Annotated in this window: 113 protein-coding genes, 6 tRNA genes, 1 pseudogene and 1 riboswitch (1 of these 121 cut by a window edge); of the genes and pseudogenes, 26 read left to right on the top strand and 94 right to left on the bottom strand. The window is 43.9% G+C overall.

Annotated elements, in window-relative coordinates; translation table 11 throughout:
* Positions 1 to 141: 141 nt before the first annotated feature.
* Positions 142 to 660 carry a hypothetical protein gene (locus tag ACK8P5_RS20165; protein WP_422658036.1) on the top strand — a complete coding sequence of 173 codons (519 nt, stop codon included), beginning with the start codon at positions 142 to 144 and terminating at the stop codon, positions 658 to 660.
* 116 nt (positions 661 to 776) lie between these two features.
* On the opposite strand, the gene ACK8P5_RS20170 is transcribed toward ACK8P5_RS20165, so the two are convergent.
* The 5 genes from ACK8P5_RS20170 to ACK8P5_RS20190 form a co-directional block, all read right to left on the bottom strand.
* Positions 777 to 1,646 carry a VOC family protein gene (locus ACK8P5_RS20170; protein WP_422658037.1) on the bottom strand — a complete coding sequence of 290 codons (870 nt, stop codon included), beginning with the start codon at positions 1,644 to 1,646 and terminating at the stop codon, positions 777 to 779.
* Positions 1,647 to 1,831: 185 nt separating this feature from the next.
* Complete coding sequence (locus ACK8P5_RS20175) at positions 1,832 to 2,272, bottom strand: Rrf2 family transcriptional regulator (RefSeq protein WP_422658038.1); 441 nt, start codon at positions 2,270 to 2,272, stop codon at positions 1,832 to 1,834.
* Between the two features lie 173 nt (positions 2,273 to 2,445).
* Entirely contained in the window at positions 2,446 to 2,613 is a 168-nt protein-coding gene (locus ACK8P5_RS20180) for a hypothetical protein (RefSeq protein WP_422658039.1), read from the bottom strand.
* Between the two features lie 120 nt (positions 2,614 to 2,733).
* The gene (locus ACK8P5_RS20185; protein WP_422661528.1) at positions 2,734 to 3,657 is read right to left on the bottom strand and encodes an AEC family transporter; all 924 of its coding nucleotides are present in this window, start codon (positions 3,655 to 3,657) and stop codon (positions 2,734 to 2,736) included.
* 233 nt (positions 3,658 to 3,890) lie between these two features.
* On the bottom strand, positions 3,891 to 4,400 hold the full coding sequence (locus ACK8P5_RS20190; RefSeq protein WP_422658040.1) for a GNAT family N-acetyltransferase: 510 nt from the start codon (positions 4,398 to 4,400) through the stop codon (positions 3,891 to 3,893).
* A 293-nt stretch (positions 4,401 to 4,693) separates the two neighbouring features.
* Between ACK8P5_RS20190 and ACK8P5_RS20195 the strand changes: the two genes are divergently transcribed.
* Positions 4,694 to 5,782: a M24 family metallopeptidase gene (locus ACK8P5_RS20195; protein ID WP_422658041.1), complete on the top strand. Its 1,089-nt coding sequence runs from the start codon at positions 4,694 to 4,696 to the stop codon at positions 5,780 to 5,782.
* Positions 5,783 to 5,871: 89 nt separating this feature from the next.
* Here the strand turns inward: ACK8P5_RS20195 and ACK8P5_RS20200 are convergent, their stop codons facing one another.
* The 4 genes from ACK8P5_RS20200 to ACK8P5_RS20215 all read right to left on the bottom strand — a co-directional run bounded on the left by ACK8P5_RS20200 (position 5,872) and on the right by ACK8P5_RS20215 (position 10,217).
* The gene (locus ACK8P5_RS20200; RefSeq protein ID WP_422658042.1) at positions 5,872 to 6,615 is read right to left on the bottom strand and encodes a DUF4184 family protein; all 744 of its coding nucleotides are present in this window, start codon (positions 6,613 to 6,615) and stop codon (positions 5,872 to 5,874) included.
* A gap of 140 nt (positions 6,616 to 6,755) precedes the next feature.
* Positions 6,756 to 8,150, bottom strand: a complete 1,395-nt coding sequence (locus ACK8P5_RS20205) for an L-cystine transporter (protein WP_422658043.1) — start codon at positions 8,148 to 8,150, stop codon at positions 6,756 to 6,758.
* Positions 8,151 to 8,382: 232 nt separating this feature from the next.
* On the bottom strand, positions 8,383 to 9,174 hold the full coding sequence (locus ACK8P5_RS20210; RefSeq protein WP_422658044.1) for an ABC transporter ATP-binding protein: 792 nt from the start codon (positions 9,172 to 9,174) through the stop codon (positions 8,383 to 8,385).
* Positions 9,171 to 10,217, bottom strand: coding sequence for a FecCD family ABC transporter permease (locus tag ACK8P5_RS20215; RefSeq protein WP_422658045.1), 1,047 nt, complete (start codon positions 10,215 to 10,217; stop codon positions 9,171 to 9,173). Before ACK8P5_RS20215 ends, ACK8P5_RS20210 begins: the two co-directional genes overlap by 4 nt.
* A 270-nt stretch (positions 10,218 to 10,487) precedes the next feature.
* A riboswitch (cobalamin riboswitch) is annotated at positions 10,488 to 10,699 on the bottom strand.
* Between the two features lie 241 nt (positions 10,700 to 10,940).
* Between ACK8P5_RS20215 and ACK8P5_RS20220 the strand changes: the two genes are divergently transcribed.
* A complete protein-coding gene (locus tag ACK8P5_RS20220) occupies positions 10,941 to 11,951 on the top strand; it encodes a lipoate--protein ligase (protein WP_422658046.1) in 1,011 nt (336 codons plus the stop codon).
* Positions 11,952 to 12,028: 77 nt separating this feature from the next.
* Here ACK8P5_RS20220 and ACK8P5_RS20225 read toward each other — a convergent pair whose 3' ends face one another.
* A complete protein-coding gene (locus ACK8P5_RS20225; RefSeq protein ID WP_422658047.1) occupies positions 12,029 to 12,742 on the bottom strand; it encodes a metal-dependent hydrolase in 714 nt (237 codons plus the stop codon).
* Between the two features lie 250 nt (positions 12,743 to 12,992).
* On the opposite strand from ACK8P5_RS20225, the gene ACK8P5_RS20230 reads away from it, so the two are divergent.
* Positions 12,993 to 13,895 carry a DMT family transporter gene (locus ACK8P5_RS20230; protein ID WP_422658048.1) on the top strand — a complete coding sequence of 301 codons (903 nt, stop codon included), beginning with the start codon at positions 12,993 to 12,995 and terminating at the stop codon, positions 13,893 to 13,895.
* A gap of 58 nt (positions 13,896 to 13,953) precedes the next feature.
* Positions 13,954 to 14,760 (top strand): Cof-type HAD-IIB family hydrolase, encoded by an 807-nt coding sequence (locus ACK8P5_RS20235; RefSeq protein WP_422658049.1) that lies wholly within the window; start codon positions 13,954 to 13,956, stop codon positions 14,758 to 14,760.
* 120 nt (positions 14,761 to 14,880) lie between these two features.
* Here ACK8P5_RS20235 and ACK8P5_RS20240 read toward each other — a convergent pair whose 3' ends face one another.
* The 4 genes from ACK8P5_RS20240 to ACK8P5_RS20255 all read right to left on the bottom strand — a co-directional run bounded on the left by ACK8P5_RS20240 (position 14,881) and on the right by ACK8P5_RS20255 (position 18,419).
* Positions 14,881 to 15,654, bottom strand: coding sequence for an MBL fold metallo-hydrolase (locus ACK8P5_RS20240; protein ID WP_422658050.1), 774 nt, complete (start codon positions 15,652 to 15,654; stop codon positions 14,881 to 14,883).
* A gap of 123 nt (positions 15,655 to 15,777) precedes the next feature.
* Positions 15,778 to 16,008 (bottom strand): hypothetical protein, encoded by a 231-nt coding sequence (locus ACK8P5_RS20245; RefSeq protein WP_422658051.1) that lies wholly within the window; start codon positions 16,006 to 16,008, stop codon positions 15,778 to 15,780.
* Entirely contained in the window at positions 16,005 to 17,036 is a 1,032-nt protein-coding gene (locus ACK8P5_RS20250) for a TIR domain-containing protein (RefSeq protein WP_422661529.1), read from the bottom strand. Before ACK8P5_RS20250 ends, ACK8P5_RS20245 begins: the two co-directional genes overlap by 4 nt.
* Positions 17,037 to 17,150: 114 nt before the next feature.
* Positions 17,151 to 18,419 (bottom strand): serpin family protein, encoded by a 1,269-nt coding sequence (locus ACK8P5_RS20255; protein ID WP_422658052.1) that lies wholly within the window; start codon positions 18,417 to 18,419, stop codon positions 17,151 to 17,153.
* Between the two features lie 225 nt (positions 18,420 to 18,644).
* On the opposite strand from ACK8P5_RS20255, the gene ACK8P5_RS20260 reads away from it, so the two are divergent.
* The 4 genes from ACK8P5_RS20260 (at position 18,645) to ACK8P5_RS20275 (ending at position 21,336) form a co-directional block, all read left to right on the top strand.
* On the top strand, positions 18,645 to 19,232 hold the full coding sequence (locus ACK8P5_RS20260; RefSeq protein WP_422658053.1) for a GNAT family N-acetyltransferase: 588 nt from the start codon (positions 18,645 to 18,647) through the stop codon (positions 19,230 to 19,232).
* A 161-nt stretch (positions 19,233 to 19,393) separates the two neighbouring features.
* Positions 19,394 to 19,756 (top strand): GntR family transcriptional regulator, encoded by a 363-nt coding sequence (locus tag ACK8P5_RS20265; RefSeq protein ID WP_422658054.1) that lies wholly within the window; start codon positions 19,394 to 19,396, stop codon positions 19,754 to 19,756.
* A gap of 6 nt (positions 19,757 to 19,762) precedes the next feature.
* Complete coding sequence (locus ACK8P5_RS20270) at positions 19,763 to 20,656, top strand: ABC transporter ATP-binding protein (protein ID WP_422658055.1); 894 nt, start codon at positions 19,763 to 19,765, stop codon at positions 20,654 to 20,656.
* A complete protein-coding gene (locus tag ACK8P5_RS20275) occupies positions 20,656 to 21,336 on the top strand; it encodes a hypothetical protein (protein WP_422658056.1) in 681 nt (226 codons plus the stop codon). The genes ACK8P5_RS20270 and ACK8P5_RS20275 overlap by 1 nt, the downstream gene beginning before the upstream one ends.
* Positions 21,337 to 21,514: 178 nt before the next feature.
* Here the strand turns inward: ACK8P5_RS20275 and ACK8P5_RS20280 are convergent, their stop codons facing one another.
* The 6 genes from ACK8P5_RS20280 to cysT all read right to left on the bottom strand — a co-directional run bounded on the left by ACK8P5_RS20280 (position 21,515) and on the right by cysT (position 27,097).
* Entirely contained in the window at positions 21,515 to 21,952 is a 438-nt protein-coding gene (locus tag ACK8P5_RS20280; protein ID WP_422658057.1) for a MarR family winged helix-turn-helix transcriptional regulator, read from the bottom strand.
* Between the two features lie 148 nt (positions 21,953 to 22,100).
* On the bottom strand, positions 22,101 to 23,138 hold the full coding sequence (locus ACK8P5_RS20285; RefSeq protein WP_422658058.1) for an NADH:flavin oxidoreductase/NADH oxidase: 1,038 nt from the start codon (positions 23,136 to 23,138) through the stop codon (positions 22,101 to 22,103).
* Positions 23,139 to 23,333: 195 nt separating this feature from the next.
* A complete protein-coding gene (locus ACK8P5_RS20290; protein ID WP_422658059.1) occupies positions 23,334 to 24,398 on the bottom strand; it encodes a sulfate ABC transporter substrate-binding protein in 1,065 nt (354 codons plus the stop codon).
* Positions 24,399 to 24,421: 23 nt separating this feature from the next.
* Positions 24,422 to 25,486, bottom strand: a complete 1,065-nt coding sequence (locus ACK8P5_RS20295; RefSeq protein WP_422658060.1) for a sulfate/molybdate ABC transporter ATP-binding protein — start codon at positions 25,484 to 25,486, stop codon at positions 24,422 to 24,424.
* 1 nt (position 25,487) lies between these two features.
* Positions 25,488 to 26,285, bottom strand: coding sequence for a sulfate ABC transporter permease subunit (locus tag ACK8P5_RS20300; RefSeq protein WP_422658061.1), 798 nt, complete (start codon positions 26,283 to 26,285; stop codon positions 25,488 to 25,490).
* Positions 26,282 to 27,097, bottom strand: a complete 816-nt coding sequence (cysT, locus tag ACK8P5_RS20305; RefSeq protein ID WP_422658062.1) for a sulfate ABC transporter permease subunit CysT — start codon at positions 27,095 to 27,097, stop codon at positions 26,282 to 26,284. Before cysT ends, ACK8P5_RS20300 begins: the two co-directional genes overlap by 4 nt.
* Positions 27,098 to 27,286: 189 nt before the next feature.
* On the opposite strand from cysT, the gene ACK8P5_RS20310 reads away from it, so the two are divergent.
* Complete coding sequence (locus ACK8P5_RS20310; protein WP_422658063.1) at positions 27,287 to 27,688, top strand: secondary thiamine-phosphate synthase enzyme YjbQ; 402 nt, start codon at positions 27,287 to 27,289, stop codon at positions 27,686 to 27,688.
* A gap of 148 nt (positions 27,689 to 27,836) precedes the next feature.
* Here the strand turns inward: ACK8P5_RS20310 and ACK8P5_RS20315 are convergent, their stop codons facing one another.
* The 3 genes from ACK8P5_RS20315 to ACK8P5_RS20325 all read right to left on the bottom strand — a co-directional run bounded on the left by ACK8P5_RS20315 (position 27,837) and on the right by ACK8P5_RS20325 (position 30,525).
* Entirely contained in the window at positions 27,837 to 28,430 is a 594-nt protein-coding gene (locus tag ACK8P5_RS20315) for a TetR/AcrR family transcriptional regulator (protein ID WP_422658064.1), read from the bottom strand.
* A gap of 5 nt (positions 28,431 to 28,435) precedes the next feature.
* The gene (locus ACK8P5_RS20320; RefSeq protein WP_422658065.1) at positions 28,436 to 29,068 is read right to left on the bottom strand and encodes a YigZ family protein; all 633 of its coding nucleotides are present in this window, start codon (positions 29,066 to 29,068) and stop codon (positions 28,436 to 28,438) included.
* Positions 29,069 to 29,169: 101 nt separating this feature from the next.
* The gene (locus tag ACK8P5_RS20325; RefSeq protein ID WP_422658066.1) at positions 29,170 to 30,525 is read right to left on the bottom strand and encodes a glucose-6-phosphate isomerase; all 1,356 of its coding nucleotides are present in this window, start codon (positions 30,523 to 30,525) and stop codon (positions 29,170 to 29,172) included.
* Positions 30,526 to 30,735: 210 nt separating this feature from the next.
* On the opposite strand from ACK8P5_RS20325, the gene ACK8P5_RS20330 reads away from it, so the two are divergent.
* Together ACK8P5_RS20330 and ACK8P5_RS20335 are read left to right on the top strand one after the other, a co-directional pair.
* Positions 30,736 to 31,635, top strand: coding sequence for an NAD(P)-dependent oxidoreductase (locus ACK8P5_RS20330; protein WP_422658067.1), 900 nt, complete (start codon positions 30,736 to 30,738; stop codon positions 31,633 to 31,635).
* Between the two features lie 160 nt (positions 31,636 to 31,795).
* Complete coding sequence (locus ACK8P5_RS20335; RefSeq protein WP_422658068.1) at positions 31,796 to 32,752, top strand: copper amine oxidase N-terminal domain-containing protein; 957 nt, start codon at positions 31,796 to 31,798, stop codon at positions 32,750 to 32,752.
* A gap of 15 nt (positions 32,753 to 32,767) precedes the next feature.
* On the opposite strand, the gene ACK8P5_RS20340 is transcribed toward ACK8P5_RS20335, so the two are convergent.
* The 14 genes from ACK8P5_RS20340 to mscL form a co-directional block, all read right to left on the bottom strand.
* Positions 32,768 to 33,088 (bottom strand): pyrimidine/purine nucleoside phosphorylase, encoded by a 321-nt coding sequence (locus ACK8P5_RS20340; RefSeq protein ID WP_422658069.1) that lies wholly within the window; start codon positions 33,086 to 33,088, stop codon positions 32,768 to 32,770.
* A gap of 98 nt (positions 33,089 to 33,186) precedes the next feature.
* A complete protein-coding gene (tkt, locus tag ACK8P5_RS20345; protein ID WP_422658070.1) occupies positions 33,187 to 35,202 on the bottom strand; it encodes a transketolase in 2,016 nt (671 codons plus the stop codon).
* 321 nt (positions 35,203 to 35,523) lie between these two features.
* Positions 35,524 to 36,570, bottom strand: a complete 1,047-nt coding sequence (locus ACK8P5_RS20350) for a 2,3-butanediol dehydrogenase (protein ID WP_422658071.1) — start codon at positions 36,568 to 36,570, stop codon at positions 35,524 to 35,526.
* 428 nt (positions 36,571 to 36,998) lie between these two features.
* Positions 36,999 to 39,788 (bottom strand): VWA domain-containing protein, encoded by a 2,790-nt coding sequence (locus ACK8P5_RS20355; RefSeq protein WP_422658072.1) that lies wholly within the window; start codon positions 39,786 to 39,788, stop codon positions 36,999 to 37,001.
* Positions 39,772 to 41,769, bottom strand: coding sequence for a vWA domain-containing protein (locus tag ACK8P5_RS20360; protein ID WP_422658073.1), 1,998 nt, complete (start codon positions 41,767 to 41,769; stop codon positions 39,772 to 39,774). The genes ACK8P5_RS20355 and ACK8P5_RS20360 overlap by 17 nt, the downstream gene beginning before the upstream one ends.
* A gap of 83 nt (positions 41,770 to 41,852) precedes the next feature.
* Entirely contained in the window at positions 41,853 to 42,815 is a 963-nt protein-coding gene (locus ACK8P5_RS20365) for a DUF58 domain-containing protein (RefSeq protein WP_422658074.1), read from the bottom strand.
* On the bottom strand, positions 42,812 to 43,801 hold the full coding sequence (locus tag ACK8P5_RS20370; RefSeq protein WP_422658075.1) for an AAA family ATPase: 990 nt from the start codon (positions 43,799 to 43,801) through the stop codon (positions 42,812 to 42,814). The genes ACK8P5_RS20365 and ACK8P5_RS20370 overlap by 4 nt, the downstream gene beginning before the upstream one ends.
* A gap of 39 nt (positions 43,802 to 43,840) precedes the next feature.
* Positions 43,841 to 45,526, bottom strand: a complete 1,686-nt coding sequence (locus tag ACK8P5_RS20375) for a phage tail tape measure protein (protein ID WP_422658076.1) — start codon at positions 45,524 to 45,526, stop codon at positions 43,841 to 43,843.
* Positions 45,527 to 45,554: 28 nt separating this feature from the next.
* Positions 45,555 to 46,487, bottom strand: a complete 933-nt coding sequence (locus tag ACK8P5_RS20380; protein WP_422658077.1) for an ABC transporter permease — start codon at positions 46,485 to 46,487, stop codon at positions 45,555 to 45,557.
* Entirely contained in the window at positions 46,484 to 47,413 is a 930-nt protein-coding gene (locus ACK8P5_RS20385) for an ATP-binding cassette domain-containing protein (protein WP_422658078.1), read from the bottom strand. Before ACK8P5_RS20385 ends, ACK8P5_RS20380 begins: the two co-directional genes overlap by 4 nt.
* Positions 47,410 to 49,761, bottom strand: a complete 2,352-nt coding sequence (locus ACK8P5_RS20390; protein WP_422658079.1) for a hypothetical protein — start codon at positions 49,759 to 49,761, stop codon at positions 47,410 to 47,412. The genes ACK8P5_RS20385 and ACK8P5_RS20390 overlap by 4 nt, the downstream gene beginning before the upstream one ends.
* A 241-nt stretch (positions 49,762 to 50,002) precedes the next feature.
* Entirely contained in the window at positions 50,003 to 50,899 is an 897-nt protein-coding gene (gene purU, locus ACK8P5_RS20395; RefSeq protein WP_422658080.1) for a formyltetrahydrofolate deformylase, read from the bottom strand.
* 50 nt (positions 50,900 to 50,949) lie between these two features.
* Complete coding sequence (locus ACK8P5_RS20400; protein WP_422658081.1) at positions 50,950 to 52,071, bottom strand: deoxyribonuclease IV; 1,122 nt, start codon at positions 52,069 to 52,071, stop codon at positions 50,950 to 50,952.
* 375 nt (positions 52,072 to 52,446) lie between these two features.
* Positions 52,447 to 52,938 (bottom strand): large conductance mechanosensitive channel protein MscL, encoded by a 492-nt coding sequence (gene mscL, locus ACK8P5_RS20405; protein ID WP_422658082.1) that lies wholly within the window; start codon positions 52,936 to 52,938, stop codon positions 52,447 to 52,449.
* Between the two features lie 297 nt (positions 52,939 to 53,235).
* Here mscL and ACK8P5_RS20410 point away from each other — a divergent pair, with 297 nt between their 5' ends.
* The gene (locus ACK8P5_RS20410; RefSeq protein ID WP_422658083.1) at positions 53,236 to 53,709 is read left to right on the top strand and encodes a DUF2621 domain-containing protein; all 474 of its coding nucleotides are present in this window, start codon (positions 53,236 to 53,238) and stop codon (positions 53,707 to 53,709) included.
* A 397-nt stretch (positions 53,710 to 54,106) separates the two neighbouring features.
* On the opposite strand, the gene ACK8P5_RS20415 is transcribed toward ACK8P5_RS20410, so the two are convergent.
* The 4 genes from ACK8P5_RS20415 to ACK8P5_RS20430 all read right to left on the bottom strand — a co-directional run bounded on the left by ACK8P5_RS20415 (position 54,107) and on the right by ACK8P5_RS20430 (position 57,266).
* On the bottom strand, positions 54,107 to 54,643 hold the full coding sequence (locus ACK8P5_RS20415; RefSeq protein ID WP_422658084.1) for a hypothetical protein: 537 nt from the start codon (positions 54,641 to 54,643) through the stop codon (positions 54,107 to 54,109).
* Positions 54,644 to 55,163: 520 nt separating this feature from the next.
* On the bottom strand, positions 55,164 to 55,649 hold the full coding sequence (locus ACK8P5_RS20420; RefSeq protein WP_422658085.1) for an FHA domain-containing protein: 486 nt from the start codon (positions 55,647 to 55,649) through the stop codon (positions 55,164 to 55,166).
* 689 nt (positions 55,650 to 56,338) lie between these two features.
* Positions 56,339 to 56,782, bottom strand: coding sequence for a hypothetical protein (locus ACK8P5_RS20425; RefSeq protein ID WP_422658086.1), 444 nt, complete (start codon positions 56,780 to 56,782; stop codon positions 56,339 to 56,341).
* A gap of 70 nt (positions 56,783 to 56,852) precedes the next feature.
* A complete protein-coding gene (locus ACK8P5_RS20430; RefSeq protein WP_422658087.1) occupies positions 56,853 to 57,266 on the bottom strand; it encodes a hypothetical protein in 414 nt (137 codons plus the stop codon).
* Between the two features lie 677 nt (positions 57,267 to 57,943).
* On the opposite strand from ACK8P5_RS20430, the gene ACK8P5_RS20435 reads away from it, so the two are divergent.
* Positions 57,944 to 58,135: a DUF3006 domain-containing protein gene (locus ACK8P5_RS20435; RefSeq protein WP_422658088.1), complete on the top strand. Its 192-nt coding sequence runs from the start codon at positions 57,944 to 57,946 to the stop codon at positions 58,133 to 58,135.
* Positions 58,136 to 58,186: 51 nt separating this feature from the next.
* Here ACK8P5_RS20435 and ACK8P5_RS20440 read toward each other — a convergent pair.
* A pseudogene (locus tag ACK8P5_RS20440) lies at positions 58,187 to 58,366 on the bottom strand (recombinase family protein); the annotation flags it as partial.
* A gap of 579 nt (positions 58,367 to 58,945) precedes the next feature.
* Here ACK8P5_RS20440 and ACK8P5_RS20445 point away from each other — a divergent pair.
* From ACK8P5_RS20445 to ACK8P5_RS20460, 4 genes are read left to right on the top strand one after another with little or no spacing between them, the layout of a single operon-like run.
* On the top strand, positions 58,946 to 59,266 hold the full coding sequence (locus ACK8P5_RS20445; RefSeq protein ID WP_422658089.1) for a hypothetical protein: 321 nt from the start codon (positions 58,946 to 58,948) through the stop codon (positions 59,264 to 59,266).
* The gene (locus ACK8P5_RS20450; protein WP_422658090.1) at positions 59,266 to 59,394 is read left to right on the top strand and encodes a hypothetical protein; all 129 of its coding nucleotides are present in this window, start codon (positions 59,266 to 59,268) and stop codon (positions 59,392 to 59,394) included. Before ACK8P5_RS20445 ends, ACK8P5_RS20450 begins: the two co-directional genes overlap by 1 nt.
* 9 nt (positions 59,395 to 59,403) lie before the next feature.
* Positions 59,404 to 59,502: an IS3 family transposase gene (locus ACK8P5_RS20455; RefSeq protein WP_422658091.1), complete on the top strand. Its 99-nt coding sequence runs from the start codon at positions 59,404 to 59,406 to the stop codon at positions 59,500 to 59,502.
* Positions 59,503 to 59,524: 22 nt separating this feature from the next.
* Positions 59,525 to 59,914, top strand: coding sequence for a DDE-type integrase/transposase/recombinase (locus tag ACK8P5_RS20460; protein ID WP_422658092.1), 390 nt, complete (start codon positions 59,525 to 59,527; stop codon positions 59,912 to 59,914).
* A gap of 161 nt (positions 59,915 to 60,075) precedes the next feature.
* Here the strand turns inward: ACK8P5_RS20460 and ACK8P5_RS20465 are convergent, their stop codons facing one another.
* The 12 genes from ACK8P5_RS20465 to ACK8P5_RS20520 form a co-directional block, all read right to left on the bottom strand.
* Positions 60,076 to 60,432, bottom strand: a complete 357-nt coding sequence (locus ACK8P5_RS20465) for a lipoprotein (RefSeq protein ID WP_422658093.1) — start codon at positions 60,430 to 60,432, stop codon at positions 60,076 to 60,078.
* A gap of 2 nt (positions 60,433 to 60,434) precedes the next feature.
* Positions 60,435 to 60,842, bottom strand: a complete 408-nt coding sequence (locus ACK8P5_RS20470; RefSeq protein ID WP_422658094.1) for a hypothetical protein — start codon at positions 60,840 to 60,842, stop codon at positions 60,435 to 60,437.
* A gap of 283 nt (positions 60,843 to 61,125) precedes the next feature.
* A complete protein-coding gene (locus ACK8P5_RS20475) occupies positions 61,126 to 62,976 on the bottom strand; it encodes a DUF6382 domain-containing protein (RefSeq protein WP_422658095.1) in 1,851 nt (616 codons plus the stop codon).
* Positions 62,977 to 62,988: 12 nt separating this feature from the next.
* Complete coding sequence (locus ACK8P5_RS20480; RefSeq protein WP_422658096.1) at positions 62,989 to 63,501, bottom strand: A24 family peptidase; 513 nt, start codon at positions 63,499 to 63,501, stop codon at positions 62,989 to 62,991.
* Between the two features lie 32 nt (positions 63,502 to 63,533).
* Positions 63,534 to 64,511, bottom strand: coding sequence for a TadE/TadG family type IV pilus assembly protein (locus tag ACK8P5_RS20485; RefSeq protein ID WP_422658097.1), 978 nt, complete (start codon positions 64,509 to 64,511; stop codon positions 63,534 to 63,536).
* Positions 64,512 to 64,524: 13 nt separating this feature from the next.
* On the bottom strand, positions 64,525 to 66,753 hold the full coding sequence (locus ACK8P5_RS20490; RefSeq protein WP_422658098.1) for a hypothetical protein: 2,229 nt from the start codon (positions 66,751 to 66,753) through the stop codon (positions 64,525 to 64,527).
* Positions 66,750 to 67,433 carry a TadE/TadG family type IV pilus assembly protein gene (locus tag ACK8P5_RS20495; protein WP_422658099.1) on the bottom strand — a complete coding sequence of 228 codons (684 nt, stop codon included), beginning with the start codon at positions 67,431 to 67,433 and terminating at the stop codon, positions 66,750 to 66,752. Before ACK8P5_RS20495 ends, ACK8P5_RS20490 begins: the two co-directional genes overlap by 4 nt.
* A complete protein-coding gene (locus ACK8P5_RS20500; RefSeq protein ID WP_422658100.1) occupies positions 67,417 to 67,581 on the bottom strand; it encodes a Flp1 family type IVb pilin in 165 nt (54 codons plus the stop codon). Before ACK8P5_RS20500 ends, ACK8P5_RS20495 begins: the two co-directional genes overlap by 17 nt.
* A gap of 42 nt (positions 67,582 to 67,623) precedes the next feature.
* Positions 67,624 to 68,496: a type II secretion system F family protein gene (locus ACK8P5_RS20505; RefSeq protein WP_422658101.1), complete on the bottom strand. Its 873-nt coding sequence runs from the start codon at positions 68,494 to 68,496 to the stop codon at positions 67,624 to 67,626.
* A gap of 17 nt (positions 68,497 to 68,513) precedes the next feature.
* The gene (locus tag ACK8P5_RS20510; protein ID WP_422658102.1) at positions 68,514 to 69,344 is read right to left on the bottom strand and encodes a type II secretion system F family protein; all 831 of its coding nucleotides are present in this window, start codon (positions 69,342 to 69,344) and stop codon (positions 68,514 to 68,516) included.
* Positions 69,341 to 70,588: a CpaF family protein gene (locus ACK8P5_RS20515; protein WP_422658103.1), complete on the bottom strand. Its 1,248-nt coding sequence runs from the start codon at positions 70,586 to 70,588 to the stop codon at positions 69,341 to 69,343. The genes ACK8P5_RS20510 and ACK8P5_RS20515 overlap by 4 nt, the downstream gene beginning before the upstream one ends.
* Positions 70,581 to 71,738 (bottom strand): AAA family ATPase, encoded by a 1,158-nt coding sequence (locus tag ACK8P5_RS20520; RefSeq protein WP_422658104.1) that lies wholly within the window; start codon positions 71,736 to 71,738, stop codon positions 70,581 to 70,583. The genes ACK8P5_RS20515 and ACK8P5_RS20520 overlap by 8 nt, the downstream gene beginning before the upstream one ends.
* A gap of 320 nt (positions 71,739 to 72,058) precedes the next feature.
* Between ACK8P5_RS20520 and ACK8P5_RS20525 the strand changes: the two genes are divergently transcribed.
* Positions 72,059 to 72,910: a thermonuclease family protein gene (locus ACK8P5_RS20525; protein ID WP_422658105.1), complete on the top strand. Its 852-nt coding sequence runs from the start codon at positions 72,059 to 72,061 to the stop codon at positions 72,908 to 72,910.
* Between the two features lie 40 nt (positions 72,911 to 72,950).
* Here ACK8P5_RS20525 and ACK8P5_RS20530 read toward each other — a convergent pair whose 3' ends face one another.
* The 6 genes from ACK8P5_RS20530 to ACK8P5_RS20555 all read right to left on the bottom strand — a co-directional run bounded on the left by ACK8P5_RS20530 (position 72,951) and on the right by ACK8P5_RS20555 (position 75,617).
* The gene (locus tag ACK8P5_RS20530) at positions 72,951 to 73,370 is read right to left on the bottom strand and encodes a thiol-disulfide oxidoreductase DCC family protein (RefSeq protein WP_422658106.1); all 420 of its coding nucleotides are present in this window, start codon (positions 73,368 to 73,370) and stop codon (positions 72,951 to 72,953) included.
* A gap of 133 nt (positions 73,371 to 73,503) precedes the next feature.
* Complete coding sequence (locus tag ACK8P5_RS20535) at positions 73,504 to 73,782, bottom strand: hypothetical protein (RefSeq protein ID WP_422658107.1); 279 nt, start codon at positions 73,780 to 73,782, stop codon at positions 73,504 to 73,506.
* Between the two features lie 85 nt (positions 73,783 to 73,867).
* Entirely contained in the window at positions 73,868 to 74,110 is a 243-nt protein-coding gene (locus tag ACK8P5_RS20540; RefSeq protein ID WP_422658108.1) for a zinc ribbon domain-containing protein, read from the bottom strand.
* 245 nt (positions 74,111 to 74,355) lie between these two features.
* A complete protein-coding gene (locus ACK8P5_RS20545) occupies positions 74,356 to 74,775 on the bottom strand; it encodes an organic hydroperoxide resistance protein (protein WP_422658109.1) in 420 nt (139 codons plus the stop codon).
* Between the two features lie 190 nt (positions 74,776 to 74,965).
* Positions 74,966 to 75,048 (bottom strand) — tRNA-Leu (locus tag ACK8P5_RS20550).
* Between the two features lie 185 nt (positions 75,049 to 75,233).
* Positions 75,234 to 75,617 (bottom strand): helix-turn-helix domain-containing protein, encoded by a 384-nt coding sequence (locus tag ACK8P5_RS20555; protein ID WP_422658110.1) that lies wholly within the window; start codon positions 75,615 to 75,617, stop codon positions 75,234 to 75,236.
* A 130-nt stretch (positions 75,618 to 75,747) separates the two neighbouring features.
* On the opposite strand from ACK8P5_RS20555, the gene ACK8P5_RS20560 reads away from it, so the two are divergent.
* Entirely contained in the window at positions 75,748 to 76,440 is a 693-nt protein-coding gene (locus ACK8P5_RS20560) for a hypothetical protein (protein WP_422658111.1), read from the top strand.
* A gap of 113 nt (positions 76,441 to 76,553) precedes the next feature.
* On the opposite strand, the gene ACK8P5_RS20565 is transcribed toward ACK8P5_RS20560, so the two are convergent.
* From ACK8P5_RS20565 to ACK8P5_RS20635, 15 genes are all read right to left on the bottom strand, one after another.
* A complete protein-coding gene (locus tag ACK8P5_RS20565) occupies positions 76,554 to 78,068 on the bottom strand; it encodes an alpha/beta hydrolase (protein ID WP_422658112.1) in 1,515 nt (504 codons plus the stop codon).
* A 16-nt stretch (positions 78,069 to 78,084) separates the two neighbouring features.
* Positions 78,085 to 79,107, bottom strand: a complete 1,023-nt coding sequence (locus ACK8P5_RS20570; protein ID WP_422658113.1) for a FecCD family ABC transporter permease — start codon at positions 79,105 to 79,107, stop codon at positions 78,085 to 78,087.
* Positions 79,100 to 80,110 (bottom strand): FecCD family ABC transporter permease, encoded by a 1,011-nt coding sequence (locus tag ACK8P5_RS20575; protein WP_422658114.1) that lies wholly within the window; start codon positions 80,108 to 80,110, stop codon positions 79,100 to 79,102. Before ACK8P5_RS20575 ends, ACK8P5_RS20570 begins: the two co-directional genes overlap by 8 nt.
* Positions 80,111 to 80,132: 22 nt before the next feature.
* Positions 80,133 to 81,134 carry an ABC transporter substrate-binding protein gene (locus ACK8P5_RS20580; protein ID WP_422658115.1) on the bottom strand — a complete coding sequence of 334 codons (1,002 nt, stop codon included), beginning with the start codon at positions 81,132 to 81,134 and terminating at the stop codon, positions 80,133 to 80,135.
* Positions 81,135 to 81,244: 110 nt separating this feature from the next.
* Complete coding sequence (locus ACK8P5_RS20585) at positions 81,245 to 82,888, bottom strand: AraC family transcriptional regulator (protein ID WP_422658116.1); 1,644 nt, start codon at positions 82,886 to 82,888, stop codon at positions 81,245 to 81,247.
* A 184-nt stretch (positions 82,889 to 83,072) separates the two neighbouring features.
* Positions 83,073 to 83,465, bottom strand: coding sequence for a KGG domain-containing protein (locus tag ACK8P5_RS20590; RefSeq protein ID WP_422658117.1), 393 nt, complete (start codon positions 83,463 to 83,465; stop codon positions 83,073 to 83,075).
* A gap of 330 nt (positions 83,466 to 83,795) precedes the next feature.
* Positions 83,796 to 84,500 (bottom strand): hypothetical protein, encoded by a 705-nt coding sequence (locus ACK8P5_RS20595; RefSeq protein ID WP_422658118.1) that lies wholly within the window; start codon positions 84,498 to 84,500, stop codon positions 83,796 to 83,798.
* Between the two features lie 910 nt (positions 84,501 to 85,410).
* The gene (locus ACK8P5_RS20600; protein WP_422658119.1) at positions 85,411 to 86,181 is read right to left on the bottom strand and encodes a prolipoprotein diacylglyceryl transferase; all 771 of its coding nucleotides are present in this window, start codon (positions 86,179 to 86,181) and stop codon (positions 85,411 to 85,413) included.
* Positions 86,182 to 86,612: 431 nt separating this feature from the next.
* Positions 86,613 to 86,984, bottom strand: a complete 372-nt coding sequence (locus tag ACK8P5_RS20605) for a 4'-phosphopantetheinyl transferase family protein (RefSeq protein ID WP_422658120.1) — start codon at positions 86,982 to 86,984, stop codon at positions 86,613 to 86,615.
* 619 nt (positions 86,985 to 87,603) lie between these two features.
* A tRNA-Leu gene (locus ACK8P5_RS20610) sits at positions 87,604 to 87,686 on the bottom strand.
* A 29-nt stretch (positions 87,687 to 87,715) separates the two neighbouring features.
* A tRNA-Lys gene (locus tag ACK8P5_RS20615) sits at positions 87,716 to 87,791 on the bottom strand.
* A gap of 151 nt (positions 87,792 to 87,942) precedes the next feature.
* A tRNA-Glu gene (locus ACK8P5_RS20620) sits at positions 87,943 to 88,017 on the bottom strand.
* A gap of 370 nt (positions 88,018 to 88,387) precedes the next feature.
* Positions 88,388 to 88,476: transfer RNA gene (locus ACK8P5_RS20625), tRNA-Ser, on the bottom strand.
* Positions 88,477 to 88,488: 12 nt separating this feature from the next.
* Positions 88,489 to 88,564, bottom strand: a tRNA-Asn gene (locus ACK8P5_RS20630).
* A 34-nt stretch (positions 88,565 to 88,598) separates the two neighbouring features.
* A complete protein-coding gene (locus tag ACK8P5_RS20635) occupies positions 88,599 to 89,069 on the bottom strand; it encodes a SprT family protein (RefSeq protein WP_422661530.1) in 471 nt (156 codons plus the stop codon).
* 186 nt (positions 89,070 to 89,255) lie between these two features.
* Between ACK8P5_RS20635 and ACK8P5_RS20640 the strand changes: the two genes are divergently transcribed.
* Positions 89,256 to 89,606 carry a hydrolase/acyltransferase gene (locus ACK8P5_RS20640; RefSeq protein WP_422658121.1) on the top strand — a complete coding sequence of 117 codons (351 nt, stop codon included), beginning with the start codon at positions 89,256 to 89,258 and terminating at the stop codon, positions 89,604 to 89,606.
* Positions 89,607 to 89,685: 79 nt separating this feature from the next.
* Positions 89,686 to 89,814: a cortex morphogenetic protein CmpA gene (gene cmpA / locus ACK8P5_RS20645; protein WP_208918012.1), complete on the top strand. Its 129-nt coding sequence runs from the start codon at positions 89,686 to 89,688 to the stop codon at positions 89,812 to 89,814.
* A gap of 63 nt (positions 89,815 to 89,877) precedes the next feature.
* Here the strand turns inward: cmpA and ACK8P5_RS20650 are convergent, their stop codons facing one another.
* Positions 89,878 to 92,088, bottom strand: coding sequence for a Tex family protein (locus ACK8P5_RS20650; protein WP_422658122.1), 2,211 nt, complete (start codon positions 92,086 to 92,088; stop codon positions 89,878 to 89,880).
* Positions 92,089 to 92,299: 211 nt separating this feature from the next.
* Between ACK8P5_RS20650 and ACK8P5_RS20655 the strand changes: the two genes are divergently transcribed.
* Complete coding sequence (locus ACK8P5_RS20655) at positions 92,300 to 92,428, top strand: hypothetical protein (protein WP_422658123.1); 129 nt, start codon at positions 92,300 to 92,302, stop codon at positions 92,426 to 92,428.
* A gap of 95 nt (positions 92,429 to 92,523) precedes the next feature.
* Here ACK8P5_RS20655 and ACK8P5_RS20660 read toward each other — a convergent pair whose 3' ends face one another.
* The 8 genes from ACK8P5_RS20660 to ACK8P5_RS20695 form a co-directional block, all read right to left on the bottom strand.
* Positions 92,524 to 92,874: a type II toxin-antitoxin system PemK/MazF family toxin gene (locus tag ACK8P5_RS20660; protein WP_422658124.1), complete on the bottom strand. Its 351-nt coding sequence runs from the start codon at positions 92,872 to 92,874 to the stop codon at positions 92,524 to 92,526.
* Between the two features lie 3 nt (positions 92,875 to 92,877).
* Complete coding sequence (locus tag ACK8P5_RS20665) at positions 92,878 to 93,159, bottom strand: CopG family ribbon-helix-helix protein (RefSeq protein WP_046681343.1); 282 nt, start codon at positions 93,157 to 93,159, stop codon at positions 92,878 to 92,880.
* A 233-nt stretch (positions 93,160 to 93,392) separates the two neighbouring features.
* Positions 93,393 to 94,571: an alanine racemase gene (gene alr, locus ACK8P5_RS20670; protein ID WP_422658125.1), complete on the bottom strand. Its 1,179-nt coding sequence runs from the start codon at positions 94,569 to 94,571 to the stop codon at positions 93,393 to 93,395.
* A 324-nt stretch (positions 94,572 to 94,895) separates the two neighbouring features.
* Complete coding sequence (locus ACK8P5_RS20675) at positions 94,896 to 95,999, bottom strand: LolA family protein (RefSeq protein WP_422658126.1); 1,104 nt, start codon at positions 95,997 to 95,999, stop codon at positions 94,896 to 94,898.
* 164 nt (positions 96,000 to 96,163) lie between these two features.
* Positions 96,164 to 97,453: an MFS transporter gene (locus tag ACK8P5_RS20680; protein ID WP_422658127.1), complete on the bottom strand. Its 1,290-nt coding sequence runs from the start codon at positions 97,451 to 97,453 to the stop codon at positions 96,164 to 96,166.
* A gap of 24 nt (positions 97,454 to 97,477) precedes the next feature.
* A complete protein-coding gene (locus tag ACK8P5_RS20685; protein WP_422658128.1) occupies positions 97,478 to 97,972 on the bottom strand; it encodes a helix-turn-helix domain-containing protein in 495 nt (164 codons plus the stop codon).
* Positions 97,973 to 98,182: 210 nt separating this feature from the next.
* Positions 98,183 to 98,743 carry a GNAT family N-acetyltransferase gene (locus ACK8P5_RS20690; protein WP_422658129.1) on the bottom strand — a complete coding sequence of 187 codons (561 nt, stop codon included), beginning with the start codon at positions 98,741 to 98,743 and terminating at the stop codon, positions 98,183 to 98,185.
* A gap of 164 nt (positions 98,744 to 98,907) precedes the next feature.
* A complete protein-coding gene (locus tag ACK8P5_RS20695) occupies positions 98,908 to 99,474 on the bottom strand; it encodes a GbsR/MarR family transcriptional regulator (RefSeq protein WP_422658130.1) in 567 nt (188 codons plus the stop codon).
* A 370-nt stretch (positions 99,475 to 99,844) separates the two neighbouring features.
* Here ACK8P5_RS20695 and ACK8P5_RS20700 point away from each other — a divergent pair, with 370 nt between their 5' ends.
* The 3 genes from ACK8P5_RS20700 to ACK8P5_RS20710 are packed head-to-tail and all read left to right on the top strand — an operon-like array spanning position 99,845 to position 102,777.
* Positions 99,845 to 101,047 carry a quaternary amine ABC transporter ATP-binding protein gene (locus ACK8P5_RS20700; protein WP_422658131.1) on the top strand — a complete coding sequence of 401 codons (1,203 nt, stop codon included), beginning with the start codon at positions 99,845 to 99,847 and terminating at the stop codon, positions 101,045 to 101,047.
* A complete protein-coding gene (locus ACK8P5_RS20705; protein WP_422658132.1) occupies positions 101,040 to 101,873 on the top strand; it encodes an ABC transporter permease in 834 nt (277 codons plus the stop codon). The genes ACK8P5_RS20700 and ACK8P5_RS20705 overlap by 8 nt, the downstream gene beginning before the upstream one ends.
* Position 101,874: 1 nt before the next feature.
* Complete coding sequence (locus ACK8P5_RS20710) at positions 101,875 to 102,777, top strand: glycine betaine ABC transporter substrate-binding protein (protein ID WP_422658133.1); 903 nt, start codon at positions 101,875 to 101,877, stop codon at positions 102,775 to 102,777.
* An 82-nt stretch (positions 102,778 to 102,859) separates the two neighbouring features.
* Here ACK8P5_RS20710 and ACK8P5_RS20715 read toward each other — a convergent pair whose 3' ends face one another.
* The 10 genes from ACK8P5_RS20715 to ACK8P5_RS20760 all read right to left on the bottom strand — a co-directional run.
* The gene (locus ACK8P5_RS20715) at positions 102,860 to 103,588 is read right to left on the bottom strand and encodes a DUF6081 family protein (RefSeq protein ID WP_422658134.1); all 729 of its coding nucleotides are present in this window, start codon (positions 103,586 to 103,588) and stop codon (positions 102,860 to 102,862) included.
* 17 nt (positions 103,589 to 103,605) lie between these two features.
* Positions 103,606 to 104,532, bottom strand: a complete 927-nt coding sequence (locus ACK8P5_RS20720; RefSeq protein WP_422658135.1) for a prenyltransferase — start codon at positions 104,530 to 104,532, stop codon at positions 103,606 to 103,608.
* A gap of 136 nt (positions 104,533 to 104,668) precedes the next feature.
* A complete protein-coding gene (locus tag ACK8P5_RS20725) occupies positions 104,669 to 105,646 on the bottom strand; it encodes a LacI family DNA-binding transcriptional regulator (RefSeq protein WP_422658136.1) in 978 nt (325 codons plus the stop codon).
* Positions 105,647 to 105,972: 326 nt separating this feature from the next.
* On the bottom strand, positions 105,973 to 110,424 hold the full coding sequence (locus ACK8P5_RS20730) for a collagen binding domain-containing protein (protein ID WP_422658137.1): 4,452 nt from the start codon (positions 110,422 to 110,424) through the stop codon (positions 105,973 to 105,975).
* Positions 110,425 to 110,654: 230 nt separating this feature from the next.
* Positions 110,655 to 111,320: a class D sortase gene (locus ACK8P5_RS20735; RefSeq protein ID WP_422658138.1), complete on the bottom strand. Its 666-nt coding sequence runs from the start codon at positions 111,318 to 111,320 to the stop codon at positions 110,655 to 110,657.
* A gap of 19 nt (positions 111,321 to 111,339) precedes the next feature.
* A complete protein-coding gene (locus tag ACK8P5_RS20740) occupies positions 111,340 to 112,521 on the bottom strand; it encodes a response regulator (protein ID WP_422658139.1) in 1,182 nt (393 codons plus the stop codon).
* A 267-nt stretch (positions 112,522 to 112,788) separates the two neighbouring features.
* Entirely contained in the window at positions 112,789 to 113,598 is an 810-nt protein-coding gene (cobS, locus tag ACK8P5_RS20745) for an adenosylcobinamide-GDP ribazoletransferase (RefSeq protein ID WP_422658140.1), read from the bottom strand.
* Entirely contained in the window at positions 113,595 to 114,167 is a 573-nt protein-coding gene (cobU, locus tag ACK8P5_RS20750) for a bifunctional adenosylcobinamide kinase/adenosylcobinamide-phosphate guanylyltransferase (RefSeq protein WP_422658141.1), read from the bottom strand. The genes cobS and cobU overlap by 4 nt, the downstream gene beginning before the upstream one ends.
* Positions 114,164 to 115,234: a nicotinate-nucleotide--dimethylbenzimidazole phosphoribosyltransferase gene (gene cobT / locus ACK8P5_RS20755; RefSeq protein WP_422658142.1), complete on the bottom strand. Its 1,071-nt coding sequence runs from the start codon at positions 115,232 to 115,234 to the stop codon at positions 114,164 to 114,166. The genes cobU and cobT overlap by 4 nt, the downstream gene beginning before the upstream one ends.
* 72 nt (positions 115,235 to 115,306) lie before the next feature.
* A protein-coding gene (locus ACK8P5_RS20760) for an ABC transporter substrate-binding protein (protein WP_422658143.1) crosses the window boundary here: on the bottom strand, positions 115,307 to 115,343 show its final stretch. 965 nt of this gene lie beyond the right edge of the window; 37 of the gene's 1,002 nt are visible here — the last part of the coding sequence; its start codon lies off the right edge, out of view; its stop codon occupies positions 115,307 to 115,309.

Consider the following 115,343-nt stretch of genomic DNA (forward strand, 5'->3'; position numbering starts at 1 on the left):
CTTTTATACCAGTCAATCGAATAATCTTCTCGATGAAACAAGCAAAATGCGCTATGCAGTTTCCTCAGCCTTACAGGGTGTGGTATATTATCCACAATCATGTCATGATTTTACTCATTACTGTCAGAAGGAAGTGTCTGAATGTTCGATCCAACCATATTCGAAAATTTGAAGGTTGCGGTGGAAAATGTAGTCTATGATCTGGATAATCTAGACGAGCGGATTATAGTCACGGGCCGAACAGACCAGATGGATATGGCTATTATGTCACGAGCTTTTACGCTCAAGTTCGATCTTGTCCCAAAGACAGGAGCTTCCGCTGAAATCCGGATTGAAGCTTTTTTGAAAGATCTAGCTGCCGAAATATTAGAATTGCCGGGTGAACAAGCAGGATGTGCTTTATCACTTCGCTTCTACACCAAGGTTACGAAAATCCCTGAGCAGTGCCGGAGAATATCGAATCTATTGCAGGTCATCTGGGAGCCACAGGTCGAGCCCGTTCAGACGCTTAGCTGTGTTTATAGCGAAGAACCCCTCGTTTACAACAATACAATTGAACTGAAATTCCCTCACAAAATCAATGAAGATAACATGTCGGACATCCCAAACCTTGTGGAATATATGATCCGAACGCTTGAAGAACTAGCTCAGATAACCTAAATTGATAATGAACAAATGCACAAATAAATCGCCCTTTATTAACGTAGAAGTATTGAAGAAACTACGCTTGATAAAGGGCGATTTGTAATCCATATTTTAAAAGATAATCCGAGATCTTAACGATTCGCAGCTTGAATTGCCAGTCTAACCTCAATATCTGAAGGATCTTTCACATAATAATCCCCATCACGCTGCTCAAGTGTGAGCCCTGCATCACGAATTCTGCCACTCACAGCCTCAAGCTCCTCAGCATTAGGCAGAACGACAGTAAAATAGTTGATGCCTACCGCATTCCGTGGGGTATTCGGTACACCGCTTCCTGCCCACACATTCAAACCGAGATGATGATGATAGCCTCCAGCTGAAATGAACAATGCTGCGCCGCCATAATGAGCTGTCAATTCAAATCCGAGAACATCACAGTAAAATCGCTTCGCTTCATCTAGATTCGATACATGGAAATGCACATGCCCGATAACCGTTCCACTCGGAAGACCATTCCACTCCTTGCCTTCGGATACAGCTAGCAAGCCCTCTACATCCACTGGATCGGTAGCCATTATAATTTCACCTTTAGCATCCCGTCTCCAAGTATCACGCGGACGGTCTACATAAATTTCAATCCCATTATTGTCCGGATCACTAATATAAAGAGCTTCGCTCACTAGATGATCTCCTTGTCCAACCGGAATATTGTGTGCTACTAAATTGCGAATAACGAGTCCAAGACTTTCCCGATCCGGTACAAGAATCGCAAAATGATACAGACCCGCTGCTGTCCGTTCAGGTTGTACAGTCAAACCCTCTACCTCTTCAAGTACAAGTAGTGTGGTTTTACCATCTGCTGTCAGTTCCGCTACTCTCCCTTGTTGACGGAGCATTTTCAAACCAACGACTTCTGTATAAAATCGCACGGACGTTGCCAGATTGCGGATACGCAATGATACTTGTCCAAGCTCTGTGGACGGATGCAATACTTCTGACATACTTATCACTCTCCATTTTCATATCGAATAAATTTCATCTATTCACACGATTGATCAACGCTAATATCATCAACATGTAACCTAAATAGTTACAGGTTGTATGTGATAATTATAGTTACAGAGAAAAAGAAAGTCAATGAAAACTAAACGGTAACCGTCATTAAGTTTCTTTGCTTTCCTTTCGACTAGGTGTCCGTTCGACAATCCTGTTCCGCAATACTTTGAACAATGTCTTGCAAGGTAACTTTACTCAGCACACTCTCCATTGCATGCTGAGCGAGTGAGAATACGGGTACCACAGCATCCTGGATATGTTTGCCGACCGGACATTTTTCATTCGGCTGCTCATGTACTGCAAACAGATTGTTTTCCTGCACGACATGGACCGCGCGGTATATGTCCAGCAGCGAAATTCCCTCTGCTTCTACCTTTAGCTTCGCTCCTGCAACACCTGGACGCACCTCTACAAGTCCAGCTTTGCTTAGCATGCCTGTAATTCTTCGGATGACTACCGGATTGGTATTGACGCTCTCTGCGATATATTCTGATGTGCTGACCCCTGTCTTATTCATCTCAAGTACCGACAGGATATGAATAGCGACGGCGAATCGAGTGCTAATATTCAAAGGTAATCTCCTCCATTTCTAGATCATTTCATTTACCTCGTAGATTGTAACTATGATAGTTACATCTACCGGTGAAGTCAACTTCATATCACTACTATAACGCTCAATACGAAGGAATATAAATAGGCCGGGACAAATGCCCGGCCTGAAGTTTATTCCGCTTCTCTAGGAGTTTAAAACATCGGGAACACATACCTGATAAGAAAATACAGAAACCCGAAAAAGATAATCAAATAGGCAACATACTTAATGAGTGTAGAGGCAACCTGGCTGGAATCATTACGCTGCTCGACATTACGTGTTTCTACCTCAACATGATCTTGGTTATGGCGGGAATTCATACTTTCCACCTCCCTTTCTCACCCTGCTTCGTGCAGGAGATCGGTTTCAGCTGTTTGTTAATCTTTACACGTAACAACGGAGATTGAACCATCCCACTTGGCCATCTGTCACTTGATTATTTACAGCACACCAATGAGTACAGGAAGAAAGATAAATGAAGCGAGTGTTGTCCACAAAATACACATAGAGACCAGTCTCGGCGCTGCATCATACTGCTCTGCAAGAATAACCGCATTCACAGCCGCAGGCATAGCTGACAGGATTAGAATAACGGCAAACAAAGTGCCCTCCACCGATAAGGCAGCAAGAATCCCCCAAGCAACAAGAGGGGCCACAACCATACGCATAACCATTCCTGACCAAAATCCTCGGCGAGAGACCCGTGATATTTCACCACTACTTTGCACACCCATCATCTGTGCTCCTAATATGACAAGTGCTAATGGAGCATATGCAGCAGACAGCATCGATATGCCCGTTTCTAGACCTGCCGGAAGTGATGCATCCGTTATTCGCATCAAGACAGCAAGTGCCGCCGCATACACCGAAGGAAGTGTAAATACGGACTTCACGGCTTTTATAGCAGAGAAGTGGGATCTTGCTGCCAGATACACACCAAGTGTGTTAATAATAATGATCTGCACAATCACATATACGGATGCTTTGTCGAGCCCCATCTGCCCAAATGCAAGAAGCACTAAAGGTAAACCATAGTTAACGCTATTAGTGAACATGGTCGTTAGGCCTAGCCCGGAGCGTTCGGGCTGGGAAAGCTTCAGCATTTTTCCGACAGCTCCGCACAGCATCCAGAGAATAATGACGTTGAGAATACAAAAAGTAATCGTGACCGCTACATCACCTGAGGAGACCGATGCTTTAGCCAGCGTCTCAAATATGAGCGCAGGGCTCATGACGTATAGCGAAAGCGCAGATAATGTTTTTGTCTCGAGCCCTTTGAAGCGTTTCAATAACCCTCCAGCGATAACAGGTAGAGAGATCGGAAGGAAGACGCTGTACAGTGTAACGAAGAAAGAGGATATCATGTGAAATTTGTACTCCTTAACCAAGAATGAGTTTCTTACTATGTCTCTCCCATCGTATCGTATTAGTAAGCCTTTCGTCCAAGACAAGGTAGCTATAGATGTTATAGGCCCTCTCTATTCCCATATCTATCACTTCTTATTTCTTAAGTAATTCCTTAGCGAATCCAAGCACAAAAAAAAGACCCAAGCTCTCATCAAAAAGAGGAACTTATGGCCCTTTAATGTCTAACTATTTATGATGAAATTGCACGACCGACAATAACCAGATCCCGCTTGATCCCATCCAGTTCAGCCACACGCGGAAGCAGCCCCCACTGTTCAAACCCGAATTTCTTTAGTAGTTTCAGGCTCGGTTCATTATGACCAAAAACAAAGCCAACTAGGTTACTTACATTCAGCCTTGGACATTCCTCCAACGCTTTCTCAATCAGGATGCTTCCAGCCCCAGTTCCACGATATTGTTCATCCACATAAATACTGATTTCAGCCGTTCCCTGATAAGCAGGGCGCCCGTAAAAAGATTGAAAGCTCATCCAAGCAGCAATTTCACCGTTCATTCGCATGACCCATAATGGCCGCGAATCTGAACGATGGTCCTCGAACCAGGGAATGCGGCTCTCAAGCGTAACAGGCTCCAAGTCAGCGGTGACCATTCTGCCAGATATAGTGGAGTTATAAATATCAATAATAGCCGGTAAATCTTCTCTATTTGCATAATCAATCTGATAACGAGGCATTGCCATGTCATATTCCTCCGAATGGTGAAGTGATCTGTATGCTTATTTTACAAGAGGTTGGCATGAAACGCATTCATCTTTTTTGAGCGCTACTTATCCTTCGATTAGTTCACAAAAGTATTACGTTTTTGCCACTAGAAGAATATTATAGACTTACATATAGAGATAATATATACAAATATTGTTATGATTCCTAATAACAAACTACTCTGACTTTACATCACTCCATGAACGAGCTACGCTTATATCATATAGCCATGCGAACAAAACGAACACAGCAGAAAGGGATGTATTAAATCATGACTACAAGATTAGATCAATTAACTCAAGCGATGTCCTTACATAGATGGGATGTCTTACTCATAACAGATCCTAAGCATGTATATTATCTAACGGGGTTTGCCAGTGATCCACACGAACGTTTTCTTGGGTTGCTCTTGCAAAACGGAGAGGAGCCTGTACTTATCGTTCCAGCACTTGATGGCGATGCAGCGGCTGCGGCTTCGTCGGTTAGCAACATCGTTACGCATCAAGATACCGATAATCCTTATGAATTGCTCCGCAAACAGATAAAGGGCTCCATCGGAACGATGGCTCTTGAAAAAGATCAGCTGACGGTGTCCCGTTATGAGCAGCTCCAACACTTCCTATCTGCACATTCCTATTCAGATGCAGGTCAAGTACTGCGTGATATGCGAATTCGAAAATCAGAAGATGAAGTCAAGATCATGAAACGAGCAGTTGCTCTAGTAGAAGATGTCCTCTCCCAAGGTCTAAAACAAGTGAAGATCGGAATGCAAGAGATTGAGCTTGTGGCCGAGCTTGAATATCTGATGAAAAAACTAGGAGCTGACGGCCCTTCCTTTGATACCATGGTGCTCACGGGTACGAATACCGCTCTGCCGCATGGAGTTCCGGGATCACGGAAGATCGCGGAAGGTGACCTGCTTATGTTTGACCTGGGCGTGTTCGCTGGCGGATACGCATCAGACATTACCCGTACCTTTGCTGTCGGACAGATTAGTTCAGAGCAGGAGCGTATCTACAACACGGTACTGGCGGCTAATCAAGCAGCCATCCGTGCTGTAAAACCTGGTGTCACTTATGGATCGATTGATAAAGCAGCGCGATCCGTTATTGACGAAGCTGGCTATGGCCCTGCATTCTTGCATCGTCTAGGCCATGGTCTCGGTATGGATGTACATGAGTACCCATCCATTCATGGACTTAACGAGGAGCTGCTTACTAGCGGTGCTGTCTTCACGATTGAGCCAGGCATTTACGTTCCAGGCGTTGGAGGCGTGCGCATCGAGGACGATGTCTTCGTAACTGATAACGGTGTAGAAGTGCTAACTTCGTTCCCTAAACAGCTTACCGTCTTGGGCTAAGCTGCCATATGCAGCAGGAGGCGACCAATCCCCGGAATTTACTGGGGGAGCGGTCGCCTCTTCTTTTGAGTCTATGATTTTGAAGGAGTTCATTTCGGGAATAGAGCTGTATATTTGATAACCAGTGATAGAATGAGCAGGCTTATCAAGGAAGAATCGATGATTCGTACAACAGCGATGCCGTAATTCCTAATCGATACATCATCTATGAGATACCAGATACCTAGTATCCATAACGTTAGGGAGAATAGTACAAACCAAAACACCAATTTCTGTTTCGGGGATATGTCCATTACTTTAGATCCCTTTTGATATGAAGCTCTGTAAATCATGTAAGCAACTATGACAGATAATCCCACAAGTGTACTTCCATGTTGTAACAACTTATATACCGGAATATCATAGCCGGCGATTTGGAACGTGTGACCTAGGGCTGGGATTCTCGTAACCATGAATCCTTTCTGATGTGTGAATGCATCCCACACAACATGCGTTAACATGCCCAGAATCGCTGAGTAGCCAAAGACGATCACCCTCAAAGTACGACTCGAGTCTACTTGCCGAGTACTATGGTCCTGAATCACATTCGGTAAGTAACTGACAAGCATTTGATGAATGAGAACATGATAAATACAATAAATCAACACGACCATGGGAAGATTAAGAATTAAAAATCCACTAAAGGTATGCCCAATCTCACCCAAAGGTTGCCCTCGCAAAAAATACTCATAATCAGGAGCCATACTCCCTAGAACAAGCGCGGAAAAATGAACGTATTTACTCTTTCTCGAAAACGGCAATACGATGGCAGGATGCGCAAAGGTTAATGGCATATGAGTCTTCAACCCCTATTAATCTATTACACTGTTCTTACAACGAACAACGACACCTCAAGTCTAACATAAGTCATCTAAGAAGATTTAATCATTAAAAGAAGCCGCCCCCTCCTGGGTGCGGCTATGTTCTATTCATATTACGTCTGCATCACATCAATATCTTGATTACGATCCTTAAATACGTCTTGATCCACTTCTTTCATGACTTTACCTGTAATCACACCGGCAGTTATCGATCCGTTGACATTGAGTGCGGTCCGTCCCATATCGATCAGTGGCTCAACGGAGATCAGCAGACCTGCCAGAGCAACCGGCAGATTCATAGTGGACAGTACAATCAAGGAGGCAAAGGTTGCTCCTCCCCCTACACCAGCGACACCGAAGGAGCTAATCATAACGACTACAATCAAGGTAAGTATAAACATCCAATCCGTTGGATCAACACCCGCCGTAGGTGCTATCATCACCGCCAGCATTGCAGGGTAAATACCCGCGCAACCGTTCTGTCCCATCGTTGCTCCAAGGGATGCCGATAAATTCGCAATGCCTTCTTGTACCCCCAGCTTCTTGTTCTGCGTCTGTACACTCAGTGGAATAGCTGCCGCACTTGAGCGGGATGTAAAAGCAAAGGTTAGTACTGGCAGTACCTTGCGGATATACACCATTGGGTTAAATCCGAACAGAAGGAGGAGAAGCATATGAATTATAAACATAACAATTAACGCGACATAAGATGCCAGGACAAAATCAACGAGATCGAGAATGACTTGTAGATCTGTTCCTGCAATCGTCTTAGCCATTAGTGCCAATATTCCATATGGTGTCAATCGAAGGATTAAAGTAACCATCCGCATCACAACTGCATACAGTGCCCGAATCATACCTCGAAACGTTTCGGCTTGCTCCGGATGTTTTCGATCCAAACCAAGCAAAGCGACACCAATAAAAGCGGAGAAGATAACAACCGCTATCGTAGAAGACTTACGTTCTCCTGTCATATCCGCGAACGGATTCGAAGGAATGAACTCCAGAATTTGCTCGGGTAGCGTCTGGTCTCCAACGTCTCCAAGCTTATCTTCGAGCAACAAGCCCTGCTCATGTTCTGCGGCGCCCGCTTGTATATTTTCTGCTGATAAATCAAAGGTAAGCGTCGTCGCTATGCCAACAGAAGCCGCAATACCCGTGGTCAGAAGCAGAGTAGCGATGATTAGCCCACTCATTTTACCGAGATTTCGTCCGCCCTTCAGATTCATAATTGCCGAAATAATCGATACCATAATGAGTGGAATTACCATCATCTGCAGCAGACGTACATACCCGTACCCGACCAAGTTAAACCACTGCGATGATTTCGCAATAACGTCAGAATCTGCTGAAAAGATAAACTGTAAGATCGCGCCAAACAGCACACCAAGACCTAAGCCGGCAAATACCCGCTTCGTAAACGAAAAGTGCTTCTTCTGCATCCAGTACAATATGCCAATAAGCAGAAGAAGAACAAGGACATTCATGACAATCCAGACTGTTTCCACGCCCGATGCCTCCTCTTGTTTAAATGCATTTTGCATAAAATCTAAAGATCGATTTCTAATACAAAATGGTGAAGTAAGTGCTACTATTCATTTCCAAACGCAAACCCACTTAAAACATTACCCGTTAAATCCGATCTGTTATCTCTTTTTTATAAAAAGGTATGCTACATGCATACAAAAAAGACGGCTATCTGCCGTCTTAAAATCTCTTATTATGAGGAATAATATACATCTATTCGTTTGGTCTTCCACGATTAGCTGTCAAGAGTACTTGTGGAGCACCATTCTCTGGGTGCATAACAAGAGCAGGATCGACCCTAAAAACTTCACGTATGAAATCCTCTGTCAATACTTCAGACGGCAGCCCTTGCCCAGCAGTCTTTCCATCTCGAAGTACCAGAAGTTGATCACAGAACTGTGCAGCTAAATTCAGATCATGCAGCACACTAATGACAGTAATGCCCGACTCTTTACGCCACTCTGCTACCATATTCATAAACTCCAACTGGTACCGTATATCCAGATATGTCGTTGGCTCATCCAGCAACAGAATTGCAGGCTGCTGAGCCATTACTTTTCCAAGGGCTGCACGCTGACGTTGTCCTCCACTAAGCTGATCCAATCTTCTCGATTCTAAACGGTCAAGCTCTAGTCTATGAATAATCCGATCCAGCAAAGGACCAGCATCCTCTCTCTCTCGTCCTAACCAGTTCTGGAATGGAAAGCGCCCCATCTCCAGGACTTCACGTACTGTAAAATCTGTCGGAGCAAGGCCTTCCTGCTGCAATACAGCAACCATTTGCGCCAGTTCTTTTCTACTGTAACTAGCCATTTCTCTGTCATGTAGCAGCAATTGACCTGTTGTAGGCATTTCCACCCCAGACAAGAGATGCAGCAGTGTTGATTTACCGCTTCCATTTGGACCGATAATTCCCCACCACTCTCCTTCACGGACACTCCAGTCGATCTCCGATACTGCATTCAAGCGTTCATATCGCTTGCCTACATTTTGAAGTTTGATCATAGGGCTCCCTCCCTGCGCTGCTTTTTATTAAGGTACAGCAAATAACCAAAGAATGGAGCTCCCACAAATGCGGTTACAACCCCAATCGGAATTTCAGTAGGTGCTAGTAAAGTTCTCGCTGCCGTATCCGACCAAACCATGAAGATTGCCCCGCCGAGTGCCGATAGTGGAATAATGATTCGATAATCCGAACCTGTAACGAGCCGAATCATATGCGGTACGACTAGTCCAACAAAACCAATTACACCAGACACCGACACTGCGGCAGCGGTTAGAAGCGTAGCTACAATAAGAACACTCATCTTCAGACGATCCACATTAAGCCCCATATGGGCTGCTTGTCTTTCGCCTAGTGATAGCAAATTCAGCATCCGCGCTCGGCTCCACAAAAAGATAAAGCATACAATAAAGTAAGGGAATAGCACCGTTATGTACGACCACCCTCGCATGCTTAAGCTTCCCATGGTCCAGAACAAAATATCCGTTAATGTATCCTTTGACATGACCGTCAAGAATGAAACAGCCGCACCTAAGAACGACTGCATAATCACGCCTGATAGAATTAGTCCATGCGTCGGTATTTTTCCATTATCTCTAGCGAGTAACAGTACGATCCATAGCGTAAGAATCCCCGTCAGAAAAGCAACCAAGGGCAGCGTCCAAGCTCCTGCAAATGCATACTGCAGTCCGTAGAAGATTAGAAACGCAGCTCCGAGTGAGGAACCGGACGATACACCTAGCGTGAATGGGTCCGCAAGAGGATTTCTTAGAACACCTTGAAATGCAGCACCAGCCACCGCAAGTGAGGACCCAACCAGCATGCCGAGCAGAATTCGGGGTAGACGTACTTTCATTATAATCTGCTCCGATGCGACCTCCCAATTCGGTGTGATAGAATCACCAATCCATGGAAGTTTATGCAGCAGCATCGCACCGATCTCTGTAACGGGTAAATGAACCGCACCAATGCCAAGACTGACCACGAGTGTAAGTGCTAAGAGAATAAGCCCTGTCACTGCGTACACTGCAAGTTTTCTACTCATGATGTTATCCGTACTGGATGGATTACTAACACTAATTGTTTCAATCGATTTCTCATCAGTTTCTCTCCTATCCCGTGTATGCAAGCGCCGAAATGACTCGTATCTCTGACAGGCACCCAATAATTCACCATAAAAAACCCCTGATCTCATAGAGAATCAAGGGCTACGTTTCGGAGATAATGAACTTTATGAACTAAAAAATGAGCTTATTATAAAAGTCTACTCGTCCAAAATAGTTCTGCCAAACGTAATCCTTTCCTCGAAGGACCGTCAGATTCATCATGCGAAGCAGGTCTCCTGACTTACAGGTTGAAATGATAACCTCCGCCTTCCCGAGCCTTAATAGGCCAGTGGCAATTATAGAGGATATCCCTGATTCACAGTGGCGGGACCGTGCCGGATTTTAACCGGCTTCCCTTTTAACCCAGAAGCAGCCCTGTATTTAGGACTGTCTTTCCAGGACATCGCATGCAATGAGTATTCTTTTTTTGCCAAGCATACTTCTCTGTTGACGATTATATGAAATATCTACTCCGCTTACAACCTAGAAATTCACATATGAAGTTAAACATGCCGGTTGGCATAGAATTTTAAGCGTTACCGTTCTCCAACATAGCATTTATCACTCATCGCTCACAGAACCTTTGCTCTAGAGTCAAACATTGGTTTACAATAGATTTAAATGTATTACATTAGACAAGAAACCACACGGAGGCGTACATAATGCTGTTTATTGATAACCAGGGAATACATGATCCAGCCATAAATCTGGCCATTGAGGAATACGCATTGAAACATTTACCGATGGACGATAGCTACCTGCTCTTCTACATCAATCAACCATCGATTATTATAGGCAAACATCAGAACACAATTGAAGAGATTAACCAAGAATATGTGCGTGATAACAACATCCAAGTTGTACGACGTTTATCAGGCGGCGGTGCCGTATATCATGACCTAGGAAACCTAAACTTCAGTTTTATTACCAAGGACGATGGGCAGTCCTTTCACAATTTCTTGAAATTCACACAACCTGTCATCGACTTCCTGCAAAAAATGGGCGTACCTGCTGAGCTCAGCGGCCGAAATGACCTTCAAGTTGGGGAGAAAAAGATTTCCGGCAATGCACAATTCTCTACACGAGGACGAATGTTCAGCCACGGAACACTGATGTTTGATCTCGATCTGGATCATGTACAAGCTTCGCTGAATGCGAATCCAGAGAAGTTTAAATCAAAGAGTACAAAATCAGTCCGCAGTCGTGTAGCCAATATCAAGGAACTTCTCGGAGCTGACGGAAGCGAGATGACCATTGAACAGTTCCGCGCTGAGCTGCTGCGTTCGATCTTCGGTATGGAACCTCATCAGGTTCCTCAATATGTACTAGAGGAGAAAGACTGGGAGATCATTCACCAAATCTCCAAGGAGCGTTACCAGAACTGGGATTGGAATTATGGCCTATCGCCAGAGAGCAATGTGAAGCATGCAAAGAAATTTCCTGTGGGTATCATAGACATCCGAATGAACATAAAGGATGGGCATATCCAGGAGATCAAAATTTATGGTGACTTCTTCGGTGTTGGCGATGTAGCGGATATCGAGAATGCACTTCGCGGCAAACGTTACGAGGAGAGTGAAGTTAGAAATCTTCTTACTTCCATTAATATAAAGCATTACTTCGGTAATCTTGAATTGGATGATCTCATCGGTTTGATCTTCCTGGAAGAATAACCACTGGATCATCAGAAAAGCCTTGCTCAGAGGGAATGACTCATTCCCTTTGAGCGAGGCTTTCTCATTAATTTCGATTATTTAGAAGCTATGAATACATACCAGAGAAGAACTAGTGTAAGCACGATGCACACATTCTCCACCATATTTCCCCATTTACTTCCGGTGCTCATCAGTTTAAATTTCACTCTGAATTTCAGTGGAGGCAACAGCCGTATTCCACGATTCGTTAGCATATCAGCTGCTAAGTGAAGAGCATAGGATAAACCTCCTGCAACCCATATACTCTCGCCCCAGGCCGAGCCTTCCGTCCCGAAATACAACAACAGCGTCCATCCAGCAACAGCGTATAATGAGTGTGTCAACCCGCGATGGGATACCAGTGTGGAGATCATTAATACACAACCAGCAATGATATTCCACGGGCTAAATGAATGTCCGAATTGAAGGAGACCAAGGCCAATCATAAACATCACAATATGACGGAGTGTCCGCCCTGGCAAAAAGGATACAACAGCAATTAATCCAGCCAAGGCCAAGTTCCACGGCGCATATTCCTGTCCGTAGAAATAGATAAAAATAGCTACCGCAACTAGTGTTAGTTGAAGTACACGTAAGAGGCCTGTTGGAATCGCTGTTCTTACCAATATGGAGTTCGGCTCATCAATATCCGGTAGAAGCGAACTAACGACGGCAACCGCTGCTGCCGGAAGTGTGATAGGAATTCCGGTCAGCCCCATGACCGACAGTGTGACGCCGGTACTAATAACCAAATGGGCTCTTCCCATCATGATAATAACTTCCTTTCATTCTCTTGGTGTCCTAGAAGGGAATGTACGTTCGGTATTTTAGTATAACAAAATTCTCCTCTTTATGTCTACCCTTTCCACTAAATAAGCAATTCATCGATAAGATGGAAGTTCCTTACTATATAGGACTCCATTAGTATTGTCGCTTCTCTCATAATGGGATACAATTTGTTCACTTGTAATTTCACCGAAGAATTTACATATTTTTATTGTCTCGAAAGGATGAACAACGTTGAACCGCTCTCGTCTTGCTGATCTCAGCCTACTCCTTGTTGCCATGATGTGGGGCTGTACCTTTTTGATTGTGCAACATGCTGTTCGAGTACTTCCACCGATGGCCTTTAACAGCGTCCGATTTATAGGTGCAGGACTCCTACTAGCCTTCATCACGACTATATTCTATCGGCGTCAGTGGCGATTGATCACACGAAAAATGCTGCTGCATAGCTGTCTGCTTGGTCTTTTTTTGTTTATAGGCTATGCTTTTCAGACCGTTGGGTTGCTGTATACAACGACTTCGAACACAGGCTTTATTACAGGTCTATCCGTGGTCATCGTTCCCTTCCTGTCTTATTTCTTACTTAAACACTCCATATCCCGATTCACTTGGCTGAGCGCTCTGCTTGCAGCTGCTGGCCTGTATTTACTTACCTTTGCAGGATCAGAGATGAGCTGGAACATAGGAGATATTCTAGTCCTAATCTGCGCCATTGGATTTGCTCTTCATATCGGTTACACCGGTCTTTATGCTTCTAAATACCCTTCACTTCCATTAGCAGCACTACAGATGACAGTGGTCGGTATTCTTAGCTTGATCGCATCACTCATCATGGAGGATGCGGGAAATCCTGCTACCTTAATGGATAAATTAGTCCAGCCGGAAGTCTTGATCGCCCTTCTGGTGTCCATCGGTCCTACAAGTGCATTCGCCTTCTGGATTCAGACCGTTTGTCAGAAATATACTACACCTTCTAGGGTAGCTATTATATATGCAACAGAACCCGTTTTTGCAGCTTTAACTGGTATTCTATTTGCTGGAGAAGTACTGGGCTTAGCCGGCGGTTTAGGATGTGTGCTTATTTTGGGAGGTATGCTTATGGCCGAATTGAAATCCGCGCCACATCAGGTACAATAGAAGCATAATAAAGATAGATAAAGTAGATATAATAGATAGGACAAAAGGAGAGAAATTCATGACTACCTACAAACTGATTGCGATTGACATCGATGACACACTAATCAACGATGATAAAGAGGTAACGCCCGGCGTACAGCAAGCACTCGAACAAGCTGTCGCTAAAGATGTTGTTGTTACACTAGCAACAGGTCGTGCTTATACATCCGCTCAAGCGATTGCCCGCCAGACTGGACTTAATGTACCCATTATTACTTATCAAGGTGCCCTCATTAAAAACTTGCTCGACGAGAAGGTTCTATACGAGCGCTATGTTCCTATTGATGGTGCGAAGAAACTGTATGCGTTCTGCATGGAACATAATCTACATCTTCAAACTTATGTCGGCGATAAAATCTACGCCCAGGAAGAGAATCAAAAGCTGATCGATTATTGTGCACTCAACCGCGCTCCATATTATATCGAGCCTGATTTTATGAAATTGATTGAACAGCCTACACCTAAAATGCTCATGATCGATGATCCTGCATATCTCGATGAACTGATCCCGGTATTCCAAGAGATGCTTGGCGATCAGATGCATATTACAAAGTCCAAACCGCATTTCCTGGAGTTCATGCATAAAGAAGGGACAAAGGGCCATGCATTGACATTCCTTGCGAATCACTTCGGCTGTACTCTGGAGGAAACCATTGCGATTGGGGACTCTTGGAACGACCATGAAATGCTTGAGTGTGCAGGACTTGGAATCGCCATGGGTAATGCCATTGAGCCACTCAAAAAGATCGCAGACTACGTCACGCTTGGCAATAATGAAGATGGCGTTAAACATGCTCTTGAGAAATTTGTGTTGAATGCAGAATAACAACTTATATGCATAAAAAATAACCCGATCCTAAACTTAAATGTTTAGGATCGGGTTATTTTTCGCCATACTTTTTAATGATAATTAACGTATCATAGCTGTCCCTGTTCACCAATCAATCTAATGCCCTAGTTTCACATTCATACCCGAAACAGCCAACTCGGTTTGAAGAGGAAGGTCTAGGTCCTTAGTGACATCCACATCATGTGACATATGGGTATAGATCGTACGCTGCGGTTTCACTTCCATCAGTAACTCTGCCGCCTCCTTCATGTCATATACAGAACGAGTAGAGAATTCTGCAGTCTCATGAACAAAACTCGTGCCAAGCACGAGTAGATCAAGACCGTGAAGGGGCTTCTTCTCAGCTTCGTTTAGAGCAATTGAATCTGAATTATATACCCACGCATAACCGTTCTTCTCCAGACGATAGGCATATGAATAGCCATTCTTTCCATGATTGACCTTCCAGCAGGTAATACTCCAGCCACAGAGTGTAATACCGGAATCGGTTTCGATCATCTCCATATGGCCAGATAACCAAGGATACTGCCGCTGTATCTGCTCCAGCACTTCGCGTGGTGCATACAGATTGCCTTTACATCCGAGCCATCTATTAGCGTCAGCCCATTCCGGCAAGCCGCCAATATGATCGAAATGCGCATGGGTAATTAGCATATGCTGAACTTGCCGCATCCCGTGCTCCTCCATCATATGACGCCAGTCGGGGCCACAGTCGATCACGAATAAATCCTGTCCATCCTTCACCATCGCCGAGGAACGCAGACGCCTATTCTTCCCTGTAGTACGTGCCTCGCTGCATACATCACAATCACAATATACTCGCGGAACCCCCATGGCATCTCCTGTGCCTAAAAAAGTTAAAGTATCCATGCTGTTCTCTAGTCTCCTTATCCCAAGTGAAGCGGTATATCTCCAAAAAAACCGCCCGGCAACCTGCCAAGCGGCTATCTTTCATTATATATTACGCCGGATATCCGGCTCCTTAATAACCAATTAAGCGAATGATGGCTTCTTGTCATCAACGACACCGCTAATGACTTTCACATACTTCTTGTCCGTACCTTCCACGGAAGGTCCGATATAAATACTTGGTTTCGTCTGACGCTTTACAGAACGCTCACGCGGCTTCAAAGCCCCCGCCATCGGAATACTTCCTCGAACCACCCAATGACCGTTCTGGGATCCAGCATTACCAATATTCTTTCTTTTCTCATTCCTGCTCATATTGAATCCCCTCCAACTAAGTGTCTGATGGTACGAAGCAGTTCACGATTATGCTCAACAACCTCACTAAGCTCTTCATCTAACAGGATTTGATGTCCCGTAAAATGAACCGATAACACATGGTTTACACCTAAAGGATAGCAGAACACATACACCTGTGCAACTTCCTCTTCATGATAAAATGCCCATCTTCCACTGTTATAGACGTCTATCACGTAAATTGATTGCTGCGTGCCACCATTGCTCTCATTTCCTTGAAATGGAAAGAAACGTCCTCTTCCTACATTACCCCCAATCTGAGCGATTCCATCATTCCCAGATTTCTTCCAAAATGCGGCCCCCGTTACCCGAAAGTCTCCTCGTGTAGGTGGTAGCAACGAGTTACGCACAGCTTCGCTTAAAGCATGGTATTTCTCAGACTGATCTGTAACGTTCACATTACGATTATATTCCCAGAAAAAGTGAAGTACACTCTGCTTACGCTTCAGTTCTGCTTCCTTCTGCTCTATGATTTCCGCAGGATTATCATAAAATAATTCCGTTTCAATAGCGTTCATAATATGCCCGCAAGCGACATCGACCGCTGACTTATAGTCCTCATCCGTACGAAGCTCATATTCCAAAAGTGTAAGTCCTTGAAGATCTGACAAAAGATGATAGTCCTTTATCGTCACATCCTGAATCTGTTGATCGTCAGGCTCCACATGATCGGGGACGATACAGAACACCCTTCGCCTTCCCAGTCTTCCCCAGAACAGGCCCATCTCGAATAATGTATTATCCCTCGTAACAAATACATGCTTCCCACGGATTAAAGCCACGTCGTCGGGCGAAAATACGAACACACCAAAATCGCTATGTTCAAGTTGTCGCTCCAGCGCTTCCATCGTATAGCTGTTCGCTCCAAATGTTCCGCCATACCAAGGTGTTACCTGAACTGTTCTCTTCAGCTGTTCGTGAATAGCACGAGCATACTTGATGGCTTCTCTAGATGATCCAATGAATAAATTCGGCTTCGTAATGGATATAGGCACATCATATACTCCCCTTGTTGTTCAATTTACAAATTATTAGAGGTTATTATTCGACCATTATAACAAAGTTACCTAATTTATGGGAAACATTTGATCATGTATTATATGCTACGGATTCATAATCGACCCCATGAATAGAAACGCTCCAGTATCCCGATCTTCAATCGCGAAGAAAAACGGACGATCCACCGTCATCACAACAGGCTTTGTAGGCTCTGGCGCACCAGTCGGCATTGCAATCGATGTTACCGCAGCCGCTTCTGTGCCCTCCTCATTTACATCCACTACCACTTTATGCCCGATACTTCGGATATATAATGGGGTTTCAGCCATGGCGCTGAAATCAGCCTTTTCCTGAAGAAAAGCATTCTTCATCCCGGCATTCTTCAAGATATCGATCAATTTCTCCGACAATTTATCGGATAGCTCGGCTTTGAATCTAGGTAGCTCCAGCTTGATCGTTTCGAACTCATAGTCGCTCCTCCATACGGAAGGGTCCTGCCACAGTTGTTTATGAAGCTCCTCTAGGGACGAATCCTTGCTTGGAACCACGACCAGCATATGCATTCGTCCATCCCCATAAGGAAGACGTACCGCTTGCCACTTATCGCTTTCCTTGTATCCAAATCCCTGTTCCTGTTTCATCATAGGAACCTTCTTCACCGTGCCATCTGCTAACGTAAAATCTTTATCTTCTGTTAATTGGGGGTTGAATTCATCCATCCACCCTCCGTTGAAATAAACGGCATTGATGAGAATCGCCTTTGCATCCTGTGGTTTACTGTATACTTCCTTAATCATGCCATTGGTCTTCTCGCTCACCCAGTTATTCATGATATTTATAGATTCCTGCTGACCTAGATCTGTCGCTTTAACCTCTGCTCCATATCCATCTTTGACCGTATTCAGATAAGATTCTTTCATGACAAAATCATTCTGAATCCACACAGAGTTAGCAATATTAAGCGTGACCCCACCTCCGTGCTCTAAAATGGACCGAAGCTGACTGTTCGCTGCATTCACCTGTTTAAGCCCCATGTCATTCCATCCAAGCACCGTTTGCATCTGCTGTGCCGTTTCCCCTGCACTTCCGTTATAAGCCAAGGCCAGTCCCGTAGATAAACTGTAAGGAGATATAAGAACATTCTCTCCCGTCTCCAGCTTAGATAATGCTTGGTGAATACGAAGACCAAATGCATTCTCTGCTTCTACAATTTTGGGGTCGAGCTTACCAAGAATCGCTTTCCTCTCCTTCGGATCTAGTGCTTGCTCATCTGTCTTCTTTTGTTCTTGCTGTTTATCCGTTAATCCATGACTTCCACAGGCCGTAGCAACGAGTGTCAAACCCAAGACAACGATCATCCACTTCTTATTCATGAAATTACTTCTCCTCTCCTACTCACACCATAATCTGTAATTATAGCTATCTTATTGATAAACGTTATACGTTTTAAGGAAGTTGCCTCTTACCTGAAATTCTTTCCACTAGATATAAATTTCTTCATACTTAGCACCTCTTTAAAGGGATGCTCCATCCGAATGAAGAAGTTAAGAAACAATCATATTTATCATTTGATTATATAAGGGGCGTTTTCAAACATCATGAAACAACTAATGTTAAACGGGAATCGGATATCTTTGCGGACACGTACGGTGGATGATTTCCCCATACTCTATGATCTGATTTACGGATGCGAGCAGCCGGAATGGAAAAAGTATGATGCTCCTTACTTCCCATTGGAGTCCAGAACATACGCTCAATTCGTAGAACGCTGGGGAGCGGACCTCCATTCTGATGATCTGCCGGATGATCTGCTTATTGAGGCTGATGGACAGATTATCGGAATGGTTACTTATTACTGGGAGAATCAAGCTACCCGATGGCTGGAAGCTGGAATCGTCATCTATTCCCCCGACTATTGGAGTGGTGGTTACGGTACCGAAGCTCTCTCCTTATGGGTAGGTTTTCTGTTCCAGAATCTCACCATCGCAAGAGTTGGTATCACCACCTGGTCAGGTAATCCAAGAATGATTCGCTGTGCAGAGAAGGTCGGTATGCAGCTTGAAGGCCGTATGCGGAAGTGTCGTTATTACGAAGGCGTCTACTACGATTCGATCCGAATGGGAATGACCAGAGAAGAGTGGGAAGCTCAAGGAGTAGTCACGCCATGCTTCTCTCCAACGAGCTAAATCTTTATTCTTTATACCTCAGACTTACACAAGGAACCTTATTTCAGTTTTCAACTGGAATAAGGTTTTTACCTATTTATCCAAAATTATATTGACACCTTTTTCTAGAGGTTGTATGGTTAGTTACATGAGTAGTTAACCAATTTGGTGGTGATGCAGAAATGGCTTTTATTATGGACGACAGCCGACCCATATTTATTCAAATCGCAGAACGTATTGAAGATGACATTATAGAAGGGCTACTGGCTGAGGAGTCTCAGGTTCTTTCAACGAACCAATTTGCGGCCTTCTACAAGATCAATCCAGCTACTGCGGCCAAAGGGGTCAATATGCTTGTTGATGAGGGAATCTTGTACAAGAAACGAGGGATTGGAATGTTTGTCGCAGAGGGTGCTCGAATGAAGGTAATGGATAAACGCAAGGAACGATTCTACGAAGAATATGTTGTAGCGATGGTTCGCGAAGCGGAGAAGCTCGGTATCACGACCGAACAACTAACGGAAATGATCCGAAAGAGGGGGTAGTGTGAAATGAGTACTGTTATTGAATTGAATCAGCTAACGAAATCGTATGGAGATGTTACGGCGGTCAATAACGTGAGCTTTTCTATAGAGGCGGAGAAGATTTATGGATTACTCGGCCGGAACGGGGCCGGCAAGACAACGATTATGCATATGATTACAGCTCAGATTTTCGCTACAAACGGGGAACTTAAGGTGTTTGGAGAAGATCCATACGAGAATAATCGGGTCCTCAGTCAGATCTGTTTCGTCAAAGAGAGCCAGAAATATCCTGATGTGTATCGTATTCACGACGTCCTCCTGACTTCTGCCGCAATATTCCCAAATTGGGATCATGAGTATGCTCTCTCCCTCGCAGAGGACTTCCGACTTCCACTCAAACGTAGAATGAAGAAATTATCTAGAGGTATGCTCTCATCTGTCGGCATCATTGTAGGACTTGCAAGCCGTGCGCCCCTGACGATATTTGATGAGCCTTATCTGGGACTTGATGCGGTCTCTCGTAGTCTTTTTTACGATCGGTTAATTGAGGATTATTCAAGGTATCCACGGACGATCATTCTATCGACACATCTAATTGACGAAGTAAGTCATCTACTGGAACATGTGATGGTCATTGATAATGGATCCTTAATCATCAATGAGGAGGCCGAAAAGCTTCGCGGGCAGGCATTTACCTTAGCGGGTCACAAAGATATCATAGACTCTTTTACCGCAGGCAAAGAAATCATTCATCGTGAATCCTTTGGTAATTTGATATCTACGACCGTCGTTGATCAGTGGGATAGCTCAAAACGTAAGCAAGCTGAAGCTTTGGGGCTTGAACTCACCCCTGTTTCGCTGCAACAGCTAATTATCTATTTAACTAACGGAAAAACCCAGAGAATGGAGGCACGAGTCTAATGAACCGAGTAACAAGTGTATTAAAAATGCACATCAGAGATAAATGGTCTTGGTTTATCATCCCTTCTCTGGTCGTTCTCCCTAGCTTCTTCATTAACCTCATCATCAGCTTCTTTCTAGATGAACCCCTTATAACCGGTGGTCTTGCCTCCATATATATCTACATGCTGGCAGCTGGGATTATCATACTGACTCAGACATTTCCGTTCGCTCTAAGTATGAGTATCAGTAGAAAGGATTTCTTTGTGGGAACCTCCATCATGATTATTCTGACCAATATCGGATTTGCTGCACTCCTATTCCTTCTCGGTCTTACAGAAGGCTGGACGAACGCTTGGGGAAATGATCTTCATTTCTTTCATCTGCCCTACCTTAGCGATGGCCCTCTCATTAATCAATTCTGGATCCCATTTATTATCTTATTGTTCTTTCACTTTCTCGGTTTATTAATCGCAGCTACACACAAGCGTACGGGACGCAATGGTTTATTTATGATCTATGGTATAGGCCTAATCGTCATCACAGTCATTGGTTTTCTTGCAACTTATTTGAACTGGTACCCTACTATCTTTCAATGGATGGTACAGCAAACCGCCGCTAATTATGCTCTTTGGTTGATTCCCTTCATCGTACTGTTCGCAGCTGGATCTTACTTTCTGCTCCGCAGAGCAACCATCTAAACAGCCTATCTCAGATGACACCCTCATTTGAATAATAATCAATACACCTTTTCGACATCGAAGAGGAGCTGCTTCTATAGCCAGCTCCTCTTCCTCAACAAACCGATTTCTCGAATGAGAGCAGGCCATAGCTTCAAGGACAACATTACCGAAGGTTTCCGTACTTTATTTTATAGATTTAAGCTTGCTTCTTCCGTTGAACCATTTGCTCAAGAAGCTCCTCCACCTCTTTTTCTGGAAAAACGGCGGTCAACGTATCTTTAAAGGTTTCTTGTGCACGGATAAGCTTACCCTCACCAATTGGAGTCAGGGAGGTATATATGCTTCTGCGATCTTCATCACACGCTTTTCTTTCTAAAGCTCCGCACCCCTTAGCCTCAAATCGGCTAACCAGTCTGGAGATCGCACTCTGGCTTAATCCAACCATAGATTCGAGTTTCTGCAATTTCAGCTTTTTCTCGGGGGCCTCTGATAAAAATAACAGTAAATAAAATTCATTTATAGATAAGCCATGCTTGGCCTGTAAATTAGCTTCCAATTCATTCGTCACGTTCATTTGTATATGCGTTAACGTCAACCAATTCGTAATAAGATCATTGTTATGTGTATTGTCCATCTTTCGATTCATCTCCCGAGCGTATGGCTATTAAATTCCTTTTTTATAAATATAATAGTACTACACTCTATACCCCTTTGTGAAAAAAAGAGACTGTTTCTCAAAGAAATCAGTCTCTCCATCTATAATAGGCTTTTTCTGTTACATCTTAGCCTTTCAGTCTAGGAAACCCCATTGCATACTGTTTAGGAATACCAGCATCCTTCTGAAGCTGAGTGCCTGCCTCGAGCGTCCAGTATGGATTTCTGAGCATTCCCCGGCCTACTGCAACAAGATCTGCTTCCTCATTACCGATAACAGCATTAGCCAGTACTGGCTCATCTAATCTGCCCACCGCAATAACTGGAACATTCAAGCTGTATTTGATTTCTCTAGCCAAAGGCACTTGATACGCTGCATGTGTTCCCGGCTTTCCAGCTGCTGCGATCGGACCTTCACCCCCTGCACTGATATGGAAAATATCAACTCCCGCTTCCTTATAGGCTTTGCTAAATACCAAGCTTTCTTTAAGACCGTAGCCACCTTCAACATATTCCTTAGCCGAAATACGCATGATCAAAGGCATCCCCTCTGGCATTTCACTCTTAGCTGCGCGAATGACTTCTGATCCAAACAGGGTTAAATCTTCGCCATATTCATCCTTTCTAAGATTCGTCAGTGGCGAATGGAACTGATGAATAAGGTAACCGTGCGCCCCGTGAAGCTCGATGACATCGAATCCCGCTTGAACCGCACGCTTCACGCCCATTCGGAATTTCTCAACCATAGCCTTCACTTCTTCTGTGGTTAGTGCATGTGGCGTTTTGGAGTTAGCATCAAAAGGAACTGCAGATGACGATACCGGGACGACTGCATCTTCCGCTTTACGACCAGCGTGAGCAATCTGAATTCCCACTTTAGCACCATAAGCATGACAGGCGTCTACAATTCTAGCCAGTGCAGGAATCTGCTCATCAGACCAGACACCGAGGTCATAATCCGTAATTCGGCCATCCGGCTCCACATCAGCCATTTCAACAATGATTAGCCCCGCCCCACCAATAGCCCGACTTACATAGTGATTATAATGCCAATCCGTAGCAATTCCGTCTTTATTCGTTACCGAATATTGACACATCGGAGGCATAACAACTCGGTTCTTCAACTTCAAATCCATCAGTTCATAAGGGGTAAATAAGTCCTTCATGGTATCTCTCCTCTTTATAAAAAACTAATATTATTCTGTTCATCAATAAGAATGATTAAGCTTCAAATAATAAATGCATGCTCATGCATGTAATGGTAGTATAGAATATCATCGCTGTCAATCATGAATCATATTGTTTAAAAAAAGAAGCTGCATTATAGTCAGCTCCTCTTCTAAGTTCATTGAACGTATATCTTATAATCCAGCCAAGACCTGGTACCAAATTCCTCGCTTCGAATACAATGTTTCCCGTACATGCTCCCATCCACCAAGGTATTCGATATCAAACAGCCCGGCTGGCACAGGAAATTTCTCTACATTCTGAGCATAAATCGTCTCATCTACCGGGCGAAAACCATGTTTCGTAAAAATCTGCTGCACCTCAGGTGAGCGCAAGTATTGTACAAAAGCATCCGCTACTTCAAGCATCCCATGCTCCTCTGCATACTGATGAACAACAGCCGCAGGATTCTCAATCAGCATCGTATATTTCGGAATAACGATTTCATAGGGTACTCCATGGGCAATTCGGGCAAGCAGTTCATTCTCATACGTAACGATGACATCTCCAACCCCATACTCAAATGCCGCCATCGAAGCGCGTCCGCTTTTATCAAGAGATTCTACATTCTGGTGAATCTGCTCCAGGAAAGCTTTTGCCGCTGCAGGGTCTTTACTCCCTTGCTCTTCAGAACGTTTAAGCCCCGCTCCATAGATCGCATTGATGTCCCACTGTGCCCCTCCCGACGTCTTCGGATTTGGGTACAACACCTTCACACCAGGCTTAATCAGATCGTCGAAATCCTGAATTCCTTTCGGGTTACCTTCCCTTGTACCCAAGACCACAATTGAGCGTGTAACCATTCCACTATAGGGCTGCTCATTCCAATCTTGCTTCACAAGACCAGCTTTCACCAGCTTATTCATATCTCCTTCAAGTGCCAGCAAGGTAACATCTGCCTCAAAACCACCAGCAATTGAACGGGCCTGTGTACCAGAGGCTTCGTATGACTCCTGAAAAGAAATGCGCTCCCCAGTCTGTTGGTACCATTGCTCACGAAAGGCGGGTACAATTTCAGCCATAGCATCACGCGCAACGCTGTATGCACCAATGACCAACGTCCTATCACCGGATTGTGCAGATACGGTCTTTACATCCGTTTGCCCCTCCACACAGCCTCCCAGAACTGGGAGAAGCATAAGCAGCAAGCTCATCATGATAGGGTGGTAAACACGTCCCCTTATGTTCCGTTTCCTCATCTTCTCCCCCCCTCTCGTTCCACCTAAATCATGATTGGCATCGGATCTACCTTCAGCCTATTCTCCTCAATCCAGCTATCCGAATCATGATACAAGTAAGCACGATGTACAAGCACACGCACCTCTTGTCCAGGCTTTAAGGTCTCCTTCTCCAGTGAGCGATAAGTCATGAGTTTATGTCCATTTACTTCTACCTCGATCAGCCATTCACTACCTCGAAAATGCAAATGCCTCACGATCCCCTGCTCTGTTGCAGATAGAATCGGAAAATCATGCTCATTGCCAATTTCTATATATTCCGGACGAATTAACGCGCGAGCCTGCAGTCCATTCCCAGTTGCATCAAAGCCTTTCAGGGCAGATGCGTTCTCTACGATCGTAGATTCACCGATAAAGCTGGCAACAAACGGTGTTGCCGGCTCCTTGTAAATATCCCACGGTGTCCCTTTCTGCTCCACGCGTCCTTGATTAATGATCATAATCTCATCAGCGACTTCAATCGCCTCATCCTGATCATGAGTCACGAAAATGGAAGTGATGCCAACCCGTTCAATGAGTTCTCGCAGCCATGAGCGAAGCTCCTGACGGATTTTCGCATCAATAGCAGCAAAAGGCTCATCAAGTAATAATAGCTGGGGCTCCGGTGCCAGCGCGCGGGCAAAGGCTACACGCTGTCGCTGACCACCAGACAACTGATGGGGATAACGGCGTTCAAATCCGCTAAGACCAGTCAACTCCACCAATTCCATCACTTTTTCCTGAATTTTAGACTTGGAGGCCTTCTTGACCTTCAAACCAAATGCTATATTATCGAACACTGTCATATGCTTGAATAGAGCATAATTCTGAAATACAAAACCAATACCGCGTTCCTGAGGTGGAATATCATTCACGACCTGACCATGAAAAGAGATTTGACCAGCATCTGGGGTCTCAAGTCCTGCCAGCATCCGCAGGATGGAAGTTTTCCCACCGCCGCTGGGTCCAAGAAGTCCGATTAAATGACCCTTCTCAATATCGAAGCTAACGTCTTTTACAGCATGAAAAGCACCGAAATGTTTATTCAGATCACGGACTTGTAGATGCATATCAATGCACACCCTTTCTCTTTTTGACCCATTCCATCAGAAGCAATAAAGCTACTGAAAAAGCAGCCAGTACTAAGGCGACCCCACTTGCCGCAGCCACATTAAAATTCTCTACATCCTGATAGACCAAAGTTGTAGCGGTTTGTGTCTTGTTCATGATGTTGCCTGAAACGACAAGAACAGCACCGAACTCTCCAAGTGAGCGAGCAATGGTCAGAACCATGCCATACACAACAGCCCAGCGAATCATCGGCCAAGTTACCTTTCGGAAAGTCAGCCAACCATAAGCGCCGAGTGTTGAAGCCGCCTGCTCTTGATCTGTACCAATCTCCTGAAGTACGGGCATGACTTCACGAACCATCAATGGAAATGTAACAAACAGTGTAGCAATGACCATTCCCGGAAATGCATACACCACCTTAAATCCGGTCCCTTCTAGAAAACCTCCGATAATACTATCTGGCCCCAGAATAAGCACAATCATAAGTCCTCCAATAACGGGAGAAACCGCATAAGGTAGATCTACGATACTGTTAAGCAAGCTTTTGATCTTATGACTAAGCCAACTTGCCCGGACAAGATAAAGGGCCAACATGATACCAAACAAAGCGTTTAAAATCGTTACAATGACAACAATGCTTCCTGTCATCAGCAGGGCGTGCATCGCCTCTGGTCTGCCGATTGCCTTCGCTAATCCGGTTAACCCACCGCTGAATGCACTCGTCACGATTTTGGACAGCGGAGCAATTAGAAGAATAAAGAATACGAAATACGTTAGCCCGATCCATAATCTCCTCATCCACGCCGCCCCCTCTGCTGCACCCGGTTCATGATCCATAGGATTGCAAATGACAGGGTAAGCAGTACAACAGATACAGCCGCTGCGCCCGCCGGATTATCACTTTCTACCTCACCATAAATAAACACCGAGGCGACGAGTGTTCTGCCAGGAATGTTGCCGGCTACCAGTACAACAGCTCCAAACTCAGCTAAAGCCCTTGAGAAGGCCAACATCCCTCCACTAATAATTCCCGAACTCATGCTTGGAAGAATTACTCGGAGAAAGGTTCTCGCTTTCGAAGCCCCCATGGTGTATGCCGCTTCTTCCTGTGATGCATCAATCTCCTCTAAAAGAGGCTGAACTGTACGTATCACAAAAGGAAATGTTACAAATACCATCGCAATAACAATAGCCGGTTGGTGGAACACGATTTCAAAACCAAGCGCTTCGGCTGCTTGCCCAATCAAACTCCCTGGTCCCAGTAAGAGCAGAATCATGAGTCCTCCCACAGCCGTTGGCAATGCAAAAGGTAAGTCAACAAGACTATTGAGTAGCGTCCTTCCCGGAAAACGATATCTGGTCAAGACCCATGCAATCATTGTTCCGATCAATATATTGATCAGTGTTGAAATCATTCCAAGCTTCAGGGTTAGGAATACGGCCTTCCATGCAATCGGATCGAGCAGACTAGCAGCAAAGTGCCCCCATCCCGCAGAAAGTGACTGCACATACACACCTAGAACCGGTAGAACAATGAGTACGGCAAAATAAAGCAAAATGGTGCTTCTAAATCCCCACATCCAACCTTTATGACGGATCAGTGCTGTCAAGATTCGTACCTCCTGCCTCCGGATGGCCCGGTCAACTTGATAAACTCATATTTCCTATTAGTATACTTGGAATTAATTGTTATACACACTTTACCAAAAGAAGATTGTAATCGTCAATCCATCTTTTGGACTTTATCGGGTAATATATAAAGAAACCTATTTCATTATTTCATAAGGAGCTGATGATCCATGCTGTATCATATGGAACTCTCGACTGTAAAACGCGATGAAATGAGGGATATCACGCGCGAAATCACCCACCTTGTCAAAGAGAGTAGTGTACAAAACGGAACCGTTCTGATCTACTGTCCCCACACGACAGCGGGCATTGCCATTAACGAAAACGCAGATCCGGATGTAAAGCGCGATGTCATCATGCGTCTTGATGAGGTCTATCCGTGGGAACACCCGAACTATCGGCATGCTGAAGGGAATACGGCATCTCATCTTAAATCAATCACTTGCGGGCCGTCCCAGCATATCATCATTTCCGAAGGGGAATTATTGTTAGGGCGCTGGCAGGGCATCTACTTCTGTGAGTTTGACGGTCCACGTTGTCGTGAATATTACGTTAAAATCATGCAGGGTTAATCTTATAGATAACACAAAAAAGACAGGTAGCGTATAAAACGCACCTGTCTTTGATTTCATTAGGAAATTGACGTTTCAACGCTCCAACGAAGTAATTCGTTGAAGTGTAAATGTAACAAGCATTGTACCATTCCACATTTGGACGGGGTTAAACTCTGCTATATAAACTTCGGCATAGTACTTTCACATGAGCAACAGCGGCTGGTTTAATCTCTTCGTAGTCAATTCGATCTTGAATATAGAATGATATAAAGCCATGCGTAGACAAAAATAAAGTCAGAGGCAAATTCCGTCTTTCCTCATCACAGTAAGCATCATCTAGCAAATGTTGACGAACTAACGCAGAGAACATATCAAAACATCGACTCTGCTCGGAGCGACAATAAGCAAGCAGCTCTTCATCTCGAATCATAAACATAATCTCATATTGATAAGGATTATTCAGTCCGAAACGGATAAACTCGAGCAAGAGCTGCTCCAGCTTAGATATACCATCACAAGGTGTTCTGCCAGCAGCCTCGTTCAGCAGCAAAGCAAGATCGTTGAAGTCTTTCATGACAATGGCGTAGAAAAGCTCCGCCTTTTCCTTAAAGTGATAATATAAGGACCCGTGGCTGTAACCCAGGTGCTGCCCGATACTTCGCATCGAGATGGCCCGGTATCCCTTCGTAATAAACAAATGCCTGGCCGCTTCTAAAATACGCTCCCTAGATAACTCCCGTTCTACCGCTCTTCTAGCCATATCAATTATTCCCCTTCAATAAAATAGAACCGCTCTCCCTCCGTAATAACGGACTGTCCCTGAGTCAAATCGACCATCCATGCAATAAAGGCATCCGTCTCCTGATCTTCCGGCAGACAGATGAGTGTAACTTTATCTGCGAACAACGTCTCACCCATACGGGTGTTACGGCTTCGAAGTTCATTCTCAACCTTCCCAAGCCAAGTGTAATCGAGCTCAACTCGTACTTCTCTGTGAAGCACTCTTGTGATGGGCTCACCAGCTTCTATCGCTGCTACAGCACCATCTGTATAAGCTCTGATCAGCCCTCCGGCTCCTAGCATGATTCCCCCAAAATAACGTGTCACAACAATAGCTACATTCTTAAGCTTCTGATTACGAATGACTTCAAGAATAGGCTTACCAGCCGTTCCGCTTGGTTCACCGTCATCCGATTGTTTCTGGATCTCATCCCGTTCCCCAATCATATATGCCGAACAGTTATGAGTGGCATTCCAATGCTTCTTCTTCATTTCCTCAATGAATGCGACTGCGGCTTCCTCAGTTTCCACCGGCATAATATGCCCGATAAACCGTGATTTCTTAATGACAATTTCCTTTGATCCCGCCAAGCGCACCGTTTTGTAGCGTTCCAGCATATGCCGATTTCAACCCCTTATTACCAAGAAAGCAGTCCCCGGCATAAAAAATACCGGAAAACTGCTTCCTTCAGCTTTTGTGTCTGATGTGTGATGTGGTGTTACTCGGAAAGTCTGGCTTCCAATTCGGCTTTCTCTTTCTCGTAACCCGGCTTGCCAAGCAGAGCGAACATGTTCTTCTTGTACGCTTCTACACCCGGCTGGTCAAACGGGTTCACACCAAGCAGATATCCGCTGATTCCGCATGCCTTTTCGAAAAAGTATACCAGATATCCGAAGGAATAGGGAGTAAAATCTGGAATTGTAACAATCAAGTTTGGAACTTGGCCATCTGTATGTGCCAGCATGGTTCCTTGGAATGCTTTTTTGTTAACAAAATCCATCGTCTTACCCGTCAAGAAGTTAAGACCGTCCAGATCGTCTGGATCGGATTCAATTGTAATATGACTCGCTACATTCTCAACTTGGATCACGGTTTCGAAGATGTTACGGCTACCTTCTTGAACGAACTGACCCATGGAATGTAGATCTGTCGAGAAGTCTACGGATGCAGGATAGATCCCTTTATAGTCTTTACCTTCGCTCTCACCGAACAATTGCTTCCACCACTCGGAAACAAAGTGTAGCGACGGCTCATAGTTAACAAGAATTTCAATGGCTTTACCTTTGCGATAAAGTGCATTACGAACCGCTGCATATTGATAAGCTTCATTCTCAGCTACGTTCGGGTTGCTGTATTCTTTGGCAGCATCAGCCGCACCTTGCATCATCTCTTCGATGTTGATGCCCGCAGTCGCGATTGGCAGAAGACCTACTGCAGTCAGAACGGAGTAACGTCCACCCACATCATCTGGAATAATGAAGGACTCATAACCTTCTTCATTCGAAAGCTCCTTGAGTGCGCCCTTCTCTTTATCGGTTGTTGCATAGATACGTTTGCGTGCTTCTTCCTTACCGTATTTCTTCTCCAGTGCTGCACGGAAAATACGGAAAGCGATCGCTGGCTCCGTTGTTGTACCTGATTTGGAAATCACGTTGATTGAGAAATCTTTACCCTCGATCAATTCAAGCAGGTGATTAACATATGTGGAGCTGATGTTGTTACCTGCGAAATAAATTTCTGGAGTCTTACGCTTGTCCTTCGGAAGAATGTTATAGAAGGAATGAGACAGCATTTCGATAGCTGCACGAGCACCCAGATAAGAACCACCAATACCAATAACGATCAGAACTTCAGAATCGTTCTGGATCTTAGCAGCAGCTTTTTGAATACGAGCGAATTCCTCTTTATCATACTCGGAAGGAAGGTCAATCCATCCAAGGAAATCCGAGCCTACGCCGGTTTGTTTATGTAACTGATCATGTGCCGTACGAATCGGCTCAGCCAAATAATCAATTTCATGTTGGTTAATAAACGAAAGGGCCTTGCTATAGTCAAACTTCACTTTTTTAGACATGCTAATAGCCTCCTGTTTTATCTTGTTAGAGAGAGTCAACATTTATAAGTAGAATACTTTAATTTGGTATAGGGATCAAGTTATGCCCGTGAACCGCTAAGCTTTTTTGCCATATCTGGATAAACCCGCATCACCAAACAGCTAGAATAAAGAATAGCCCCATGTTAAGATTAACCCGTTCGACGAATTTACATACGAAGGTGATATTTGATGAAAAAAATCGGATTTATCGGTCTTGGCACCATGGGTGCTCCCATGGCTTCAAACCTGCTTAAACAAGATTACGAAGTAACCGTCTATAACCGTACGGATGAGAAATGCCGTCCACTCGCTGAGCAAGGAGCTTCCACTGCCCCAACACCGCGTGAAGCATCAGAAGAAGTCGATGTTGTCATTACCATGGTCAGCAACGATGATTCCGTTCGTGATGTCTACTATGGTGAGAATGGTGTTCTCTCCTCGCTTACAGAGGGCATGACTGTGATCGACTGCAGTACCGTCTCCCCTGCGCTAGTGAAGGAAATCGCTGCAGAAGTAACAGCTAAAGGTGCTTCATTCCTCGATGCACCCGTGACAGGCAGCAAGCCTGCTGCGATCGATGGTACACTCGTATTCATGGTGGGTGGTGATGCATCCGTCATTGAAGCTCAAGCCGATGTATTCGATACCTTAGGTAAAAAAGTCATCCACATGGGACCCAATGGTAGCGGTGCAGTCGCTAAACTTGCCCATAATACGGTGGTTGGAATTAACAACCTTGCTCTTGCCGAAGGATTTGCTATCGCAGCGAAATCAGGAATCCCTGCAGATCATTTTCTCGAACTCGTCCAGCTTGGTTCCGCAGGAAGTAAAGCCGCGGAATTAAAAGGCCGCAAAATTATCGAGGGCGACTTCAGCAATCAATTCTCACTTGCTCTGATGCTCAAAGATTTGAAGCTTGCATCTTCACTAACCGATGGGATCGGAATGCCTTCTCCTATGCTAAATCTAGCAAAGAGCTTGTTCCAAGCAGGAGCCAGTGAAGGTTATGGCGACGAAGATCTTTCAGCTGTTGTCAAATGTTATGAAGCTTGGATCGGCCAGACGATCGGTGGTCAATCACAATCATAAAATGTGTTAAATAAGATACCTGCTCTTCTTAACTGTCATTCCTTACTTTATAAGGGATGGCACTTATAGAAAGCAGGTTTTTTCTATATGCCTGAACATTTCAGTCTGCAACCTTTCGCAGGATGTAACGTCCAATACACAGAAGGGAGGAATTACCAAGATGAAATTTAAAGGGATAAAACCACTTATGACAGCTGCCATGTTGTCCACCTTACTAACATCCATGCTAAACCCAGGCCAGGCACAAGCTTCACCCAGCACGAATCAAACCCTATCTGCCAAGGCTTACATTAACAGTGAACAAGCGTATGGTGATGTTCTCATAAGACAAGGAACTACTTTTGTCACGCTAACCGATCTGAAATCGCTGGGAGACTATGTCTATAAGTACGACAACAATAAAAAGCAAATTACGATGATCAGCAAGGATACCACAGTTGTCCTATCCGCTGGCAGCAAACATATAAGGATTAATGGTAGCAACAAAAGCCTATATGCTGCACCGTTTCTCAAGAAAGGTAAAACTATGATTCCGCTTCGTGCCGTAGCAGACGCCTTCCATGCTAAAATCTACTGGAATGCTTCTACTAAGACCGCGTATATCGCTAAAGCGGACGCAAAAGTTTTAGCAGGATTAAAGAGTGACAAGCTAGTGACCGCTCGAAACGCAGCTATTAAAGCGCCTAGAATTTCCTTGATTCCAAAGCCACTCATTGAGAGGACTTACTTAGAGATGCAAGGGGTGAACTATTATTTCCCTAAACATAAAGCTGACAAATATTTTGAGCTTGATAACGATCTAATCAGCTACTACGAAATCCGAAATAGCAATGCTGAACTGAAATGGCAGGCTAAAGTGGATTCGAATAAGGGAAAAAATCCGAAGAGTGATCTCTTCTTTCTCCCCTTCTACTTTATGAAAGAGATTGGCAAACAGCCTAACACATTAGGCTGGACCGTGGCCCAGTTCAATTTCCGTTATCCTGTTGGTTCAACCTACTACAGTATCCTTAACAGCAAAGATGAACCTGTCTTTGGTGATGTTGAGCTGGACAACCAGAGTCCAGAATATCAAGGCGTTATCGTAGAAATCCCTGAGGAATCAGACAGCGAATAGTATAATATTCGCGTCTTAAAGTTCTGCAGGATAGGAACAGCAGTAATCCGTTACTGTCCGAATTTCTAGCTTAAAGGAAGAGTTCCCAGGCACAGAGAAAGACGTAGGCTCTTGGATTTCCTGCCAATCTTGCTCTCCTGGAAGAAGAACACGCAAATCACCCGACAGAATTTCCATAATCTCAGGACCTGCTGTACCAAACTCATAATTCCCCGGAAGCATAATCCCCAACGTGACTTTCTGCCCGTCTTCCAAAATGACGGTACGACTCGTTACTTGACCCTCGTAATAAATATTAGCTGCCTTGTGAACCTGAACATTGCTGAATACCGACATAACCTACTTCTCTCCCCTCAAGAATATGTATATATAGATCAGCACCCGCTATTTGCGGGTGCTGAGATCTAGCTTAATCTTGATGAACGAATGGGTGATTAGATGAGTGCCTTCACTCGGCTAACCACATTTTCTACTGTAAAGCCGTATTCTGCAATGACACGATCACCAGGAGCCGAAGCGCCGAATGTGGAGATACCCAGAATGTCACCTTTGTCTCCTACATAACGCTCCCAACCAAACGGATGAGCCATTTCAACAGCAAGACGCGCTTTTACGTCAGGCAACAAGACAGAGTCTTTATATGCTTGATCCTGTTTATCGAACAGATCCCAGCTTGGCATGCTGATAACACGAACCTGAATACCTTCTTCAGCAAGTGCTTCTTGTGCTTTTACAGCCAGTTGAACCTCTGAACCCGTTGCAATAATCTGTGCTTGAGCCTTACCTTCTTTAGCATCAGCAACGACATAAGCACCGCGCTTAATGCCTTCACGAGCATTGTCCGCTGTAGCATCAAGGATTGGCAGGTTCTGACGAGTAAGAACAAGAGCAACAGGACGATCTTGGTTCTCAGCTGCATAAGCCCATGCCGCGGAAGTTTCATTCGCATCAGCCGGACGGATCACCGTTAAGTCAGGGATAATACGCAGGGATGCAAGTTGCTCGATCGGCTCGTGAGTAGGGCCATCTTCCCCAACAGCGATACTGTCATGTGTCAGTACGTACGTTACAGGCAATTTCATGATCGCAGCCAAACGGATAGCCGGACGCAGATAATCTGTAAATACGAAGAATGTACCACCGAAGATTTTAAGTCCGCCATGCAGTGCGATACCGTTCATTGCAGCTGCCATCGCGAATTCACGAACACCATAGTAAACATTACGTCCTTCGTAGCTTTCTGGCGTGAAGGAAGCCAAGTCGTTCAAATGCGTCATGGTTGAGCTTTCGAGGTCAGCAGATCCACCTAGCAGATTCGGTACGCCTTCAACCAAGCCATTTAACGCTTTACCAGAAGCAATACGTGTTGATACGGCTTTATCTTCTGTGCTGTATTTAGGAAGATCCTTATCCCAACCTTCAGCAAGTTCGCCAGATACGGCTCTTTCGAACTGAGCTGCAAGCTCAGGGTAAGCTGCTTTATATTTCGCAAACTGCTCTTCCCACGCTTTGTAAGAAGCGATACCGCGTTCTTTCACTTGTGCGAAATGTTCACGTACTTCTTCCGGAACATAGAAATCCTCTTCATAAACCCATTTGTAGAATTCTTTAGTCAACTTAGCTTCTTCAGCGCCAAGTGGAGATCCGTGAGTACCGCCATGTCCACCCTTACCTTGCTTGTTCGGGCTTCCGTAACCAATCACAGTCTTCACTTCAATCAATGTAGGACGGTTCAGATCAGTTTGTGCTTCGGAGATTGCTTTCTCGATTGCAGGCAGATCATTACCATCTTCTACGCGCAGAACTTGCCAGCCATAAGCTTCAAAGCGCTTCGCTACATTTTCAGAGAATGCAAGATTGAGCTCACCATCAAGGGAGATATCATTGGAATCATACAGCATGATCAATTTGCCAAGCTTCATATGACCTGCCATGGAAGCTGCCTCAGCGGACACACCCTCCATTAAGTCTCCATCGCCGCAAATAGCATAAGTGAAATGGTCTACGACCTTATAGTTGTCTTTATTGTAAACAGCACCCATGTGAGCCTCAGCCATAGCCATACCAACAGCCATTGCAACACCCTGACCAAGTGGTCCTGTCGTTGCATCAACGCCTGCAGTATGTCCAAATTCTGGGTGGCCCGGAGTTTTACTTCCCCATTGACGGAATTGTTTCAGATCATCCATCGATACATCGTATCCTGTAAGGTGTAGCAAGCTGTAAAGAAGCATCGAACCGTGGCCTGCTGATAAAACGAAACGGTCGCGGTTGATCCACGTTGGCTGATCTGGGTTATGGTTCATCGTTTTGGCAAATAGTTGGTAGCCCATTGGTGCGGAACCCATTGGCATGCCGGGATGACCGGATTTCGCCTTTTCAATAGCGTCAATAGCTAGTGTCCGGATTGTAGCAATGGACAAGTTGTCAATTGTCTGATTGGTTGTCATGATTCGTCCTCCTCAAATACGGTGCTTGAATTCCATTCCACCTACATTTATTAGGTTAAAAAGGCAGTTAGGAATGTTGAGAATATCATTTTGACTCTTATTGTATCATCTGTACCTTAGCATTTCCACACACGAATTTCTTTTCTTGTTAAAGACAGTCCAGTCCTTCATGCATTATGTCCTTTATAACAGGGGTTATAACCGGGAAATATCTAGTTGAAGCATGGAGGAAATGACTATTTATTGAATAATCCCTATGTAGTCTTTACATAATAAAAAAACCGGAACTCCACATTTCTTGGAATTCCGGTTCATCGTTCTCTATTCAGCTTTCACCAAAATCTTAACTTGGTTTCTTTCTCGAAGCAGGCCTTCGAAACCTTCATCAATCACTTCGTCCAGCTTAATTCGTTTGGTCACCAATTTATCTGCTGGGAAGTAACCCTGAGCCATCAAGCTGATGACCGCCGGGAACACATCGCGGTATCCGATAATGCCCGTTACTGTGCGTTCTTTTAATACAATGTTTTGCGGGTGGATCGAAGCTTCTTTCTCAAAAATGCTGACGATCATCGTTTCTCCGCCAATTCTTGTGGCATTAATCGCTTGCGTTAACACAGGAGGAACCCCCGTAACTTCAAAGGAAACCTCAACGCCACCGTTCGTGCGCTTATGAATTTCCTCTACAGCGTCATATTCTTTCGGATCGATGACAATAGCACCAAGCTCGGCTGCTTTTTGCTTACGCTCTTCAGACAGCTCAACAGCATAAATTTCAGAAGCGCCGGAAGCTTTCAATGCTTCAATCACTAGCAGTCCGATAGGACCTGTACCAAATACAGCGGCTTTGTCTCCTACTTTTAATTTGCTTGATCGTACCGCATGCAGAGCTACAGCAGATGGTTCAACTAGCGCACCTTGCTCATAGGATACCGATTCTGGAATTTTATGAATCATCACTTCAGGTACAGCAGCGAACTCAGAGAAACCACCGCCACCGCCAGCGAGACCATAGAAGCCCATTTTGTCGCACAAATTGTATTTGCCTTGTTTACAAGCTTCGCAAGTGCCACACGCATATATTGGCTCAACAACAACCCGATCTCCAACACTTGCTCGAGTTACACCTTCTCCAACTTCAACAACTTGTCCGGAAAATTCATGACCCATAACAACTGGGGCTTTATCTCCACTCAGCGGATGTGTTTCCAGCGGAATAAAAATTGGACCTGCCGTATATTCGTGCAAGTCGCTACCGCAAATCCCGCACCATTCAACTTTTATTTTTACCTCACCTTTAGCAGGTTTCGGTTCTACAATATTTTCCAATCTCAAATCTTTTACGCCGTGCCATCTCAAAGCTTTCATCAAAAATCATCTCCTGATGTAAATTTTGTTAATCGCTTCTTACAACTCAACTCTACGCCTTATTTTAATTTTAAACAAAGGTAATATATTAAACTTATGTCAATCGAGGGCTATCATTTACAATTACTTACTTCGAAGTAAGTAATTAAAAATCCCGCCTTCAAGCTCAGTAGCCTGAAGACGGGATATAGGGTGATGCAACTTACTAAAAAGCTTAGCGGGCATTGCGGTTTTTGGCCTTGAGCAGACGGTCCATGGCAGATCCGCCTTGCTCCTCACCATCGCCGGCTGCCTTCGGCTTCGGCGGTGGTGGGGGCGGCGGGCTTGCAGCGCGCCCGCCCGCTGTGCCAGCCGGCTTCGCCTTGGCTGGCGGCTCTTCCCGCAGCGGTGCCTTCGGCCGCTGCGGCACGCGCGCCTCCGGCGGGGCCTTACGGCCCCCGCCGGTGCGCTTGAAGCCGGGGCGGTTCCCCGCCCACGGCTTCGCCGCTGCCCGCGCCGCGATCACGCGGCTGCGCGGGCACCTCGGCAGCAGGCGGCTTGGCGGAGCCGCCGCTGCTGCCGTAGAAGCTCGCAGCGCGCTCCTTGCGCGCAGCGAGCCGATCGAGGCCGGCGTCACGCCCGGCCTCGGCGGCAGGAGCTGGCCGCCTGCGAAGCAGGGCGGCTACGCGAGTGCCGATGGCGGCCCAGGGCAGAGCCAGGCGCCGCACGGCGATGTCCGCGACCCACAAGAGGAGGGCCGCTACGAGCAGTGGGTAGCTCCAATCATGGAGCACCCGTCTAGACGTCGCCTCACGGTCGAATACATCCTCCGGCTTGTCCCAGGAGAGAACACGACCACCGGTTAGCTCAGCCAGCTTCTTGAGCCCATCTTCACCGCCTCCCGAAGATATGCGGTACTCCGGCGAATATGGAACAACAAAACCTGTGCCTGGCGCAGCTTGTACGGATTGTCCTCCACTAACATCTTCAAGCGACATCAGAAATGCACCAGGTTTAGATACTTGAACTTGACCCGTGTAACGTCCGGGCGCCTCTTGCACGAGGTCAACGGTCTTCTCCCCCGCTTCATCTCCGGAGATCTTAGCAACCATCTTCTCAGGTGGATTATCGCTACTCGCTTCCACCTGCAGCTTAACCTGATTACCAGCTGTGGTCGTTGATACTTCATAGGAAGAGGACGTGAATTGCGGAAAGGTCCACTTTACAATCTCCGTTAAAGTATCAGCGAATGCAGGCCAGGACACCCACTCCTTCGACCACTTTCCACTAAGGTCACTCGTCCATGCTACCGTTCGACCAGAACCATACTGCCATCTTGCAAGAATTGGATCGGGCTCTGGGCTCACCAGCACCGTTTGGGCTGATGCTTTGGCCGTAGTTGCCACATAACCATATAATCCAGGCACACCTTGATCGAATAGTGACGACCAGTCTCCCGCATTTTGTATTGCAGGAACAAAAGGCTTATCCACAATATACGACTTCGCCATCAGTGCAGCCTCCCGGCTGAATACAGCAGGAAGTGTTGTTTCATCCTCAACATAGTAGTACCGACCTTTTGCGGCATCCGCAAGATATTGCAGTAGATTACGGTCTGCATCCATACCTACAGCGACCGATGATAACGTGATCTTATTCTTCACCATCATACTGGTTAGATCATCGTAGCCCGAATGCAAAGCCGATTGACCATCGGTCATAAGGATAATATGTCTTCTCTGTGCTTTAATGTTCAGCATCTCATTTAGAGCCGACTCCACGGCTGGATAAATATTCGTTCCGCCCGCACTCGGGATGGACTGAATGGATTCAAGCACATCCTTCTTATCGCCCAGCTTCTGCGGTGGAACAACCCACCATGGCTGATCATCAAACGCAACCACACCTACTGTATCTTTGGAGCGTAGTAGCTCCACGGTGCGCATTGCTGATTCTTTGGCAAGCTCTATCTTTTCCCCACTCATACTACCGGAGCGGTCGATTACTAGAATCAATCCTTGGGATGGAATCTCGCGTTTTCCTTCGAGCTCCATGGAGACAGGGAGTGCTTTTTCAATCGGTGTCTTGAAGTAACCGCCCATCCCAAAGCTATCCTCGCCACCAACCATCATGAACCCGATCCCGAAGCTTCTCACAGCCTGCTCAATCAGTTCCATCTGCTTCCCACCGACATTACTACCCGATACATTATTAAAAATAATACTGTCATAAACAGCATACTTCGCAGGCTCAAGCGGAAGCATATGTGGTGGAATCACTTCCGTGCCAATCATACCTGACTTCAGTGCAGCGGTAATGTTCCCGGATGTCCCCGGCGTACCCTCAACAATCAGCACGTTCGGCGGACCATCTACACGCGTGAAGTCATATCCTGCATTGTTCGCAGCTGATTCATCACCATCCATGAAGATCTCAGCTTTATATCTGTGAAGACCAGGCGACTTCGCTAGACCCTTCACAGCAAAGCGATTCTCGCCTGCAGAAAGCTCTACACGCTCCCGTCCGATCTCCCGGTTATCTTCATAGATTCGAAGCTCTCCAGCAGTCTTAAACGTACTCTTGATCATCACTTCAACATAGAACGATTCGGCCTGATACAACTTATCGGGTACACGTAATTCCTCAACAGCAGCATCCTTGATATCTAGCTGTGGAACAGGCAGAACATCAACCGCGATCCCGCGATCCTTCAGCAATCTCCCTACGCCCAGCATACTGCCAACATTCTCTTCTCCATCCGAGAGCAGCACAATCCGAGAATCCGCCGTACCTTCGAATAGATTACCTGCGAGCTGAAGTCCGGATTCAAGACCCGTGAACTTACCCTCTAACGCTGCATTAAGTGAAGCCCCTGCTTCCTCCGAGAAAGATAGTTTACGTTCAACGGCTCCCTCAAGTCCTGTAGAGACAAGAGCAGTGCTATCATCTTCACCTTTCGCTTTAATAGAAGTTTGAACCCATTCACTGAGCCTTGATGTGTCCCCCATACTGTCAGATCGGTCTGCCAGATAAACAACCTGTTTATCATGTAGAATCGTAAATCCATGAAGTCCCGATAAGACAAAAATAAGTAAAATAATAACGCAAGCTCTTAGAAATAACGCAAGTTTCTTACGGAAACCACCTAACCGAAAATCCGATTTATAAGCATAATAGAGAAAAACTCCAGCCGGAATTAGAAGCAATAAAAGCCACGGCACACTAAATTGAACGCCCACGCTGGTACACCCCCCATTCTGCCGCAATCACAGCAAGCGCTAATGCCGCAAGCCACGGAATAAGTGAAGTCGCACTCGTATCCGCATCGTTCGATGGAGTAGGAGCTGCGCTATCCTTCTCTCCTTCGGTCTGCCCATTAACTGATTGACTTACGAGAGGACCTTTATCGAAAGATAGCTCCCCTTCAAATGGATCAGAGGTTACAGCAAGCGAATAACTGATCTTCTCTCCGGCCTTATTCTCTTGTTCAAAAACATATAACCCTGGCGTTTCAGGTACCGTTTGTGCTGCTGAAAATCCTTTATCCGTACGCATCGCTTCACTCGGGGCGACACCACGCTCAAACGCTAATCCACCTTTGGGAACAAATCCTGCTTTCACGGTGTCTGCAGCAATCGGAATATCAGCAACAGCCCCAGCCATGTAACGACCGAGCCCACTTCCTTTACCTGCGGTCAACCATTTCAGTGCATTATTCACAAGCACAGGAAACTCTGATGATAAGGGAAGATCGCTATCCTGTAGTAAAAAACCAAAGGATAAACGAGGATATCCCCCTTCTTTACCTGCATAAACGACAGGCGTATCTCCAAACTTAATGATCGGCTCACCCCACATGGGTTCTTCGTCCACTAAATTACCTACATATACGCCAGATAACGTAATATACGATGTTACCGGGTGACTGACCATGACTGGTCGCCCACCAGGATTCGGCTTCTTCTTCCCTTGAGTACCTATGGTCCAGAGAGGAGTTTTGTCTGTTAATACAGCCCACTCTCCCTTGGTGTAAGCTTCTGGCATCGATCCATCCATCACGATCAGGTCAAAATCCCCCGTGGGAACAGGCACTTCATTACTCTGCCCTGTTTCTTTAACCGTGCCAGCAGCGCTCTCCGTGTTCACCACAACCTTCGTTACTTCTGCTCCGCTTAATTGAAGTGCCTTTTCCAGAAACATGTTCCCCGCGGTAAGTAGAAGAACCCTTGAGCTTCCGAGCTTCGTGCCAAAAGCATACGACTCATTATCCGCGTGGTACTCATCATCTCCGGCAAGCTCCAGACGGTACACCTCTGCAAACGGAATATCTGCAAACGTGACTGTCGCTTTTGCTCCGGATTTCACTTCCACTTCTCTGCTTATGAGTAACTTATCATCGCCATATAGATTCGCTTCCACCTCCACAGGCTGTGCTGAATTACTACTGATCACAGCTATTGCAGAGCTGGGTGCAGCTGCGTTTGATTCTTTGTTTGAAATACCGAACTGTTCAACCGCATAATTTAGTGGCAATCCCCCAGCTATTTTCTCAACAGATATCGGTACATTGAATACCATCTGATCCGTATCTTCCTTCCACTGCCCGTCAGTGAACACGATCACTTCTGCATCCGTTTCCTCACGTGTTAAAGCTGACGCTAGTGAAAGCGTCTCTCTGTAGGAAGCTTGTCCGTAATAAAGCTGCATTTCATCTACTGCCTTCCGAATTACATCCCTGTCCTCTTCACGCGACAGCAACGTAACGGGTCTTGCACCGACGGTCAACAGTGTAATGTCTTTGCCCTTCCCCTGATCTTTAACGTATTCCTGAATACGTTCCTTCAATAGATCAAGCCTAGTAAACGTGCCCGCTTCGTCCTTCGGTTTCGTTAACCCGCCTTGAACTTCCGCCTCCGCGCTCATGCTGCCTGAGGTATCGGCGACGATAACGATATGCTGACTCCCACTGCCGGACACCTTCAAAAAAGGCTGCATCAGCGCGAAAATAATGACAGCTGCTGCCAGTAGCTGTAACCATAACAATAATCGATTTTGCAGCTTCTGCCAGGGCCGATTCGCCTCCAAATTACGCAGTACTCGGTCCCATAGCATATGGCTCGGCACTGTTGTATCTATATATTTCCGCTTAAACATATACATCAGCACGATGGCTGGTATAGCAAGTCCGAACCATAGACTAACCCAAGATTGAATCCCCAAAAAGTCCTCCTCCTTAAAACCGCTGCCTGGTATAGCCTAAGAACCTTCGTATGAACAAAACCGTAAAGGCCCTTATACCAAAGCTAACCCTTAACCAGTCCAGCACTTGCCAGAATGCCGAATACCGCTTCCTGTAGCGGCATATCCGCCGGAATGAGTACATAGGTCATACCACGCTCTGCGCATACCCTGGCTAACATCTGACGATAATTCTCCAATTCCTCTCGATATGCATCCAGCACACGCCCCGTTATAGCAACTTCTTTCCCCGTCATCCGCTCACTGTCCACTAGTCTTAAGTCTCCAGAAAGGCGTGGTTCCAGTTCTTCTCTCGATAAAACATGAACTAACACCGTTTCCTGACCGGCTCCGGCTAATAGTGACAATGATCTAGATAACTCCTCTTCTCCACCCTCTAGCCAAAAGTCCGAGAAGATCCAGGTCATTCCAGGAAGTCTTGGTAATGCACCAGGTACCGACAAGGCCGCTGCAAGACTTCCATCTCCGCCAGTAGGAGCTTGCTGCAGGTGAGAGAATAACCGATGGGCTGCTCCTTTTCCCCGAAGAACGGGCAGCCTTGAATCGAGCGTACGACTGTAACAAGCCACCTGCAAACGATCATAAGACGATAGGGCCATGTAACCAATGCTTGCTGCTAATTGTCTAGCGAGCAGCCATTTTGACCCCTCTGAGTCCTCTCTAGATGTATTGCCTCCCTTAGAAGGGGATGAGTCGAGCGAAGAAGTTGACGTTCTTGCATTCATCGAGGCAGAGCAATCCACGTAAATACTCACCATAAGCTCCTGCTCGTCCATGAACTGACGTACAAACGCCTTACCTGTTCTGGAATACACTCCCCAATCAAACCGCCGCACATCATCACCGGGTGTATACAGGCGATAATCTGCGAACTCAAGCGACGAACCAAGACGGCGGGAGCGCCGCTTTCCTTGTAACGTGCCGGCCACCCTCGTTCTTGCGCCTAGACTGAGCCGCTCTAGGCGAGTCATCCACTCAGGCGGAAGCAGATGTCCGGTTTTGCTCATGCTGTTCCCTCCAGTTTATCCAGTACAGCCTGAATCACCTGGTCTGTCGTTACACCCATCGCTTGCCCTTCAAAGTTCAAGAATAGCCGGTGTCGCAGTGCAGGTAATGCTACTGCCCGAATATCTCCTGTTGATAAATGCATTCGTCCATTACAGAGCGCACGTACCTTGCCAACCGAAATGATGGATTGGACCCCACGTGGACCGGAGCCGAATCGAACATACTTACGAACCTCATCCGGTGCTGTTGCTTCTTCTGGATGGGTCATCATTAACAGCTTGACTGCATAATCGAGAATCTCCTCAGCCACGAGCACCTCTTTGGCACCGTGCTGAATTTCGAGGAGTTGTTCAGCAGACATTTGTCTTTGAACCTCAGTCTCATGGGAAGATGTCGTTCTTCTCACAATTTCCTTCAGTTCATCTGCGCTTGGATACGAAACCTCAATCTTCAAAAGGAACCGGTCTAGCTGGGCTTCCGGCAGCGGATAAGTTCCTTCGTTCTCAAGCGGATTCTGCGTAGCCAATACGAAGAAGGGCCTCGGAAGTCGGTGCGTCTCACTACCAACCGTAACCGTCTTCTCCTGCATTGCTTCAAGCAGTGCACTTTGCGTTTTCGGTGTGGCACGGTTAATCTCATCGGCAAGCACGATGCTGCTGAAGAGTGGTCCTTTTTGAAATGACATTCCTGTGCTACCTTGCTGACCAAAAGATAAAATATTCGTTCCTGTAATATCGCTCGGCATCAAGTCCGGCGTAAACTGAATCCGTGAGAAAGATAAATCGAGTGCCTCAGACACCGTACGAACAAGCATTGTTTTCCCGAGTCCTGGAATACCTTCCAGAAGTGCATGCCCCCCAGCAAAAATACACCACAGCATCTGCTCTACAACTTCCTGCTGTCCTACAATGACTTCGCCGATCTGGTTCCTCAGTTTCGATATATTGTCTACCCATTCCTGTGGTTTAACTGTAATTTCAGACATGGATTACTACCTCTCTTCATCGTTCTATATTTATAACAACTACGGATTGGGATTTATCTGAGTGAAATAGTCCTCCACCAGTCCCTGCATCTGCTCGGGCAAGGGATTCCGCCCTAGTGACTTTCGAGCCTCGGCAGCATAGTCCTTATATACTTCCTCATAAGGTCTGGAAGTTCCCGGTATGGTCGGTGATACGCCGCCTTTTTGAACTTCGCCACCTTTACCGTTCAGGGCACCGGAATCGTTCTTCACATTTCCGCTTCCTTTCAAGTCTCGAGGAGTTGTCACCAGTTCACGCCCTCCAGAGCCTAATCCTGCACCAGCTCCTTGACCCGAACCTGTTCCTGTACCTGTTCCTGACCCATTTCCAGATCCTGAGCCACTACCTGAACCCGAGCCACTACCGGAACCTTTACCAGATCCTTCACCGCTTCCTGAGCCCGAACCTTCTTCGTCAGATTCTTCGTCTTCGCTCTCACCATCATTTGAGCCTTCGCTCAGGCCAGCCTGAGCTAATGCCTCTGCGCTTCCTCCGGTACTCCAAGTATCGGATACCGTCATACCTGCGGCAGCCATTTTATCAGCTAGACTTAGACCTTGGGAAGCTAATGCAGCAGCGAGATCAGAAGCAGCCTTTGAGGAAGCATTTGAAGATTGTTTCGCTTCTGCAGCTTTTGCAAGTTCCTCGGCAAGCTTCTGAAGTGCTTCTTCCTGCTCCTTCGTCAGCTGCTTTCCGGACTTCAATGCTTCTGCGGCTTTTTGAAGAGCATCCTTTAACTTATCAGCTTCGGGATTTTTGGCTGCTTCAGCAGCCATTTGCTTTAGGGCCTCAGACAGCTTTTTCTTCTCTTCTTCGGACATCTTCTTAACCTGCTCTGTCAGCTTCTTCATTTCCTGCTTCAGCTGTTCGGATTTGCCTTGCTGAAGACTCTTTCCTGCGTTCGCCATCGCTTTATTGTTCATCATTTGCTTCGCCAGCTCGGAGATCGCCTTGGTCTGTTCTTCTTGCTTCTTTACCGTCTTCTCCAGCTGCTTCATTACTTCTTCTAGCTTCTCAAGTGCCTTCTCAGGATCCTTCATTTTCTCGAGCTGTTTCTTTAACGCATCAATCTGCTCTTGAAGCTTCTGTTTATCATCCGGCTTTATAAGTTCTTTCTTTAGCTCTTCAGCCAGCTTTTCCGTCTCTTTCACCTGCTGCTTGACCCAGGTCTGTTGTTCTTTGGCAGCTTCGACCTTCTTATCCATCGGATTCGGAATGAATACCATGATTAGAACGGCAACGAGCCCAGCGCAGCATATGACAAGTTGCTTCTTCCATTTCGGTGTAGGTAAACGGTGCTTCATCGTAGATGCAAATTGTCCAGCATACCTCTCTGCTTGACTCCGCTGAAACTGTGCAGCCAGCGATTCGTCTTCCTTGAAAGAGAGAGCGGTGACCATCATGTCGCTCCGCTCTGTTCCTTCTATCGATTCATCCATCACTGAAGCAGCATCCTGTACAGGGACTCTACGGAACCAACCGATCACCAATCCGAGTACGACTCCAGCGACGGGCAGAATGTAAACAGCCACCTGAAGCCATAGAATAGGTATGAATCTCCCGATAATGAGCAGAAGTAGAGCAGCTGCAAACCCTGCAGCTAGACCTGTTAAAGCATATGCAGTCATCCGGAATCGCTGTAGCCTGCGACGGGCCATTTCAATGAAACGCATAATATTGTCCATCTTGTACTACCCTCCGGTCTTTTAAGGCTTAGACACTAGCATCCGGCATAGGGCTCGATGCCTTTTTTCTACCAAATAACTTTCCTCTGCGTACAGAACGGATTCGGCGGATGGCAACCCATAGCGAAACAACAATAACTACCGAATACACAAGTACAAATTCAAGCCATAATGATATCGGGGCTTTACTATTAAGCGTCCCTCCCTGTACTAGGAACACCTCTTTCGAAAATGACGGTTCGAATATACTAACCATCGCTCCCGCAGGATTCAGGCCGAGCATGTAACCAATCCATGAATGTGTCTGCGTTGTAGGTACAGGATTCATGAACATATTCCGCTGCTCAATCCCTAAGAAGAACAAATATAGTAAACCTGTAACCAAGAAGATAACGAGCCCTGTTCCATAAGTTACAATAATCGCTACAATCGTCTTTTTGAAAAGAGTAGAGAACATTACTCCTAACGAACCTAAGAGCAGCATCACAAAGAGATAGAACAAGAATACGGATACCAGTTGCTTAGGAGAAATCCCTCCGTACAGAAACACGATACTGTAGATGGGTAGTGTCGACACGATGATCAATGTCATGAAGCTAAGGGATGAAACCAGCTTACTGAGTACGATTGTCGCCGAACTTTGCTGCGTTGTAAGCAGCATACTGAGCGTCTGCTTCTCCCGCTCACTACTGATGACACCCGCTGTGAGTGCCGGTGCCATAAATGCGATCAATACGAGCTGGGCGAAGCTAAGCACATAGAACATGAGCTGGCTTCTCGTAGGATCAAAACGTTGAGAATTGTTCTGTCCTAAATATAGAAAGATGTATATGAATCCCATAGCAATTGCACCCAGTGCCAATACATAGAACAACACAGACAACATGGAACGAGGAGAACGCATACGTAGCCGGAACTCTTTATCCATTACAGGGTTAATCATTCTTCTGCTCCAATTCATACCTGAGTCCCCCCTTTCGTAATTTCCAAGAACACATCTTCAAGATTACTTTGTGCTTCCTGGAAAGACACCACAGGTATTCCCCATGATATGACTTGATGCAGCAGAGCACTTTGCTGGTGATCATCACCACTAAAATGAACATGAACGCCTGTATTATCCGTTAAGACCGATGTAACGAATGGCTCGTCACGCAGCTTTCCAGCTAGGATATCCTCTTTCCCCAATGTGCGAATATGAATGACCTTTTTGACCCTGAGTCTATTCTGAATATCGGATACCTTACCTTGGGCAATCATTTCACCATGCTCAATAACGCCAATCTCGTCTACCATCTCTGCAAGCTCCGGCAGTATATGTGATGAGATAATGATTGTCTTACCCATCAGCTTTAATTCCTTGAGGATCTCACGCATTTCAATTCGCGCCCTTGGATCAAGTCCCGAAGCTGGCTCATCCAGAATAAGCACATCCGGATCATGAACCAGACATCTTGCAAGGCAGAGACGCTGCTTCATACCACGTGAAAGACTATCTACATAGGCATCAGCCTTATCGCTTAAGTTCACAAGCTCTAACAGCTGGGGGATAAGCTTCTCCCGATCTGTACGCGGAATTCCATAACTCGCTCCATAGAAATGAAGATACTCCGTTGCCTTGAGCTGGTCATATACACCGAAGAAGTCCGGCATATATCCGATCCGTTTACGAACTTCCTTAGGGTATTCGGTTACCTCATATCCGCCCACTTTAGCTGTGCCTGAGCTTGGAAGAGCCAGTGTCGCCAAAATAGACATCGTGGTCGATTTGCCAGCTCCATTCGGGCCAACAAATCCGAATACGGTTCCTTTTTCAATATCCAACGAGATTCCCTTCAGCGCATGGAAGGTCCCATAATGCTTACTTAATTCTCTAATCTCAATCATTCTTTTACTTCCCCTTTCAGCGACAGCTCCGGCATCTGAAACATTCCCTGATCCTTAGCAGTAACGGAGAATCGAATCTTCTTATCCACAATATACTTCTCCGTATTGTCTTTCACGGTAAAGACACCTTTACTATCAATCGGCTCCCAGGTATTGTCGGCAGCATTCCATATCTCCATCGTCATACCTCCGCCAAGCTTTGTTCCCTTAATCGAGAATTCAGAATAATTCATGTCCATCGCTGACATTAGCGGGAACTCAGCAACCATGGTTCCTTGAGCCAATTCTATTCCATAAGGATTAACAAAGAATGTAGGAGCATTGGCTTGCGCTACCTGGGCATTGATATATCCGTATGGAATATTTACGATCCCATTTTGCCCCCATTCCATAGTCACGGGTTGGATCCAGAAGTTGAGCTGATCACTCTGCACTTCCTTCCCCTTCAGTTTATAACTCGTTAACTTATCCTCACTCCAGCCAAATACATAAGCATCTTTAATGGTCGTACTCGATCTGCTCGTGTAGGAGGATAGTATATCTCGGTGACGATTATATTGATCATTATTTTGGTTGTAAGGGTAGATCATGCCGCTTAAGTCACCACCCATGATTTTCATAACCGCGTTGCCTGATGTAGGAACATCCGCTGAGCCCTTAGATGCAATATCGCCAAGCTTATGTGCTTTCCCCCCAATAACAAGGACAACCTCTTTAAGATCGCTCGTCGTCTCATTCGTCACTTTACCTGTTAGTTGACCTTTGCTATCCAATTTCAACTCGGTCTGAATTTGTCCTAACTTTTCAGTTCCCGTATATTCGGCTGATAATTTAGCCAAAGACCACTGCGGCATATCTCTTAATTCCAGCTTGGTCTGTTCATCTTCGATACGAATATAATTCTTATTCTCTGATATCCCGCCGCCAAAGGTACCGCCTGAACGCTGGGTTTTCAGATACGTATTCGTAGGGAACTCTAACTCGTAATCACCACTTCTCGGTGTGAAGAAAGCTGAGGCCGTTGTTTTCACCGCACTTCCTTCTCCATTCAGCTCCATGATGTTAATCGTATGAGCCATTTCTTGAGTCTTATCGGAAGAACCAATCACATAAACAGTTCCACTTGCGATTACGGCAATCAGCGGAATAAGGAACCAAGCCCATTCACGCTTATCTGCTTTTTTCAAAATATAATAAAGTACGGGCGCAACGATGAGTGCATAACCAATAAGTAACCATAGAAGTACTTGAAATGATGGCATTTTTAAGGATGGGAAATAATCGAGCACATAACTTAAGTTATCTAAGGTTGACCCGTAGTAGTTATTCGTCAATGGAAGTGCATCTTTAAGAACAGATGCCCATGCTGTACTATGACCAGCCCATGAACTAACTGGCTCCATTGCCACATCATAAGCCGCATAATACACTTTTCCCTGCTCAATGCTTCGCGAAGCAAAGAGAGGAACACCCGCTGTTTGACTTTCAACATTTGCGCCTTCTACTATAGTGGCTTTCGAAATGGTAAATTCATCATCGAGTTTCAGTACTTTACCACCAAGCTTTTGAAGTTCAGGAAGAGTCCCTACCTCCATCGTTCCATTTCCTTGAACAGGTGCAATATCTGTGAATGGAGCGGCTGTCTTGGAGTATCCAGCTCCACCAGCCAATACGAGCGATCCACCGGATTCCACCCATGACTTAATTGAATCCTGTTGCTGTTTCGACAATATATCGGATGCAAAATTATTAATGACAAGGACATCTAACCCATCCAGCAGCATCGGATCACTAGAGATATCCTCTTCTGTCATAGGAACTGTGATAAGCGAAGTCCCTTTTGCATTCAGTGCACTCAGGAAATTCATCGTATCTGGATCATCAGATAGAACGCCTACAAGCCCATTCTGCATTGACGCCTTCTGGATTATGTTCTTACCTGCTGCGAATTTAATCGGCTTACCATTCTTGTATGAACCTTCATAGAATGTAATTTCATTGTTGTCCTTATTGTAGAAAAATCCAGGAACGGCCATAATCAATTCCTTTGGCGTATCCTTCGGCAGCTCGACATGCTGGACATAAGCCGCCTCCTGACCGTTTCCATTCGTGTTGGTTACCCGCAGAACAATATCTCCTGAAATGTCGCGGTCACTTGTCAGTGTCAGCTTCAATGGATTCCACTTGTCCTGTTTGAGGTTTCCTTTGTATCCAATCTCGGTCTTCAGTTCAATCTTCGCGCCATCAGCATATGCTGTTCCGCCCATTAACGGATACGGAAGCACCGCTGTAAGGAACAGCGCAATGGATAGCACCATGATCCCCATTAATTTTTTATAAAACGACAAAATGATGATTCCCCTCTCTTCTAATTAATAGCTACTAAACATGGTTTTTCTCATAACGACTATTTACGGTTTTTGAACGATCTCCTAGTTAATGACGAGTCTCTCCATTCAAAAGTTTGCCTTAACATCCTTTTTAGACAAAAAAACACCCCGTCTCCAAAAATGGAGCGGGATGTATGATCCGAATTGCAGCAAACTCAGCTGCTCCAATAAATCGATGATAATGATTAGAGGCGGTCGTTTAAAAAACTACCGTTTTATTCTGATGAACAAGAATTCGATCCTCAATATGCCATTTCACAGCTCTCGCAAGAACAACTCGTTCAATGGTTCTTCCGATACGCTTCAGCTCATTCACGTCATCACGATGGCTCACACGCTGTACGTCTTGCTCAATGATTGGCCCTCCGTCTAGCTCTTCTGTTACATAGTGAGCCGTAGCACCAATAATCTTCACACCACGCTGATAAGCCTGTGCGTACGGTTTACCACCGACAAATGCCGGAAGGAAGGAGTGATGGATATTAATGATACGATTTCGATAATGCGTGATGAAGGTAGGCGAGATGATCTGCATGTAACGAGCAAGGATAATGACATCGATGTCATCGCCAATCACTTCAAGCTGACGCTTCTCTGCTTCCGGCTTCGTATCCGCAGTAACCGGAATATGATGATACGGAATTCCGAAAGACTCTACATATTCCTTCATATCTAGATGGTTGCTGACTACAAGCGCGATATCCGCGTCGAGGTCCCCTGCCTGCCACTGCCACAGCAGTTCTACCAAACAGTGATCCTCTTTCGATACGAAAATAGCAAGCCGCTTCTTGCGAGCAACGTGATTCATGCTCCATTCCATCTGGAATTTCTCAGCTACGCTGCTGAAGGATTGCTCAAGATCATGAAGCTTCGCCGCAAGATCTGGCAGATCGAACTCGATGCGCATGAAGAACATGCCGCCATCCGGATCCATCGTATATTGGTCAGATTGCACGATATTGGCACCATGCTGGTGCAAAAAGTGTGATACCGCAGCTACGATTCCTGGTCCGTCTGGACAAGCGATAAGCATACGAGCGCGATTCAAATATTGTCCTGCCTCTGACGGCAAGTTCTTTTTTGCTTGAATATCCATAAAGACGACTCGTCCCTCCCCTATAAACCCCATAAATTCTTGCGATAAATTTAAGCTTGCTGTCCTTTACCAGCTAGCCAAGCGATAATGCGCTGGTTGATCTGTTCCTCGTTGCATTCTTGCAATAGACCAGCAGCCGTCACCATATCATAAAGACGTTCCATCGGTTCCCGAGGATCTGCCTTTTTCGCTTTGGCATCATTCTTCAGTACAGCCCAAGTATCCAGCACGAACTGACGACCTTCAATTCCCTCTTTGGCAAAGAACTGTCCCAGTTCTTCAACCTGAGCAATGAATTCAGAACCAAAACGCGACTCTACATCACCGCGAAGCAGTGCAATCTCGATCTCATACATAGGACGCTGAGTCTTGGCATCTTTACCAATCCATGGCGTCTCTAGAATGAATGGACGACCTTGCAGGCGCTCGTTATGAACGATGCTATTAATTGCATCAAATCCGATCCAGCCTGTTCCAAGCGGAGTGTGTCGGTCTTTCGCCGCACCGCGTGGGTTCTTACTATCGTTAATATGAACAACGGTAAGACGATCCAAGCCGATCAGACGATCGAACTCGTCCAGTACACCATCGAGGTCATTCACGATATCATAACCAGCATCATGAATGTGGCATGTATCTAGACAAATCGCCAGACGATCATTGTATTTCACCTTGTCAATGATTTGAGCAATTTCCTCAAAACTGCGGCCGATTTCAGTGCCTTTCCCCGCCATTGTCTCAAGTGCAATCTTTACATCCGTCTCGTCTGTTCCACCGAGAACTTCATTCAGGCCTTCGGCAATGCGGTCAATTCCATATGCTGCATCTTTATCTGTAAAAGCACCCGGATGCAGAACAATGTTCTTCACACCAACTGCATGCGTACGGCGGATCTCTTCTTGGAGAAAGCTCACTGCAAGCTCAAAAGTATTGGGCTTGTACGAGCCGAGGTTAATAATATATGGTGCGTGAACGACGATCTCGTCGATACCGCACTCTTGCATCATCGCTTTGCCTTCTTCTAGAAACATCGTGTCAATCGGCTTACGGCGCGTATTTTGCGGTGCGCCAGTATATATCATAAACGAACTTGAGCCATAGGATTTGGCTTCTGTCGCTGCACTCAGCAGCCCCTGCCCTGAAAAGGACACGTGGGAACCGATTTTCAGCATGTGGCATCCCTCTCTTTCAAACAATTATCACCTATTTTAGCGTGATTACAGAAATAAATCTAGGCGAGGCATAATAAAAACAAACCTTACCCATAAATTCAGTAAGGTTTATTTTCGTCAGTGAATATTCTCTATTTGATTTTCCGGTTGGAAACATTTCAAAGATGTGATAGGGAGACGCTCCACGGTCGAAACATTCCTTCGATCGCTGTTGTCCTCGAATTTCTATGAATTATGTTTCAAGGTTGAAATTCGATGACAAAGGCGACCGCTTCGCTTCTACGGAATTATTTCGTCCGTTCCGCTGCTTCGTAGCTCCTAACACAAAGCAAAAATTTTCTCTGTTTAAAGAGGGCAGAATGAATGCTTTACCCTTTAAGAGTTCGCTGTTTCCGGCTCGTCCAGTACCGATGTGCACTGCGAGCAGCGGGTAGCTTTTACAGGAATTTCGGATAGGCAATAAGGACATTCCTTCGTAGTCTTCTCAGGTGCTGGCTTCTCATGCTCTTTTCTCTTTAACCAATTGATTCCCTTAACAAGCATGAAAATACAGAAAGCAACGATCACAAAATCAATCACGGAATTGACGAATTGGCCAATCGCAATAACTGGGGCACCCACTGCATTCGCATCTGCCAAAGTCGTAATCTTACTGCCATCTGGCATATGCATATCCGGCTTGAGATTAATGATAAAATCCTTGAAGTCAACGCCGCCAAGTAAAACCCCAATTGGAGGCATGATAATATCATTGACAATCGAAGTGACAATCTTACCGAATGCGCCCCCAATGATGACCCCGACAGCCAGATCAATCACGTTACCGCGTACTGCAAATTCTTTAAACTCATTAATAAACCCTTTCAAGCGTAATCCTCCTTTTATATGAATGAACCCATTTTTAATTCAAGATTCGGTACAAGATTCGAACATACCATTTTTCCTTACACATTATATAGGTACTAAACTGAGGGTATCAAGCCTATTAAAGCAAACAAGAATGGAACAATCGCACTCTACTAGCAAGTTAGGTGCATTGATACGCCTCAGTGACCTTGCTTCACTCAAGGGTAAATTTACCTAATATGCTCGAAATATGTAGGGAACTACGTTATAATTCATATAAAAGTAATAGGTGACATTAATCATAGAGGTGAGATAAAGATGCTGAACACTGCGGCCATCCTTAAGACTTTGACTACCAGTGCACCGCCGTCTTGGTTCATGAACTCCATTGCATTTTGGGGATGGGTCATGCTCGGACTGATGTGTGTCGGTGGATTCTTCATGTTCCGCAAATTTTTAAAAGTACTGCCCAAAGCCGATGGCAAGTCCAAGCTAGACTGGCAGAATTATTGGGTTGAGCGAAGCCGTCCCCTCTGGACAGAAGATTCCAAAGCATTCTTAGGCGAACTTGTGATGCCAGTTCCAGGCCCGTTTCGCGATATCGCGAAACACTCGATTGCAGCCGAAATTGGTAAAATAGCCGTAGAGACCGGATCTAGTGAAGTAACTCGTGATCACTGTATCAAGGGTTATATCGTAGCAACGCCAAAACGTGATTATAAGTTCCTTATGAACTTTCTTCACAAAAAAGGCATCGACTATACACCTTACCAGCATCTAATTAATAAGTAGAGCAATTACATAAATCCCCCTGCATCCGCGGAATTTTGTCCGTAGGATGCAGGGGGCTTTTTTGAGTCATAGTCAGATTAATCGTAGTTAAAGTAAAGGGCTACGGGGATCCGCTACCTAATAAGAAGAACCACAATACGAGGGCTAATCGCATTGTAGTTAGTTTGCTGACAACCAATAAATCATTAGATGACAGCACAACTTCCTTTTCTGATATTCTCCAGTCAGAATATATCTCCCACGCTTCATTGATGTAACGAAATTCTAATATCGGGCCGTCATGCTCAATCGAGTTATAAATGAAATTTGTTGTCTCACCTGCATTCAATTTTATAGAATAAGTCGATCTATGTTCATCGCTCCCGAAGTAGTTTTTTGATTGTACCCCCTTCTATTTTTACTTCTCCCTACCTAAATATGTCTTCAATGCTTTGACTCCATCCTCAGATAGAAGTGGCATTACGATATCGTAAAAAATATCATCCTCTTGAATTTCAAGCCCATTAACAAAAATGCTGTTATCATTGCCCCACATAGAAACATCAAGTACCTTACGATTCTTCTTATTTTCGAATACGTAATAAAATCGGGCATCTATACTAGATTTATTTCCAACAGGTATTAAAACATGATTATTTAATTGATTGAGAAGATCAATATGTTCTTCCAAACTGCTACCGTTAACGATCTCTTTATAGACGTAATTACTGTTAATTAAACCATCAACACTTAAAGGAGAACGAGTAAGATTTGATGGAGATATATAATATATTGTCAAACTAAGATCATCAATATTATTATTCTCTATTAATTTTGAGAAGCTATTTAATACTTTTTCTGGACGTATATTGTTCCCTCCACAACTGGCTAAAATAGTGATTGTAAGTAATATAAATATAGGGAATTTATTAATGATAAGTTTTTGTAGGTTCACTACTACTCTACCCCTTCATAAGTTTTCATAATTACAACATTTTTAAATTACGCCCTTTAATCTGTAACGATTTCCCCCTGAGCGGGCAGAAGATAGCCCACCCTCTCAATGTAATGCTGAACCAAATCACGGTGTCCAAGGATTCTGGTTCTCCAATTTTTTATTGGGTTCTCCCAAATTCCAAGTCGCTAAAATAACCTCACAACTCTACTTATTCAATTATATTACATATATCCCTTTTTACCCCTTATAAAGATACTTCTAAGCTTACGTTCAATACAGTCGAATTGCACTATCGAACAAAATGTTTCCTATATCTCATTGCATTCTGGTTGCCTTAAACTTAGGCCTGCTTAATTAAATTAAATGGAATATCCGAAAAAAACAGGTTAAGTTTCTTAGATAAGAATACTTAACCTGTTATAAACTTCGGTATTATGTTGATGAAGCTATGAATCTGATATTTACCATTACTTTATCTGATGAGCTAGATTCATAATAAAACCTCATCAGAGTAAGTCTATGCGACACGAAACATATACTTTCCACCCGCAATCAAGAACGTATCTCCTTCTTCCAGGGAATACTCTTTATATGGAACCATCGGCTCCCCTTTTAGGATCGTCCCGTTCTTGGAGCCCAGATCTTTAATCTTAAAACCAGCAGTTCCCCGAGAAATCTCTACATGTGCTCGTGAAGTTCCTACAATCTGAGAAACATACTGAGACACCTCCGCTGAACGGCCAATAATAAAGTGTTGCTGATGAAGTTCTACTCGTTCGCTTACACCGTTGTCATCAATAATGACTTCCAGAAACGCTTCTTCATCCTCTTTATAATATGGTGATTCGCATTCTTCAACAAACAATCCACTTGCTTGAATGCTATCTATTGCATCCTTACATTCTTTGCTTATACCAATATACATGTAATAATCATAACCAAAATGAACATACATTTTGTTCTTGTTAGTCAGCCTAAATCCCATCAGTTTCCTCAATCTCAATTTACACAAATCCTCCAATGACCTGCCTGATACGTTTTGGCTTTCTGTAGCATTCCGATACAATCTTTTCATATTAGTTGTATATATTTCGTGAAATGCCGTTATCCGTAAGTTCTTGTGATATTTAATAACATTTGATAACTCCAATTCATTAATTTGCAAACAGTCCATTATTCGTTCAATAGTAGATAAATACAGAGTCTCCGTTCGCAGATATTCCTCTAACTCAAAAATTCGACCATAAAATACCATACCAACATTAGAGAAACAAACCCATTCCTCTCTCGTATACGCACCGAACTCATCCCTATATTTCGGATTATATTTAGTAATCCTGTAACTGTACATATACATCTCCTACTTTTTTATATAATTTAATAATGCATCGTAAGTACCCTATCTGTTAATATCCGAGTTCAAATCGCTATTCTTTTTCCAGCTTTCCACATCCCTTCATTATGTGAATCAATATCATACAAAATGAATATATTACCATTTTATAAAGTTCAGACCATCATCAAGAGTAGATGTGAATGTTTGGGTCGAACCGTAGGAACTTCCTATAAGTTCATTAGATTCGGATATGGTAATTCATTCAGCACTGGGTGAGGTATATTGAACTTGCCGCCGCGGTTGTGAAACAAAGAAAAGCCACAATACGATGGTTAGTCGCATTGTGGCTACATTGCTTAAAATATCCCATTTTTCAGCTTGATTTCATAAGCATCCATAAGTCTAGCTTCAAGTTCTTCTAGAAATTTTTCACTAGAAACCAATAAATTGTCAGCTGACATCACAACTTCCTTCTCTGATATTCTCCAGTCAGAATATACTTCCCACGCTCCATTGATGTATCTAAATTCTAATATGGAACTGTCATGCTCAATGGAGTTGTACACAAAATTTGTTATTTCGCCATTTTTGAATTTCCTCACCCATTTTTTGAGTAGTAAACCGAACTCCAGTATGAGAAATTCCTTTTCATCGAAGTAGGCTACGTCATCAATGTAAATCTGAAAATCACCGTCAACATCATGCAGTGTTTTCCCTATAGATTGCTCCTTCAATGAACTCTTATCAAGACTTGGATTGAGACGGAAATCAAATCTTATTTTATCGGATAGGTCGACCATATTGTTCCCTCACTCCCGATAATGGTTTTCACCTTTGTTTGCTCTTTTGTACTATTTACGTGCACATGGATTAATTCTTGATGCTATCTACCGCGCTTTTAATATTTGTAAAAAAACACTCCAAACTTAGGATGTCGGAATTTATTACCGTTTTAGTAACAAGAACAAACGGTTTGAGAACAATCTTCTCTGAGCCTGCAATGTTTTTAATATAAGGCCCATCTTCTGAACTATAATCCCATTCCGCACCAAAATTATGTTTTATAATCTCCCCAAGACAATAGCTTATTGAGTATATCTCCTCTGTTGAAACTTCTTGTTTTAGCATCTTGTCTAAGATTGAAATTGATTCAATGTTATCAAATTTAATACTATTCTTCCTGATAAATGACTGAAGTAATGGAGCCCACTCCTCTTTAAGAAAGTTATCCGGCAGGTTTTTTTTCTTAACTTTTATTTGTTCAAACCATTTTAAAGCATACATTTCTGTTATATCTACTATCAATTTCAATTCTTCTTTTAACGTAGATTCGTCTGAAAAAACATGCACCTGTTCTATACGATCTCTCGAAAAGGCAATAGTATTTCTAGTAGAAGTTCCTTTTCGATACTCACAACTTAAAGCATTTTCATACCAATTGCTTCTTTCAATCTCGATAAACTCCTTTACCCCGTCAGACTCCCTTATAAAAATCCAACCGGTATCTAATTTCTCATAGTTAAACCCAAGCTGGGCGAACCTATCTCTAAACTATCTTCAATACATTTACTAATATTCATACATTTTCTCCTCTTAACGTAACGGTATTAGGCAATGGTATCCCATTAGGAAAATAATCAGCCGAATAGAAATCCTTTATTCCTTCTCAGATAGTTTGAGGTTCTAGCTTCACTTGAAATGCATTATCTTTCACACTGTAATCAAATCCTGTTTCTAATGTAGAAAGATATCCCCAAGCCCAGCAAAAAGTTCATTGAAGCTGTAAAGCCTAAGTATGCTGTAATTAGTGTAGGAAAGAACAGTTACGGTCATCCTAACTCAGGTATTTTATCACGACTTAAGAATATTGGAGCTACGGTAATGCGTACAGACCAAAATGGAACGTTGACCGCGATTAGTAATGGAACAAGAATTACATTCACTTCAACAAAGGGTTCTAAATGAGAAATGGCATTATAGATCGTTTTGAAGAAAACTTTGCTGTGGTTGAGATTAATGGGGTTACAGAAGATATTCCTAAAAAAGAACTACCGAATGACTGCAAGGTTGGCGATGTACTGATCTTTTATCAGAGTAAAATAACAATAGATACGAGAGAATCAATTATAGAAGAAAAGAAATTGATGATCTGATGGATGAACTATTTGAATAGCCAATAAGCAAAAGCCCTAGAAACTGTCTAGGGCTTTCTTCATGAAAGATTGATATTGTGGTCTGTCAAAGTTCTTGCCGCTCTGCTTATCTATGAATAGATCACGGTCATCAATACCGATAGACTTCATTGTTTCTAATTGTCTCGCTTCGTTCTGGTCTTTGGATGATACTCTTATGTACCCAAACTGTTTAACCTGTGCCGTGAACATACACCTCATCTCTCAATGTCTACCATTATTAGACTACGAACATGTCAAAAAACACACTTGTTTATTGACATGTTTCAAATCAATAAAATGATGTTTTGACACACTGATAAAGGCATTAAATTACCTATTCACTACTATTTCATAAAGTGTACCTTTTGACACATAATCCTCCACCCTCTTTAGCTGCTGTACAGGCAGGCATAATGACGTCAAGACTTAAGAACGAAAAGAGTAGATATATTCAAGTGTAAATCCCTCCATGAACAAACTACGAATTAGCGTTTAAGTATTCTATCATTCGCTTATTGGTAGGTTGAATTGGCGAATCGCTAACCTCACTTGATGAGTTCTTTATCCAGCTTTTTTAATTGGGTTGGAGCTTTCTTTCATCATGAGATTCCCACTACAAGGTCTAAATGTTATAGTGTTCCCTTTCATTCCACAATTCAATATGAATAAAAGAACTCTAGATGCAATAATAAACTTGGGACTGACCCCATAATGTGAGACAAATTAAAACACCTTCAAGAAAATTCAACCATGTCGTAAGATGGAGACAACCTTGGAGGTGTTTTTGCGTTGGCAACAAGAGTTAGCTATCCACTAGAAGTGAAGATGAAAGCCATTGAAATGAGATTGGCTGGCATTCCAGTGAAAGAAGTCATGGATCAACTGAATATACGCAATAAGACACAAGTGAAGACCTGGTTGAAATGGTACCGCAGTGGTGAGCTGAAACGGTTGGAGCAACCTGTCGGTAAACAGTACAGTTACGGTAAAGGGCCAGAATACGTCTCAGAGTTAGAGAAAGTGAAGGCAGAGAATAGGTTCTTGAGACAACAGGTAGATCTGCTAAAAAAGTTCAAGGAAATGGAAAGGAGGTATCTCCAAAAGTCGTAGTGGAATGGGTTGAGTCGATCCGAGAAGAGGTTAGTGTGACACAAGTGCGCAAATGGATTGGGGTTCCACGAGCAACCTACTATCGCTGGATAGCTAACTTAGAGAGTAAATACGAGACGATTTGGTAAAGCAAATTCATGAACTTAGTAAAACAACATAGATTTCGCTATGGATACCGAAAGATCACAGCGTTGCTTCGAAGAGAGTATAAGATTAATCACAAACGCGTAGTTTGAGGGTCTGCAGTGTCGTGTCAAAGTGAAGAAATGCAAGACTACAGGACAGCCAGCCTATATAGCAGAACATTTGCTGAAGCGTGAATTTAAAGCTAATGCACCCATGCAAAAACTCGTTACAGATATTACGTATCTGCCTTTTGGCGGAAGAATGTTGTACCTGTCGAGTATCTTGGACTTGTTTAATGGAGAGATTGTGGCATACAGTATAGCTGACAAGCAAGACACCGCATTTGTACTAGAAACGCTCAATCAATTACCATCTCTGCCGGGCGCCATACTCCATAGCGATCAAGGCAGCGTGTACACTTCCCAGGCTTATCAGGAAGCAGTAAAGGGAAAAGGCATTACCATGAGCATGTCCCGTAAGGGTACGCCCGCTGATAATGCCCCCATCGAATCGTTTCATTAAACCAGTCACCGATTCATTTTCGGCAACTGGCTGCTTAAACTTGCAAGGTGTTTTGATCCCTGTCTCATTAACAGGGGTCAGTCCCGGCTGTTTTCATTTTTCATTTTTGAACAAAAAGAAACCACATGGAGTTGCTTTACTCGCATGTGGCGACTTTAAATTTATTTCTTACTTAGAATTAATTCAATCTCATCCAATTCCTTTAATAATTGATCATGCAAGGTATTATTATTCGGGTCATCTTTGTCTTTGAAATTCGTTTTACCTAAAAAAGCCATGTAAACACTAAGTATCCTCTTTTTAATTCCCTCTTTATCCTCATCATAGGCCATTTCACTGAAATCATCTACAACTACCCTAACATCTTCAGAAAAACCGAACAGAGTTATACATTGCCGCAGAAGATCGACAATGTAAACTGCATCATCATTAAACTCAACGTTTGTGCTTTTTTCTCGATCCATTGAACACCCCGACAATAGTAGAATTATTGAAATCATTACCAGTATTTTATTCATAATTATCTTTTTCCTCTACCAGGTTTAAATTTTATATTGATCGTAGGTGGATAGCTATTATTAGCTTCAATATAATCTTCTGCTCGGCTAGTAATTAATGCATATACATCGTCTTCATGTTGCAAGTAGAACGAGTACCTTATTTTTCCCTGATCAAAGAATTGAATATCCATACGTAAATCCCCAACTACTTCTATCCCTAGTATATCCTCGTATTGCGCGCCGCGGGTAAGGTTGCTGTTTATTGAGGCATATTTATCTAATTGTGCTTCTGTAACTTCATAATAACCATCTCCAAAGCCAATAGGGGAATCTCTCCATGGTTTAACTTCCCACATCTGCCCATCGCCCGTTACAATATCGACATATAATGGGCGTTTGCGGTAATGGAGTGGTTCAGAAGAAAACATTGTGGTTAATGTAGAATCCTGATTTTCATATGTTTTACTGAATTGATTCCTTTTCTTAAGATAAAATGTTTTTTAGATCTCTGAGCATTCTGATTGCCTTAAACTTTAACCTACCTAAGTGAATTAAATGGAATAACCGAAAAAACAGGTCAAGTATTCTCATATAAGAATACTTAACCTGTTATAAACTTCGGTATTATGTTGATGAAGCTATGAATCTGATATTTACCATTACTTTATCTGATGAGCTAGATTCATAATAAAAAACCCATCAGAGTATGTACTATGCAGCACGAAACTTATACTTACCACCCGCAATCAAGAACGTATCTCCTTCTTCCAGGGGATACTCTTTATATGGAACCATCGGCTCCCCTTTTAGGATTGTCCCGTTCTTGGAGCCCAGATCTTTAATCTTAAAACCAGCTGTTCCCCGAGAAATCTCTACGTGCGCTCGTGAAGTTCCTACAATCTGAGAAACATACTGAGACACCTCAGCCGAACGGCCAATAATAAAGTGTGGCTGATGAAGTTCTACTCGTTCGCTTACACCATTGTCATCAATAATGACTTCCAGAAACGCGCTCGGCTGCGAAGGATATCTCCTCTCTCCCTCCTTAGTCATACCTGCCTTCCGTTCCAGAAGGACAGTTCCGGCATCACCTGAGGGGGACAGTATTTCTGTCCGCTGCGGCAATTGTTTATAATAATCTCCAGATGAAGTCTCTGATTCGCTGTCATCTGGCTGATACTCCGAACTTACGTTACTTCGCCGTTCTCCAAACTGAAATTCCTGATGAGCATGTAATGATGAGGGAACTTGTCGTTCCCAACGCCATTCTTCATGACCTGAGGATTCCTCATCCTGAGTCTTACCTTTCGCTTTGCTTCCGAACCATCCCGTCAATTTATCCGCTTGAAATCGAAATGATTTAGGCCTCTGCCTCCCTGATTCTTCAAGCTCAACCGAATCAAACATCGGCAAAAGTTCCGAATAATCATCATGTCCATCTGGTGACTTTCCGATCTTCCCTTGCCATCCCATCAGGGATACTCCTACAAGCACAATGGTACCAAAGATTGAAACGAACAGCATGACTTGACTAGGATTGTTCAAATAAAGGAATCTCCACATCGTTGCTGAACCCAGCAGACCACCTAAGAGCCAGTAGATTCGTACTGATGAGGTGTTCTTCTGTACATCTGAATCATCATCTAATGACAAATCCGGTTCTGGTTGCCCTCTGGCTGGGAGCATGGCTCTTGAAGATTCCTTCCCTCTGCTTTCCACAGCTACTGAACCCCGCCCTATAGGCTGTCTATCCTCATTTAAATGGTGCGCGCTACTAGAATTCAGATCAGTTAATGGATGGCCAGAGCGCGCTCCTCTTTCATATGTAAGGTTCGACCTACTTGTATGCATGTCGGAAGCCTTTTCCCTAGTAGTAGCTGGGTCTTCATCATCATTCGTAGGGTGGCTAAATTTAAAGATCGTGGAGTCTGACATCATAATCCGTGGTTCAGAGACATCAGATGGTTGTTCACCATGACCTCCTTCACCTGCCAGCAGATCAATTAGTATCTTTTTCAACCCAAGGAGATTAAAGCTCTCATCATTACAATACTGCATCAAGGTCTGCACTCCACTGCCTCTCAGCTCAGATACGTAAGATACAAGACGCATTACCAGTTCCTTGAATGAATGTCTTAATGCTTCTGATTCACGCTCGTACCTATCAAGCGGCACATAAGTCATATACAATTTATTCAGGTGAAGCGGTCCTTCAATGAACATGTATTCTTCATGCAAAATGTACTGTTCTGGTCGCAGCATATACATCGAACAATCATTCAACGCAGAAACAATCTGTAACAGCAGTCCATAAAATTCGGTCAGAGTTAGCTTCTCACCACGAAGTGCCTGGGATAACATGCGTTTACCTGTTATGTTGTACTGTAGCGTTACACTCAAATCCAGTTCTTTCGTATGCAAAGGTAAGAAACAAGGAATTCGCGAGGATCGGATCATGCCCAACTGCACCTGACTAAGATCATTGGACATCAGTCCCTCCTGTCGATCCAGAACCATAAAGGTCCCTCCCTGTTCTACAAAATCCCGAGTCAGCCCGAACAATTTCCATCCCTCCTACAAGTGATCGTTCATATAGGTTAAGATCGCACCGGGCAGAACAGCAATCATAAAGGGAAATCTTAAGTAGGCCTCTTTACTGTTATTCCACGGCATTAGGCTCTTAAATATAAATACTCCAGCTACATTCTCAGCCATTCTTCGTAATCTCTTGAAGATTTCACGGCGCCACAACAAAATGAGTATCCCAATTCCTCCTGCGAATAACACAGAATAAATGATGGCCTGAACTGTAAACCAAAGCCCGCACCACGCACCAATACCACCAAACAATTTAACATCGCCCGCACCGACCGCACCCATAAAATACATAATCAGTAATATAGAAAATCCGCCAACCATTCCTTTGGCTGAATAAGCCATACCTTCTAAGCCGTTAGTTGCTCCATGATAAATCACACCCACTAGCATCGTGGGTAGCGTTAGAAAATTCGGGATTTTCATAGAGCGCACATCGGTAATATATGCTGCTACTAAATATATTCCACATAATACATAAGCCAATTCCATTGCTAAATCTCCTTCTAACGGTGTTGTTACACCTACTGTCTTTCAACGACTGTAAACATCACTTCCAGACGCCCTCCATCTGCCGTCTCAATAATAAAAGGCCACGTACCCGGCGTTGTATTGAAACCTACATTCCATTCCCATTCGATGAATCCATTCTCATCGGCAGTCTTCCAACCTAAGTACTTGGCAGTACTCTGCCCACTTTTGTAATAGACTGATAATTGCGCATCCATTCCCGGTTCAACCTTAACCTTGACCGTAGCTTGTTTACTTGCGATAGCTGGATCTGGCTTTTCAAGCAACTCAATGCTACTATGATCCCCTTCATCCCCGTTAGATCCGCCGTCTCCTCCTTCACCCGTATCTCCAATCCATAATCGTTCCTGTGCTTTCGCTTGAAGCACGATCTTTTTGTTCATAAATGGAACACGAACAGGCAGCTCATAACTAAGTTCAATGCCGAAGTAAGGACTCTCCCCACTCTTTAGATTGGGAATGGAAACGTTCGATACGTGAATTCTGTCGTACTCAAGTAAGCGCTCAGGCATAAATGGCTTCAAGATCGGCTTAATCACAGGATCTAGAACCGCTTCAGCCACCTCGTTTCTCAGCTGCCCCAATGGTTCTTCGCCCTTAGCCGCTGCTTCCATGATCCACTCATTAAGTGGCGAAGGCAGAGATGAGTTATACGTTGAGGCCCAGTCCTGAAGCGATAATTTGGGTATTTCCCAATGTGACGTTTGGTTCTCATCATTCGTATCCCCACTGCCCTCGGCACCTTGATTTTGATTTATAGCTAGGGATACAGGATAGATATGAGATGTTACCGTCTTGACAGCATCGGCGACCGTACTCTGGAGTGCTGTGGAAATCAGTGTCATTTGGACGATATAAATAAGGAAGATGACAAAAAACATGAACATGGGCAGTACAATGGATGCCTCGACCACCATGCTGCCTAGTTCGGATTGTGAGGTTCTTCGCCTCCTGCTCCACTTCATACGCATGATCAATTAACTCCTAATAGGAAAAATCAGCTCTACGAGTAATTAGGTAGCGATTTCCCTCCACCTGATCCGTACCGTCCCCAATAATGGTACCAATAGCCTTGGAGATTCCAGGCAAGAACCACAGCCGTATCCCTGTGACAATTTCACTGGATGCATAGGTCCCCCTATCGGCAGGGTTTACTCCCGTATTGAGCCGGATTAAAGCTAACATCCGAGACAACTTCTTATCGTTATTACTATGGATAAATAAAAACATTCGTAAATGATCTCTATATGTAATTTCCACAGGTACGTATTTGGAGAGTTGGATGGAGCCCTTTTGACAGAGATGGAGCATATCCAGAATGGCCTGCTCAATACCATACAAAATAGCAGCTGCCAAGATAAGCAATGGATTCCCCATCTTGCTATTGACTACAAAGCCTTCCATCGTTCGTATAGCAAGCCTAGAAGCAAATATTTCGCCATAGGCAGCTGCAATATTTCCTGCAGGATGATGAAATCCATAAAGTATGTATTCAACCTCCTGCTTACTTACAGCAAACTCATCACTTAAATCCTTCACCGAGCCAGGATCCTTCACAACCTTCTCTAACTGGGTAATATCAAAATGCTGAAAATAATGAACAGCATATTCATTCTGAAAAAGCTCATCTCGAATACCAGTAAGAACATTCCCCATCGAGCCGTAAGCATTGTCCATATCATTCATTGAGGATTTCCCAGCTTCGTAAGGATCTCTCTCCCTCGCTGTTCTTTTACTAACACTTGGTTGTTCATTGTTAAACGCAACACTATCATCATAGTAACGCTGGAGCTCACGGAATTGATCCAGAATCTCTTGATTCTGAGTATTTGATCCGCTTATGGCATCGATGACTTTGTAAGCTTCCTTCAGCTTCATCTGCGCCTTCTTCTCCGTCTCTTTCCGCTCCTTGTCAGAGGAACGAAACTGCTCTAACATGGCCAGCTCACGTTCTGGAATGTTCTCACTCCCAGATACTCCATATTTCCTAAGATAATCCTGGGTCGAACTGCTTGCACGGAGAGTAGTCCCCTTCATCCCTGATCCGCCCATAGAAGACAGAAGACTTGCGATCCGCTCATTCACTTGCCCCCATCGGGTTTGTTGAATAGCAATTTCATTCTTAAGTCCATTCAGTAGCTCATCCGTATGGATGAGCTTTTCAGCTTGTCCACGTATCGCCTGAATCATCTCCGCATCCCCGGCACTTGAATTGTCCGCCCCTGGAGAATGATTATTGGTTACTTGATCATACCCTTCAGTCTCAGAGCGAGCTTCCGCATCCTTGATGACCTGCTTCATTTCTTCATTAATGGATCGCGCTTCTTCCAGCCGTTCATCGGCTTCCTTAAGCAATTTATCCTGTTCTTTCTGCAGCTTCCCTGATTTGCTTGCTAGATCCGAAGACACAGAAGAAACATCCCTTAGATATGAAGCGATTAGAAACGTATACAACTTCTCTTCATCTGATGCGCGTGATGCATCTTCTTGAGATTTAAGTAAGTAATCGTTATACTGTGCAGCTGCGTCTGCCGCTGTATGAACAGCGCCACCTAACGAATCATCCGTGATGCTTGTTCCCGGTGGATGCATGATTAGTTTAGATAAAGATTCTACACTCTTCCCCGCTTTACGCTGCTTCTCAAGCATGTCATCCAGCGCTTCCTCCCGTTTGTCATATAGCTTTCGCAGCTTTTTCAAAACATCTACAGCATTCGAAGCTTCTTTCATAGATTGAGATAGCGGTTTATACTTATTGACGAGCTCTAGTGTAAAATCAATAGGCGCTTTGTACTTCATATCTTCACTAATCTGACGATTGAAAATATCATATTTACCGAGAGGATGCTGAATTGAAAGACCTGAGCTATCAAGCTCCAGGGGAAGAAGACGAAAGGCGTCACCTCTTTCTCCTGGGCTCAAGCTGTCTTTCAGCATTTTGCCCATAATATAGTCCCCGCTGCTCTCACCGTAAGCAAACATTCCATATTCCTGTTGAAGCTGCGGATCATACGAGGACATAACTGACCTTACGGCAGCGCGGACAAGCCGCTCACTCTGGACCTTCATGGCTGCTACGCGTGCATAATCGATAAATACTGCCACGAATATAAACACCATGGATAATGCGATAATTAAAAATATAGAGACTGCTCCATCAGAGGAACCCCTGAGCCCACCCCATCCCTTTCTACCACCTCGCTTTATGGTCATCGACGACCTCCATACATCTGCAGTACCTCGGAAGCCGCCCCAGCATCAGTGCGACCTTCACCTGTGCCCTTGAACTTAGACCCATAGTAGCGCATGAGCTCAACGGTTCGGATAAACTCTACCGGATCAACAATATTCGAGTTAGATCGAACTTTAAGTTCTGTTCCACCTGACATCACCTTATCTAACGGAGAGATCGATATTGGCCAAGCTAATTCTGTACTCACTTTACGTAGTAACACCTTATTGTCATATTTCATTTCACCCTCCATTCCATTCGGTATGGAAGCCGCCCCTTTAGTCATTTTTATATCGGTTAGTTCACCACCCTGTGTCCCTCCAGGAATTGGAATGGTCCGTGCAGAGGTATCGCTTCCTAAACGAAATAAAGAAGATAACAACTGATCCTCTGTAAGTCTCCAATAGAGTGGATCGTACTGCCCTTCTGGCAACTCTCCACCAGCTACATCTTTATGACTGTTATCCCATATGAAAGCTGAACGTTCCGAAGCAGCAGATGAGGCCTGTACAAGAAAGGATCTTTGATATACATACAAACATAGAAAGAGAAGTAGCGCCGTTACCAACAATACGATCGGTAGAACAAACGATGCTTCAATCGTGAAATTCCCGTCATTGTTCTTCGAGAACCAAAGCTTAATCCTATTTAATGAATTCATCAGATTTAGAGTTAATCGTACTAAACAATCTTTTTACCAGCTTGAGCAGCTCGTCTTTAAAGAAGAGGGCAATAATCAAAATGACTACGATAATCAGAATCATCTCAAGCGTCCCAATTCCATCCTCTTCCCTCCAAAAAGAACTCATCCCACTGCGAAGAATAGACAACATACGAATCACCAATCCCTTCTACATATTCATCATCATTAATGCAGGCGCACCGACCAATACAATTACAATCATAAAAATAACGACCATCGGAAATATCAATTTCGATGAAGCCTGTTCTCCTCTTGTGCGTGCAATAGCCTTACGCTTCTCCCACAGTACTCGTGACAAGTCTCGGAGTGCGACAACAAAGTCATTCCCTCCACGCCGGAAATTCAGCAGTACTGTCGTTGTAAAGATCGATACTTCTTGAATCGCGCAACGTTTGCTGAATTGCTCAAATGCCTGCTGAAAAGAATGTCCGCTCTCCCAATCACCAATCATTTTTCGAAGCTCAACATATAAAGGATGTTTGTCCTCTGATTTACGTTCCACACAATGAACAATTGCCTTCTGAACATTCTCCCCAGCCCCCACCAGCAGGATCATCTTGTTCAACATCTCCGGAAGCTCCATGACAATATCTTGATCTCGAATCAGTGCTTTCTTACTAAGATCCTTCACCATTGAAGCTGGAAGAAGAACGCTTAGGAGAACCCCTCCCCATATACCTACTGGATCACCCGTACTCATGGACCACAAACATCCTCCAATCAGAACTAACCAGCTGTATGCAAGACAGTCAGCCATAAAAATCAGGCTCATCTCCGCGCTATGACGAAGACCATAAATCTTCTGTACTGACCTTTGTATCCGGAAAAAGAGAATGGGCGCCCGGGTAGATACCCTGGTCGTTTCCAGAATGTACAGAAATGGAGGTGTTAACTTCCTTAGCCGAAGCCCTTCCATAGAAATCCTACTAAAGTGCCGATATCGCCCTCCACATTTTTGATTCAGCACCACCCATCCACCCAATAACAGAATCAGTAGAGCACCGCATACCCACACTATCATTACCGAAGGTCACCTCCTCACACCTTAATGTCCATCATCTTCGTAATCCACCAGAAGCAGCCCCCAAGCGCGAAGAGTGCAAATGTAGAAATGACCAATCCTGCGGCGGAGTTATGCATAGATTCCATGTAATCCGCTGATGTCATATTCATAAATAACAGCAGCAGAAATGGAGATATGAGCAATGCCTTCGACTCAAATTTCTTTTGGGCAATCATGACTGATATTTCCTGCTGAATATCCAATTTCTCACCAATAACAGTAGATGTACGGCGTATCACCTCGACCAAGTCACCTCCATTCCTTTTGCATGTTGTGAATACATCCGCAAAATTCGTAATATCCTCCAGTCCTGCTCTTCGAGCAAAATCTTGAAGCGCTGCTTCAATCGGTTCTCCGAACTCTAGCCTTGATACAATGACTCTTAATTCAAATATCAGATCGTTTTGGGCTCCAGGATCAAGCATCAGCAGATCATCTACAGCATCACGAAAGCTATTCTCAACTGATCGTCCTGCCGACAGCGAAGATGACAAGGAGTAAAGCGCCTGCTTAAAGTGAAGATTCAGCGTCGCTCTTCTCCTGTTAAGCAAATGCTCTCGCCAGAACCTTGGAACGATAAATCCACCAAATGCAAAAAGGAAGGACAGAACTGCATTCTGATAAAACAGATATCCCATCATGTAGAACAAAACGCCTCCAAAAACCACACACCACAGACGCTGACCTCTCGAAAGAATGTATACTCTATAATCCGGAAGTTTGTTACTGCGCAAATTAGAGACTGGCTGCGCTTGTTTACCTTCATTCGTTACCAAAGACTTTCTCATCTGGCCTGCTGTTCTCATCTCACCACTCCTATATGTTGAAGCGGCCAAGAAGTAATTCCCGCCATACCTAGCTTGTCTACGTTCATCAAAGGGTTACCGCATGATTCAAGCTCTCCGGTTACGCGCCCCTCTGCTTCGCCAGTTTCACGGAAGCGATATAGTGGATTAATCATCACTTGATCCCCATCCATTCCTAAGACTTCACTGATTTCGGTGATGCGGCGAGAGCGATCTCGAAGCCTTGAAAGATGTACAAAAATATCAATTGCGGAGCTAATCTGCTGACGTACGACACTAACTGGCAGATCAGCACCACTAAGCACCATTGTCTCTAAGCGGCTAATCATATCTTGCGTGCTGTTACTATGCCCAGTGGATAAGCTTCCATCATGCCCGGTATTCATTGCCTGCAGCATATCGATCGCTTCACCGCCCCGCACCTCTCCAACAACAATCCGGTTAGGCCTCATTCGAAGAGAAGAACGAATCAGATCACGAATGGATACTTCACCGCGTCCTTCGGTATTCGCATTCCTCGTCTCCAGTGATACGAGATTAGGCACGGTTACAATCTTCAGTTCAGCAGAATCCTCTATAGTAATGACTCTCTCATCAGCAGGGATGAACTGGGACAATGCATTAAGGAAGGTTGTTTTCCCCGATCCCGTCCCCCCGCTAATAAAAATGTTGTACTTCCCAATCACAAATGTTCGTAATAAATCAGCCGTTTCTTGACTCAGGGCTCCTCTGGATACTAGATCCTCCATCGTCATAGGGGTTTCCGGGAATTTCCGAATCGTCATCGTAGGTCCTTTCAGAGCGATAGGTGGCAACACGATGTTTACCCGAGAACCGTCTTTCAAACGGGCATCCACAATCGGTGAAGATTCGTTCACGACCCGGTTCACCGTTCCTACAATCGTCTGAATAATATCCTCCAGCCTACGCTGGGACTCGAATTGAACCTGAAGACGCTTCACTTCACCTTCTTGTTCAATGAACACATCCTTATGACTATTGATCATGATCTCAGTAATCGCGGGATTATCCACTAAAGGCTGAAGCACATCCAATCCACGAAAAGCATCATAAACTCTGCGTACCAAAGTGCGCCTTGCCGAAGCTGTCAGATCCGTTAGTTCAGGCCGCGCCCATACGATCTCTTCGATATATTGCATCAACTCACGATTACCAATGGCAGCCGTAACATCCAGACCCGCCCTTACCTCATTTCGTATAGAGATAAAAACCTCCTCATCCATACGCAATTCCTCCACTGCGCTCCATGTTCATCTGACCCTGTCCCCCGAGAAGCTCATTGCAAAGCTTCAATATATCCCGCTGAAAAATAGGTGAGCACAGTAGCAATTCCTCCTGCTGCACCTGCTTCCAAGAAGGAATATAAGGCAGCATTCCGTCCACCCTCATATCCTTACGCGGTAGTGGATTAGCCAGACTACCTGTAAACCGGTTAACAATGTATTTGCTTTTGGCTACGATCTGACCATATAAGTCAGGTTTCTCTTTCTCCAGATATTCAAGCCATATGCCGGTCTTATACATGCTGATGAGATCATCAAGCAGAACCCATAACAGAAGAGTACATTTCTTCATCACAGCATGAAGCCGTTCCTCACTATGATTATCCGTATCTATAACAACCACGTCGTATTGACCGCTTTTCGCGATCAGATCAATCAGTATCTTCACATCACCTGATGTCATCTCGAATACTTCCTTCAGATGATGATTCGGTTCAAATACATCACATTTCAGACCATCATGACGAATCACGTATGGTGCAAGAGATATGTCCGCTTGTTCTTTCGATTCCTGAGAAGATTTGATCTCGTAGAGTAGTCTAGAGAAATTAGATTCTGCCGCTCTTCTCTTACCACTCGGAAATAAGCTAAGCGAATTCATCGTCTCCAAATTCAAATAAAAAACCTTCTTACTAAGAACGCCGAGCTGTCTTGCGATATTAATAGACATGGTCGTTCTCCCGCTCCCTCCAAGAACTGAAGCCATACAAATAATCAGCGCATCGCCGGAAAGAGAATCATTCTTGCCTACACGATTCCCCTTGATATGACCCATCCATAGGTTAAGAAGCTGAGGTAGCGGCTGATATTTGGCAGTTATGAGTCCATCACCATGAAGATCAGGCACATCTCCTCCTTCACTCAGAACAATCCACGGTACAGATGACTTCTCTTCAGACAACCAAGATATAAGCATCTCGGGCTCACCCACAATAAGATCGGGTAATTCCCGATATTTACGCAAGGCATCGATTTGAGTAAAAGCCGTTACCTGCATCCGCTCCACAAACTCACTGCCATGAATGTATTGAAGTAATGGTTCGACATAACTCGAGTCCTGAACAGCCAGTATGACCCTGACCGGTTGCATGTTAAGACAACCCTTCTTTCGTAAAGACAACGCAAAAAAGCACCATTCAAGCCGCTTACAAGCGGTCATTGAACGGTGCTTCCGTTGTCTTGTTATAATTTTACATAAGAATATCATAACTTGCTGTATGCCAGCAAGCTAATTTTTTTATAATCATATATAACTACTCCTCCATCCTCTTGCTAAAAAGATGAAATACCTTCATAATGAATTCGGCAGGAACAGACGTTCCTAGAAGGAATCGCTCTATATTACGTCATCCTATATAGCAGCTCCTACAGTCATAATAAACAGCATCTTAGCCAGGAGAGTGACAACTTATGAAACGACGAATCTTACCCATTCTAATTGCCGGCCTACTCTTGTTATCAGGTTGCAGTGATTCAGGAATCACGCAGGATTTAGGTGTGGGTGCTCCTTCAGAGCAAACCGGTAATACAACCACACAGCCAAACACCTCTAAACCTACGAACTCAAATACGAATAAGAAATATCCTACGGATGATCTCAACATAAAAAGAGTCCCTGTTACACTCGTGAAAGCTGTGGATGGAGATACAATCAGCGTGAAATACGAAGGAAAGACAGAAAAGGTACGCTTTCTACTCGTAGACACACCAGAAACGAGCCACCCTCGTCTTGGTGTACAGCCGTTCGGTCCAGAAGCTAAAGCATTCACGAAAGATATTGTAGAAAAGGCGAAGAAGCTTGAGCTCGAGTTCGATATCGGACCCAACCGTGATAAATACTCCCGATTACTCGCATACGTATATGCCGATGGCAAAATGGTTCAAGAGCTTCTTCTCGAACAGGGTCTAGCCCGTGTAGCCTACATCTATCAGCCCAATGTAAGATATGTTGATAAATTCAATGATTTACAAAAGATCAGCCGCAAGAAGGCTCTCGGGATCTGGAGTATTGAGAATTACGCGCAGAATGACGGTTTTCATGCCGAAGAAGTGAAAGACGAAAGCAGTTCAGCTGATAATACAACCTCCAAGACAAATACGGACAAACCCAAGAATGCGTGCAATATTAAAGGTAACATCAATTCCAAGGGTGAGAAAATATATCATACTCCTGATTCCCCATACTACGACAAAACCAAGCAAGAACAATGGTTCTGTAGTGAAGCCGAAGCCAAACAAGCTGGATTTCGTGCTCCAAGGTAATTAAGTATACTTCCAACAATATACTCTTAAGCCCCAGTATCTATAAGAACCGACGCCGGATTTCCGGTGTCGGGATCATGCATTCATCATCTTTTCCGAACCAGCGATACCGATTCTTTGCTACCCAGTTATAAATGACATTACGAAGCCCACGTGGCACGATAATAAATCCGTACAGCAGTGGCCATGGGAATGGCAGGCGGCGGGCAATCTTAAGAGCAGCTGCTGATTGGGTATAATAGGAACCTTTCTCTACAACAACGACTGTCTCCATTAAATTCTCTGGTAATCCCCCTCGCCGAAGCATCTCCTGTCCAATCTCAGATTGAAGTGAAGCGAATCGAAAAACACCTTTCGGATCCCTTTTTATAATAAATTTGGTGAGCCCCTGACACATATGACATACACCATCAATCAGTACAATAACATGATCTTCAGTACTTTCATTAGGTCTACTCATTCAAATCGCCCCCAAGCGTTAGGTTATGACCTCTCCCTTACTTTAAACATCATATCCTTCGTGAATCCCGTTTCCTATATATAAGAAAAAAACGCAGGAGAATTTCTCCCGCGCTCTATCGTACCATGTTCAATTACTCTGCAACTGCTTTGCTCAGCCATTCGCCATCTTTCATCTGCTGGTCAAGTTCAGTGGAGAACTTCTCCATACATTTGCAAATGAAATCTTTACGGCACACCGGACATGGTGTTTTTCCAAGTCGGCTCACATTAGTCATTTTCCATTCCGGAAAACGGTTGTAGAATACACGGCATTTTGTTCCATCAGCTAGGCTGACAATGAACTCATAAAGCCCATCTTTATCGTTGCTTCCGGCTTTAATTACGTTGGAAATTTGCGGTCTGTATGACACATGCATCACCCATTTATTTAAATTTCTTCTTAATTACCTTGTACTTTCTGGTACTTAGACATAATAAAGATTTTTAAGGGTGATGTCAACCAAAGAACACATCCAGTATCGAGCCGAGCTGTCCACGTTTCTTCCCTTCTAAGATATCTGGATTAAATACTTCTACATATCCGCAATTCGTACAGGAGACAAACAGGAAGTGATTATGCTGGATATCAAACATTTTGCTCAACCCTGAACCAGACATAGACACTTCCTTCGTCTGACAATGGGTTCCCCCACACTTAGAGCACACGAACCGTTCCTCGATCATTTCTTCTATACGCATTGTTAATTTCCCCTTTCAATAACTGACCATATAAGTATCTACGGACCATAGGGCCATCACGTCGCATAATCAAAAAAACAACCGATTCATAGGAGGCTGATACTTTCTAACTGCAAGAATCATTCATCAATAAAAGAAGAAGCCGCCCATATAGTAGATAGATCTACTGATTTGGACAGCCTCTTTAGGAATTCGCGTCTCTAATATGCTCAGGCAACATTAGCCTAACCATATCGTTGAATGGCTTAAACTACATTTAACTCCACATCAATATTGCCCCGAGTCGCTTTAGAATACGGGCAGAAAGCATGAGCCTTCTTAGCCAGATCCTCCGCTTGACTCCGTTCAATGCCAGGCATCGATATATTCATCTTCACAGCGAGCTTAAAGCCGTCTGCACCTTCATCTTTACCAATCATGACTTGGGAATGGATCTCTACATCCTTAAGCTCTACGCCTTCTTTACGTGCGATATTCGCCAAGGCACTTTCATAACAAGCGCCATAGCCTGCTGCGAATAGTTGCTCTGGATTGGTTCCTTCACCACCAGAACCACCTAATTCCTTAGGCATGCTTAAGCTGTGCTTCAAAACTCCATCAGACGATTCGACCGCACCTGTCCGGCCTCCGGTTACTTTTACATCTGCTGTGTATAATGGTTGCATACTCGATCATCTCCTCTGTCTGATTTAACGTTCTCTATAATCACTTAAACTTATGAGCAAAATTGAAACGGATTAATTTCCGATAAAGATGAACGTGTTTATCAGCTCCGATATATTTATGGGATAAAATGAATAGACAAAAAAAAGAACAACCTCTTGCTAAGCAAGAGGTTGTTCTTCTGGTTTATGATGCGGTAGAGAGGACTCGAACCTCCACGGGTATACACCCACTACCCCCTCAAGATAGCGTGTCTGCCATTCCACCACTACCGCATATATAAGGGAATGTTCCGAAAGAGAACATTACTTATTATATCGCTCTCTTACTAAGAAGTAAAGTGGAAATTCACATGCAGCCACTCCCCTAATCCGATGCCGCTATGGTGGAACCCATTCACACTGTCGGTCTCAAAGCAAGGCACCATAAACCATACCCACGTTCCTTCACTAATACATTCTTACTTGCTTGATTCCTCTCCAGCACTTTTACGTCTCTTTTTTCTGTATTTAGCAAACTCTAAATATTCTCTTATAAAATGCTTCTCATCATCTGTAAGGTTTGAAACCTGAAGTCGTCCCTCGCCTTGTGCACTATGGGCCCCATAGATTTCTCGAACTTCCATTATACCTGGGGAGGGAGATCCCTTACCGACTATGAGCCAGTCCAGACTAACCTCAAAATAGCCTGCAATCTCAATCAGTTTATTTGTGCTTGGGGTTGTCTTTCCTCTCTTCCAATCACCAAAATTTCCTGTGCTGATCCCGAGGGTTTCACAAAAAGCTTTCTTAGTCATACCCCGGCTTTCAATTAGATGTTCGATTCGTTGGTAAATAGACTGCATGAAACAACCGCCTTCCCCAATCCTGTAAGAAAATAAATACGTATGTACGCTATCAAACCCTTGTAAAATGACTTATGTAAGTGTATAATGAAAGGAAGCGTATCTAAATTATACCATTTTTATCAGCTTCTTGTCTCATACCATAAGTCTCTATAACGGGGGAGCGAGTCCTTTGCCTGAATTCTCTTCTACACCTTGGTGCTACGCTGTCCACTCCTTAAATTCTGGACTGATGATCATCCGTCCGGACGGCAAGATAGACCAAATTAATGATTCACTAAGAATGATGTTCTCAAAGTATGGTGCCTCTCCCCAATTTGATTGGCAAGGGGTCTCTTTTTTTGAACTACCCCCAGCCGTATTCGGAAGATCCTCCTATGAGGATTTTTTTGAAGCCGTCTACTTGCCTTCGGTTCGGGACGTTCTATTAGGCAACCATAATTATTATTCGGCAGAGTATGCGATAGACGTAACAGGTAAGACCGTCTGGATTCTGTGTGAAGCGCGTACTCTTGTAACCGATACAGAGAATACCTCCCAAGGAATCGTTGTATCATTTACGAACATAACTCGCTATAAACAGCGCGAAATCCGGCTTGAACATGCGCTATCACATTCATGCTCTATCCACGGTCATGTTCCAATCTGTGCTGTATGTAAACATGTAAGGGAAGGCGAAGAATGGGAGCCGGTAGAGAGCTTCTTGGAAAGCCGTACCTCCATGGAATTCACACACGATATTTGTCCTAGTTGTATTCGTAGACTATACCCTAAATACTCATCTGTCCTAGATGAACCACGCAACTCAAGTGAAGTAGATTAATATACGTCAAATAGCCTTAGTTCAGTATTCTAACATTTGAACTAAGGCTATTTATATAGCATTTTATTCCTACATAATTATTTCGTAATAAACCGGAGGATTGGACTAATGATTCAAGGTAGAAGTGATACATGCCCTTCACCGTGAACTTCACATAGAGTGAATTGTATTTCTTGGCTATCAGCTTTAAGCGTTTCATACAACGCTTTCGCATCTTTCACCATAGATGCCTTCTCTTCGCTTCCAATACCAATAAATAACTCCACGTCATGGTCTATCTTGTCTATCTGTTCCCTACGCTCATCCCATATCTGATAAAGAATATGATTCTTCCACCAGATCGATGGACTTGCCGCAATATATCGCCCAAATGAATTAGGACGTGTAAACAAAGTATACAAAACGAAAAATCCGCCGAGTGAATGCCCGTACAACGCCTGCTTGGAACGATCTATCAAATAGTTCGCTTCTATCTCAAGCTTCAACTCTTCTTCAATGAAATTAAGAAAGTCCTCTGCACCGCCAGTTTCTGGCCACGTGGAGCCATCAGGTCGAGTCGGCAACTCTGCATCATCTGCTTGCACCGTATAATCATAAAAACGCTCTTTCGTTACGATAGGGTCCTTAGAATCATAGCCTATGCCAACGATAACAGCCGGTGATATGCCATGAGGACGCCTCGATTGCAGCCGGATGGACTCAGCAATTGTACCAAACGAAGCATTCGCATCCAGCATGTATAAGACTGGGTATCCTTCCTCGGGTGGTGGACCTACAGGCTCGGCAATGAAAATCTGATAGGAACGCCCAGTTTTCTTCGACTTCATTTTCCATTTACAGGTGCCTGAAATACTAAATTCTCGGTCAACCTTTTCATGATCATGGACCTGAGAATGATGGTTAAACAACCATTTAAGCGCCTCTGGGAATTGTTTCACCATAAAGACATCGTCGTGTGTTCCTTCAGGCACGCATGTCAATTGCAGCGAATCTTTCGGAAAACCTTTAAGGGTGAACAGACGAGCTGCTTCTTGTGTAAATGGCACCATATTCTTCTGTATATTTTGTTTATATATTCCTTCACACAGCCCAACGGACATATAGATGCGCAGATCCTTATCTAAGCCTTTCTCCTGACGAATATAATCCATGAGCCCTTCATACCAGAAGGACGTTGATAACAGACCTAATCGTCCAAACACTTCTGGTCGCCAGTATCCTGCAAATAAAGAAATTAATCCGCCGAATGACCCACCGATCATCGCAGTAAACTCAGCTTCTTTTTTCGTTCGGTAGTGATCATCAATATAAGGCTTGAGTACATTTGCAATCTCATCCACATATTCCTTACCTTTACCACCAAAAGGAGCCTTATTCGGAATTAGTGATGCAGCCGGCCATGGGGTATATTCATCGTTTCGGATATCGGTCGTAACCCCAACGAGAATGATCTCCTGTAAGTCGCCCTTGGCGAACAAATGCTCTAAATAATTCGAACATTCCGTAAACAGAAAACCACCATCCTGAACGTATGCTACTGGGTAATACTTATCGGTATTTTCATACGAAGGCGGCAGATAAACGACTAGCTCTCTCTGTCCCACGGTTAGATCATGAAATGAATTCATTGCACTCCTCCAGCCTCTATTTTCTCGATCGAATCAAAAGATACACAAAATAAGGCACACCAATTATAGATACCACAATACCAACCGCTAGCTCAGCGGGTGCAAATATCGTTTTGCCAATGAAATCAGCGATCATGACAATAGCCATCCCTGCAATACCACTCACCGGAATGATGTGTTTGTGCCGAATTCCCACCAACTGTCTAGCCATATGAGGGGCAATCAGTCCCACAAATCCAATGCTACCGGATACAGCCACGCTCGCACTCACGAGGCCAATACTGCATAGTAAAAATACATTTTTCTCCCGTTCAACTGACACGCCTACCCCTTTCACACTCTCTTCACTCAATTGAAATAGATCCAGAACGTGAGCACGCAGCCAGATGATTATGGGAAGAATCAGAATCCATGGCAGCATCGTGATGACAAACTTCCAATTCGCACTATGAAGGCTTCCAGCGAGCCAAGCGGCTGCCATCTCATAGTCAGATGGATTCATTTTGAGAGAGATAAACATGGTGAACGCACCAAATCCCGAAGCAACGGCAATCCCAACAAGGATTAACCGTTGAGGATCTAGACTCCCCCTCTGCCTAGCAAACGAGTAAATGAATGCGGTAGCCAATAATCCACCTACCAAACCGAACATAGGCATCATCATCACTGCAAGCCAGCCCGTCAAAGTCATATTTCCTTGGAACAGGAACATGAAAAGAACAACAGCCAAGCCAGCGCCTGCATTAATGCCTAATATCCCTGGGTCCGCAAGGCCATTCCTGGTAACTCCTTGGATTACAGCACCTGCAATACCTAGAGAAAATCCTACTAAAGCTCCAAGCACGATGCGAGGTAGGCGAAAATCAAACACTACAAGGTCGTATTCTTTCTGCGGGTCAATTCGAAGTAATGTTTTGAACACATCTGCTACTGAAATATCAAAGCTTCCATTCGTCAGACTGAGATAAAATGCAACAGCTATGATGGCGGTCCCAGCAATTAGAACGGTGAAAAGACGTGCAGATGATGATCTATGCATGACGTTCTCCTCCTCTCGTCTTGATCAGATAGAGAAAGAAAGGAACACCAATTAACGCGGTAACCACACCTACAGGTGTTTCAAACGGATAATTGATAAACCTAGACAAAATATCGCATAAAGCTAGAAATACTCCACCTAACGCCCCGGACACAGGCACAATCCAGCGGTAATCGGAAGACCTAGATATAAATCTAGCGATATGAGGAATGATCAAGCCTACAAAGGCAACCTTTCCTGCTAATGCCACAGAAATTCCCGTTAGAATAACGACAGCAAGCATCGTCAGTGCTTTAATAATCCAGCTACGCAAGCCAAGTCCTGTCGCAATTTCTTCCCCAAGCGAGAGGATAGATATCGATTTAGATACTCCTAAGGCTAGCATCAGACCCACAATAGCAAATGGAATACTCAGTTTAATCAGCTCGGGGTCCATTTGATGCAGTCTTGCGTTATACCAAAAGCTAATACTCTGAGAAACCTGAAAATAGGCAGCTATTGCCTCAGCCGTCCCACTTAGAAAGGTTCCGATAATCGTACCCAGTATGGCTAGTCGAACCGGAGAGAGTCCATGGGGAATGATCCAAGCTAGCCCAAATACAATGGCCGCACCAACGGCAGAGCCGATTAATGAGCTAAATATGTACCAATTCGAGTCAGCAGTAGGAATAAACACCATAAACAAAGTGACAGCAAAAACAGAACCGTCAGAGACACCCATAATGGCTGGAGACGCCAAATAATTTCTTGTCATTCCTTGCATCAGAGCACCGGAAATCGCAAGAAAGGCGCCGATGAGCATCGCTCCGACGACTCTAGGTAATCTCGATGTCATGATGATCTGATGGTCCACGCTATCTGGATCAAATGCGAATATGGAATCCCAAATGACATCAACCGTAATATTTTTAGCTCCATACAATATAGAAGCAATCATGAGCAAAATAACCGCTACCGGGGTTATCGCAAAGATAACCACCGGCAGGGAATTTTTGAAATACATATTCAACACGCCTTATTCTGATCTATTGGTTAAGAAGATTTATCGCTTGCTTCAAGAACTCGATCTTACTGTAAGCTGTCCCACCTTGAGCCAGAGGATCAACGACATTAACAAATGCATGGTCGTTCTTGAAAGCAGAGATGTTCTTCATAATTGGATCGTTCTGCAGCTCCTCAAGCGCATTTGGCGTATCTCTATTCTCATCTGGTGAGAACTGGATGAACACATAATCCGGATTCATCTCTGCAAACTTCTCTTTGGAGACTAATTCCTGTGCCTTAGCCGCTTTCACTTCGGCAGGAACTGCAATACCTAGATCTTCATACAATACCGGGTTAAAGAACACAGCCTCTGGATAAATATAAAGTTCACCTTCGCGAATTCTTAATGCAACGACGCTTTTATCCTTCAAAGAATCGCCAATTTGAGATTTAGATGCTTCCAGATCCGACTTATATTTAGTAATTTCCTGTTCGGCTTGTTCTTGCTTCCCACTCAATTCTCCAAGGAGTCTTAAGTTACTCTCCCAGTTCGTTGAGATATGTGAATATGGAATGGTTGTAGCAATTTTGCTTAGTTGTTCGATAACTTCCGGTTTGAATTTAGAGGAAGCAAGGATCACATCTGGTTTCAGTGATAGAATCGTTTCATAATTTGGCTCTAACTTCTCCCCGATGGACTGAGCACCTTTTGTAATGCTTTCGAATAACGGAGGAAATTTTCCGGAGAACGTAATAGCTCCTACGGGGTTCACTTCGAGTACGATCGAATCCTCCATCGCTTCAACTGCACCCGTGATCACGATCCGATCCGTCTTCGCAGGAAGTGTATACTCTTGATCCAAGTATGTTACTACTTTCGTATCTGCTCCAGATGCGTTATCCGCAGATGATTCATTCGTAGCTACATTACTGCTTGATTCATTATTAACAACCGGCTTAGCCTCTTCTTTCTCTCCCCCGCAAGCCGACAAAATCATGGCCATCACAACAATTAACCCTAGCGTAAACTTCATACTTTTCATTTCTTTCTAGTTCCCCTTTCCACTTCCACCTTTATAACTGATAATGATTATCATTATTAATTATCGTAATGGATCATGGCTCATTGCACCATGGACAATCCTCAGATCTATCATGGACAATTTCCGGAAAAGAATTTAGGCGTCTGTTCTACCATCTGCTCAAGCGCCATCGGTGAATATTCACGCCATGGGTAAGAGGACAACAGATGAAACTTCCCTTCTCTGACGGCAGGAATGGTCATCCAATCCGGTGAGGACTGAAGTTGTCTCCAGTATTGAAGGGTTTCAGAATCTTGTCGTACCAACAAAAGCATATAATCTGCATCGATTTTTTTTATTTCTTTCACCGTCAAAGTCACATCAGCCGAATAATTATCTAATAATGGTGGAGCAAGAAACCCTAAGTTCTCGAATAGTACTTCTCTCATTCCAAGGTTTCGATGCGAAATCAACTCGTGATGATGAAGCCGCGCAGTTAAAAGTGTTTGTGAACCTTGAGTTTTTCCTAAACTGTCTCCCCCACATCCAAGGGATTTAAGCTTTGTACGAAAAGCCGCAATCCACTGCTCCGCCTCTTCATGTTTATCAAGCAAGTGTGCCAACCAGCGGAGCTGGTTCTGCCATCCCTCGCAATCCGAAGGAAGCTGATACACCGGTGCAATCTGTAACAACCGCTCCCTCTCCCATGCCTCCAGACCCGGAGAACATATGATAAGCTCTGGTTGTGATAATTGAAGTCTTTCCAGATTAGCTATTTTGTTATGATTTAGCCGATATGCATCCAGATGTATCGGGATATCCGGTCCTAAGAAATTGTAGTAATAACGAGACCACTTGGGATGCAGTGGTGCAGCGTATGGAATGACATGCAGCGGAATAAGATATCCGAGCAAAGAAGAAGAGCCGTAGATAGCTATTTTGTTTTTTCGTTTCTTTATGTAAGCAGATGGAGAAAGACCAAATTCTTTTTTAAACTTGCGACTGAAATAGAACTCATCTTTATATCCAACTGTGTGCGCGACCTCTCTAACTATCCGCTGCGAACCAAGCATTAACTGCTTTGCTTTATTCATCCTAACTTGAGCCAAGTATTCCATGGCGCTTTGCCCATAGGTCTTTTTAAAAATATCCATGTAGTACTTTGGGCTTAAGTCCGCAATGCTTGCTAGCTGTTCAATCGTCAGATCATCGCTATAATGATTGTCTATATATTCTCGTGTCTGATCTAAACCTTGCTTCTTCTCACTCGGTGATTGAAGCGAGATAGAAGATAACATTTCATATAGCAACTCTTGAAACTCTATCTGAGCACGCCATCGCTTAAAGTCTTCATCACTTTGACTATGATCATATATAGATCGACAGATGAGATTAAGTCGATCCGCTGAGCTTAGCGTGAAATCATAAATATTATGAAGTACTGTAGCTACATTCACTTCCTCAAGCTGATTCCTGCTACTCATTTCAGATTCTTTATACCATCCAAAATAAATGATAACTACCGACACCGAACCAGCATTCTTTCCACTTATCCCAAAGGTTGTATTCGCCGGACAAAAGTAGACTACATCTTTGCTCATCTGAATCGTTCGATCGACTCTCTCTAGTGAAGCCTCTCCCATCATTAAAATAATTAGAGCTGGTTGTATCGTAAGCTGTTGTTCCAATATCTCATTTTCGAGCTTTAGTACTTCTATATTCCACATTTTCATGGTTAGAGAACTAAAATTATGCTGATTTTTAATGTGATTCATGCTTGGCCCTCTATCCGATATCAAACTATCCCCGCCTTTATATGAGACTGATTATCATTATCATATAATTAACATATCCAATTGAGTCTGTCCAATAAAAAAACAAAACAGCTATAGCCCGGTTTACCCCAGACTATAGCTGTTGAAATATTCTATCTTCATATATGAATACGTTTAGAGATTACTAGATTCGACGCTGGCGAGCACGAGCCTGTCCGCCTTTACGCCCAGCTTCTTCACGGCTCATCTTCCCATTATGCTCCGTGTGATTACGGGATTCGCCACCCTTTTGACCAATCTCTTGGTAAAATTCTCTTCCATGCGAATCTGAGGTTGACTCTCCGCCTTTTTGACCGATTTCTTGGTAGAACTCCTTGCCACGCGAATCCGAAGTCGATTCCCCACCCTTACGTCCGATTTCTTGATAAAAATCTGTGCCGTGAGACTCTGATGTAGATACGCCACCTTTACGGCCTATTTCCTGATAAAATTCTTTGTTATGGTTCTTGGCAGTTGCTTCTCCACCTAAACGTCCTGCTTCTTCACGGCTCATCTTCCTGTCGGTATTTCTAGCCATTTTGAATCACTCCTTATAGGTTATCGAAGTTTCTCGTCCACGTTATCCTATTAACCGCCTGACCCAAGGTGAAACAAATTGTCCTTATTTAAAAATAAACAAAAAAAAGCCCCTGCAATTTGCAGGATCTTTTTAATATGCGCGGTAGAGAGGACTCGAACCTCCACGGGTATACACCCACTCCCCCCTCAATGTAGTGGATGGTAATTGATCTGTTTGGATTATTATTGATGCCCATTCATATTTACTTGTTGTTTGTTGAGGCCGGTTATAATGGATTGGTGACAGCTCCCTTTGCTGCCCTCAAATTCTTATACAACTTACTTTCATTCATCTCTCTCCATCTCGTCTAATGTTTCTGAGAAGACAGAGTGCTACCCATATGCATCCAACAGTAAGCAATAACCCATGAGCTATACGTAATGGTTGTGTAGTGACAAATTGAGGCAGATACAACAATAATCCAACTGCAAGTGGAACTCCGCTCCATTTAGGATATATTTGCGATTTCCAAATCGCAGTAGCTAGCATAATCGTACCCACGGCGAGCAATAGTAGTCCGATGATAATGATGATAAAACCAGTACCCAATCGAATCTGATTAGCCAATTCTAACAATTCCACTTTCTGCTGCTTTAGTGTCTCTTGCCCGATGACTTGCAACCCAAAAATCTCTGCGCCATAAAATGCTAGAGTAAGCCCAGTTCCTAACCAACTTAGGAAAAGTCCATAAAAAGCTGTTCGCTCGGCGGATGTATTTTGAAGAGAAACATATACACCATATAGGCCAAATGTGAGCAAAATAAAGGCGAATATCGCTATAAGATGAGCGACGATCCATTCAACGGAAGCGAATGCCTTTGCTCCCTGCAGCGTAACTTCATCTGAAAATGGACGCAGTGCAGGGTAAACTGCAAAAGAAATACCAGCAACCGCTAAAAGTATGGCGAAGAATCGACTACGGTATGAAGATATACTCTGGGGCAATTGATATTGCTGACGGATACTTTTGTGAAGTATGGGTCTGGTCTTCATAGTACGATAAACATCCTTTCAATTTCAAAATTTAAAGTTTGGATTTGGGGCCAATCCATTACTAACAAGTGATTTTACCGAGCCATTGGAGATGCGGATGCCTTGTTGAAAATCGTTTAAAAATTCATGCAGTGCTTTTATTTCCGTCTCACCTCCACTTACCTTCCCGAGTGTTGAGGAAAACGCACTAATTCCAACGTCTTGTTTTTTTAGGAGGAGAGTTCGTAACAGGAACACTTGTAAAGGGAGTATCTTTGGACAGTGGAGGTCAACCCAAAATTTTAAGCCTCAAGCGCATGAAGTACAATCTCTTTATTAAACTCCATCAAAGACAGTACAAATTTCCCGAATCCTCCGCTTAAGAACATGCCTATTGCAGTTCAAAAGTTCTAAACTGTTAATCTAGAAAATGTAAGACGATTTTTGGGAACCAAAATACTTATCAAGAATAACGGCTTTGTCTTTCTTCAAGTTCAATTCCATAACCTTTTCCTTTCGAATTTTAATGATTTTTGAATTGCCATCTCGGAAGTGTAAAACGAACAGATTTCTAAACCATAAGTTAGTAAGAGTTCAAGTCAGAAATAAAGTGAGGTATGATTTTTCACGATTCGGGCCTGAATCAAAAGTAGATATTTGATGTTTATCGTATGAAGGAAGTAGAACTACGAAGATGTTGTCGAAAATTCAAGGTGTTTCTAATAATCCAATCTATCAATTGGTTAATTGTCTATATTATGTTAAATTTATATTATTAGTTAAATAATGTATACATAAAATTTATTGTATATTTTTTATATGATGGTAAATCTTTTTTCCATCAGGTTGAATGCTATTGTGCAAACAAACAAGCCCCCTGTCCACTGAGGACAAGAGGCTTGTCGGTTTAAATAAATCTAAATGATATATCCTATACTTTTTTGCCGGTCAAACGGTTCTGATATTGGGAAAGGAATACAACGAGACCAGTTACTAGAACAACCATAAGTGCGATGAATTGCGAGGTCGAAAGAAACCCGATTTGACCACGGATTACATCCCCTCTGTAAAACTCAATGATAAACCTGCCCAGACTATAAAGAATCAAATATGTGGCCGCAACGAGTCCATTTTTTTTCGCTCTATTGGCCAATAGTATTAAAATGAGGCAGATGCCGAAACTAAGCATACTCTCCATAATCTGTGTAGGTACTAGTTTAACACCATTCGGCGCAATCTCGGAGTTGTGAAATGTAATTCCAAACCAGCCGTGTGTTTCTTCACCATAACAACAGCCTGCAAGCAGACAGCCGATTCTTCCAAAGCCTTGCGCTAGCGCAACAGAGGGTAAAAAAAGATCCAAATGCTTCAGGAAATTAATTTTTTTAATTCTGCAATACACTAAACCGGCTCCAATTCCTCCAATGATTCCGCCATAAACAACAAACCCATTCGAAAAATCCAAAAGTATGCCAGGGTTATTCATGATATCTGGGACTTGAGTCATCCAGTATAATAATTTTGCTCCAGCAAAACCACCCACCAGGCCCCACACGGTTAAAGAGAAAATATGTGGTAATTCAAACTTGCGGTTTGTTGCTCGGTAAACAACGAGCCGGTAAGCCAGCAAAACACCTAACGCGATCATTAATCCATACCCGTAAATGATTACTGGCCCGATCTTAAACAGCTCATTGTGCATATTCTTCTCCTCTTGAAAATAATTCTTTTTCGATTGTAGATTACTTATTATATGCTAGTATCTTCGAATGACCGGAAAGTTTTGTTTTAATTTTAACTGTTTAGACATTTCTCCTCAACATATCTCATTCCTACTACAGAGTGTAATGTTTTTGGATATTAATGTCAAACTAACTACACATGAAGATCCACTCGATATTGTTAGCGCTTTCGACAAATCACCTAATTACGGATATATATATTTCCCCTTCACTGGAGACGAACATAGCCCCAGTACACATGCCGATCGTCCAGCCTTTTATTCCAAAGCTCTATCCCTTCAATACACAAGTTCCACCCAATCGCATGGTAAACGAGTACAGGTTCCTGTACGATCCTCTACCATCTATCTTAAGGAAGCTTTCCTTCAGTGTCCATAAATAATAGAGCGCTTCATTTTCGGAAGAGTTCCATTTCTTTAAGCAAGGCTAAGTGCTCATCCTTAGAAAAGAAGCGTCCAGAAATTCCAAGCGGAAGCTCTCTAATTTCCTCCACGTCAATTCCGATGGAACCAAATGACGATGCTGCAACGACCCTTTCACCGGAAGAAGATATGTTAAAACTGGCAAACTGCAGCGAAACAAGGAATGGCTTCTTATAGGCATTTTTCCAAAGCACACTTCCGTGCTTCTTACACCAGTTTTCTGGAATATAAGATGGCGCGAGAGCACATCTCCCCCGCAACGTACGCTGTGCATCTTTCATGAAGCGGTTTTTCTTCACGTTCTCTAGCTTCTCCGACGACACCAATTCCAGCAGATTCAAATTCTTTCTCATAAAGATCACGGTCCATAGACAGAAAATAAAGATACACTATCATACTCTTCAGATTTTCTGTCCGCGAAACTCTGGAAATCCACCCGATGCTTCCTGAAACGCTTGCGATTCAACAATTCCGCGACATCCCTGTACAGTATCCACTCCAATAGATCGTTTGCACTGTCTCTTTCTCTACGTCGCGAATTTCGTTCCACGCTATCCCTTCACAGGATCGCTTCGGTATTTTGCTTTTATGGCATTCCTGTAAGTCCTCAAGACTTACGATTGTTCAGCCCTTCCGAAAAAAACAGGCAAGTTTGTCCGTCCCATGATGCCTAATATGTTATTTCTATTCGTCAAACCGAGGGTTTCCTCTTGCCATTGTAGATCCGGTCCTAATATTATTCCCTGCATTCTACTAGCCCTTATTTTTTCTGTCCAACTAAGTGTAGCCGATCCAATCCTGTTATTTTTATCTCTATATGCGTTTAAAGCATTATAGGATTTTATCCCCGTCAACAAATTGTCAACAATCACCTTTTGAAAAACAACTTAAACCTGCGAAAAAAAACGAACAAAGCAAAAAAACCTTGATTCATCAAGGTTTTTTCAATGATTAAGGTTATGCGGTAGAGAGGACTCGAACCTCCACGGGTATACACCCACTACCCCCTCAAGATAGCGTGTCTGCCATTCCACCACTACCGCATAATAAAAGGGAATTACTTTAAAAAAACTGGTGAGCCATGAAGGACTCGAACCTTCGACACCCTGATTAAAAGTCAGGTGCTCTACCAACTGAGCTAATGGCTCTCGATGACAATCTTGATGATGCCATATAAGAAGTAAAATGGTGACCCGTAGGGGATACTCTCTCTTCGTTCGAGACTGCGAAGTATTCCTAACGATGTCTATGCTTCGACGAACCGTGGGGTTCTCATCCCCTTGAAGCAATGAAGTACAATGGTGACCCGTAGGGGATTCGAACCCCTGTTACCTCCGTGAAAGGGAGGTGTCTTAACCCCTTGACCAACGGGCCTTATTAGTTGTCATCTCCGTGACGACAAGATTGAGTATAGCATAGATTTAAATATGTTGACAAGCTTTTTTAATAAATTTTTTCGAGGAAAAATTATACTATAAAATAAACTAAATTATCCCATTAATCTACTCGTTTATAGCCAAGAAATCACGAGTTGGTACAAGCACTCTTCTCTGTCACATGGGAGCTTCATTCGATGGATCTCCAACCGGAGAAAGAGAGATACTCTTCCTTCAGTTGAGACTGCAATATATCTCCTAACGAAGTTTAAGCATAGGCTTTCCCCAAAAAAAGTTCTTATCCCTTTACACATAAAAACAACCTGCCGGATATCCGACAGGTTGTTTGAAAACGATGTATTTCTAAACGGAGAGAGAGGGATTCGAACCCTCGCACCGCTTACGCAGTCTAACCCCTTAGCAGAGGGTCCCCTTATAGCCACTTGGGTATCTCTCCAAAAAATAAAAATGGCTCCCCGAACAGGACTCGAACCTGTGACAACTCGATTAACAGTCGAGTGCTCTACCAACTGAGCTATCAGGGAACATTATGGTATTAATTTATCATAGGCTAAGCAATTAGTCAAGCATTAGAAGACGTAAATGTCCGCTACATCGACCACAGCGATATCGAGCTGGGTCCATTTTCCGTTTTCGCTTATATTCCGTACCACATTCGACACAGCGGAGTACGTAACGGTAAGGTTCAGGCTTTCGCTTCTTCCCATCTGACTTCACAATTGCTTTACAGAAGCGACTTCCGCCAACGGCTTGAAGAAGCTTCTTAAAATCCGCATCCCTATGCTTATATCCCCTTCCAGCCAGATGCAGATGATAGTGGCAAAGCTCATGCTTAATAATTCGCTCTACCTCTTCCTTCCCATGAATCTCAAGCTGATGAGGATTAATCTCAATATTATGGCTTTTCATAAAATATCTTCCCCCCGTAGTGGAAAGTCTACGGTTAAATGTAGCACGGTGCTTGAATGGAATATGAAAACTATGGATCGATATTTCTTCCACCCAAGCCTGTAACTCTTCATTACTCATTTCATGCATAACGTACCCTCTTCTTTCTTTCCGCCTTATCTCTAATCATACCCGCAAACATATAACGGATCCTACTTGAATTTTAACTTCCCCCTAAGCTACACTGTCAAGTAAGGATGCTGCAAATGAACGGCTTTCGTCTGCAACAATCTGAAGCTGGAAAGTATGGAGGGAGAACTTACAATCATGCCGAACATGCGTTATGTGATTTTACAATTAAACGATAAGCTACAATACGTAGAAATGCCTGCGGATTACGCTTACCAGCTAAGTGCACTCAATCTTCGTCTTAATAAGGAAATCAGCAAGCTTACGGTGACAGACAAGCCAGATTTACCTCTTGCAGTAGCAGAATGTGATAACTTGGATTTGCTGCAGGAGACCGAACAGACTGTTAGTGGCCTGGATTACATAAACGAACTAGAGCGAACTTTTGCATCCTTAAACGAAGCCAACTACCCACTTATATCACTTCTGACGGAAATTCGTGCTCTTCAAGCACAACTTGAGCAGTGGTATGAAGATGAAGCGGTTTAAAATGATGTAGACCTGCACGCTTTGGGCAGATTCCCCATATGCTATCCTTACAGACGGATCGCAAGAGGAGGAGATACCCTTGCCGCAATGGCTCTGCAATCAATTGACACGTGCCTTTCGTAAGAAAGACAGACGCCAGATTAAACTGCTGAATGAGTGCTGGTTCTTTTATCGGAACTCACCGGGTGAGAGCTCGGATGCACAGTAATAAGTACACATAACAAGCCCCGATCCATTTGCGGATCGGGGCTTGTCTATCGTAATAGCTATTTTACTGATCTTTAGGCTGACGCATCGTTAAGCCAACACGGCCCTTTTTCAGATCAACATTCAGTACCCATACTGTCACATTGTCACCAACAGACACAACATCCATCGGATGCTTTACATATCCATCACTAAGCTGTGAGATATGAACAAGGCCATCACTCTTGATTCCAATGTCAACGAAAGCACCGAAGTCAATGACATTTCGAACGGTTCCCTGAAGCTCCATACCTGGCATCAAATCTTCAATCTTCAGTACATCCGTACGGAAAATGGGAAGTGGCAGCTCTTCACGAGGATCGCGTCCTGGGCGCTGAAGGCTGTCAAGAATGTCCCGCAGCGTTGGCACACCGACATCCAGCTTCACAGCCAGTGATTCCGTTGGCTGACTATCCAGCAGCTCAGACAGCTCTTTCGTGCCTACCTTATCAGAGCTCACGTCCAGCTCCTTGAATAAACGATCAACAACCGGATAAGATTCCGGGTGAATCGGTGTATTATCTAGCGTGTTATCTCCACCAGAAATTCGCATAAACCCAACACACTGTTCAAAAGTCTTCGCTCCAAGACGAGGAACTTTCTGCAATTGCTTGCGGCTAACAAACTTCCCGTTCTCCTCACGATACTTCACAATGTTCTTAGCGATTGTAGCATTTATACCTGCCACATAGGAAAGCAGCGAAGGAGAAGCTGTGTTCACGTCAACACCTACATGGTTAACCGCGGATTCCACAACTGCTTTCAGACTCTCTTCCAGATGTTTCTGCGAAACATCGTGCTGATATTGACCTACTCCAATGGATTTCGGATCAATCTTCACCAGCTCAGCCAGCGGATCTTGAACACGGCGTGCAATGGAAGCTGCACTTCGCTCTGCAACATCTAGATCAGGGAACTCTTCTTGAGCCAGCTTAGAAGCAGAATATACACTCGCTCCCGCTTCATTCACGATCAAATATGCAAGCTCTGGGTCGCCAACTTCTGAGATAACCTCTGCAACAAACTGCTCCGTCTCTCTTGAACCTGTGCCGTTCCCGATAACAATAAGCTGAATGCCATATTTCGAGATAAGCTCTTTGAATTTAACAGAAGCCTCATGCTTCTTGTTATTCGGAGGTGTAGGATACGTGACAGCCACCTCAAGTAGTTTGCCTGTATCATCAACAACGGCAAGCTTACAGCCTGTACGGTAAGCCGGGTCAACACCAAGTACGCAGCGTCCCTTCACTGGAGGCTGAAGCAGCAGGCTGCGTAAGTTACCAGCGAAAATAGAGATCGCCTGATTCTCACCCTTCTCCGTTAATTCCCCACGAACTTCCCGTTCGATGGATGGAGCAATCAGTCGTTTGTAAGCATCTTCAATTACGGCAGTTAGAATATCGGATACCGCTGAAGTGCCGTTCATAACTTGCTTACCGATATAGCCATATATCGAATCCGGCTGAACCTCAAGACCCACCTTAAGGATGTTCTCACGCTCACCGCGATTGATTGCTAGAATACGGTGAGGAGGCATTTTTTTGGCAAGCTCCCGATATTCATAATAGTTCTCATAGACTGATTCAGCCTCTTTATCTTTCGCTTCTGAGGTTAATATACCATGGTCTATACTAAATCTGCGCACCCAGGAACGAATCGTAGCATCATCGGCTATATTCTCTGCCAGAATGTCCATAGCGCCTTGAAGCGCTTCTTCCGCAGTAGCCACTCCCTTGTCCTCATCCACATAATTTGCAGCTTCTATAAGGGCATCCCCTTGCTTAGGCTGACTCCAGATCCAAGAAGCCAGAGGCTCAAGCCCCTTCTCTTTAGCAACACTTGCCCGAGTCTTACGCTTCTGCTTATATGGTCGGTACAAATCTTCCACTTCTTGAAGCTTCACAGCCTGTTCAATCAATGCTCTGAGTTCATCCGTCAACTTACCTTGTTCATCTATAATCCGAATGACTTCCCGCTTTCGAACGCCGAGATTACGTAAATAGTTGGTGCGTTCCTCAATTAGACGAAGGACGTTCTCATCCAACTCTCCAGTCATCTCTTTACGGTAACGTGCAATAAACGGTATCGTATTTCCTTCATCCAACAGCTGAGCGGTTGTACGAACCTGCTTGACTGACAACTGAAGCTCCTTGGCGATTTGCTTGACGATCCTTTCACTTTCTTCTTGGCGGATCTGTTCCTCATTCACTTCCACGACAGCTTCTAATTCAGACAATATTTATCCCTCTCTCTTCAAAAAAAACTATAACTCCATTATCCCAAATCTTTGTCCTTATTTCCAGCTTGCCCAATTCTTTGCCACGTTTAAGTAAAATTCATCTATTTTTCATCTGATTTTAAGATTTCGATATTACACTGGATATACAATTACTCATCACTTATCGGCGCATTTTAGTCAGACTAACCTGGTAATGGAGGTATTACATATGAATAACTTGAAATCCTGGGCATGGCTTACCGTTCTTATGGTTGGTTTTATCGCGATAATTGCAACTGCCTACTCCCTCATACCCGAAAGTATCCCTTTGGAGTTACAAACATTAGAAGAACGTTAACCATCAGCACATACATATACTAAATAACCCGCCGAGATATACTCTCGACGGGTTATTACAGTCTCTAGATCCCATATGTTTAAACGTTAACTCACTTAAAAATCAATCAAACCCAAACTGATCTGCAGGGAATCATCCACCTTGCTCATCGTTTCCTCGTCCAGATGGGTGATCTTATCGGTTAATCGCTGCTTATCAATCGTTCGGATCTGTTCTAGCAAAATAACGGAATCTCGATCAAATCCATGTGACGCCGCGTCAATCTCAACGTGGGTCGGAAGCTTAGCTTTCTGGATTTGAGCGGTAATAGCCGCAACAATTACTGTAGGACTGAACCGGTTGCCGATATCGTTCTGAATGACGAGGACCGGCCTTACACCGCCCTGTTCGGAACCGACAACGGGTGAAAGATCCGCAAAAAATACGTCGCCGCGTTTTACGATCACTGTCTACACCCCGCTTACTAAGCGGTCCAGAGTGCTGTCTGCATCTTCCTCCGCGTGAAACGCTTCAGATGCCATAGTCAGGTTGATCTTAGCCATTTCCATGTAACCTCTCTGCATGGATTCACGAATGTAACGCTTCTTGCGTTCATTCAGGTATAACTTCATGGCCTGCCTGATAAGCTCACTACGGTTGGAGTTTTCCAGCTGAGCGATCCCGTCCACTTCCTGCAAAAGATGATCCGGTAAACTGATCATGATTCGTTTGGTGTTCTGCATGTTGGCCACCTTCTATTACACCCCCACAACCTTCTTGCCCTGTGCACCAGTATTACGTTATTCAAGGAAATTTATACAAAAGAATATATATGCCGTAGATATATCAAGTATGCTGCATCTCATTATAAACTACATCCGGCACGTTCGTACAGACTAACTGTTATATTCTTAGTTCGTGAAAACCTGTACTTATTCCTTCTTTTCCGAATAAAATAACTACGGATGTGGAACAAAAAGCGTTATTACCAAAGGGGATTTACTCGCTTAATAGGTGTACCTTGGCGCATATATGTACGCGGTACACGATGGGCAATCATGCAGACCAACTCGTAAGGGATGGTCCCCAGCGCGGAGGCCAGCTCATCTGCCGTTATACACGAACCAGATTGCTGACCGATGAGTACAACCTCTTCACCGGCTTTAATTTGTTCCGCCTCTTCGGCGAAAGATTTTAATGATATCATACACTGATCCATACAAATATTACCAACTACTGGGACGCGTTGACCACGTACAAGCACTTCCGCTTTACGACTTAGCATACGAGAATAACCATCAGCATAACCAATCGGGAGCGTTGCAATCACTTCTTCCTCTTCGGTTACATACTTACTGCCATAACTGATGCCGTAATGGGGCGGAAGTTTCTTGACGTAAACAGTTTGCGTCTTAAGTGTCATGACCGGGCTCAAGCTGACCGATGATCGATTTACTTCATCCGATGGATACAATCCATACAATGCGATGCCTAGTCGCACCATATTATATGATAGATCGGGAGTATCGATAGCGGCTGCACTATTACCCGTATGTATTATCGGGATGGTGTAACCCAGATCCCTCAGCGCGTCAGCCACGCTTTTGAAACGTCTGTACTGTTCCAGTGTATAGCCCTTATCTTCTTCATCCGCTCTTGCAAAATGAGTGAACATGCCTTCGACTAACACCTGCGGCACCGAGAAAGCTTCTTCTATAAAGGATAGAGCATCATCACCTGGAAGTAGACCTAACCGGCCCATTCCACTATCGATTTTGATGTGTACCTTCAGTCGCTTATCTCCCACTTCTGGCAAGGCTTTGATCGCTTCGATTACTTCATGACTGAACAAGGTTACGGTAACATCATGCTGCCATGCAGTCTCGATCCCTTCTGGAGGTGTATAGCCCAGCACAAGAATTGGCATTTGTATCCCTGCCTGACGAAGCTCAAGTGCCTCATCCAAAAAGGCAACACTCAAATAATCTGCCCCCAGCTCCTCCATCTCTCGTGAAATCTCAACAGCTCCATGTCCATAAGCATTCGCCTTTACACAGGCTAGTAGCTTCATCTGTTCAGGAAGTGAATTCCGGAAGCTGTTATAGTTAGCACGTAGATGATCCAGATTGATTTCCGCTTGCGTAGGTCGATATGTCATTTGCAATTCCAGTCACCTTCTTACCATTTTGAAAAACCTTCATGCTTGAATCAATTTCATACCATCACCAAGAGATATGTAATTGATCGGTCCATAATAGATTAATGGTAATGTTCCCAAGAGCAACTGTCAATTCGATCAAAGAAGCCAGATCTTTGCAATGACCATGGTAGCCTATGCGGACAAGCAGGAATGGATTGACCCGCTTGAAATATAAGGGAAAAATAATGACCGAATGCATTAACCTTATATTTTGAAGAAAGAGGCGAATGGCCTTTATTGCAGAGAGATTTTACCCTTCTACAATAATTGGTATCCGCCTTCATCCTATTATTTACCCGATTGTCCTTGGGTGGAAGCAGCGATTTCAATCAATTCCGGAGTTGGAAGGTTTGCACTCGTAATCCGGAACTCAACCCCATCTGACATCCAAGTCAGTGTCTTTTGCTCATCGCCTGTAAGCACACCCATCGTAAAGCCTAAATCCACAGCACTTCCTGGTGCAAGAGACACTGCACGATCCTTCGGACGAGATTCCATAATGGTGTATTGGTATACCCCATCATAACGAAGAATAACTGTATGGTCCTTGCTGTCAGCTACTTCTTGCGTATCCTTAATCTTTACACCAGCTGGTGTATATTCAGGCTCAATAATGCCGAATGCTCCAAGCTGCTGGGATACCACAGGCTCTACCTCTACTCCGCTATCCCCCGTACCTTCCGTCGAAGCAACAGGCATACCATTCTCATCGATTTCTGTCATCGTATCTTTCGCTTCTGGATTCATAGCGCTAAGATTACGATTCGTATCGAATGAATCTTTTGTCAGATTTGTATCGAAAGTAAAGGAGTTGAATTTCACATCAACAACCACATTTGCCTCCGAATCCGAGACTTGAACTTGTTTTGGAGTATAGTTGTCCTTCGCAAGCCAAATCTTCTGACGAACCAATGAATGACTATGATAATTGGCTGCCACATCAAATACATAGCTGTCTTTATCCTCTGCAAACTGTCTTGTGTTATCACTTAAGATACTGCCAAGCATGGTCTGATACAGGTAAACCTGTCCTTGCTTCTCAGGCCAGTCACTCTTAAACCGGAAGCTCTTATTAAGGCTTGGTGTCAGGACAAACACACCGTCATCATTACGCAGTACAATCTGTGTAATATCCTTCTGCCCGTTCGTTAAGCTGATTCGGTAATAGGACGGAGCTTGGTACCATACTTCCACCTGATACTGCTGAGGAGTCGAACCTGTATGTATGGTCATCACTCCAGCACCTTGATAAGCACCCTTGGCACTTTCTAGTTTGTCAGCTACCTTACTCAGATCCTTGATAACTCCGTCAGCGCCCTTCTTCCCACACCCTGATAACACCAAGGTAAAGCATAGAACAGCAGCGAGCAGCACCCATGAAATCCGGCGCATGTCATCATCCCCTTCAGCATGTTTTGAATTGATTGATACATGTCTATGTGGGACTTGTTCACATTATGCAGACGGGCATGACAAGCCGGAAGTTGTCTTTAACAAAAAAAGGCATTACATCAAGGATGTAGCACCTTTTTAGTGAATTTAATTTTGTGGGTTCGTTATAGATAGCTGTTACCCGAAGTTGTAGATCTAGCGCCGCTCTGAGCTCCGAAATGACCAAACAACGATCCATCTATCTCATCCGAAGCCGGGAGACGCCGGGTGACAGGGTCAATCCTCCAGTACACGCTGACTAGAAAAATGGCAATCCCACATCCTACAATAACCCCGCTGCCGCCAATCCATAACCCAAGTGCGCCACCGATCAGACTTCCCGCAGGCGAGGCAATACCGCTTAATCCAGAAGCTGCCGCGAATACGGAGCCTAAATTCTTGGCAGGTACCCCTTTTTGAATAACGGTATTGATGATCACATTCGTGATCCCGCCTGGAACCCAAGATAATCCATATACAAGAATTGTAAGCCAAGTCCAAGGAATGAACATACATAGACACCACGCTAAACCGCAGATCATAAAAGCTCCTGAGTATAGGGTTCCCAGACGCATACGCTCTAGCTTCAAATACGGAGTGGCTACTGCTCCAAGTAAACTTCCAAGAGCTTGGGCCATTAAGAGCATTCCATAAATACTAGCTCCTCCAAGTCGGTCACTGAATGCGGGTAATACAGTGAACGTCGCTCCTCCAGCAGCATTAACCATAATGATGCCAAATAGCAGCCTGGAGAGTGGAGTAGCTACCAGCAACCTAATCCCTTCGCTCATCTCCGATAAATAACTTTTCATGAAATTCGGTTTTGTGTCTATGTGCTCTGCACGTTTCGATGGGATACGAATCTGAGTAAACAATAGAGCTCCAATAAAGAACCCTATCGCATTCCAAAAATATAATGATACGGCTCCCACCACCACGATCAGGACACCCGAAATTGCATTACAAGCAACATCAATACCTTGATAAGCTATTGAGAATAGGGAGTTGCCTTGAGTTAGCGATTTCTTATCTAATATTTTGGGAAGTGCGGACATCTGGGCTGGATACACCCACATATTGCACGTCGATAAGATGGGTGTAATCGTTAATACCAGACCCACCGTTAGAAACCCAGTATAATAGGCAATCGGAACAATGAGTAGAACAATCCCTTGAAAAAGCTGTGTGTACACCAATATATTTCTGACGGGAATTCGATCAATAAGTGGACCAGACAGAAGCTGAATAATTCTCGGTATGATAGACAAAAAACCTGCCAATCCGGTATATAAGGTAGAGCCGCCTAAATCATATACAAGCCACATTGCTGCAACCGCATAAAGACTGTCACCAATGTTAGTCAAAATACGGCCTGCAAACATAATCGAGAAGTTTTTGTTTCTGAAAATATCCATCTTCTAATCCCCTTTTTGTTCACTTTAGGAGTCAGATCTCTTCTTCGAAGATATCATCTTAAAGCCGATTGCGAATTCTTCTCCTTCTTCCTTAGAAGTGGAGGTAATGGTTACCCACTTTTCCATTAGTGATTTGAATTCTTCAGCTAATTCGTCGCGCTGGTCTGGTGTTAGATCAAGTCTGAGGCTAATTCTCGTGGCGTCTGAAGATCCATAATCATCTGACAAGACAGGATCGAGACTATACTCGTCTGAGTCAAACCACTTGGCTTTGGATTTGTAATACTTCTCCACGATTCCGCCCGTAGTTCTTGTCTCAACCAGATCAATTAAGCCCCCATCATATAGCTTCTGGATATGATAATGAGTGCTGCCCGGCGACTGTCCAAGCTCATCAGCTACTTGTTTGGACGTTTTAGCTACTTCTGAAATGGCACCGATGATCTTTACACGCTGTGCACTGCCCAATAACTTGGATTGTTCCACCGAGATCGGAATGGAATTTTGTTTCTGGTTCATACCCTCATCTCCTTGATTTACATTTAGATATACGATCTATTTATATTATTCATTCTATAAAATTTAGTCGATCTAATTTTTTAGATCGTTTATGTACATCATAATAATCCATCTTTTACCTTCTGTAAATAGTTATTTATATAAAGCACAAAAAAGCCAGCTTGATCTTAATCAAGCCAGCTTCATATTTATTCTGATCTAAGCACTCTCTCAAAGATGTTTAATCATATGAAAATATACATGCTTATTAATGATAATTTCCTTATCCACCTCATACCCAGTTCTTAGATATAGCGAATAAGCTCTTTTATTATCGGTAACAACGGCTAACGCAATTTTGTTATAACCACGTTCCTTAGCCCGCTTCTCTGCAGCCTGAATAAGTGCTGATCCTATGCCTTGTCCTTTGTATAAGGAAGAAACCGATAAGGTATCAATATAGAATTCATCTTCATCCGCTTCTTTATCAAGTGTAATTGTTGGATCATTCTTGAGCTCTCTTAACCGTTCCACAATGGGACGATCCAGCTCCTTCGCTTCATCACCACCATACGTAATAATCAGTCCTGCGGGTTTACCTTCAACCTCACACACCAATGCTTGATGGTAACTAAGACGTCCTTCCTCTTGTCCAAAATACTGCTCTAATACGGTAATCGCGTCGTCGTTGCTTTCCTGCCCTGTCAATTGATGAGCAATGTCATGCAGCGCATCATAAAGCAGACGGGCTGCTGCTTGTGCATCTTCCTTTACTGCTGGTCTGATGTTCATGGCGTTTACTTAAGTCTCCTCTATGTTGAACTATTGATTACATAATCAAGTATAGCCTCTTCGGAAGCGAGGAACAAATATGAGCGATATGCCTTCTCTAAACAACAAAAAGACACACCTAGAATCATGAATCACAGGTGTGTCTTTCTTGAAGCAGCATATGTTCATTCATCTACAGATGGTTCTTTAGGAACCAATGTGAAAATTTCTCCACTGACTAATGTATCAATCAACCGGTCCAACCATTTGTAGTACGCGACGGCTTCCTTCATCTTAGCCTGGTCTTCCTGCAGCACGGTGGTTATCAGTTCATCGTCTTCATGCTGTTTCAACAGCTTATTGGTTTCATCAAGTGCTTTTCCTAAGATGAGAATGTTGCTTTCCACCGATTTTCTCCATTTCGTATCGAAGAAATCAGCAAAAGTCTGATACCAATCATATTCCACTTCATACAGATCTTTACGGGAACCCTTTTCCCATACCTTATTCACCATCTTATAATCCAGCAAAGTTCGCACACCCGTACTCATGCTGGTCTTGCTCATCTTCATTTCCTGACCCATCTCGTCAAGGTTCATCGGCTTGTCCGCAAAAAATAACAGACCGTATAGATGCCCGGTTGACATAGAAATGCCGTATAAATCCATATTACGTCCAATATTCTCAATAACACGTTTACGAATTTTCTGCACGGCGGCCTGCCGTTCTTCATCTAACTGGTACAAGCCCATGCTTGCAGCCTCCTCTTTCTGTAACCATCCTCGCTATTTTAGCTAATCTGCCTAATTACGCGAATTGATGTTATGCTGCTTCAGGAAAAAAACCGCCTAGGTCAATCCTTTACACATTCTCTCGTCTATTGTAGGGAAAGCTATTTTAAAAGTAAAGAACCCCGCTTAGAAGTAATACGGAGCATAAGGGAGCATTAGGAAGTATAAGTTTGTACAGTTTTTACTGTACGTTCTATACGTACAGATACAACGTTTGATACAATACGTATTATATTGTTACAATGTTTCACATGGGTTTAAACAATTAACCACTTAAGCGCTCGGAGAACAATCTTTACTTTACTTCTATATATAAAAAGGAGGAATATCTTTGACCATTATGCAAGTCAACAACGTCAGCAAGCTATTCGGCCCCCATGCAGAGCAAGGACTTGAACTTCTTAAACAGGGTTGGAGCAAAGAACGTATCGCAAAAGAAAAAAATATTACTGTTGGGGTTAACCGTGCAACCTTCGATATTCGCCAAGGTGAGATTTTTGTCATCATGGGATTGTCGGGTAGTGGAAAGTCCACACTAGTGCGTTTGCTAAATCGCTTGATTGAACCAACGTCAGGAGAAATTCTGATCCACGGCAAGGATCTAAGAAAAATGAATAAAGAGCAACTTCGAAATGTGCGTCGTAAAACGATAAGCATGGTATTTCAGAAATTCGCGCTGTTTCCACACCGCACTGTTGTCGAGAATGCCGAGTACGGTCTGGAAATTCAAAAGGCTGATAAGAAAGAGCGCCGAGAAGCTGCAATAAAATCTTTGGAACTTGTTGGTCTTAAAGGCTGGGAGAACAAGATGCCGGATCAACTCAGTGGCGGGATGCAGCAGCGTGTCGGTCTGGCTCGTGCGCTTGCCAATGACCCTGAGATCCTTCTCATGGATGAAGCTTTCAGTGCCCTTGATCCACTGATTCGCCGGGATATGCAGGACGAACTTATTGAGCTTCAAGACAAAATGAAGAAGACCATCATTTTCATAACACATGATTTGGATGAAGCACTTCGAATTGGTGACCGTATCGCGCTGATGAAAGATGGCTCCATCGTTCAGATCGGTACGCCGGAAGAAATATTAACACAGCCGGCTAACGACTATGTTGAACGGTTCGTAGAGGATGTTGATTTATCCAAAGTCTTAACAGCTGCGCATGTAATGCGCCGTCCAGAGACGATTACGACGGACCGCGGCCCTCGTGTCGCTCTAGAACTTATGAGAGAGCGCGGTATATCTAACTTGTTCGTCATTGACCGAGGTAAACGTCTTCTCGGTGTCATCACGGCTGAAGATGCCAATGATGCACTTCGAAACAATCGAAAACTTGAAGACATTATTATCAAAGATGGACCACAAGTCGGACCCGATACCTTACTGAATGAATTGTTTGAAATTACAAGTTTATCGAAAGTTCCACTTGCGGTGGTAGATGATACCGGTAAATTGCTTGGTGTAATTGTCCGTGGAGCTGTTCTCGGTGCCCTCGCCGGAGAAAGCAAGCATGAGGAGGTGAAGACAAATGCCTAAGATTCCACTTGCCGATTGGATTGAATCCTTAGTTAGTTGGATGGAAGATTATTTGGCAGGCTTCTTCGATGTCATCGCGGCGGTGATTGAAGGTATAGTTGGTGCCTTTAGTGACTTGTTCCTACTGCCACACCCATTGATCTTTATCGTTATTTTAGGGATCCTCGCCTTCTTGGCAGGACGTATTCCACTAACCCTCTTCACAGTTATCGGGTTCTTGATTATCGATAACCTGGGTTATTGGACACAGACGATTGATACTCTAAGTCTGGTTCTTACTTCTGCGCTTATCTCCGTTCTGCTCGGTGTTCCAATCGGGATATGGTGTGCTTACAGTAGAACCGCTTCACGGATTATCATTCCTCTGCTTGATTTCATGCAGACAATGCCTGCATTCGTGTACCTGCTGCCTGCAGTCACATTCTTCAGTCTAGGCGTGGTACCTGGTGTTATCGCATCGGTAATCTTCGCGATTCCACCAACGATCCGTCTGACTCAGCTCGGTATTAAACAAGTATCCGAGGAACTTACGGAAGCTGCGGATGCCTTCGGTTCCACTTCTGGTCAGAAGCTGTTTAAAGTACAGCTACCACTTGCTATGCCTACTCTTATGGCAGGGGTCAACCAAACCATCATGCTCTCCCTTTCCATGGTCGTTATCGCATCCATGATCGGGGCACAGGGCATCGGAGCTGAAGTATATCGTGCTGTAACTCAGTTGCAGATTGGTAAAGGTTTTGAAGCTGGTTTAGCTGTCGTTATCTTGGCGATCGTGCTTGACCGCTTTACACAAAATATATTCAAAACGAAAAAAAGGGGTGCGTAAAATGAAGAAGACAAAATTTTGGATGATGCTTAGTCTCGCTTCTGTGCTTGTCTTGTCTGCTTGTGGAAATAGCGGAGACAAAACAAATGGTGAGGCTGCGAACAAAACGGTCGGAGAACAGGTCAACTACCAAATCATCGGTATTGATCCAGGTGCAGGGATTATGAAAGCAGCTGCAAAATCCATTGAAGACTATGGCCTGACCGATTGGAAACTCGTTGAAGGATCCGGTGCAGCCATGACCGCTACCCTTGCGAAAGCCATGAAGAAAGAAGAACCGATTATCATTACCGGCTGGACACCACACTGGATGTTTGCTAAGTATGATCTGAAATATCTGGAGGATCCTAAGAAATCATTTGGTGATGCGGAAGAAATCCATACACTGGCTCGTAAAGGCCTGAAAGAAGATCACCCAGAAGCATATCAATTCTTACAGAACTTCAAATGGACATCTGATGAAATGGGCGAAATCATGACTGCTATTCAGGAAGGTACATCTCCTACTGAAGCGGCAAAAGCTTGGGCTGAAAGCCACCCCGATCGTGTCGATGAATGGACAAAAGGTATTGCACCGGTTAGTGGTAAAGAAGTGAAACTTAGCTATGTTGCTTGGGATTCCGAAATCGCAAGTACTCACTTGGTCCAATATGTACTCGAGAACAAACTTGGCTATAAAGTAACTGCCCTCCAAGTAGAGGCTGGTCCAATGTGGACAGGCGTTGCTAATGGTGATGTTGATGCTACCGTTGCTGCTTGGCTTCCATTGACTCACGCAGACTACTGGGACAAGTACAAAGATAAAGTCGAAGACCTTGGTGCCAACATGGAAGGGGTTAAGACCGGACTCGTTGTCCCATCTTATATGAACATTAACTCCATTGAGGATTTGAAGACGAAGTAATTTGAAATTCGAATGAGCTTGCAGACAAGAAAAGCCTTCCGGCTATGCCGGAAGGCTTTTTGTATGAGAAGTTAGCAACTTGTTACTCTTTGATCGTTACCTTAACAGGTGAATATTCGGCAATTACCGTTTGACCGTGAACAGATACGCTGCCTTCCGGCGACAAATCTTTCTCTGTCATAATACCAAGGGCAATCGTGAATTGATTGAACTTGATCGGTACATTTGTTTCACGCCGTATTTCTTCACCATTCAGATAGAACACAACTTCGTCGTTAGCACGATTGTACGTAATCTTGTATGTGTTAAACTCACGCGCCTTAAAGTTAGTATCTTCTTTAAAAATGCAGAAATATCGAGTTTTGTTCGACTCTGGAACTTCAACACCTGGGAATGGAAGCACTGCATAGACACTCGCATACTTATCATTTGAAGCAAAGAAATCGAGCGCTGCACCTGTTGTGAAGTCAAGCAGGTTCAAAGACACATAACCGTCGTACAGATCGCCTGGTACCGTTCCTTGGGTCCGTGCACGGATTTGAAGTTCGAAGCTTACCTCGCCCTCCTCAGGAACCAATACATCATCTACAGAATAATACATATGCTTCGCATTATCCAAAATCTGAACTTGGTTATTCTGACGGCTAAGCGGCGCACGCACGTATAAAATCCCGTTACGAACGATGACCACTGCATTCGGCTCACGATATTCCCAGAACGAGCCATCCGGCATTGGGAATCCACCGATTTTCCAAACTTCACCTTCAGATAATATGGTATGAAAATCTCCAAAAATACGCTCTTGCTCCATGAATGGTACCTTCTTTCTTACATAGTTTGAATAATGCCCTGTACGATAAGCGATACAATTAATACACCGCCACAGCGTAAAGCTGTCTTCGTTGACGCGCCCATGAGCGGTAAATAAGCTTCGGAACGATTACTATCTTGCAAACGTCCATACACCATGTATAGAGGAATAACTGTAATAAGCGCCAGAAGCGCATAGGATGGAAGTGCTCCTGCGAACACACAGACAATCAGTGATAAACATGCTAAGAGTAATAGGATGCGCGAGAATCGAAGTGCTCTTTTTTCACCCCATACAACAACAAGTGTATTCTTACCCGCAAGACGGTCAGCCTGCCAATGTAAAAAATGATGGTTAAACAAAATTAACGTGGTCAGCAGCCCTATAGGCAAAGATAGCAGCAAAGCTCGGATATCCATCTGGGAAGTCTGAACATAGTATGCCCCCATAACAGGCAGCACGCCAAAGGATAACAAAATCGCTAGCTCGCTATAGCCTTTACCACGATACCCAAACCGAACTGGCGGAGCAACATAGAAGTAAGCTATTAATCCACCAAGTCCACCGAATACAAATGCCCACCAGCCACTAATTAGACTGAGTATAATCCCACTTAAAGCAGCAATACCGAATAGAGTCCAAGTGATGATCTCGAATTTCTTTAATGACCATTTACCGTTCGTTAAGAATCCGGAATTGGTTGAAATGGCATCGACATTATTCAGTGCCTCATCGTCCGTCCCATTCTTATAATCCCACAGATCATTGACCATATTAGAGAATAAATGAGCCGCTCCTGACCCGATCAAGGTTAAAATAAAAAGAAGCGGATGAAACGCACCTGTCCATACATATGCACCGAGTGCGCCAAGAGCGACGGGGATCAACATGACCGGAATGACCTTCATACGCGAAGCTTTCTTGAATTGTGTCCAAGCATTCATAGGAATTCCCTCCTTTCCGTCATACTAAAGATAACGCCTGCAATAATGATTGCAGACGCGAATTGTGAATCAATGAACTTGCATATTAAGAATATCACACTTGTCGAATTTTGTAATGCATTTCTTCTGGAGAGCATTAGACAGTAGTTCGCTCAATTAATGCAAAATCAACTTCACGCTCCACTGGATTCTGACCCGGCTCTTGAATATGACTGAGGAGGATTCGGAACGCCTCTGCTCCCATATCGCTAAGACGATTATCAATCGTTGTTAAACCAAGCAATTCGCTGATAGGTTGGTTATCAAAACCGATAATCGCCAGTTGTTCCGGCACTGCAATACCAAGCTTACCTGCTTCCCACAGTAATCCTGCAGCAGCATGATCTCCCGTAACAAGCATTGCGCTTGGACGAAAGGGCATCTCGGCAATTCGCTTCATAATTGTAGCCCCGTCCTCCATGTTCACACATCCATCCATAATCCATTCATGGCGAAATGGTTCTCCGAGTTCATCAAGTACCTGACGATAAGCATCCATACGGGCCCTCGTACTTGGACTATCCATACGTCCTACGGTAAAGCCGATATTGCGGTGTCCTTTCGCTATAAGGCACTCCATCGCAGCTCTAAATGCACGAGATTGATCTATGTAAATCGATGAAAAATCCCGATTTCCTGCTTGTTGGCAACATACAATCGGACCGTATCCGCAGTATTCTTCAATATGTTCTTCAGGCAGTGCCTTAGATAAAATAATAATTCCATCAATCTCTCGGTTACGCAGCATTTCCAAAACCTCACGTTCTTTATCTGCCTCATAACCCGTCTGACATAAGATCAACCTATAATGATGCTTGAGTGCTTCCCCGCCAATACCTTCCATCAACAGTGAGAAATAAGCATGGTTAATATAGGGTAGCATAATCGCTATACTCTTTGTTTTCCCTGTAATCAGATGTACCGCATTCATATTTCGGGCATATTTCAATTGATCTATTGTCTCAAGAACTCGGGTTCTTTTCTCCTCACTTACATAAGGATGATCGTTCAGCACACGAGATACTGTAGAGACCGAAACGCCAGCCAACTTGGCTATCTCCTTAATGTTCGCCATATCCATATGCCTCCCTCTGCTTATAAAGCCTTAGCTAGAATAGTAGCATGTTTCGAGATGGGATTCATCTTGAGCATGGTTTAGACAGTTCCTTATTGAAAAAGAGCTTGCTCTGGTATGCTTTTCATACTATACAATGGTTTCTGAAGGGCTGAGCCAAGGCTGGCGTGACCGTTAAGGGCGTGACAGGGTGTTCAGCTTTTTTATGTAATCATGTGGAGGAGAGCGAATCAATTACGACGATTTCGTTCAAGTTCTCTTCAAAAGGAAAAAGAAGCTTGCTGTATGTTCAGCAAGCTTCTATATCTTATATAAAGTACATTTGATTATTGTTTACGGAACATCGGTTTCTTCCGCAGGATCATCAGTGCCAACCCAAGCATAATAAATCCAAAACCAACCAACTGGAAAGGTAAATGACTATCTTCGCCTGTCTTAGGGAGCCTGTCACCTGTTGGATTTTGAGCATTGTTTCCATTCGGTGATTGACCCTGGTTGCCATCTACTGACCCAGAACCTCCATTGGGCGTTCCACCCGTATGATCATTTCCCGATGGATCACCATGATCACCAGCAGCTGGCGGATTTTCGTTATCCGATGGATCTGATGGATTTAAAGGATTTGAAGGATCAATCGGTTGACTAGGATCAACCGGTTTCCCTGGCTCCCCAGTGTCACCTGGAACTTCGGGTTCAACGGGATCTACTGGCTGTTCCGGATCAGGATCTACCGGTTCCCCTGGATTCGGAGTAACAGGTGGGAACGGAGTAGTCTCACCACCACCGCCTCCACCGCCATTGGAGTGAATATAAATATTCTCTATAGTCACGAGCGTTTCTTCTCCAATGACTATTTGAATCTCTGTTAGCTTATCCTTCAAAAGGTAGCCATATGGTGCACGAGTCTCCTCAATATAGTACTTACCTGGTCTAAGATCTGGAATTCGCAATTCACCATTCATGTCTGTAGTCAGCTCAGCTAGTTCCTTGCCATCGATATCCATCACCGGAGCTTTGTTCGCATCCAGAACTCGGAACTGCGCTCCAGGTAACTTCACATTAGGCCGACCTTGTTCGATCTTGGTTATCTTCGCTGAGCCTGTCTTCATGGAGTTCTTAAATGTGATCGATTGTTTACTATCATCATTGATTTCGAAGGCCAGTGGAATTTCGTTTAGTACATAATCATCTGGAGCCTTAAGTTCTACGAATTGATAGCTGCCTGCTTTGAGCTGATCGACAAACAACTTTCCATCTTGATCCGTCGTAAGTCCGGTCTTCACAACATTGTCTGCTGCATCCCGAAGTTCGAATTCAGCACCTTCAAGTACATCTCCTGTAACTGCATCAACTTTCAACAATTCAACGGAGCCGATGTAAATCTCATTGGATACGATTAGTTGTTTAGGTGCAGTTTGATTCGCATCTACAGTGAATGGAATAGCTGTTCCATTCAGCTTGTAGCCTTTTGGCGCCTTCGTCTCAACGAACTGATAGCTGCCTGGCTTCAAATTAGTGATTTGGATCTTGCCGTCCGTGCCAGTCGTGTATTCTGCTTGCTGAGGTACGTCAACGAATTCAGTTCCATTATGGATCTGAAGTTTAAAGATTGCCCCCTCTAGTACACGGTTCTGGTCGTCCTGATCCACTTTCGTTAATTCCACATCCCAATTGCCTTTTACATTAGTTACAGTAAAATCTGTCGCATCCGCCTTAAACGGCAGTATCTTGCCTGTTTTGTACTCTGGTGCGATCAAGTAACCTGCTGGAGCTTGTAGTTCTTTGAGCATGTAGTCTTTATACTTGTAGCCCTTAAATTCGGCTACACCATTCTCATCAGTAACTAATTCTTCGAGCAGATTAACTCCAGTTTTGTCATAGAGTCCGAAGCGTGCTCCTGGAAGCGGTGTCTTGCTATCGGCAGCATCAACCTTAAGTACTTTCAGATTGCCTTTACCTGGGGAATTCGCTCCTCCACCAGCTCCAGAGAACTTCACTTCGATTTGACTATTTTGATTCTCATCTACTGTTCCAGAAGACTGTCCTGCAAAACTTACTTGGTTACTAATATTCTCTCCATCATCTGCATTAATGAATGATTGATACTCTAACAAGAACGAACTTTCGATTTCATTAACAAATACAAGTGTAAATGTATTTCCCTGAACATCCAAAGTATATAAAGACGGGTCTACCAAACCGCCCTTTCTGAAATTCCCTTGTGCATCAACGATATTGTTGTACAGCTTAAAGGAATCCTTAACGAGAATTTGGTTCGCTGACAATTCGTCTTTTAGTACAGCCCCTTTATCAATATGCGACAAGCTGCGGTTAATGTTTACTTCCCAATATGCAAAGTCTGCGTCTTCACCTGTTCCTTGCTTCCCTTTTTTAATGACGTACTCTCCAGGGAATTCCGGATTCACTTTAGCCGATTTTTGGAAGATGAAACCATTCGGTCCTTTTGCGTCATGTAATGTCGCTTCATTACTATAATCCTTAATTACACGGAGACCTTTAAGACTTGTCTTGTAGGTAATTCGATAAGCCGAATCGATCTCACCCAGCTTTAATTCAAAACCATCTTTATCATTCTCTTTCTTGGTTTCAAAGGTGTATCCTTCGAATGCTTCTCCAGACTCTACTCCATCTGAGCCCCCTGTAAGCTTCAACTTATGTACGGTCAATGAGCCATCTACAAATTTCTGTCCACTGGTATAGAAGTCACGAACCACTGCTTCTTTAATCTTATGAAGGTTGTAGTTAACATCGATCGTCCAGGTAATCTCCTTGGTAATGGCATTGTACTCACCTGTCTTACGACCATTATCTTTCGTGTAAGTATCCGGATCAACTTCTCCGGATTTAGTGATGGATGGTTGCTGAGTACTATTCTCTTCCCAATTCAGTACAGCCTGATTACGATAAGGGTTAGGGTTAACCATTGTAGGATCAAAAGATGTCTTGTAGGTAATATCATGGCCAACCGACGTAGGGTTCTTAAACGAAAGGGTGAACCCTTTGTCATAGGTTGGGTCTGGTTTTACAGTATAATCTCCTGTTCCGTCCCCATGATCTAGTGTAAGCCCACTGACATTCAATGAATCTGGAATGAACATCAGACCTTGACCAGCAAAGCTATCTTTAATCACGATCTTATCCATCGTCTTGTTGTCTTTGTTCAGACTAATCTTCCATTCAATCGTCTTCGCTGCGTAATCAACTTGACCTGCACGCTTCGCGAAGATAACCTGACCAATGTTACGATCTGCTTCTATGCTCGTACCATTCTCAAGCTCCACTTTATTCTTCACGGGCACTTTATCATCATGTACGCGATTAATTGCAGAGGTCTTATAAATGATTTCATATGCTTTGCTAATATCATTCTGGAATTGAAGTGTAAATCCGTCCGTTGCCGTATTATCTATAATATAATCCGTTCCCTTTACGAGTGCTGATCCTGTTGTTGTCGCTTTCCCATTATCATCAATCGTCATCTCGTAAACTTGGAACGAATCCTCAGCAAGCTGTTGATGTTTTTTATCAAAACTATCCTTGATCCACGCTTTCGCCTGTGGGATTACTTGCTCATTATAATTGTACTGAATTGCCCAGGTGATCGTCTGTGTAGATGATTCGTAATTTGTGGATTTCTTGTCAAGCGGCTTACTAAATTTCACGGCTACACGATCCGAACCGACCTGGCTGATCGAAGGATCTCCGGTAAGCTTTGCATTATTCGTATACGTGACATCTGCTGTTGAAGTAATGAATGTTGTATACTTCACTCGATAAGCACTGTTGATGTTATATGTATTATCAGTATTGGGGAACTTTAGTTCGAATACGTTGTTTTCCACCTTTGACTCCAGCTCGGCAGTAGACAACTTCGCTCCCTGCTTTACACTTCCGTCCAACTGAACCTCAAGAGGATACACCTCAATCGAACTCATATCGATAGATAGTCCTGCTGGAAGCACATCGGTAAAGACAGCATTCTCAATCTTATGCTCACCTTTGTTCATATCAACAACCCAATGGATCTCGCTTGGATTCATTCCTTTATTAGCTGTCCCGCTCTTATTAAATTCTTTATCCGATTTACTTTTAAAATGGACTGGAATCGTAATGTCAGCACCTTCGTTAAACTTAAAAATAACATCTTGATGTGTTCCTCCGGAGAATTTACTTTCATCAAATTCTCTCCACACAAAAAAGTATCCTGACAATTGTTCTTGATTGTTAATTTCCTCACTGAAGGTTAATGTAACCTGTCCAGAAGGAGTTACTTCAAATGTTCCTATACCATCCTCCAGATTACCCTGTATGACACGGTCTACCTTGAATTTATCTGGAAGTTGGAAGGTGTATGTAGAACCAGCACTATACCCGTGATTTTCAGGAAGCATCCACTCGAAGTCAATCTGTACACGGGAGCCCTGATCTGGTCGTACCGTATTAATTGGATTTCCATCCTTATCTTTCATTGTTACGGACGTAATCAATTTCTCTGTGATCACTCCTGTGTTCAGTTGCAAACTGGATTGATCTTCACCCGATTCATCAACGGATTCTTCGATTGTTTCATCCGCAATGATTTCATTCGTGCTACTATCCTCCGGATTGCTATCGTTCGTGGTATTCTCTCCCGCTTCTTCTGAAGCATCCTCATCCACAATCTGATCCATAGCAACCCCACTCTCTTCACTCGTAACCGGTTGATCCAATTCATCAGCAGCTATAGCGAATGAAGACGGGATGAATAAATTAATCATGAGAGCTAGGATTAAAAAAACGGACATCGACCTTCTAATTTTCTGCACTGCCACGATTCACCTCGTATTTCAAATAATAGTTTGTTACTGGCTTTATCTAGTTGTAGTCGAAGCGACGTAAATCGCTTCCCCTCGATGTTCGCCTAACCATTCAATATTCTACAAAATGATGTTGAATATTTTCTGAATCTGTCGAAACATGATGAAACAACAAAAAAAAGCACCGTTCTCTAATGAGACGATGCTAAGGATGGCTCCATTATTTTTCCTTTCACGATGATTCGATGTGTTGGATTGACCATAGGATGACAAGTAATTAACGTTATTTCCTTATCTACTCCGTTCGGATCCAGCACCTGCACTTCTTCTGGCTTTACATATGACTTCTCTGTCACTGTATATTCAAAAATTTCTGTCCCATTATCCACTTGAATCTTATCGCCAATTACGATTTCATCAAGCCGATTAAAGTTTCTTCCATATGTACGATTACGATGTCCAGCCACGGCATAGTTCCCAACTTCTCCGACCTTTCCCGTATTCTCAACACTTGCCACAGTTGTATTCAGATGACTAACGGTTGCACCGTGAAGTACAGGCTGCATGAAGTCGATCTTATCAATCATTAATAATCCTTCTGCTGTTGGATATTCACTTAATTTTGAATCTTCATTACGAGTAGAAGCTACATCCTCCTCACTTGTCGATGTTTTCCCTTCACTCGTCTTGTTCTCCTCTATGGCATCTTCACCATTGTTAATATTGTAAATACTATTCTGCCATTCCTTTACGATCTGCTCCTGTTGTTTATCATGATACTTCTCTGCTATCGTCGGATAGAAAAGAATACCTATGCCAGTGAGAATAAAGAGCAGAGCAAATATCTTTATCTTCATCTACATTCAACCTGTCCTTTTAATGAATTTGTTGCAAGGAACCACTCCACTGCTCATACCAATTCGTGATTTCGCTACTAGGAGGGAGATCAAAATCCTCTTTAAATTTATTCAATAGAAGCCGGTACTGCTTCTGAACCTCAACTTGATAATTCAACATAGCATATATTTTCATTAATCCAAAGTATCCTTCTTCTATATCAGGTATCTTCTCTTTTACTTCTTGATATAGAAGAATGGCTTCTGTGTATTGGCGCTGTATTAGGTAATAATCAGCAATACGCTTCACATGATCCAGCCAGAGCAGACGAATCCTTTCTTGCTCGCACACTGCCCAGGTATAGAGGTGCTCTTCCAAAAAATCTCCAGTGTAGCGCGCTTTTATGGCTAAATGAGTATCAAGTGTGCTTGAAGTAACCTCCCCGGCCTGGCGAAGATCATTCTCCCAATCATCCACATCCAGATTTACAGCTCCCCACACCATTCGGTAGCCCTCATCCTTATATTTTATCTCCAAATCAAGTTCTGCAGCCTGAATCACTTTTCGAATCTGATAGATTGCAGTATATAGCTGAGCAGTTGCTCTTTCCACATCATATCCTGGCCACAGTAAATCTATTAATAATTGTTTGTTAATTGTTTTGTCACGATAATATACTAGATACGAAAACAATTCCGGTGCCTTTAATGTCTTCCAAGAGAAGAACCGCTCATGTCCATCAAGATCGATGTAGTGCAAGTTCTGTAAACAGCAAAGTGTAGCACGGACCGAAGAACTAGAGCTCGCGGTACTCTTCATCATCGTTGTGTCAACGGCGCGTTTCAACGTTGTTGCTAGACGCGAGGCACGTACTGGCTTCATTAGATAATCAAGTGCATTCATCTCAAAAGCCTTAATCGCATATTCCTGATAGGAAGTTACAAAAATAATACGAATTTCCGGTTGGATCTGTTGCAGCTTCTCAGCCAGTTCAAATCCATCAATATTCGGCATCTGCATATCCAAAAAAGCCAAATCTACCGTTTCACGAGAAATAAACGCTATAGCTTCGTTTGGGTCATGAAATGCGCCCGAAAGCATAATCTTAATTTCATCTCCATATTGGTCTGCTGTCAATAGCTTCTCCATCTTTTTAAGAGTAAGCCTTTCATCATCTACAACGATCGCCCTTAAGAACATCGCTTCCAGTTCAACCCCCAATTCGTGTCTACTCTCCTTATTCTATTTCATTTACAGACTAGACATCAAAAAAAGTGTATCCATACTACTTAATCATACGCTACTGAATATTTTTTGAATAGGGCAGTCATCGTTTTGCCACTTGAGAGAGACGCTACGCTAAAATGATTCTTTCGTATGTCTCCCAACAGCAAGTAAGCCGCCCAAGGTTTGAACCCTTGAGCGGCCTTTTCACAACAATAATCCCTATTATATTTTTACAATCTAATAAGGGACAATGCTATTAGATCATACATGTTTATACAACAGCACGAGTATGAGCAAACCTATCACTTCAAGGAATTCATTAAGAGCCCCGTATGTGTCGCCCGTTAGCCCGCCTAATGCAAGATGCAGCTTCCGAGCGAGCCATGTTCCAGCAGCCACCACGCCCAGTGGAAGCACAATACATCCAAGAATCGATAGCATCATCGAATGGTTGTCCATTTCGATCATTGGAGCGATTAATGCGAATATGCCTGACAACACTATGGCGATGAACAGTGTTGCCCGCTGCTGACTTTTGTCTATATCTTTAAACTGTCCTGCTAGGCCACCTTTACCACGAGCTAATGGCCACGCTGACATTGCATGAACCATGAACCATCGGCTCCAAATCAAGGGAAGAATAAATAACCCCGAATATTGTGTGCCGCCATTAAATAAGGAGTAGATTAATGAGAGCTTTAACATTAACAGCAGCACGCAGGCAATCACACCCATAGCCCCAACGCGGCTATCTTTCATGATGTCTAGCATCTGCTCACGAGATCGATAGCTAAGGATACCATCTGCCGTATCCATCCAACCATCCAGATGAAGTCCACCTGTGAGCCATACCCATAAGATGAGGGTCAATACTGCAGCAGGCATTGTAGGTAATAAATACGATAGTCCTGCACCCGCACCCCATACAACAAGGCCAATAGCAGCACCTACCAAAGGATAGAACTTCACACTTTGGCGAAAAAGTGCTGGTGTATAATCCAGATTAGCTCTTACTGGAAAGCGTGATAGAAATTGAAAAGCGGCCGCAGCCGCTTGACTCCATCTCGTCATAATCTATACTCCCTACTCTTCAGCTCTATAGGTATACCCGCTGTTACCAAGAATACCTGTGCACTACTTCGAGATATAGCCTGATTCATGTAACCCGCTAAATCACGATACAATCGGCCCAAAGGGTATTCTGGTACAATGCCGCTGCCCACTTCATTCGTTACCAGAATTAATTCACCAGGATACTGCTCTGCTTGGTCTATAAGACGAGCAATCTCGGCTTTCACCTTCGCTTGTACATCCTCCTCACGTTCCAATGAGAGTAGAATATTAGACAGCCACAGGGTGAGACAATCCACCAGAACGGTCGGCGCAGAATCTTCTTCACCTTGGCATTCTTCACGCCAATCACTCAGAAGTTTCACAAGCTGAAAAGGCTCTTCTACATTTCGCCAAGCATAGTTCGCTTGACTTCGTTCAAGCTGATGCAGAGCAATACGTTCCCTCATCTCATCATCAAAAGCTTGGGCGGTAGCCACATACACAGCAGACGGGGACTTCGATATACATAGCTTCTCAGCAAAGCTGCTCTTTCCGCTTCTTGCACCGCCTGTCACGAGTGTGATCATGAATCCTTCTCCTTGGTTTCACCTGAGATTCCCGCACTTTCAAAGGTTGCCATCTCACGAACAATCCGGCATGCTGCATCGACAAGATGAAGACATAATACACCGCCGGTCCCTTCCCCGATTCGAAGATCTAATTCAAGTACGGGCCGAAGATTTAACTCTTCCAGAAGACGCCGATGTCCCTGCTCATGGGAAGCATGAGATACAATCATGTAATCTGCCGCTACTGGGCAGATGGCCTTGGCAAGCAATGCTGCTGCACTCGAGATAAATCCATCAATAATTACAGGGCAGCCATGTACTGCTGCGCCAAGAATAACACCAACCAAACCTCCGATTTCAAGACCGCCTACTTTAGACAGTACATCTACCGGATCATTGGGATCAGGGCTATTCACCTCAAGTGCTCTTTCAACTACGGATATCTTATGTTGCAAACGAGAGTCATCAATGCCGGTTCCTCGGCCTACAGCATCCCGAACTGAAATGTCAGAGAGTGCACAGATTACCGCTGAGCTGGCCGTCGTATTTCCAATTCCCATTTCACCTGTAATAAATAATTGTACTCCGCGCTTAACCGCATCTTCTACAACCTTAACACCGACCATAATGGACTGCATTGCTTCATCGTAAGACATTGCAGGACCCTGTGCCATATTCGCGGTACCGTACCGGATTTTATGCGAAAGAAGATCAGAGTGGGACAGCTCACTATTCACCCCAATATCCACACATACTACTTCTGCACCCGCTTGTCTGGCTAGAACGTTAACCGCTGCACCACCCGCGAGAAAGTTATGAATCATTTGAGGTGTAACTTCCTGTGGAAAAGCACTCACACCCTCATCGCAAACACCATGATCGCCTGCCATGATAATAACTTCTCTTCGGTCAAATGAAGGCTTTATGTTCCCCGTTATACCCGCGAGTTGTATCGCCATTGCCTCCAGTTTGCCTAGGCTGCCAGGTGGGACCGTCAGGTTATTAATATGCAGTTTCGCTAATTCCATGGCGGATTGATCCAGCCCGCGAATTTCTCCGATACGTTCCATGACACTTTGTCTCATACATCATTACTCCTTTATTAATTGCGCTTAGATGTAAGCAAGCATCCATTAGATAGTGTCAGCTTACTTCCTTTACTTCTTCATCAGTTCAGGATAAATCGCATTAGCA

Origin of the sequence: Paenibacillus sp. EC2-1 (assembly GCF_049311625.1) — a bacterium.
GTDB lineage: Bacteria > Bacillota > Bacilli > Paenibacillales > Paenibacillaceae > Paenibacillus_AQ.

Excerpts from the sequence above, each read along its gene's own strand:
- ACK8P5_RS20165 (WP_422658036.1), top strand. The coding sequence starts at position 142 with ATGTTCGATCCAACCATATTCGAAAATTTGAAGGTTGCGGTGGAAAAT.
- ACK8P5_RS20170 (WP_422658037.1), bottom strand. The coding sequence starts at position 1,646 with ATGTCAGAAGTATTGCATCCGTCCACAGAGCTTGGACAAGTATCATTG.
- ACK8P5_RS20180 (WP_422658039.1), bottom strand. The coding sequence starts at position 2,613 with ATGAATTCCCGCCATAACCAAGATCATGTTGAGGTAGAAACACGTAAT.
- ACK8P5_RS20185 (WP_422661528.1), bottom strand. The coding sequence starts at position 3,657 with ATGATATCCTCTTTCTTCGTTACACTGTACAGCGTCTTCCTTCCGATC.
- ACK8P5_RS20190 (WP_422658040.1), bottom strand. The coding sequence starts at position 4,400 with ATGGCAATGCCTCGTTATCAGATTGATTATGCAAATAGAGAAGATTTA.
- ACK8P5_RS20195 (WP_422658041.1), top strand. The coding sequence starts at position 4,694 with ATGACTACAAGATTAGATCAATTAACTCAAGCGATGTCCTTACATAGA.
- ACK8P5_RS20200 (WP_422658042.1), bottom strand. The coding sequence starts at position 6,615 with ATGCCATTAACCTTTGCGCATCCTGCCATCGTATTGCCGTTTTCGAGA.
- ACK8P5_RS20210 (WP_422658044.1), bottom strand. The coding sequence starts at position 9,174 with ATGATCAAACTTCAAAATGTAGGCAAGCGATATGAACGCTTGAATGCA.
- ACK8P5_RS20215 (WP_422658045.1), bottom strand. The coding sequence starts at position 10,217 with ATGAGTAGAAAACTTGCAGTGTACGCAGTGACAGGGCTTATTCTCTTA.
- ACK8P5_RS20220 (WP_422658046.1), top strand. The coding sequence starts at position 10,941 with ATGCTGTTTATTGATAACCAGGGAATACATGATCCAGCCATAAATCTG.
- ACK8P5_RS20225 (WP_422658047.1), bottom strand. The coding sequence starts at position 12,742 with ATGATGGGAAGAGCCCATTTGGTTATTAGTACCGGCGTCACACTGTCG.
- ACK8P5_RS20235 (WP_422658049.1), top strand. The coding sequence starts at position 13,954 with ATGACTACCTACAAACTGATTGCGATTGACATCGATGACACACTAATC.
- ACK8P5_RS20240 (WP_422658050.1), bottom strand. The coding sequence starts at position 15,654 with ATGGATACTTTAACTTTTTTAGGCACAGGAGATGCCATGGGGGTTCCG.
- ACK8P5_RS20245 (WP_422658051.1), bottom strand. The coding sequence starts at position 16,008 with ATGAGCAGGAATGAGAAAAGAAAGAATATTGGTAATGCTGGATCCCAG.
- ACK8P5_RS20255 (WP_422658052.1), bottom strand. The coding sequence starts at position 18,419 with ATGAATAAGAAGTGGATGATCGTTGTCTTGGGTTTGACACTCGTTGCT.
- ACK8P5_RS20260 (WP_422658053.1), top strand. The coding sequence starts at position 18,645 with ATGAAACAACTAATGTTAAACGGGAATCGGATATCTTTGCGGACACGT.
- ACK8P5_RS20265 (WP_422658054.1), top strand. The coding sequence starts at position 19,394 with ATGGCTTTTATTATGGACGACAGCCGACCCATATTTATTCAAATCGCA.
- ACK8P5_RS20270 (WP_422658055.1), top strand. The coding sequence starts at position 19,763 with ATGAGTACTGTTATTGAATTGAATCAGCTAACGAAATCGTATGGAGAT.
- ACK8P5_RS20275 (WP_422658056.1), top strand. The coding sequence starts at position 20,656 with ATGAACCGAGTAACAAGTGTATTAAAAATGCACATCAGAGATAAATGG.
- ACK8P5_RS20280 (WP_422658057.1), bottom strand. The coding sequence starts at position 21,952 with ATGGACAATACACATAACAATGATCTTATTACGAATTGGTTGACGTTA.
- ACK8P5_RS20285 (WP_422658058.1), bottom strand. The coding sequence starts at position 23,138 with ATGAAGGACTTATTTACCCCTTATGAACTGATGGATTTGAAGTTGAAG.
- ACK8P5_RS20290 (WP_422658059.1), bottom strand. The coding sequence starts at position 24,398 with ATGAGGAAACGGAACATAAGGGGACGTGTTTACCACCCTATCATGATG.
- ACK8P5_RS20295 (WP_422658060.1), bottom strand. The coding sequence starts at position 25,486 with ATGCATCTACAAGTCCGTGATCTGAATAAACATTTCGGTGCTTTTCAT.
- ACK8P5_RS20300 (WP_422658061.1), bottom strand. The coding sequence starts at position 26,285 with ATGAGGAGATTATGGATCGGGCTAACGTATTTCGTATTCTTTATTCTT.
- ACK8P5_RS20310 (WP_422658063.1), top strand. The coding sequence starts at position 27,287 with ATGCTGTATCATATGGAACTCTCGACTGTAAAACGCGATGAAATGAGG.
- ACK8P5_RS20315 (WP_422658064.1), bottom strand. The coding sequence starts at position 28,430 with ATGGCTAGAAGAGCGGTAGAACGGGAGTTATCTAGGGAGCGTATTTTA.
- ACK8P5_RS20320 (WP_422658065.1), bottom strand. The coding sequence starts at position 29,068 with ATGCTGGAACGCTACAAAACGGTGCGCTTGGCGGGATCAAAGGAAATT.
- ACK8P5_RS20325 (WP_422658066.1), bottom strand. The coding sequence starts at position 30,525 with ATGTCTAAAAAAGTGAAGTTTGACTATAGCAAGGCCCTTTCGTTTATT.
- ACK8P5_RS20330 (WP_422658067.1), top strand. The coding sequence starts at position 30,736 with ATGAAAAAAATCGGATTTATCGGTCTTGGCACCATGGGTGCTCCCATG.
- ACK8P5_RS20335 (WP_422658068.1), top strand. The coding sequence starts at position 31,796 with ATGAAATTTAAAGGGATAAAACCACTTATGACAGCTGCCATGTTGTCC.
- ACK8P5_RS20340 (WP_422658069.1), bottom strand. The coding sequence starts at position 33,088 with ATGTCGGTATTCAGCAATGTTCAGGTTCACAAGGCAGCTAATATTTAT.
- tkt (WP_422658070.1), bottom strand. The coding sequence starts at position 35,202 with ATGACAACCAATCAGACAATTGACAACTTGTCCATTGCTACAATCCGG.
- ACK8P5_RS20350 (WP_422658071.1), bottom strand. The coding sequence starts at position 36,570 with ATGAAAGCTTTGAGATGGCACGGCGTAAAAGATTTGAGATTGGAAAAT.
- ACK8P5_RS20365 (WP_422658074.1), bottom strand. The coding sequence starts at position 42,815 with ATGAGCAAAACCGGACATCTGCTTCCGCCTGAGTGGATGACTCGCCTA.
- ACK8P5_RS20370 (WP_422658075.1), bottom strand. The coding sequence starts at position 43,801 with ATGTCTGAAATTACAGTTAAACCACAGGAATGGGTAGACAATATATCG.
- ACK8P5_RS20375 (WP_422658076.1), bottom strand. The coding sequence starts at position 45,526 with ATGGACAATATTATGCGTTTCATTGAAATGGCCCGTCGCAGGCTACAG.
- ACK8P5_RS20380 (WP_422658077.1), bottom strand. The coding sequence starts at position 46,487 with ATGAATTGGAGCAGAAGAATGATTAACCCTGTAATGGATAAAGAGTTC.
- ACK8P5_RS20385 (WP_422658078.1), bottom strand. The coding sequence starts at position 47,413 with ATGATTGAGATTAGAGAATTAAGTAAGCATTATGGGACCTTCCATGCG.
- purU (WP_422658080.1), bottom strand. The coding sequence starts at position 50,899 with ATGGATATTCAAGCAAAAAAGAACTTGCCGTCAGAGGCAGGACAATAT.
- ACK8P5_RS20400 (WP_422658081.1), bottom strand. The coding sequence starts at position 52,071 with ATGCTGAAAATCGGTTCCCACGTGTCCTTTTCAGGGCAGGGGCTGCTG.
- ACK8P5_RS20410 (WP_422658083.1), top strand. The coding sequence starts at position 53,236 with ATGCTGAACACTGCGGCCATCCTTAAGACTTTGACTACCAGTGCACCG.
- ACK8P5_RS20425 (WP_422658086.1), bottom strand. The coding sequence starts at position 56,782 with ATGGTCGACCTATCCGATAAAATAAGATTTGATTTCCGTCTCAATCCA.
- ACK8P5_RS20430 (WP_422658087.1), bottom strand. The coding sequence starts at position 57,266 with ATGTATGCTTTAAAATGGTTTGAACAAATAAAAGTTAAGAAAAAAAAC.
- ACK8P5_RS20435 (WP_422658088.1), top strand. The coding sequence starts at position 57,944 with ATGAGAAATGGCATTATAGATCGTTTTGAAGAAAACTTTGCTGTGGTT.
- ACK8P5_RS20455 (WP_422658091.1), top strand. The coding sequence starts at position 59,404 with ATGAACTTAGTAAAACAACATAGATTTCGCTATGGATACCGAAAGATC.
- ACK8P5_RS20465 (WP_422658093.1), bottom strand. The coding sequence starts at position 60,432 with ATGAATAAAATACTGGTAATGATTTCAATAATTCTACTATTGTCGGGG.
- ACK8P5_RS20470 (WP_422658094.1), bottom strand. The coding sequence starts at position 60,842 with ATGTTTTCTTCTGAACCACTCCATTACCGCAAACGCCCATTATATGTC.
- ACK8P5_RS20480 (WP_422658096.1), bottom strand. The coding sequence starts at position 63,501 with ATGGAATTGGCTTATGTATTATGTGGAATATATTTAGTAGCAGCATAT.
- ACK8P5_RS20485 (WP_422658097.1), bottom strand. The coding sequence starts at position 64,511 with ATGCGTATGAAGTGGAGCAGGAGGCGAAGAACCTCACAATCCGAACTA.
- ACK8P5_RS20490 (WP_422658098.1), bottom strand. The coding sequence starts at position 66,753 with ATGACCATAAAGCGAGGTGGTAGAAAGGGATGGGGTGGGCTCAGGGGT.
- ACK8P5_RS20495 (WP_422658099.1), bottom strand. The coding sequence starts at position 67,433 with ATGAATTCATTAAATAGGATTAAGCTTTGGTTCTCGAAGAACAATGAC.
- ACK8P5_RS20500 (WP_422658100.1), bottom strand. The coding sequence starts at position 67,581 with ATGAGTTCTTTTTGGAGGGAAGAGGATGGAATTGGGACGCTTGAGATG.
- ACK8P5_RS20505 (WP_422658101.1), bottom strand. The coding sequence starts at position 68,496 with ATGATAGTGTGGGTATGCGGTGCTCTACTGATTCTGTTATTGGGTGGA.
- ACK8P5_RS20510 (WP_422658102.1), bottom strand. The coding sequence starts at position 69,344 with ATGAGAACAGCAGGCCAGATGAGAAAGTCTTTGGTAACGAATGAAGGT.
- ACK8P5_RS20515 (WP_422658103.1), bottom strand. The coding sequence starts at position 70,588 with ATGGATGAGGAGGTTTTTATCTCTATACGAAATGAGGTAAGGGCGGGT.
- ACK8P5_RS20520 (WP_422658104.1), bottom strand. The coding sequence starts at position 71,738 with ATGCAACCGGTCAGGGTCATACTGGCTGTTCAGGACTCGAGTTATGTC.
- ACK8P5_RS20525 (WP_422658105.1), top strand. The coding sequence starts at position 72,059 with ATGAAACGACGAATCTTACCCATTCTAATTGCCGGCCTACTCTTGTTA.
- ACK8P5_RS20530 (WP_422658106.1), bottom strand. The coding sequence starts at position 73,370 with ATGAGTAGACCTAATGAAAGTACTGAAGATCATGTTATTGTACTGATT.
- ACK8P5_RS20540 (WP_422658108.1), bottom strand. The coding sequence starts at position 74,110 with ATGCGTATAGAAGAAATGATCGAGGAACGGTTCGTGTGCTCTAAGTGT.
- ACK8P5_RS20545 (WP_422658109.1), bottom strand. The coding sequence starts at position 74,775 with ATGCAACCATTATACACAGCAGATGTAAAAGTAACCGGAGGCCGGACA.
- ACK8P5_RS20555 (WP_422658110.1), bottom strand. The coding sequence starts at position 75,617 with ATGCAGTCTATTTACCAACGAATCGAACATCTAATTGAAAGCCGGGGT.
- ACK8P5_RS20565 (WP_422658112.1), bottom strand. The coding sequence starts at position 78,068 with ATGAATTCATTTCATGATCTAACCGTGGGACAGAGAGAGCTAGTCGTT.
- ACK8P5_RS20570 (WP_422658113.1), bottom strand. The coding sequence starts at position 79,107 with ATGCATAGATCATCATCTGCACGTCTTTTCACCGTTCTAATTGCTGGG.
- ACK8P5_RS20575 (WP_422658114.1), bottom strand. The coding sequence starts at position 80,110 with ATGTATTTCAAAAATTCCCTGCCGGTGGTTATCTTTGCGATAACCCCG.
- ACK8P5_RS20580 (WP_422658115.1), bottom strand. The coding sequence starts at position 81,134 with ATGAAAAGTATGAAGTTTACGCTAGGGTTAATTGTTGTGATGGCCATG.
- ACK8P5_RS20585 (WP_422658116.1), bottom strand. The coding sequence starts at position 82,888 with ATGAATCACATTAAAAATCAGCATAATTTTAGTTCTCTAACCATGAAA.
- ACK8P5_RS20590 (WP_422658117.1), bottom strand. The coding sequence starts at position 83,465 with ATGGCTAGAAATACCGACAGGAAGATGAGCCGTGAAGAAGCAGGACGT.
- ACK8P5_RS20595 (WP_422658118.1), bottom strand. The coding sequence starts at position 84,500 with ATGAAGACCAGACCCATACTTCACAAAAGTATCCGTCAGCAATATCAA.
- ACK8P5_RS20600 (WP_422658119.1), bottom strand. The coding sequence starts at position 86,181 with ATGCACAATGAGCTGTTTAAGATCGGGCCAGTAATCATTTACGGGTAT.
- ACK8P5_RS20635 (WP_422661530.1), bottom strand. The coding sequence starts at position 89,069 with ATGAGTAATGAAGAGTTACAGGCTTGGGTGGAAGAAATATCGATCCAT.
- ACK8P5_RS20640 (WP_422658121.1), top strand. The coding sequence starts at position 89,256 with ATGCCGAACATGCGTTATGTGATTTTACAATTAAACGATAAGCTACAA.
- ACK8P5_RS20655 (WP_422658123.1), top strand. The coding sequence starts at position 92,300 with ATGAATAACTTGAAATCCTGGGCATGGCTTACCGTTCTTATGGTTGGT.
- ACK8P5_RS20675 (WP_422658126.1), bottom strand. The coding sequence starts at position 95,999 with ATGCGCCGGATTTCATGGGTGCTGCTCGCTGCTGTTCTATGCTTTACC.
- ACK8P5_RS20680 (WP_422658127.1), bottom strand. The coding sequence starts at position 97,453 with ATGGATATTTTCAGAAACAAAAACTTCTCGATTATGTTTGCAGGCCGT.
- ACK8P5_RS20685 (WP_422658128.1), bottom strand. The coding sequence starts at position 97,972 with ATGAACCAGAAACAAAATTCCATTCCGATCTCGGTGGAACAATCCAAG.
- ACK8P5_RS20690 (WP_422658129.1), bottom strand. The coding sequence starts at position 98,743 with ATGAACATCAGACCAGCAGTAAAGGAAGATGCACAAGCAGCAGCCCGT.
- ACK8P5_RS20695 (WP_422658130.1), bottom strand. The coding sequence starts at position 99,474 with ATGGGCTTGTACCAGTTAGATGAAGAACGGCAGGCCGCCGTGCAGAAA.
- ACK8P5_RS20705 (WP_422658132.1), top strand. The coding sequence starts at position 101,040 with ATGCCTAAGATTCCACTTGCCGATTGGATTGAATCCTTAGTTAGTTGG.
- ACK8P5_RS20710 (WP_422658133.1), top strand. The coding sequence starts at position 101,875 with ATGAAGAAGACAAAATTTTGGATGATGCTTAGTCTCGCTTCTGTGCTT.
- ACK8P5_RS20715 (WP_422658134.1), bottom strand. The coding sequence starts at position 103,588 with ATGGAGCAAGAGCGTATTTTTGGAGATTTTCATACCATATTATCTGAA.
- ACK8P5_RS20720 (WP_422658135.1), bottom strand. The coding sequence starts at position 104,532 with ATGAATGCTTGGACACAATTCAAGAAAGCTTCGCGTATGAAGGTCATT.
- ACK8P5_RS20725 (WP_422658136.1), bottom strand. The coding sequence starts at position 105,646 with ATGGCGAACATTAAGGAGATAGCCAAGTTGGCTGGCGTTTCGGTCTCT.
- ACK8P5_RS20730 (WP_422658137.1), bottom strand. The coding sequence starts at position 110,424 with ATGATTAATTTATTCATCCCGTCTTCATTCGCTATAGCTGCTGATGAA.
- ACK8P5_RS20735 (WP_422658138.1), bottom strand. The coding sequence starts at position 111,320 with ATGAAGATAAAGATATTTGCTCTGCTCTTTATTCTCACTGGCATAGGT.
- cobS (WP_422658140.1), bottom strand. The coding sequence starts at position 113,598 with ATGACGAGATGGAGTCAAGCGGCTGCGGCCGCTTTTCAATTTCTATCA.
- cobU (WP_422658141.1), bottom strand. The coding sequence starts at position 114,167 with ATGATCACACTCGTGACAGGCGGTGCAAGAAGCGGAAAGAGCAGCTTT.
- cobT (WP_422658142.1), bottom strand. The coding sequence starts at position 115,234 with ATGAGACAAAGTGTCATGGAACGTATCGGAGAAATTCGCGGGCTGGAT.